The organism is Janthinobacterium sp. FW305-128, from assembly GCF_020858135.1.
Classification (GTDB): Bacteria; Pseudomonadota; Gammaproteobacteria; order Burkholderiales; family Burkholderiaceae_D; genus Janthinobacterium.
This window is the reverse complement of record NZ_JACYMK010000007.1, coordinates 111,991-227,333: the sequence shown is the minus strand read 5'-3', so window position 1 is coordinate 227,333 and position 115,343 is coordinate 111,991. Positions and strand designations below refer to the sequence as shown.

General features: G+C 64.3%; 98 protein-coding genes (1 of these 98 running past the window's edge). 33 read left to right on the top strand and 65 right to left on the bottom strand.

The genetic code is table 11. From position 1 onward, the window contains the following. Positions 1–1,070, top strand: partial view of a glycosyltransferase family 9 protein gene (locus tag IGS60_RS16475; RefSeq protein WP_230505565.1) — the 3' portion only. Its footprint begins 31 nt before the window's first position; only the last 1,070 of its 1,101 coding nucleotides appear in the window; the start codon falls outside the window, past its left edge; the stop codon is at positions 1,068–1,070. Here the strand turns inward: IGS60_RS16475 and IGS60_RS16470 are convergent. From IGS60_RS16470 to IGS60_RS16460, 3 genes are all read right to left on the bottom strand, one after another. After that, entirely contained in the window at positions 1,055–3,229 is a 2,175-nt protein-coding gene (locus IGS60_RS16470) for a bifunctional diguanylate cyclase/phosphodiesterase (RefSeq protein ID WP_306798496.1), read from the bottom strand. The two genes, IGS60_RS16475 and IGS60_RS16470, sit on opposite strands and share 16 nt — an antisense overlap. Before the next feature lie 120 nt (positions 3,230–3,349). Continuing rightward, positions 3,350–4,204 carry a DUF5672 family protein gene (locus IGS60_RS16465; RefSeq protein ID WP_230505621.1) on the bottom strand — a complete coding sequence of 285 codons (855 nt, stop codon included), beginning with the start codon at positions 4,202–4,204 and terminating at the stop codon, positions 3,350–3,352. 136 nt (positions 4,205–4,340) lie between these two features. Continuing rightward, a complete protein-coding gene (locus IGS60_RS16460) occupies positions 4,341–4,793 on the bottom strand; it encodes a hypothetical protein (RefSeq protein ID WP_070291266.1) in 453 nt (150 codons plus the stop codon). Positions 4,794–5,000: 207 nt separating this feature from the next. Between IGS60_RS16460 and IGS60_RS16455 the strand changes: the two genes are divergently transcribed. Next, the gene (locus tag IGS60_RS16455; RefSeq protein ID WP_070224839.1) at positions 5,001–5,468 is read left to right on the top strand and encodes a PACE efflux transporter; all 468 of its coding nucleotides are present in this window, start codon (positions 5,001–5,003) and stop codon (positions 5,466–5,468) included. Here the strand turns inward: IGS60_RS16455 and IGS60_RS16450 are convergent. After that, on the bottom strand, positions 5,444–6,325 hold the full coding sequence (locus IGS60_RS16450; protein ID WP_070310684.1) for a LysR family transcriptional regulator: 882 nt from the start codon (positions 6,323–6,325) through the stop codon (positions 5,444–5,446). The two genes, IGS60_RS16455 and IGS60_RS16450, sit on opposite strands and share 25 nt — an antisense overlap. 68 nt (positions 6,326–6,393) lie before the next feature. Here IGS60_RS16450 and IGS60_RS16445 point away from each other — a divergent pair, with 68 nt between their 5' ends. Beyond that, positions 6,394–6,597 carry a DUF3460 family protein gene (locus IGS60_RS16445; protein ID WP_230505564.1) on the top strand — a complete coding sequence of 68 codons (204 nt, stop codon included), beginning with the start codon at positions 6,394–6,396 and terminating at the stop codon, positions 6,595–6,597. 124 nt (positions 6,598–6,721) lie between these two features. Here the strand turns inward: IGS60_RS16445 and IGS60_RS16440 are convergent, their stop codons facing one another. Together IGS60_RS16440 and IGS60_RS16435 are read right to left on the bottom strand one after the other, a co-directional pair. Then, on the bottom strand, positions 6,722–7,438 hold the full coding sequence (locus IGS60_RS16440) for a DUF882 domain-containing protein (RefSeq protein ID WP_070224836.1): 717 nt from the start codon (positions 7,436–7,438) through the stop codon (positions 6,722–6,724). 132 nt (positions 7,439–7,570) lie between these two features. Next, positions 7,571–8,407 (bottom strand): EAL domain-containing protein, encoded by an 837-nt coding sequence (locus IGS60_RS16435; protein ID WP_230505562.1) that lies wholly within the window; start codon positions 8,405–8,407, stop codon positions 7,571–7,573. A gap of 234 nt (positions 8,408–8,641) precedes the next feature. Between IGS60_RS16435 and IGS60_RS16430 the strand changes: the two genes are divergently transcribed. Next, positions 8,642–9,454: a class II glutamine amidotransferase gene (locus IGS60_RS16430; RefSeq protein WP_268994110.1), complete on the top strand. Its 813-nt coding sequence runs from the start codon at positions 8,642–8,644 to the stop codon at positions 9,452–9,454. Between the two features lie 77 nt (positions 9,455–9,531). On the opposite strand, the gene IGS60_RS16425 is transcribed toward IGS60_RS16430, so the two are convergent. Further along, on the bottom strand, positions 9,532–10,062 hold the full coding sequence (locus tag IGS60_RS16425; RefSeq protein ID WP_070291260.1) for a GNAT family N-acetyltransferase: 531 nt from the start codon (positions 10,060–10,062) through the stop codon (positions 9,532–9,534). 301 nt (positions 10,063–10,363) lie between these two features. Between IGS60_RS16425 and IGS60_RS16420 the strand changes: the two genes are divergently transcribed. Further along, positions 10,364–11,419 carry a sulfate ABC transporter substrate-binding protein gene (locus IGS60_RS16420; protein WP_306798495.1) on the top strand — a complete coding sequence of 352 codons (1,056 nt, stop codon included), beginning with the start codon at positions 10,364–10,366 and terminating at the stop codon, positions 11,417–11,419. 163 nt (positions 11,420–11,582) lie between these two features. Further along, a complete protein-coding gene (locus IGS60_RS16415; RefSeq protein ID WP_034757699.1) occupies positions 11,583–11,801 on the top strand; it encodes a molybdopterin-binding protein in 219 nt (72 codons plus the stop codon). Between the two features lie 52 nt (positions 11,802–11,853). Here the strand turns inward: IGS60_RS16415 and IGS60_RS16410 are convergent, their stop codons facing one another. Next, positions 11,854–12,084 (bottom strand): DsrE family protein, encoded by a 231-nt coding sequence (locus tag IGS60_RS16410; protein WP_230505559.1) that lies wholly within the window; start codon positions 12,082–12,084, stop codon positions 11,854–11,856. 417 nt (positions 12,085–12,501) lie between these two features. Here IGS60_RS16410 and IGS60_RS16405 point away from each other — a divergent pair, with 417 nt between their 5' ends. Beyond that, entirely contained in the window at positions 12,502–13,380 is an 879-nt protein-coding gene (locus tag IGS60_RS16405) for a serine hydrolase (RefSeq protein WP_034778183.1), read from the top strand. Between the two features lie 46 nt (positions 13,381–13,426). Here the strand turns inward: IGS60_RS16405 and IGS60_RS16400 are convergent, their stop codons facing one another. After that, positions 13,427–14,359: a DMT family transporter gene (locus IGS60_RS16400; protein WP_230505557.1), complete on the bottom strand. Its 933-nt coding sequence runs from the start codon at positions 14,357–14,359 to the stop codon at positions 13,427–13,429. Between the two features lie 120 nt (positions 14,360–14,479). On the opposite strand from IGS60_RS16400, the gene IGS60_RS16395 reads away from it, so the two are divergent. Next, positions 14,480–15,379: a LysR family transcriptional regulator gene (locus IGS60_RS16395; RefSeq protein ID WP_230505555.1), complete on the top strand. Its 900-nt coding sequence runs from the start codon at positions 14,480–14,482 to the stop codon at positions 15,377–15,379. A 3-nt stretch (positions 15,380–15,382) separates the two neighbouring features. Here the strand turns inward: IGS60_RS16395 and IGS60_RS16390 are convergent, their stop codons facing one another. From IGS60_RS16390 to IGS60_RS16365, 6 genes are all read right to left on the bottom strand, one after another. Next, entirely contained in the window at positions 15,383–17,335 is a 1,953-nt protein-coding gene (locus IGS60_RS16390; protein WP_230505553.1) for a methyl-accepting chemotaxis protein, read from the bottom strand. 159 nt (positions 17,336–17,494) lie between these two features. Beyond that, positions 17,495–19,453, bottom strand: coding sequence for an exodeoxyribonuclease V subunit alpha (recD, locus tag IGS60_RS16385; RefSeq protein ID WP_230505551.1), 1,959 nt, complete (start codon positions 19,451–19,453; stop codon positions 17,495–17,497). Continuing rightward, complete coding sequence (recB, locus tag IGS60_RS16380; protein ID WP_230505549.1) at positions 19,443–23,114, bottom strand: exodeoxyribonuclease V subunit beta; 3,672 nt, start codon at positions 23,112–23,114, stop codon at positions 19,443–19,445. Before recB ends, recD begins: the two co-directional genes overlap by 11 nt. Beyond that, positions 23,111–26,545 carry an exodeoxyribonuclease V subunit gamma gene (gene recC, locus IGS60_RS16375; protein ID WP_230505547.1) on the bottom strand — a complete coding sequence of 1,145 codons (3,435 nt, stop codon included), beginning with the start codon at positions 26,543–26,545 and terminating at the stop codon, positions 23,111–23,113. Before recC ends, recB begins: the two co-directional genes overlap by 4 nt. 75 nt (positions 26,546–26,620) lie before the next feature. Beyond that, entirely contained in the window at positions 26,621–29,665 is a 3,045-nt protein-coding gene (locus IGS60_RS16370) for a CHASE domain-containing protein (RefSeq protein WP_230505545.1), read from the bottom strand. Positions 29,666–29,808: 143 nt separating this feature from the next. Then, complete coding sequence (locus IGS60_RS16365) at positions 29,809–30,699, bottom strand: LysR family transcriptional regulator (RefSeq protein ID WP_230505619.1); 891 nt, start codon at positions 30,697–30,699, stop codon at positions 29,809–29,811. 108 nt (positions 30,700–30,807) lie between these two features. Between IGS60_RS16365 and IGS60_RS16360 the strand changes: the two genes are divergently transcribed. Continuing rightward, on the top strand, positions 30,808–31,788 hold the full coding sequence (locus tag IGS60_RS16360; protein ID WP_141749893.1) for a cyclase family protein: 981 nt from the start codon (positions 30,808–30,810) through the stop codon (positions 31,786–31,788). Between the two features lie 12 nt (positions 31,789–31,800). On the opposite strand, the gene cobA is transcribed toward IGS60_RS16360, so the two are convergent. From cobA to IGS60_RS16305, 11 genes are all read right to left on the bottom strand, one after another. Next, positions 31,801–32,571: a uroporphyrinogen-III C-methyltransferase gene (gene cobA, locus IGS60_RS16355; protein ID WP_230505543.1), complete on the bottom strand. Its 771-nt coding sequence runs from the start codon at positions 32,569–32,571 to the stop codon at positions 31,801–31,803. A 14-nt stretch (positions 32,572–32,585) separates the two neighbouring features. Beyond that, complete coding sequence (locus IGS60_RS16350) at positions 32,586–33,764, bottom strand: CmpA/NrtA family ABC transporter substrate-binding protein (RefSeq protein ID WP_230505541.1); 1,179 nt, start codon at positions 33,762–33,764, stop codon at positions 32,586–32,588. 157 nt (positions 33,765–33,921) lie between these two features. Beyond that, positions 33,922–34,560, bottom strand: coding sequence for an ANTAR domain-containing response regulator (locus IGS60_RS16345; RefSeq protein WP_034757677.1), 639 nt, complete (start codon positions 34,558–34,560; stop codon positions 33,922–33,924). 73 nt (positions 34,561–34,633) lie between these two features. Continuing rightward, on the bottom strand, positions 34,634–36,133 hold the full coding sequence (locus tag IGS60_RS16340; RefSeq protein ID WP_306798494.1) for a CoA-acylating methylmalonate-semialdehyde dehydrogenase: 1,500 nt from the start codon (positions 36,131–36,133) through the stop codon (positions 34,634–34,636). A 14-nt stretch (positions 36,134–36,147) separates the two neighbouring features. Further along, on the bottom strand, positions 36,148–36,942 hold the full coding sequence (gene iolB / locus IGS60_RS16335) for a 5-deoxy-glucuronate isomerase (protein WP_230505539.1): 795 nt from the start codon (positions 36,940–36,942) through the stop codon (positions 36,148–36,150). After that, positions 36,939–37,853, bottom strand: a complete 915-nt coding sequence (iolE, locus tag IGS60_RS16330; RefSeq protein WP_230505537.1) for a myo-inosose-2 dehydratase — start codon at positions 37,851–37,853, stop codon at positions 36,939–36,941. Before iolE ends, iolB begins: the two co-directional genes overlap by 4 nt. A 1-nt stretch (position 37,854) precedes the next feature. Next, positions 37,855–39,684, bottom strand: coding sequence for a 3D-(3,5/4)-trihydroxycyclohexane-1,2-dione acylhydrolase (decyclizing) (gene iolD / locus IGS60_RS16325; RefSeq protein ID WP_230505535.1), 1,830 nt, complete (start codon positions 39,682–39,684; stop codon positions 37,855–37,857). Beyond that, positions 39,681–41,627 carry a 5-dehydro-2-deoxygluconokinase gene (gene iolC, locus IGS60_RS16320; protein WP_230505533.1) on the bottom strand — a complete coding sequence of 649 codons (1,947 nt, stop codon included), beginning with the start codon at positions 41,625–41,627 and terminating at the stop codon, positions 39,681–39,683. The genes iolD and iolC overlap by 4 nt, the downstream gene beginning before the upstream one ends. Positions 41,628–41,635: 8 nt before the next feature. Then, a complete protein-coding gene (locus IGS60_RS16315) occupies positions 41,636–42,421 on the bottom strand; it encodes an ATP-binding cassette domain-containing protein (RefSeq protein WP_121669170.1) in 786 nt (261 codons plus the stop codon). Between the two features lie 3 nt (positions 42,422–42,424). Next, entirely contained in the window at positions 42,425–43,558 is a 1,134-nt protein-coding gene (locus IGS60_RS16310; protein ID WP_070218115.1) for an ABC transporter permease, read from the bottom strand. Between the two features lie 174 nt (positions 43,559–43,732). Continuing rightward, positions 43,733–44,755: a sugar ABC transporter substrate-binding protein gene (locus IGS60_RS16305; protein WP_227742173.1), complete on the bottom strand. Its 1,023-nt coding sequence runs from the start codon at positions 44,753–44,755 to the stop codon at positions 43,733–43,735. Positions 44,756–45,041: 286 nt separating this feature from the next. On the opposite strand from IGS60_RS16305, the gene IGS60_RS16300 reads away from it, so the two are divergent. The 3 genes from IGS60_RS16300 to IGS60_RS16290 are packed head-to-tail and all read left to right on the top strand — an operon-like array spanning position 45,042 to position 47,938. Continuing rightward, positions 45,042–45,908 carry a MurR/RpiR family transcriptional regulator gene (locus tag IGS60_RS16300; protein ID WP_034757651.1) on the top strand — a complete coding sequence of 289 codons (867 nt, stop codon included), beginning with the start codon at positions 45,042–45,044 and terminating at the stop codon, positions 45,906–45,908. Beyond that, positions 45,901–46,887 (top strand): inositol 2-dehydrogenase, encoded by a 987-nt coding sequence (gene iolG / locus IGS60_RS16295; RefSeq protein WP_230505617.1) that lies wholly within the window; start codon positions 45,901–45,903, stop codon positions 46,885–46,887. Before IGS60_RS16300 ends, iolG begins: the two co-directional genes overlap by 8 nt. 28 nt (positions 46,888–46,915) lie before the next feature. Next, positions 46,916–47,938: a Gfo/Idh/MocA family oxidoreductase gene (locus IGS60_RS16290; protein ID WP_230505531.1), complete on the top strand. Its 1,023-nt coding sequence runs from the start codon at positions 46,916–46,918 to the stop codon at positions 47,936–47,938. Positions 47,939–47,951: 13 nt separating this feature from the next. Here the strand turns inward: IGS60_RS16290 and IGS60_RS16285 are convergent, their stop codons facing one another. Both IGS60_RS16285 and IGS60_RS16280 read right to left on the bottom strand, forming a co-directional pair. Then, positions 47,952–48,299 carry a DNA-binding protein gene (locus IGS60_RS16285; protein ID WP_230505528.1) on the bottom strand — a complete coding sequence of 116 codons (348 nt, stop codon included), beginning with the start codon at positions 48,297–48,299 and terminating at the stop codon, positions 47,952–47,954. Beyond that, on the bottom strand, positions 48,256–48,618 hold the full coding sequence (locus tag IGS60_RS16280) for a type II toxin-antitoxin system RelE/ParE family toxin (protein WP_230505616.1): 363 nt from the start codon (positions 48,616–48,618) through the stop codon (positions 48,256–48,258). Before IGS60_RS16280 ends, IGS60_RS16285 begins: the two co-directional genes overlap by 44 nt. Positions 48,619–48,858: 240 nt before the next feature. Here IGS60_RS16280 and IGS60_RS16275 point away from each other — a divergent pair, with 240 nt between their 5' ends. Beyond that, positions 48,859–50,076: a hypothetical protein gene (locus IGS60_RS16275; protein WP_230505526.1), complete on the top strand. Its 1,218-nt coding sequence runs from the start codon at positions 48,859–48,861 to the stop codon at positions 50,074–50,076. Positions 50,077–50,092: 16 nt separating this feature from the next. Here the strand turns inward: IGS60_RS16275 and IGS60_RS16270 are convergent, their stop codons facing one another. From IGS60_RS16270 to IGS60_RS16260, 3 genes are read right to left on the bottom strand one after another with little or no spacing between them, the layout of a single operon-like run. Continuing rightward, positions 50,093–51,556 (bottom strand): ATP-binding protein, encoded by a 1,464-nt coding sequence (locus IGS60_RS16270; protein WP_230505524.1) that lies wholly within the window; start codon positions 51,554–51,556, stop codon positions 50,093–50,095. After that, a complete protein-coding gene (locus tag IGS60_RS16265; RefSeq protein WP_230505522.1) occupies positions 51,549–52,262 on the bottom strand; it encodes a response regulator in 714 nt (237 codons plus the stop codon). Before IGS60_RS16265 ends, IGS60_RS16270 begins: the two co-directional genes overlap by 8 nt. After that, on the bottom strand, positions 52,237–53,565 hold the full coding sequence (locus tag IGS60_RS16260) for an ABC transporter substrate-binding protein (protein WP_230505520.1): 1,329 nt from the start codon (positions 53,563–53,565) through the stop codon (positions 52,237–52,239). The genes IGS60_RS16265 and IGS60_RS16260 overlap by 26 nt, the downstream gene beginning before the upstream one ends. Before the next feature lie 355 nt (positions 53,566–53,920). Here IGS60_RS16260 and IGS60_RS16255 point away from each other — a divergent pair, with 355 nt between their 5' ends. The 6 genes from IGS60_RS16255 (at position 53,921) to IGS60_RS16230 (ending at position 60,653) form a co-directional block, all read left to right on the top strand. Next, on the top strand, positions 53,921–55,183 hold the full coding sequence (locus tag IGS60_RS16255) for an ABC transporter substrate-binding protein (protein WP_230505518.1): 1,263 nt from the start codon (positions 53,921–53,923) through the stop codon (positions 55,181–55,183). A 111-nt stretch (positions 55,184–55,294) separates the two neighbouring features. Continuing rightward, positions 55,295–56,209: a carbohydrate ABC transporter permease gene (locus IGS60_RS16250; protein WP_230505516.1), complete on the top strand. Its 915-nt coding sequence runs from the start codon at positions 55,295–55,297 to the stop codon at positions 56,207–56,209. A gap of 8 nt (positions 56,210–56,217) precedes the next feature. Next, the gene (locus IGS60_RS16245; RefSeq protein ID WP_070218105.1) at positions 56,218–57,057 is read left to right on the top strand and encodes a carbohydrate ABC transporter permease; all 840 of its coding nucleotides are present in this window, start codon (positions 56,218–56,220) and stop codon (positions 57,055–57,057) included. A 10-nt stretch (positions 57,058–57,067) separates the two neighbouring features. Further along, the gene (locus IGS60_RS16240; RefSeq protein WP_121669165.1) at positions 57,068–58,201 is read left to right on the top strand and encodes an ABC transporter ATP-binding protein; all 1,134 of its coding nucleotides are present in this window, start codon (positions 57,068–57,070) and stop codon (positions 58,199–58,201) included. Between the two features lie 94 nt (positions 58,202–58,295). Then, positions 58,296–59,531 carry a carbohydrate porin gene (locus IGS60_RS16235; RefSeq protein WP_070218107.1) on the top strand — a complete coding sequence of 412 codons (1,236 nt, stop codon included), beginning with the start codon at positions 58,296–58,298 and terminating at the stop codon, positions 59,529–59,531. Positions 59,532–59,630: 99 nt separating this feature from the next. Further along, the gene (locus IGS60_RS16230) at positions 59,631–60,653 is read left to right on the top strand and encodes a ParB/Srx family N-terminal domain-containing protein (protein WP_230505513.1); all 1,023 of its coding nucleotides are present in this window, start codon (positions 59,631–59,633) and stop codon (positions 60,651–60,653) included. Between the two features lie 71 nt (positions 60,654–60,724). Here IGS60_RS16230 and IGS60_RS16225 read toward each other — a convergent pair whose 3' ends face one another. From IGS60_RS16225 to IGS60_RS16205, 5 genes are all read right to left on the bottom strand, one after another. After that, a complete protein-coding gene (locus tag IGS60_RS16225; protein WP_070218108.1) occupies positions 60,725–61,834 on the bottom strand; it encodes an ABC transporter ATP-binding protein in 1,110 nt (369 codons plus the stop codon). Between the two features lie 9 nt (positions 61,835–61,843). Beyond that, complete coding sequence (locus IGS60_RS16220; protein WP_070290751.1) at positions 61,844–62,713, bottom strand: carbohydrate ABC transporter permease; 870 nt, start codon at positions 62,711–62,713, stop codon at positions 61,844–61,846. Further along, entirely contained in the window at positions 62,710–63,594 is an 885-nt protein-coding gene (locus IGS60_RS16215; RefSeq protein WP_034777935.1) for a carbohydrate ABC transporter permease, read from the bottom strand. Before IGS60_RS16215 ends, IGS60_RS16220 begins: the two co-directional genes overlap by 4 nt. 114 nt (positions 63,595–63,708) lie before the next feature. Further along, positions 63,709–64,962, bottom strand: coding sequence for an ABC transporter substrate-binding protein (locus tag IGS60_RS16210; protein ID WP_035817882.1), 1,254 nt, complete (start codon positions 64,960–64,962; stop codon positions 63,709–63,711). A gap of 355 nt (positions 64,963–65,317) precedes the next feature. Further along, on the bottom strand, positions 65,318–66,604 hold the full coding sequence (locus IGS60_RS16205; protein WP_099408604.1) for a carbohydrate porin: 1,287 nt from the start codon (positions 66,602–66,604) through the stop codon (positions 65,318–65,320). A gap of 345 nt (positions 66,605–66,949) precedes the next feature. Here IGS60_RS16205 and IGS60_RS16200 point away from each other — a divergent pair, with 345 nt between their 5' ends. Then, entirely contained in the window at positions 66,950–68,863 is a 1,914-nt protein-coding gene (locus IGS60_RS16200; RefSeq protein WP_070222013.1) for a glucokinase, read from the top strand. Beyond that, the gene (locus tag IGS60_RS16195; protein WP_230505511.1) at positions 68,847–69,944 is read left to right on the top strand and encodes a LacI family DNA-binding transcriptional regulator; all 1,098 of its coding nucleotides are present in this window, start codon (positions 68,847–68,849) and stop codon (positions 69,942–69,944) included. Before IGS60_RS16200 ends, IGS60_RS16195 begins: the two co-directional genes overlap by 17 nt. 50 nt (positions 69,945–69,994) lie before the next feature. On the opposite strand, the gene IGS60_RS16190 is transcribed toward IGS60_RS16195, so the two are convergent. The 6 genes from IGS60_RS16190 to IGS60_RS16165 all read right to left on the bottom strand — a co-directional run bounded on the left by IGS60_RS16190 (position 69,995) and on the right by IGS60_RS16165 (position 76,779). After that, positions 69,995–71,635, bottom strand: a complete 1,641-nt coding sequence (locus IGS60_RS16190) for a diguanylate cyclase (protein WP_070291723.1) — start codon at positions 71,633–71,635, stop codon at positions 69,995–69,997. Positions 71,636–72,028: 393 nt separating this feature from the next. After that, positions 72,029–72,481, bottom strand: a complete 453-nt coding sequence (locus IGS60_RS16185; protein ID WP_070310706.1) for a hemerythrin domain-containing protein — start codon at positions 72,479–72,481, stop codon at positions 72,029–72,031. A 263-nt stretch (positions 72,482–72,744) separates the two neighbouring features. Continuing rightward, entirely contained in the window at positions 72,745–73,677 is a 933-nt protein-coding gene (locus IGS60_RS16180) for a carbohydrate kinase (RefSeq protein ID WP_230505508.1), read from the bottom strand. Next, complete coding sequence (locus tag IGS60_RS16175; RefSeq protein ID WP_230505506.1) at positions 73,674–74,888, bottom strand: AGE family epimerase/isomerase; 1,215 nt, start codon at positions 74,886–74,888, stop codon at positions 73,674–73,676. The genes IGS60_RS16180 and IGS60_RS16175 overlap by 4 nt, the downstream gene beginning before the upstream one ends. A gap of 68 nt (positions 74,889–74,956) precedes the next feature. Next, positions 74,957–75,958, bottom strand: coding sequence for an SEL1-like repeat protein (locus tag IGS60_RS16170; RefSeq protein ID WP_230505504.1), 1,002 nt, complete (start codon positions 75,956–75,958; stop codon positions 74,957–74,959). Continuing rightward, positions 75,955–76,779: a tetratricopeptide repeat protein gene (locus IGS60_RS16165; RefSeq protein WP_230505501.1), complete on the bottom strand. Its 825-nt coding sequence runs from the start codon at positions 76,777–76,779 to the stop codon at positions 75,955–75,957. Before IGS60_RS16165 ends, IGS60_RS16170 begins: the two co-directional genes overlap by 4 nt. Positions 76,780–76,931: 152 nt before the next feature. On the opposite strand from IGS60_RS16165, the gene IGS60_RS16160 reads away from it, so the two are divergent. After that, positions 76,932–77,321 carry a DUF1090 family protein gene (locus tag IGS60_RS16160; RefSeq protein ID WP_230505500.1) on the top strand — a complete coding sequence of 130 codons (390 nt, stop codon included), beginning with the start codon at positions 76,932–76,934 and terminating at the stop codon, positions 77,319–77,321. Here IGS60_RS16160 and mmsB read toward each other — a convergent pair. From mmsB to IGS60_RS16145, 3 genes are all read right to left on the bottom strand, one after another. Continuing rightward, positions 77,318–78,223 (bottom strand): 3-hydroxyisobutyrate dehydrogenase, encoded by a 906-nt coding sequence (mmsB, locus tag IGS60_RS16155; RefSeq protein WP_230505498.1) that lies wholly within the window; start codon positions 78,221–78,223, stop codon positions 77,318–77,320. The two genes, IGS60_RS16160 and mmsB, sit on opposite strands and share 4 nt — an antisense overlap. 10 nt (positions 78,224–78,233) lie before the next feature. Further along, positions 78,234–79,748 (bottom strand): CoA-acylating methylmalonate-semialdehyde dehydrogenase, encoded by a 1,515-nt coding sequence (locus IGS60_RS16150; protein ID WP_230505496.1) that lies wholly within the window; start codon positions 79,746–79,748, stop codon positions 78,234–78,236. A gap of 86 nt (positions 79,749–79,834) precedes the next feature. After that, positions 79,835–81,052 carry an ABC transporter substrate-binding protein gene (locus IGS60_RS16145; protein WP_230505494.1) on the bottom strand — a complete coding sequence of 406 codons (1,218 nt, stop codon included), beginning with the start codon at positions 81,050–81,052 and terminating at the stop codon, positions 79,835–79,837. Between the two features lie 120 nt (positions 81,053–81,172). On the opposite strand from IGS60_RS16145, the gene IGS60_RS16140 reads away from it, so the two are divergent. From IGS60_RS16140 to IGS60_RS16130, 3 genes are all read left to right on the top strand, one after another. After that, positions 81,173–82,090 carry a LysR family transcriptional regulator gene (locus IGS60_RS16140; protein ID WP_230505615.1) on the top strand — a complete coding sequence of 306 codons (918 nt, stop codon included), beginning with the start codon at positions 81,173–81,175 and terminating at the stop codon, positions 82,088–82,090. 178 nt (positions 82,091–82,268) lie between these two features. Next, entirely contained in the window at positions 82,269–82,799 is a 531-nt protein-coding gene (locus IGS60_RS16135; RefSeq protein WP_230505492.1) for an isochorismatase family protein, read from the top strand. 106 nt (positions 82,800–82,905) lie between these two features. Next, on the top strand, positions 82,906–84,777 hold the full coding sequence (locus IGS60_RS16130) for a carboxypeptidase-like regulatory domain-containing protein (protein ID WP_230505490.1): 1,872 nt from the start codon (positions 82,906–82,908) through the stop codon (positions 84,775–84,777). A 12-nt stretch (positions 84,778–84,789) separates the two neighbouring features. Here IGS60_RS16130 and IGS60_RS16125 read toward each other — a convergent pair whose 3' ends face one another. From IGS60_RS16125 to IGS60_RS16115, 3 genes are all read right to left on the bottom strand, one after another. After that, positions 84,790–85,953, bottom strand: coding sequence for a DUF1624 domain-containing protein (locus IGS60_RS16125; RefSeq protein WP_230505488.1), 1,164 nt, complete (start codon positions 85,951–85,953; stop codon positions 84,790–84,792). Positions 85,954–86,094: 141 nt separating this feature from the next. Beyond that, entirely contained in the window at positions 86,095–88,185 is a 2,091-nt protein-coding gene (locus IGS60_RS16120) for a TonB-dependent siderophore receptor (RefSeq protein ID WP_230505486.1), read from the bottom strand. Between the two features lie 55 nt (positions 88,186–88,240). Beyond that, positions 88,241–89,152 carry a LysR family transcriptional regulator gene (locus IGS60_RS16115; RefSeq protein ID WP_230505485.1) on the bottom strand — a complete coding sequence of 304 codons (912 nt, stop codon included), beginning with the start codon at positions 89,150–89,152 and terminating at the stop codon, positions 88,241–88,243. 119 nt (positions 89,153–89,271) lie between these two features. Here IGS60_RS16115 and IGS60_RS16110 point away from each other — a divergent pair, with 119 nt between their 5' ends. After that, the gene (locus IGS60_RS16110) at positions 89,272–90,258 is read left to right on the top strand and encodes a zinc-dependent alcohol dehydrogenase family protein (RefSeq protein ID WP_230505483.1); all 987 of its coding nucleotides are present in this window, start codon (positions 89,272–89,274) and stop codon (positions 90,256–90,258) included. A gap of 72 nt (positions 90,259–90,330) precedes the next feature. Then, positions 90,331–90,657 carry a tetratricopeptide repeat protein gene (locus IGS60_RS16105; RefSeq protein WP_306798493.1) on the top strand — a complete coding sequence of 109 codons (327 nt, stop codon included), beginning with the start codon at positions 90,331–90,333 and terminating at the stop codon, positions 90,655–90,657. A 5-nt stretch (positions 90,658–90,662) separates the two neighbouring features. Here the strand turns inward: IGS60_RS16105 and bla are convergent, their stop codons facing one another. The 12 genes from bla to IGS60_RS16045 form a co-directional block, all read right to left on the bottom strand. Continuing rightward, positions 90,663–91,625 carry a subclass B3 metallo-beta-lactamase gene (bla, locus tag IGS60_RS16100; protein ID WP_230505481.1) on the bottom strand — a complete coding sequence of 321 codons (963 nt, stop codon included), beginning with the start codon at positions 91,623–91,625 and terminating at the stop codon, positions 90,663–90,665. A gap of 58 nt (positions 91,626–91,683) precedes the next feature. Next, positions 91,684–93,447 carry a M56 family metallopeptidase gene (locus IGS60_RS16095; protein WP_230505479.1) on the bottom strand — a complete coding sequence of 588 codons (1,764 nt, stop codon included), beginning with the start codon at positions 93,445–93,447 and terminating at the stop codon, positions 91,684–91,686. Then, positions 93,444–93,836 carry a BlaI/MecI/CopY family transcriptional regulator gene (locus IGS60_RS16090; protein ID WP_230505477.1) on the bottom strand — a complete coding sequence of 131 codons (393 nt, stop codon included), beginning with the start codon at positions 93,834–93,836 and terminating at the stop codon, positions 93,444–93,446. Before IGS60_RS16090 ends, IGS60_RS16095 begins: the two co-directional genes overlap by 4 nt. Before the next feature lie 61 nt (positions 93,837–93,897). Continuing rightward, entirely contained in the window at positions 93,898–95,391 is a 1,494-nt protein-coding gene (locus IGS60_RS16085) for a hypothetical protein (protein WP_230505474.1), read from the bottom strand. Between the two features lie 89 nt (positions 95,392–95,480). Beyond that, complete coding sequence (locus tag IGS60_RS16080) at positions 95,481–96,821, bottom strand: DUF3422 family protein (RefSeq protein WP_230505472.1); 1,341 nt, start codon at positions 96,819–96,821, stop codon at positions 95,481–95,483. Positions 96,822–96,943: 122 nt separating this feature from the next. Then, positions 96,944–98,152, bottom strand: a complete 1,209-nt coding sequence (locus IGS60_RS16075) for a multidrug effflux MFS transporter (RefSeq protein WP_230505470.1) — start codon at positions 98,150–98,152, stop codon at positions 96,944–96,946. Next, positions 98,149–98,811 (bottom strand): CerR family C-terminal domain-containing protein, encoded by a 663-nt coding sequence (locus IGS60_RS16070; RefSeq protein WP_230505468.1) that lies wholly within the window; start codon positions 98,809–98,811, stop codon positions 98,149–98,151. Before IGS60_RS16070 ends, IGS60_RS16075 begins: the two co-directional genes overlap by 4 nt. 122 nt (positions 98,812–98,933) lie before the next feature. Continuing rightward, positions 98,934–99,410, bottom strand: coding sequence for a copper chaperone PCu(A)C (locus IGS60_RS16065; RefSeq protein ID WP_230505465.1), 477 nt, complete (start codon positions 99,408–99,410; stop codon positions 98,934–98,936). A gap of 20 nt (positions 99,411–99,430) precedes the next feature. Continuing rightward, positions 99,431–100,027 carry an SCO family protein gene (locus IGS60_RS16060; RefSeq protein WP_070291700.1) on the bottom strand — a complete coding sequence of 199 codons (597 nt, stop codon included), beginning with the start codon at positions 100,025–100,027 and terminating at the stop codon, positions 99,431–99,433. A gap of 62 nt (positions 100,028–100,089) precedes the next feature. Beyond that, positions 100,090–100,476 carry a DUF2946 domain-containing protein gene (locus tag IGS60_RS16055; protein WP_230505463.1) on the bottom strand — a complete coding sequence of 129 codons (387 nt, stop codon included), beginning with the start codon at positions 100,474–100,476 and terminating at the stop codon, positions 100,090–100,092. Between the two features lie 36 nt (positions 100,477–100,512). Beyond that, entirely contained in the window at positions 100,513–101,106 is a 594-nt protein-coding gene (locus tag IGS60_RS16050; protein WP_230505461.1) for an AraC family transcriptional regulator, read from the bottom strand. A 62-nt stretch (positions 101,107–101,168) separates the two neighbouring features. Then, a complete protein-coding gene (locus IGS60_RS16045; protein WP_230505613.1) occupies positions 101,169–101,840 on the bottom strand; it encodes a Crp/Fnr family transcriptional regulator in 672 nt (223 codons plus the stop codon). Between the two features lie 145 nt (positions 101,841–101,985). On the opposite strand from IGS60_RS16045, the gene IGS60_RS16040 reads away from it, so the two are divergent. Beyond that, entirely contained in the window at positions 101,986–103,620 is a 1,635-nt protein-coding gene (locus tag IGS60_RS16040; RefSeq protein ID WP_070310911.1) for an acyl-CoA synthetase, read from the top strand. A 4-nt stretch (positions 103,621–103,624) separates the two neighbouring features. Here IGS60_RS16040 and IGS60_RS16035 read toward each other — a convergent pair whose 3' ends face one another. The 3 genes from IGS60_RS16035 to IGS60_RS16025 form a co-directional block, all read right to left on the bottom strand. Next, complete coding sequence (locus IGS60_RS16035; protein WP_230505459.1) at positions 103,625–105,037, bottom strand: MFS transporter; 1,413 nt, start codon at positions 105,035–105,037, stop codon at positions 103,625–103,627. Positions 105,038–105,143: 106 nt separating this feature from the next. Then, a complete protein-coding gene (locus IGS60_RS16030; protein WP_230505456.1) occupies positions 105,144–105,860 on the bottom strand; it encodes a hypothetical protein in 717 nt (238 codons plus the stop codon). Positions 105,861–105,930: 70 nt separating this feature from the next. Next, positions 105,931–107,031: a branched-chain amino acid aminotransferase gene (locus IGS60_RS16025; RefSeq protein ID WP_121669144.1), complete on the bottom strand. Its 1,101-nt coding sequence runs from the start codon at positions 107,029–107,031 to the stop codon at positions 105,931–105,933. A gap of 198 nt (positions 107,032–107,229) precedes the next feature. Between IGS60_RS16025 and IGS60_RS16020 the strand changes: the two genes are divergently transcribed. The 4 genes from IGS60_RS16020 to IGS60_RS16005 all read left to right on the top strand — a co-directional run bounded on the left by IGS60_RS16020 (position 107,230) and on the right by IGS60_RS16005 (position 111,065). Further along, positions 107,230–109,755: a sulfite reductase flavoprotein subunit alpha gene (locus IGS60_RS16020; RefSeq protein ID WP_230505455.1), complete on the top strand. Its 2,526-nt coding sequence runs from the start codon at positions 107,230–107,232 to the stop codon at positions 109,753–109,755. Between the two features lie 130 nt (positions 109,756–109,885). Beyond that, entirely contained in the window at positions 109,886–110,071 is a 186-nt protein-coding gene (locus IGS60_RS16015; RefSeq protein ID WP_099408630.1) for a hypothetical protein, read from the top strand. A 140-nt stretch (positions 110,072–110,211) separates the two neighbouring features. Next, entirely contained in the window at positions 110,212–110,367 is a 156-nt protein-coding gene (locus tag IGS60_RS16010; RefSeq protein ID WP_162995620.1) for a hypothetical protein, read from the top strand. 299 nt (positions 110,368–110,666) lie between these two features. Then, a complete protein-coding gene (locus tag IGS60_RS16005; protein ID WP_070222077.1) occupies positions 110,667–111,065 on the top strand; it encodes a bacteriohemerythrin in 399 nt (132 codons plus the stop codon). 7 nt (positions 111,066–111,072) lie between these two features. On the opposite strand, the gene IGS60_RS16000 is transcribed toward IGS60_RS16005, so the two are convergent. Next, complete coding sequence (locus tag IGS60_RS16000; RefSeq protein WP_230505453.1) at positions 111,073–111,933, bottom strand: hypothetical protein; 861 nt, start codon at positions 111,931–111,933, stop codon at positions 111,073–111,075. Positions 111,934–112,268: 335 nt separating this feature from the next. Here IGS60_RS16000 and IGS60_RS15995 point away from each other — a divergent pair, with 335 nt between their 5' ends. After that, on the top strand, positions 112,269–114,506 hold the full coding sequence (locus tag IGS60_RS15995; protein ID WP_230505451.1) for a TonB-dependent siderophore receptor: 2,238 nt from the start codon (positions 112,269–112,271) through the stop codon (positions 114,504–114,506). Here IGS60_RS15995 and IGS60_RS15990 read toward each other — a convergent pair. Beyond that, on the bottom strand, positions 114,503–115,252 hold the full coding sequence (locus IGS60_RS15990; RefSeq protein ID WP_230505449.1) for a nucleotidyltransferase domain-containing protein: 750 nt from the start codon (positions 115,250–115,252) through the stop codon (positions 114,503–114,505). The genes IGS60_RS15995 and IGS60_RS15990 overlap by 4 nt on opposite strands. Positions 115,253–115,343: the final 91 nt, after the last annotated feature.

Below are 115,343 nucleotides of genomic sequence, written 5' to 3'. Positions count from 1 at the left end.
ATGCCCTGCTGGGCAAATCCGGCAAGCAGCCCCTCGATATCGCCAAGGTGCGCAAGGTACTGATTTTGCGCAACGACAAGATCGGCGACATGATCGTCACCTCGGCCCTGCTGCGCGAGCTGAAGAAAAACTATCCGCATTGGCAGATCGACGTGGCCGCCAGCAGCGCCAACCGCGATGTCATCGCCGACAACCCGCATGTGAACGAGATCCTGATCTGGGACAAGCAGCCGCTGCTGCGCGACTTGCGCAGCACCATCGCCGAGCTGCGCCGGCGCCGCTACGACGTCATCTTCAATCCCTACAACCGCTTTTCGATTCCCCTGCTGCTGCGTATCAAATGGCTGGGTGCGCGCTATCTGACGGGCTTTGCCATTCCCAAGTACGGCACCTCGACGGCGAAGCTGGGCATGTTCGACCATACCGTGTCCTGCGACCGCAGCCGCCACATCCTGCACAGCTTTTTCGCCACCTTCGAACAATTTGGCTTGCGCGACATCGATATGCGCTATGAACTGTTCGGCGTGGATGCGCACGCGGCCCGGGTCGACGCCGCCTGCGACACCTTGCTGCGTACACATGAAGGCTTGTTCTGCCTCAATTTCCAGGGCAGCAATGCGCAGCGCACGGTCAGCGTGACCGACGCCCAGCGCTGCTGCGCGGCCCTGGCGGCACGCTATCCGCGCCATGCGCTGCTGGTGATCGCCGCGCCGGGCACCGAGGCGCGCGCCGCCGAAATCGTGCACGGCGCCGGCCATGCCAACGTGATGAGCGCGCCACCCACCGGCCACATACTGGAGCTGGCGGCCCTGATCCGCCGCTGCGAACTGGTGCTGTCGCCCGACACGTCGGTGATCCACATCGCCTCGGCATACGACAAGAAAATCGTCGGCTACTACATCCGCACCGACAACTACCGCTGGTTCTATCCGGCCAGCCGCCATTACCGCGTCATCCTGGCACCGGGCCTGACGCTGGCCTCGGTCAGCGCCGCCGAGACGCTGGCCGCCGTGGAAGAGCTGATGGAAGGCGGCGGGCAGGCGCAGGAAACGCTTCAGGCCGCCGGCTGAGACGCCAGCAGGCGGTCCATCTGTCCCGCCGGCAACGCGCGCGAAAAAAAGTACCCTTGCGCATAGTCGCAGCCGGCGGCGCGCAGCAGGTCGCGCTGCGACGCCGTCTCCACGCCTTCGGCCACGACTTTCAGCCCCAGCCGCTGCGCCAGCGCGATGATCGCCTCGCACAGGCCCTGCCCGTCGCCATCGCGCCCCAGCTCGCCAACCAGGGAACGGCCGATCTTGAGAAAATCGATGTCGGCCTTCTTGATGCACGCGAGCGACACCTGGCCGCTGCCGAAATCATCGAGCGCCAGGGCCAGGCCCATGGCGCGGAACTGGCGCAGCCGGTCGACCACCTGGCGCCCCTCGTCGAGCAGCACCGCTTCCCTCGTCTCGATGACGATGGCACCCGGCGCCAGCCCCTGGCGCGCCAGATGCCCGCCCCAGTCCTGGTACAGCGCGGCGTCGCAGCGAAATTCCATGGCCGACTTGTTGATGCTGATCTGGAACGGAGCGCCATGCTCGTCCTGCCACTTGCGCGCCTGGCGCACGACCTGGCGAAACACCCACTCGCCGATATCGATGATCAGACCGTTCGCCTCGGCAAAGGCGATGAAATCGGCGGGCACCAGCAAGCCGCGCAGCGGATGTCGCCAGCGCAACAGCGCCTCGGCCCGCTCGATGGCGCCATCGCGCAGGCGGACGATGGGCTGGTAATGCACTTCGAACTGGTCCTGCGCCAGCGCCAGGCGCATCTCGCGCACCGTGCTGCGGCGTAATTCGGCCGCCTGCTGCAAGGCCGGCGTGAAATAGCTGTAGCCGTTGCGCCCCGCACTCTTGGCCGCGTACATGGCCTGGTCCGCATGCCGCAGCAAGGTGTCCGGCGCCTCGGCGTCGGCCGGATACAGGGCCACGCCCACACTGGCCGACACTTGCGCCGTGTCGCCGTCGAGCATGAACGGCAGGGCCAGCGCGGCCGTCAGCTCCTGCAGCACGCGCTCGATGCCGCCCAGCTGCCCCACGCCGGCCAGGATGACGGTGAATTCGTCGCCGCCCAGGCGTGCCACCGTATCGGTGGCGCGCACGCGCTCGCTGATGCGTTGCGCCGCCTGGCGCAGCAGCATGTCGCCCTTCTCGTGACCGAGGCGGTCATTCACCTGCTTGAAATGGTCGAGGTCGATGAACAGCAGGGCCAGGCAAGCGCCTTCGCGTTTGGCATGAGCCGCCTCGTGCTGCAAGCGGTCGAGAAACATGTGGCGGTTCGGCAAGCCTGTCAGCTGGTCGAAATTGGCTTGCCGCCAGATGCGCTCGGACGCCGCGCGCTGCGCCGTGATGTCGCTGACCAGCGCCAGCGCGCCCAGGTAGGTGCCGGCGGAGTCGAAGATGGGATTGGTGGCCAGGGTGGCCCACAAGGTGCTGCCGTCACGCCGCAGGAACTTGAATTCGTGGCGCTCGACGATGCCGTCCTGCCGCCGCGCAATGTTGCGCTCCAGGATGGCGCGCCCCTCCTCATCCATGAAGGCGGCCAGCGGCTGGCCCAGCATATCCTCGATCTGGCAATCGAGCATCTGCGCCATCTTCGGATTGACAAAGCTCGTCAGCGCCTGCGCATCGATTTCCCAGATGCCCTCCTCGGCGCTGTGCACGATGCGCCGGAAACGCTCTTCGCTGCGTTCGAGCGCGGCCCATTTGCCTTCGGCCTGCTCCAGCACCAGGCGCAGCGTCTGGCCGTTCGGATCGGCACTGCCCAGCAGGCTGACGGGCAAGCCGGCCTCGCGCGCGCCCGGACGCGGCGGCGGCAGCTGTACCTGCAGCTGGATGCGCTCGGGTTCACTGCTGTTGAGCACGCGCTGCACGAACTGGTCGTAATCGTGGCGGAACGCCTCGTGCACATAGGAGCGGAACAGCACGTGGCCGGGATGTCCGCGCGCCAGGCCGAACAGTTCCGCCGCCACCAGGTTGACCTGCAGGATCACGCCATCGAGACCGAGCACGAAATAGGCGACGGGCGCCAGCAGGTATAAATCGTTGAAATAAGCTTGTTCGCGTTCGGCCTTCATCCGTTCCGGACTGAAGACGCCATCGTCAAGCAGGGGCGCGACATGGCGCGGCACGCCGTCGCGGCCGAGCGGGAAGGAATCCAGAGCAGGTACCGCTTGCGGTGCTGTATCCATGGCTGTCCTTTGCACGGCCGCCTTGGCAAACAGGTGGGTGCAGTAGCGAGACTAGCACGCGTCACGCGCAGTGTCGAGCCATGCCTGCCCATATGCCACATTCACCACAGGCAGGGGCCGTCAGGACAGCTGCGCCGGCAGCGCTGCGGCGCGCGAGCGGCCACGCGTGAGCGCATGCCAGCCAGCGCGCAAGGCAAGCAGGCAGGCGTCGGCGAACATGGCTGCGCCACCGTTGAGACGCCGGCGCAATACGTGGGTCGCCATCCGATAGCGGCCGGAACCATACAACTGCTTGATCAACCTGCGCACGGCGGACGCATGCATGATGGCATCGTCGCACAGGAGCAGGTAATCGCGCAGCGCCACATCGTCCAGCACCCGGCCAAAGTTGAAAAAACCATGGAAACCGAACGTGGGGCCGGTGGGGTCCACACATTCAAACGCAAAGTTGGAGGCCAGACCGGCATCGGCAAAGCGCACGCCAAAATCGTCGCGCAACCGCTCACCATGCAACTCACAGATCGCATAGTCCTCGGGATGGACTTGCGTGATGGCCAGCTGAGGCAAGACCTCGTACAGACGCCGCGATCGCAAGGAAAAGCCGCCATTGCCGACGGCCACCGGGCGATGCGACCACGGTGCGCCTATGTAATCGCAGTCCAGGAAAGCGTTCTGCCATTGGCGCGCATCCACAATGAAACTGTCCCACTGCATGATGAGCACATGTGTGCCGCTGAAATGGGTGCCCAGCTCATGCACCATGAATGCCGAATACGCCTCCACGCTCTCGATGGGGGCGATCAGCACCTGGCGTATATGCGGGGGCAAATCATGCAGGCGGGACGTGAACAGCAAACACTCCTTGAAATCGGCGCCGGCCAGGCAACGCTCGATGGCAAAGCTGGCCAAGTCGGGATAACGCGTTTCCACGCACACCAGGCTGATGTTGCGGAGGTCCAGTTTGTCGTTATGCATCACAGGCTTTTCATCGGAATGTAGACGGAAGGCATACCTGGCGCGGCATGGCATATTTTGCAACGCCCGCATCATACAGCGCAAAGCGGAGCCGGACAAGGGGCATGGCCGCCCGCCTCACTGCAGTGGATACGATTCAGCGGCCCATGCGGTGCCGGCGCAAGCCGAAATCATGGCCCACCACCAGCAAGGTGCTGGCCACCAGGCTCGATAGCCCCACGATCAGCTGGATCAGCTTATCGTCAGGCAATATCCACAAGGACGAAGCGGGCGTCTCGCAGCCCGTGGCGGCGCTGATCAGGGGAGACACCCAGGCCGCGTCCGGCGTCACGTCGAGCACGACGGCGCCGTCGGCGCTCGTCTGCATATAGATGTCGCCCCCTTCGGCCAGGGTAAAGCAGATGCCCACGCCCGTTTCCGTGGCGCGGATATTGTCCTGCATGCTGCGGTTATGTTCCTCGATCCACACTTCCACGTCGTATGGCGTTTCCAGGTGCTCCCACGGACGGGGACGGAAACGGGGACGTTCGTCCGCGCTGGCGGGGGAATCCGGGATATCGGGAATGTTGCTGTCTGCTGCGCCTTGCATGCTCGTTGACCTTTTCTGCGGTGATGTTCTGCGGTGATGTGCTGCCGTGATGCAGGGGAGCGTTTGCCCGCCAGCCGCCATTATCCCTCGTTCGCGGCAAGCATGGTAATTCCACGCCACATCCATCAGAAAAACTGATAGCCATCAACTTTTAGCATCAGCATGACTGACTTAAAATACGCGCCATCTCTTCTTTACAGGTTTTACATGCAAGGCATCAAACGCAAAATCGTCTACGTCACCGCCTTTGAAATCATCGGCATGGCCATTTCCACGGCCTGGCTGACCCTGCTTTCAGGCGAGTCGCCCACCAGCACGGGTCCGCTGGCCATCATGATCACCACCATCGCCGTGATCTGGAACCTGCTCTACAACACGGCGTTCGAATACTGGGAAATCCGGCAAGTATCGCGCACGCGCACCGTCTGGCGCCGCATCCTGCATGCGATCGGCTTCCAGATCACGCTTGTCATCTATCTGATCCCGCTGATCGCCTGGTGGCTCGATATCAGCCTGTGGCAAGCGTTCGTGCTGGACTTCGCGCTGATGCTGATCATCCCGTGCTACAGCTTCATCTTCAATTACTTCTTCGACGGCCTGTTCGGCGTGCCCCTGTCGGCGCAGCAGCCGAAGGAGGAGCCCAATGATGCTCAGGCCGCTTCGCTGAGCAACTGAAGAAAGGACCGCGCCGCCATGCCCAGCGGCCGGTCCTTCATCCACACGAGGTGGATGGGCACGACCAGGCCATTTCCCGTATTCTTGAAGGCCACGCAGCGTACCCGCCCTGCCGCCAGCGAGTCCTTGATGGCCGAGGCGGCGAAGTTACCCCAGCCCAGTCCCGCCTCCACCATCGCCAGCGCCATCGGCAAACTGTCGGTGCGCCAGTAGGACAGCCCCACCACGGGGCGCGCATCGGCCAGGTCGAGTTCGCGGCTGGCCACGATAATCTGGCGCAAATTCACCAATTCCTCGATATACAGGGGCCGGCCCGCCACGTCGGGTGGATGCTGGGTAGAAATAATCGCCAGCAAGGCATCGCTGCCCACCAGCTGGAACTGTTCCTCGTGATTGATGCGCCCGCCGGCAAAGGCCATGCACGCGCTGATGCGGCCCCGGTGCAGCATGTCGAGCACATCGTCCTGCGGCGCCGTCAGCACCTCGATGTCGAGCAGCGGATGGCGCTGCGACAGCGCGCGCACGGCGGCGAGAAAAGGCGCATGGTCGAGTTCGGCCGCGATACCGAGCGAAATGCGGCTTTCCAGTCCCTGCGACAATTCCTGCACGTGCAGGTGCAACTGCTTCAGCTGCTCGGCGATCAGGCGCGCGTGGGGCAGCAGCGCCATCGCGGCCGGCGTGGGCACGGCTTCGCGCGCGCCCCGGTCGAACAGGGCGATGCCCAGTTCCGCCTCGATGTTGGCCATCGCCATGCTGACGGCCGACGGCGCCCGGCGCAAGGCGCGCGCGGCGGCCGAGAACGAGCCTCCGTCGACGACGGCCAGGAACAGTTCGATGTTATGGCTGGAGAGTTTCATGGAAGAGAGCGCGGCACTTTTGCGTGCGCCAGAGGTCAAAAGCCAGGCCAGGCAAGAAAGGAGCAGCCATGCCGCATCGACTTCCCTACCGCCGCAGCGGTTACGTATCGGACTTTACCCGTTTCATCGACGGCTATCTGCAGGCGCACCCGGAGGTGCGGGCCAGCCAGCGCCTGGGCTGGCACATTTTCTGGGAGCGCCCCGTGAATTTCGACGAATGGCGGCGCGCCGGCACCGATAGCGTGCCGGAGCCGCCGTATCACTATGACTGATCAAACAAACGCCTGACAAAACCGTAGCGAGCGACAGTGATTTGTGGTCGAGACGCGCAGCCGTACCAAGGTACGGCGAGCATCACAGGCCGCAAAGCGCGCCAAGCGAGGTTTGGTCAGGTGTTTAACCTTTCCAGACGCGCTGCAATCCCGTATCCGCATGGATCCAGCCGCCACGGGGGCCGGAGCGGTAATAGAAGCCCACGCCGCCCTGCTTGAAGCTGCGCACGAGCGAACCGAGCACTTCCGCGTTCAGATTCGCCACGCGGATATCGGCGGCGCGGCCCGAGATGTGCAGCGACTGGCGCGCGGCCGGCACGCCCGCTTCGCGCAGCTTGCCGTTCGATTCGGCCGTGCGGTAGCCCGACAGGATTTCCAGCGGCTGCTCGATGCCGTAGCGGGCCACGAACGCTTGCGTGCCCCACAGGGTTTCCAGCAGTTTCGGGTCGATGGGCGCCGTCTTCTTGCCGTTCACGTCGCGCAGCAAGTGGCACAGTTCCTGGTAGGCCGAATCGATGACTTCGCCATCTTTCCAGTACAGCAGTTTCGCCTTTTCATTGCTGGCCGGGCGCACCACTTCCAGGGTGCGGGGCTTGAGCCAGAATTCCAGGTCCAGTGCCTGCGCATCGAAGATGTCGGGTGGCGGCTCCATCTCCGTGATCGCCTGGCGCGACTGCGAGGTGATCGAGCGGTCGACGCTGGCCAGTTGCGTCGGCTGGGGCGGCACGCCCGTGCGCGGCGCACGCGGCTTGGCGCTGGCCGAAGCCGACGCGGGAGCGGCCGTGCGCGAAGCGCAGCCGATGAGTGGGGTGGCTACCAGGCCCAGCGCGGCCAGGCCCATACCGTGATGTAGAAAATTTCTGCGCGATGCCATAGTCAGTCCAATGTAACGATGGGAATACTATAGCGTATTGTGCTGCGAAGAAAAACCCTCAATGCCTATCGTGCCGCCCTCATTTCAGGATTCGGCATCTTACACGGCGGCCGCACTGGCCGCGACGTCGCGGTTTGCCAGCGCCAGCGCCGTCAACGGTTTATCCAATAAATAGCCCTGGGCCACGATGGGCAAGCCCGTGACGGCGGCGACGCGCTGCAGCGCGGCCAGCGCCGCAGGCGTGTCGAGGCGCTTGAAAATGACGCGGATCTTCGCCGCATGGCACACGGTGACGAAGCTGGCGACGGCTTGCTCGTCGCTGAGGTTGCCCGCGTCGAGCTTGAACGCATGCGGGTGCAAGCGCTCCAGCATGCCCGTTGCCTCGTGCACGCTGGCCACGTTGATGGCCAGGCGGAAACCGTTGCGCCGGTAATTGTCGGCCACGTAGTTGAGCAGCCAGCCCTGGTTCGGCGTCACCGCCGGCAATTGCAGCACGATGCGCTCGATGGGCAAGCCCAGCGCGTCGAGGATGCGCTGGAAGGCGTGGCCATGGTTGCTGCTGACGGCGCTCAGCAAGCGGTCATGCACGTTCAGGTACAGGTCCGACTGCTCCGCTTCGCTCTGGCGGAAAAAATTAATGGCGTGCAGCATGCGGCACAGCCGGTCCAGCTCCACGGATTCGTCGTCGCTGGCCGCGTGGTCGAGCAAACGCCACAGCGACAAGCCCTCGTCCGCCTTCGACACGCTGCGCGCCAGTCCCTCGAACGCCACCAGCTTGCCGCTGTCGAGTTCGCGCAGCGGCTGGAAGGCGCTGGTCATGGTGCAATTGAAGAAGCGCCCCAGCGCCCTGCCTTCGCCGTCGAGCCAGACGCTGGTGCCGGCCTGGGTTTGGTGCGACAGGCGGGCCAGGTAGTTCTTCAGGACGGGAAATGGCATACGTGCTCCTTCATCGGACTGCGCCGGCATCCCGCATGGGGACGACGGCGCCAAAGTGTGCAGAGTAAGGCCGCGCCAACCAAAGGAGAACGAATGGTTTCGCCATTTGATATGCGCGCAGCAAATATGGACGACACAACGGACGGCGCATATCGATAGTCGGAAACATTCGTTCCAGCGCCCTGCCCCGGCCTTTACTGTGGGCGTGTACCGATACCACCAGGAAGGGCCGCCATGTGCCAGTTACTCGCAATGAACAGCAGCAAGCCGGCCGCGCTGGGATTTTCCTTTGCCGGCTTTGCCGAGCGGGGCGGACGCACGGACGAGCACCGCGACGGCTGGGGCATTGCCTATCATTCCGGTAGCGGCTGCACTTTGCTGACCGATCACCTGGCCGCCATCGATTCGCCGCTGGCCGCCCAGGTGCAGCAACATCCCGTGAAGGCGAAAAACATCGTCGCGCACATCCGCAAGGCCACGCAGGGCCGCATCGCGCCGGAAAACACGCACCCGTTCGCCCGCGAACTGTGGGGCAAGACCTGGTCCTTCGCCCACAATGGCGACCTCAAAACGTGGCGCGCGCCCGCCAATGCGCATTACCAGGCCAGCGGCGACACGGACAGCGAACAGGCGTTCTGCCACCTGCTGGCCCGCTTGCGCGCGCAGTTTCCCGCCGGTGAGCCCACGCGCGCCGCCCTGCGCGCCGCCATCGCCGAGGTCGCCAAGGACATCGCTGCGCACGGCACCTTCAATTTCATCCTGTCGGACGGCGAACTGCTGTTTGCCCACTGTTCCACGCATCTGCACTATGTGATCCGCGAATACCCGTTTTCCGTGGCGCAACTGATCGACTGCGAGCGCAGCATCGATTTTCGCCAGCACAACCATCTGGATGACCGCATCGCCGTCATCGCCACGCATCCGCTGACGCAAAACGAGGACTGGCTGGCGTTCGCGCCCGGCGAACTGAAACTGTTTGCCGGCGGCACCTTGCTGCCGGCAAACGATGCCGCGCCGCACGGCGTGTATATCCAGATCAGTTACTGAAGGGAAACTAAAGGGAAAGATTCAAATGGAGGGAAAGGCCCGCCGCCGGATGGGCGGGCTGAAATGCTGGCGGGCCGTCAGGCCGAATTGCAGTTGCAGAAGCGCTTGCGCTTGGGGTCGCCGCTGGCGATGCCTGCGGGGTCAATCTGTTTCCAGCAAAAAATCGTTTCCACGCCATACGGCGAACGCACATTGCCCGCCTCGATGTAGCCCTGCTTGACGAAAAAGGCCTGGCTGCTGGCCGTGCTGTGCAGTTGCAGGGCCTTGATGCCCCACTCGCGCGCCTGCGCTTCCAGCTGCTCCACCAGCGCCTTGCCGGCGCCGCGGCCTTGCGCCTCGGGCAGCAGATAGCACAGGGCCAGCTTGCCGGCGCGCGTCAGCAAGCCGACGCCGACGACGGCGCCCTGCTCGACTGCGACCAGCGAAAAATTGGTGGGCGACGCAAACCAGCACGCCACCATCTGCGGTGTTTTATTGCCCAGCCAGGCTTCCAGGATGGCCGGATCGTCCCGATGATCGAGGCTGCAGCATTCGACGATGGAGCGTCGTAATACGTTGCACGCCTCGAAAGCGTCGGTCGATGTTGCAATACGAATTTCAAGACTCATGTACGCTCACAAAATATTCCAGTTGCCGATGCAGACGGTTTTACCCCTGTATCGTGCGATTCGACTATACACCAAGCGGCGCAATCGGGTTTTTTGCCGCACGCCACGCGCTGGTTTTGCCTATGGCGCCATGCCTGCAGACTAAGTGCTGATGCGCGCCTTGCCCACGAATGTTTCCAAAAATCGATATCTGTTTTTTAGCGCAAACGGGAATCGTATCTAAGCATATTACGAAAAATTCGTTTCTTTTCCGGCCGGAATTTTAGACTATGTCTGTCTATTCTCACAACAAGAGTTCAACATGCCCCATTCCAACGCCGTATCGACTGCCGCAGCGACACTCACCCAACGCTCGCGCCGCTGGTTCCTGGCCAGCGCCCTGGCCGCTTCCGCTGCCGCCATGAGCCTGCCCATGAGCGTGTCCGCCGCCGAACCCGTGGTCTTGCTGAACGCCTCGTACGACGTGATGCGCGAACTGTTCAAGGATGTGAATCCCGCGTTTATTGCTGATTGGAAAGCCAAAACGGGCGAAACCATTACCATCAAGCAGTCGCACGGCGGCTCGAGCAAGCAGGCGCGCTCCGTCGCCGACGGCCTGGAAGCGTCCGTCGTGACCATGAACCAGGCCAATGACATCGATATCCTCGTCGACCGCGGCCTCGTGGTGGCCGACTGGGCCAAGAAATTCCCGAACAATGCGGCGCCGTTCTATTCCACCATGGTATATCTGGTGCGCAAAGGCAACCCGAAACACATCAAGGATTGGGACGATCTGGCCAAGCCCGGCATCAAGGTTATCGTGCCGAACCCGAAAACCTCGGGCAACGGCCGCTACACCTACCTGGCAGCCTGGGGCTATGCCGTGAAAAAAGGCGGCAGCGAAGCACAGGCGCGCGACCTGGTGGCAAAGCTGTTCAAGAACGTGCCCGTGCTCGACGGCGGCGGCCGCGGCGCCACCACCACCTTCACGCAGCGCGAAATCGGCGACGTGCTAGTGACGTTTGAAAATGAAGTACAACTGGTGCGCGCCGAATTCGGCGACAACTTCGAAGTGGTGTATCCAAGCATCTCCATCCTGGCCGAGTCGCCGGTGGCCGTCGTCGACAAGGTCGTCGACCGCCGCGGCATCCGCAAGGAAGCCACTGCCTACCTGCAATACCTGTACTCGGAGCCGGGCCAGGAACTGGTCGCCAAGCACTACCTGCGCCCCCGTTCGCCAGCGGTGGCGAAGAAATACGCGGCCAGCTTCAAACCGATCACCCTGTTCACCATCGATGAAGTGTTTGGCGGCTGGAAACAGGCACAAAAGAAACACTTTGACGACGGCGGCGAGTTCGACAAGATCTATCAGAAGTAATCTGATCTGCATCAACGAGAAACCGGGACTTGTCCCGGTTTTTTCATGTCCGCAGCTGTTTGCGCATATCGATATGCGCATCGATTCGTGGTCAAAACCACGCGCGCGCCGTACTCTGGCCATGTCGCGCCGCACGGCGTATTACGGGCATAAAGGAAATATCATGGCTATCTCGGAAGTGAATGTACGCAACCAGTTTCGCGGCAAGATCAAGGAAATCATCTTTGGCCCCGTGGTATCCGAAGTGGATGTGGAAACACCGCACGGCATCGTCACCTCGGTGATCACCTCGCGCTCGATCAAGGACCTGGACCTGAAAGTGGGCAGCGAAGTCATTGCGCTGGTGAAATCGACGGAAGTGTCGATCGCCAAGATCCAGTAAGCGTTGCCCCCCTTTCACGCCGCGCCCTTGCCATCCGGCAGCGGCGCGTGCGTCAGGACTGGATATACGCATGGCCTTGCTGCCACTGCAAGCGGCTCAGCTCGGTCACGCCCGAGGGCACGATGACGGCTTCGGGCAGCACGCGCTGGCGGTCGATATTGCGTCCTTGCAAGGTGTTATTGCAGACGCGAAAGCTCACGCCGCGCTGGGCCAGTTCGCGTACCAGCACCTGCATGCGCCCCGAGGTCGATGCTGCGGCACCAGTCCATATATTTTTTAGCACGATGCGTTCTCCGCAGTCCGCGATGCGAGCATGAATGCATGCCTACGGCGCCCCGCTTGCGGGGCCTAGCGCGGGGCAACGAAGCGCGAAGGAACAGGCATCAACGGCGAAGCGTGCGGCGCCTTCCGGATCAAGACTACCAATATTGCTTAATACATACGAAGTTTCCAAGATGAAATCAATAAGTGCGGAACAATTTTCACTACGGCAAGAATAGTCCCATTTATTTGCCAAATTGCCCGCAAAGCCGCCTGTCGCGGGCTTGTACCGTAGACATCGCTTGATCTTTAATGGTATTGTTTAAGCTTGGCAAATATTGCCTCCGAGATACACGCCGCGTCCCCGCGCGGCCCTGTTCCGGATTTGCGCGCAGCGCCCACGATGGCGCCCCAAAACTGCTTTCCCACATACAATCCCATGCTCAAAAAAATGTTCGCCGCGGTGCTGATGACGCTTTCGACAGCGGCCATCGCCGTGCCCTTCGGTTCCCAGTCGATCCTGGTGGTCGAAGACGGCACAGGCAAAGTCTTGCTTGAAAAAAATTCCAACGTGGTGGTGCCGATCGCCTCGCTGACCAAACTCATGACAGCCATGGTCGTGCTCGACTCCAAGGCGAATATGCAGGAAGAGATCAGCATCGACCGCGAAGACGTCGACACCTTGAAACACAGCACTTCGCGCGTGCCCGTGGGCGCCACCCTGAGCCGCCACGACGTGCTGCAACTGGCGCTGATGTCGTCCGACAACCGCGCCGCCGCCTCGCTGGCGCGCACCTTCCCCGGCGGCCCGACGGCGTTTGCCGTCGCCGTCAACGCCAAGATCAAGGCCCTGGGCATGCGCCAGACCGTGATCGAGGAACCGACGGGCTTGTCGCCGAATAACCAGTCGACGGCCGCCGACCTCGTCAAGATGGCCGTGGCCGCCTCGCGCTACCCGGAAATCAGCCGCATCACCACCGATTCGAAGGACGTCATTCAGATCAAGGGCCGCGACGTGGAATACCACAACACGAACCGCCTGGTGGGCGCCAAGGGCTGGGATATCGGTCTGTCGAAGACGGGCTACACGAATGAAGCGGGCCGCTGCCTGATCATGCGCATCAAGTCGGCCGGCAAGTTCGCCACCATGATCCTGCTCAACGCGCGCGCCAATTCCGTGCGCGCCATGGACGCCGTTAACATCCGCCGCATGCTTGCGGCCGAGAACGGCATCGAAGAGCCGAAAGTGATGCGCGCTTCCGTCAGCCGGCACAAGAAGGCGCCGGCCAAGCCATCGAAGCGCCGCCGCGCCCGCTAAGCACGGCTGAATGCCGGGGTCAGACCCGACGGGTCTGACCCCATAACTATTTCCCCTGGCGGTTGGTCATCACCACGCCGGCAATCGTCACCGCACCGCCCAGCAGCATCGAGGCGAGCACCGGCTCGCCCAGCAGCGCCGCCGCCAGCACGATGCCGAACACGGGCACGAGGTTGTTGAACACGGCCGTGCGCGACGGACCCAGCGCCTTGACGCCCTCGTAATACCAGACAAAACCGATCACCGTGCCGAACACGCCCAGGTAGCCGATGGCGGCCCACACTTGCCAGCCGAAGCTGTGCCACGGCACGGTGGGGAATTCGACGGCCGCCCCCACCAGCAGGAAAGCCAGGCCCCACATCGCCGCATACGTGGTGGCGGCGATGGGCGACAAGCCCTTCAGCGCGACCCGGCCGATCAGCGTATAGGCGGCCCAGCTGGAAATGCCGCAGAACATGAAGATTTCGCCGGCGCCGATGCCGCCGCCCGTGCCGTGCAGCACGCCGGCCAGGTCGCCGCGCGTGATGACGATGGCCGTGCCGCAGAATGCCAGCAGGATGCCCAGCCATTTGAACGATCCGAGCCGCTCGCGGAACAGCATGGCCGAGGCCAGCGCCGTGACGATGGGATTCAAGGCCACGAACAGGGCCGTGCGCCCGGCCGGCATGCGCGACAGGGCCGCCAGGAAGCACAGATTGTATAAAAAGATGCCCGTCAGGCCCAGCGCCGCCGTCGTCATCAGCTGCTTGCGGTCCAGGCGCGGCAAGCCCCCTTCCAGTTTCCATGCCAGCACGACGAGCAGCAGCACGGCCACGCCGAAGCGCCCGCTGGCGGCCGTCATGGGCGGCATCTGCTGCGCCAGCACGCGGCCCGCGATGAAGGTGCCGCCCCAGAACAGGGCGACGCAGATCAGTTTCAGATAGACGAGCGGCGATTGCGCGGCAGGCAAGGCGGCTGAAGGTACGGCGGAAGAAGACATGGGAGTTCCTGTAAAGCCGCTTGCGCGGCGGGTGGCGTACATGCTGTACACTTATATATTAATACTAATATCAACTCATGAAATAATGAGCAAATACTCATACAACAGGAAAACCACAGCATGACCTTCACGCAACTGGAAATCTTTACCCTGGTGGCCGAACTGCACGGTTTTTCCGCCGCCGCCGCGCAACTGGGCATCAGCCAGTCGGCCGTCTCGCATGCGTTAAAAGCGCTGGAAAAGGAAATGGGCGTGGACCTCATCGTGCGCCACCAGGCATCGGCCGAGCTGACGGACGTGGGCCGCCAGCTGCTGGTGCGCGCGCGCGAAATCCTCGGTTTGTCGGAAGCCATGCGCCAGGAAGCGGCCGACGTGCTGGGCCAGCGCCAGGGCAGCCTGCGCATCGGCTCCTTCGGCCCTACTTCGTCCCTCAACCTGCTGCCGGCCATCACGGCGCAATTCCGCCTGCGCTATCCGGGCATCGCCCTGCGCATCGACGAAGGCGCCGACCATGAAGTGGTGCAGTGGATACGCGAACGCAGGGTCGACGTGGGTTTCGTCGTGCTGCCCGACGAGCGTTTCGACACGGCGCCGCTGGTGGAAGACCAGATGATGGCGCTGGTGCCGCGCAGCCACCCGCTGGCCAGCGAAACCACCATCACCTTGGCGCAGCTGTGCGAAGGGCCGTTCATCATGTCCGAGGCGGGCTGCGCCTGCCTGATCGAGCCCCTGTTCGCCAACGCGGGGCTGCAGCCACATGTCCCCTACCGCATCAGCCAGGTGATCACCATCCTCGACATGGTCAGCCGCGGCGACGGCGTCTCCATCGTCGCCGAACTGGCCCTGCCGCAGCGGCTGCGCGAACAGTATCCGGAGCTGGTCGCCCTGCCCTTGAATCCGCCCGTCAGCCGCAAGGTGGGCCTGGCCGTGCGCGACCGGCGCCAGAACACGCCGGCCACCAACGCTTTTTTTGAAGTCGCAAAGCAGATGGCGCCGACCCTGGCGCCCCGGCGTACTTAAAGTTTAAAACGTCTCCCACTCGTCGCTGCGCTCCTGCTTGGCGACGGGCGCTTTTGTGGCGGGGCGGCTGGCGATGCGCGGCGCGACGGCCGCGCGCGCCACGGGCCTGGCCTGCTGCTGGTGCTGGTGCTGGTGGTGCTGCTGCGACGGCGCCTGCCCGTCATCGAGCTTGAACACGCCCACCACCTGCGCCAGGGTGCTGGCCTGGTCCTGCAGGCTTTCTGCGGCGGCCGCCGCCTCTTCCACCAGCGCCGCATTCTGCTGCGTCACCTGGTCCATCTGCGCAATGGCCTGGTTCACCTGTTCGATGCCCGAGCTTTGCTCGACGCTGGCGGCCGTGATTTCGCCCATGATGTCGGTGACGCGGCGCACGCTGTCGACGATTTCCTGCATCGTCGCCCCCGCCTCGTCGACCAGGCGCGCGCCCGAATCGACCTTGCCCACCGAATCGTCGATCAGCAGCTTGATTTCCTTGGCCGCCCCCGCGGAGCGCTGCGCCAGGCTGCGCACCTCTGTTGCCACCACGGCAAAGCCGCGTCCCTGCTCGCCCGCGCGCGCCGCTTCGACTGCCGCATTCAAGGCCAGGATATTCGTCTGGAAGGCGATGCCGTCGATGACGCTGATGATGTCGACGATCTTCTTCGATGAATCGTTGATCGAGGCCATGGTGTCGACCACCTGCGCCACCACTTGCCCGCCCTTGCTGGCCACGCCGGACGCCGATTGCGCCATCTGGTTGGCCTGGCGCGCATTATCGGCATTTTGTTTGACGGTGGAAGTCAGCTCCTCCATCGAGGCGGCCGTTTCTTCCAGCGAGCTCGCCTGCTGTTCCGTGCGCGACGACAGGTCCTGGTTGCCGGCGGCGATTTCCGACGACGATACCTTGACCGATTCGCTGGCCGTGCGGATCTTCACCAGCACGGCGGCGATCTTGTCGATGAAGCGGTTGAAGGCGCCCGCGATCTGCGCCAGTTCATCCACGCCGGAAGCGTCGAGGCGGCGCGTCAAATCGCCCTCGCCCGAGGCGATGTCGTCGAGCGCGTCGCGCACCAGTTCCAGGCGCTTGAGCATTTTGAACACCAGCAGCGACAGCAGCAGCGCGGCCAGCCCGGTCAGCAGCGCGGCCGTGACAGTGGCCGTCGTCAGCATCGTCTGCAAGGCTTGCATGGCTTCCTGCTGGTCGAGCACCACGGCCAGCAGCCAGTCGGTGCCCGCCACGCGCGTCACGTACAGCTTGCCGTCGCGCTCATTGAGGCGCACGGCCTCGCTCGCGCGCGAGCTTTCCAGGCGGTTCACCTGCGCGGCCGACAGCGCCGCATCGAGTTTCGTCACCGGCTGCAGGCTCAGTTCCTTGTCCGCGTGGGCGATGATGGTGCCGCTCTGGTCGACGAGGAAGGCAAAGCTGTGCGGCGTCGGCTTGATCGCCACCACGTTGGCAATCACCGTATCGAGCAGCACGTCCGCGCCCGCCACGCCCAACAGCGCCTCTTTCGGGCCGACGGGCGCCGTGAACGACACCACCAGCTTGTGGCTGGCCGCGTCCACATACGGCGGCGTGAGCATCGGCACGCCCGCCTTGACGGTGTCCGTGTACCAGGCGCGCGCCGTCGGATCGAAATCGGCCGGGCGGCCCGGATGGGTAAACACGGAACGCTTGTCCGCGTAGCCGATGAACACTTCCGCAAAATCGCCGGCCTTTTCCGCGATCTGGAAGGCGCGCAGCGGATCGGGCGTCTCGGCCGACATGACGACCGAGGCCATGACTTTCTTCTTGCCATCGACCCATTGCGCCAGCACGGCGGACTGGCTTTGCAGCAGCTGCTGCATCTGCTGGTCCGACGACGCCAGCATGCTGCTGCGCGTGGTGACGTAATTGGCGACCGACAAGGCCAGCATGGACAGGACGACGATGGCCACGCAAATGAGCACCAGGCGCGTGCGAAGGGAAGACAACATGATGGACTCCTCGTTTCGATTTGATTGGCGTGAAACAGTGCTTTTGCACTACTTCACCTACGCAAGCATTCTCACACAAAAAACGGAACAATTATCGTCAATATTCGGAATACAACACATATATTTCCGTAAGGAAATGCACCCCCTCCCATCAAGCCCTCAGCCGATCAACCCTCTCAGCCCGCTGGCGCGCTGCGTGCGGCGCAAAATCGCGTCGAACAGTACGGCCTGCGTGGGCGAGACGAGGGTAAAGAAGTCGCGCGCGCGCGTGATGCCCGTGTAGACCAGCTCGCGCGCCAGCATGGCGCCGCCTTCCTGCGGCAGCACCAGCACCGTGTGGCGAAATTCCGAGCCCTGCGACTTATGTACCGTCATGGCAAACGCCGTCTCCACGTGGCGCAAACGCGTGGCCAGCACGCTGCGCACATTATCCCCTTCCAGGAAGTACACGCGCAGGGAGCCGGGCCGCGCAGGGTCGCGCAGGGTCAGGCCGATATCGCCATTGAACACGCCCGTACCGTAATCGTTGCGCGTGACCATCACGGGCCGGCCCACATACCATTCGCTGCGGCGTATCAGCCCGTCCTTTTCCAGCCGCAGCTCGATGGCCGTGTTCAGGCCCGCCACGCCCCACTCGCCTTCGCGCACGGCGCACAGGATGCGGAACGCTTCAAAAGCGTGCAGCACGGCGCGCACCCAGTCGTCATGCTGCGCGTACGCGGCCTCGCCCGCGTTCACCAGCGCCAGGTAAGGCTGATAGCCGCCCGGCGCGTCCACCCGCCCGCGCAAGGCCAGGCGCAGCACGTCTTCCTGCTGCGCCGGCACGCTCCACGCCAGCTGGCCGCCGCTGTCGGCGGCGAAGCACGCCCTGGCCAGGTCGGGCCTGCCGGCATTCACGGCCAGCGCCAGCTCGCCGATCGGGCCGCTGAAGCGGTGGCTGTGGCGCAGCATCACCGTCTGCTGGGCCAGCGCGCCGGCCGCTCCCGCGAAGGCGGCAGGTATGGCCACGCCGCTGGCCGCCTGCGCATAGGCGATGGTGGCGTCCGTGTAGCCGCCCGCCTGCGCATCGTGGCACAAGTCGCCCAGCACGGCGCCCGCTTCCACGGACGCCAATTGATCCTTGTCGCCGAGCAGGATCAATATCGCCGTGGGCGGCAAGGCGTCGAGCACGGACGCCATCATCTCCAGATGCACCATCGACGCTTCATCGACGATCAGCACGTCGACGTCGAGCGGATTGCCCGCGTGGTGGGCAAAGGCGCGCGTATCGGGCCGCGCGCCCAGCAAGCTATGCAGGGTGCGCGCCGCGCCCATGCGCCGCGCCAGTTCCAGCAGAGGCAGCGCGTCGCCGGCCTTCGCCGCCAGCCCTTCGAGCGCCTTGTCGATCGACTGTTTTAATCGCGCGGCCGCCTTGCCCGTCGGCGCGGCCAGCGCGATGCGCAACTGCTCCGGCTGCGGCGAGACGGCAAACAGCAAGGTCAGCAAACTGGCCACCGTGTACGTCTTGCCCGTGCCCGGGCCGCCCGTGATGATGGCCACCTTGCCGCGCAAGGCGACGGCGCACGCCACCTTTTGCCAGTCCGGGCCACCGTCCTGCGTGGGCTGGTCGAACAGGATGTCGAGCCATTGCCGCACCTGCGCCAGCGGCGGCTCGCTCAAGTCCTGCGCGCGCACGGCGATTTTCTCGCCCACCAGGGTCTCGTCACGCCAGTAGCGGCGCAGGTACAAACGGTCGCCGTCGAGCACCAGCGGCTGTTTCACATCGGGCGCACCCACCTGCCACACCTGCGGCGCGCCGGCCAGCAGCGCGCGCCAGCCGGCGGCGCTGTCCGGCAGCGGGCCGGCAACGGCCAGCACCCCATGCCACAGCTCCTCGCTCCAGCCCAGCAGCTGCGACGGTTCGCCCGCCAGGTCCGCCAGCATCAAACAGCTGTGGCCCCGCCCTTCCAGCTCGGACAGCACCACGCAGGCCACGGCCACGGCGGGCGCATGCGGCACCTGCGCGTCCAGACTGGCGATGAAGCGGGCAAAGGCGGCGCTCAGGCGGCGCAGATGGCCCGCCTCCGCGACGCCGTCGACATGGGTAAACAAAGCGTCCATCTGCGCGTCATGCTGCATGGTGTTCCGTTTCTTCTAACAGTTGATCGAGGCCGTCCAGCAATTCCAGCTGCGGCGCCAGCCAGTAGCAGCCATGCGTGTCCGCATTCGCTATGCCGCGCAGGAACAGGAAGATGGCGCCGCCCAGATGTTCGGCCGGGTCGTAGGCGTCGCCCAGCCGGCTTTTCAGCAGCCGGTGCAGGGCCAGCATGTAGATGGCGCCCTGGATGTCGTAGCGGTGCTGCGCCATGCCGGCCGCCAGCGCCTGCGTGTGGTAGGCGGCGTCGTTGGCGCCCAGCGCATTCGACTTGTAGTCGAGCACCCAGTAGCGCCCCTCCCGTTCGATGACCAGGTCGGCAAAGCCTTTCAGCATGCCGTGCAGCTGGCGCCGCGGCAGCGCGGGACGCGGCGCGCCGTCGAGCAGCAAGCGCGTGCACAGTTTATCCAGCGCTTCGGTGGACAAATGCTCGCTGGGGAACCAGAACTCCATCTCGGACAGGGTGCTGTCCAGCTGCGACAGCGATGCATCGAGCAGCGGCAGCGGCGTGACGGCGATTTCCCGGAGCCAGGCGATGGCGTCTTCCTGGCGGTGGCCCCAGCCCGCCCGTTCGCAGCGCGCGGCCAGGCGCGTGTTGAAATTGTCGTCGTGGACGCCGTCAAAGCCTTCGCCGCCCATCCACTCGAGCTGCTCATGCAGGAAATTACCGGGCACGGAACCGCGCGGGAAGCGGTGCCACGGCGCGTCGCCCATTTGCATCGGCGCGGCCACGGCCACGGCCGTGCCATCTTCCAGCAAGGTCTCTTCCAGCGCCCGCTGCGGCACGTGCGCGGCCGCCACGGCACCGATCTGGCGCGTCAGCGACGTAAAGCTGCCCACCGACCAGTCGCGCTCGAATTCGCCCACGAACACGGGTGCGGGCCGCAATTCGGGACGGCGTTCGATGCGGTCGAGCACCGTGCAGGCGTCGGGCTGCGCCAGAGAACTCACATAGATGGCGTCGCAGCTGCCCGCGACCTGCTGCCAGCGCAGCAGCAGCTGCTCCGCCGGCAGCTTGTCGCCGCCCGTCAGCAGGTAGCCGAGCGCCGACTCGTGCAGGGTGTTCTCGCCCGCCTTGCGCGCCGCCTGGGCGGCCACGCCCAGCCACAGGAAGTGGCGCGCGCGCGTCAGGGCCACGTACAGCAGGCGCAAGTCTTCCTCGATGCGCGCCTCTTCGACCGCCGCCATCGCTTCGTCGGACAAAGACAGGTCGAGGCGACGCTCGCCTTTGTCATCCGCATAGTCGAAGAAGCTGCGGTTGCGTTTATCCACCTTGCGCGCCGTGACGGCGAACGGCAGATACACGAGCGGATATTCGAGCCCCTTGGACTTGTGCACGGTGATGACCTTCACCAGCTCCGCATCGCTTTCCAGGCGCAGCACGCGCTCGTCGCCGTTGTCGCCCTCGCCGGCGATCTGCTCGGCCAGCCAGCGTATCAGCGCCTGCTCGCCATCGAGCTGGCGGCTGGCCGATTGCAGCAGTTCGGCCAGGTGCAGCAGATTCGTCAGGCGCCGCTCGCCGCCCGTCTGCTGCAGCAACATGGCGGGCAATTGCAGTTCGTGGATGAAGCGGCGCAGCATGGCCAGCACGCCCTGCCGCTGCCAGATCAGGTGCAGGGCCTTCAGCTGATCGACCCGGCGCTCCCACTCCAGTTCATCGCTCGACAGGCGCGCCAGCTCGCCCAGCGACAGGCCGATCGTGCGCGTGGCAAAGGCGGCGCGCGCCAGGCCCCCGTCGAGCGGGTTGGCCAGCGCCGCCAGCCAGCGCAGCACGTCTTGCGCCTCCTCGCTGTCGATGACGGAATCCTTGTCGGACAGGTAGACGCTGGCGACCCGGCGGCGCGCCAGCGCGCGGCGGATGGCCGCCGCTTCCTTGCGGTCGCGCACGAGCACGGCCACGTCGGCCGGCTGCAAACGCGTAAAACCGTCGGGACCAGCGAAACCGGCTTGCGCATCGCCCAGCATGGCGACGATATGTTCCGCGCAGTGCTGCGCGAAATACTCGCGGTAGCCGTCGCCGCGCAATCCTTCATCGCTGGCGCAGGCGGCCAGCAGGGCCGGCAGCGGGCCGCCCGCGTTCACCAGGTATTCATCGCGCCCCTTGGCGTCGACGGCCTCGAACGGCAGCGGATTCTCGCCTCCTTTACGGTAGCGGAAGGCACCGGCCGGCACCTCGTCGCGCTCGGCGTGCAGGAACAGCTGGTTGACGGCGGCCACCAGCGACGCCGTCGAGCGGTAGTTGGTGCCCAGCTGGTAGTGGCGCCCTGCCGTGGCGCGCCGCGCCGCCAGGTAGCTCTGGATGTCCGCGCCGCGAAAGCCGTAAATCGACTGTTTCGGGTCGCCGATCAGGAACAGGCCCAGCGCCGGATCGTTGTCGGCGATGCGGTACAGCAAATTGAAGATCTGGTACTGCGCGGGCGCCGTATCCTGGAATTCATCGACCATCGCCAGCGGGTACTGGTCGATGATGCGCTGGCGCAGGGCCGGACCGTTTTCGCCCGCCAGCGCGTCGTGCAGGCGCTGCAGCATGTCGGCAAAGCCGAACTGGCGCGACTGGCGTTTTAACTGATCCATGCGCCGCGCGATGGCCGCCGCCGCATGCAGGTGCAGCTTGTGCGCCAGCGGCGTCAATGCCGCCAGGGCCGTCCCCAGCGCCTCCGTATACTCGAAGCACTCGGGCACCTGGGCCGTGAAACTCTTGGCAAACGCATCCTCGATGCCGAACGGCGTCAATCGTTCCCACGCCTTGGCCGTGATGGCGGGCAGCAGCAGGAGCGGATCCTGCGCCCAGCGGCGCAAGCCGTCGAACCACTTCGCCAGGTTCTCCGGTTTCATCTTGACGCCGTTAAAACATTTGGGATTGATGGCGCGGTGGTCGTTGATCCAGGCGGCCATCTGGTCCACGCGCTCGACCCAGCCCGCCTTCAGGGTGGCCAGCTGCGCGGCCAGCGCCCGCTGTTCGCGCGCGATCAGGGTGGACAACGGTTCTTCGTCCGCCATGCCCATGATGTCCGCGCGGCGCGCCAGTTCGCGCGCTCCCTTCTTCAGCGCTGCCACGTCGGGCCAGCATGCCAGCAGCACGTCGAGCGCCTGCGGCGGCAAGGGATAGACTTGCTGGCGCCAGTAATCGTGGGCCGCATCCTCGAACAGCGCTTGCTCGTCGCTGACCAGTTCTTCGTCGAACAGGCTGCCGCTGTCGAACGCGTGCTCGCGCAGCATGCGCTGGCACCAGGCGTCGATGGTGAAGATGGCCGCTTCATCCATCGTCTCGGCGGCCAGCATCAGCCGGTGCGCGGCCTTTTGCCGTTCGCTCTCGTCCGGATAGGACTCGAGCAGGGCGTCGAGAAACGGGTCGCCGCCGCCGGATTCAATGCCAGATTCGTGCCGAAAATAAGCGGCCGCCTCGATCAGGCGCTCGCGCACGCGGTTCGACAATTCACGCGTGGCGGCGCGCGTAAACGTCATTACCAAAATATCGGCCGGCAGCAGCGGACGCGTGAAGCGGCTGTCATCGTCGCCGTGGCCCAGCACGAGGCGCACGTACAGCGCGGCGATGGTCCAGGTCTTGCCGGTGCCGGCGGACGCCTCGATCAGGCGCGAGCCGTGCAGCGGAAACGCCAGGGGGTTGAGCAGATGGCTCGTCATGGTTCTTCTCCCGCGCCATCGTCGGGCGCGCTGATCGGGTCGATCGTGATGTGTTGCTGCAGCCAGTCGGCCAGCGGGCCATACAGCTCGCGCGTGCAGTCCTGCCACGCTTCCTCGGCGGCCAGTGCGGAAAACTCGGGCCACAGGCGCGCCAGGCACAGTTCTTCGCGCTCGCCCGAGATGTCGAAGCCGCCGTCATACACGGCGCGCGGGTCGCCCTGCTGCACCAGCGCCAGGCCCGTCTTGCAGGCCGTGGGCAGCGGATGGTTCATGCCTTCGCGCCACAGCGCCAGCAGGGTGGCCAGCGCGTCGCGCGACGCGGCCGGATCGAGCGGCGCCATGCTGACGATGGCATCGCGCGCCACCAGGTAGCCGGTGACGGGAAAGCCGAGGGCGGCGGCGGCCAGCTGGCGCAGCCACATCAGCATCAGCTTGTCGCCGCGCGCCTGGCCGCCCTTGTCCGTCACCTTCGAGGAAATCTGCATCAGCCAGGCCGTCTCCTGCCCGTTGCTGCACAATCTGTCGAGCCAGTCGTCGATCTGCACCTCGCCGAAGGGCAAATTGATGGCGCGCTTGTCGGCCGCGAGCGGGAACGAGGCGCGCAAGGACAGCCACGCGCTGCGCACGGGCACGAGCGCCTCGACCAGCTGCGCCTGCACCTGCCGGCCGATCAGGCCGATGGGCAGCACGCCTTCGCGCGCCAGGCGTGCCGCGCGCGCCTCCAGGCTGGCGCGCACGTCGTCGATATCTTCCACGGCGCCGCCGTCATCGAGCATGGTGTCTTCCAGCAGATAGCGTTCGAGCGCATTCAGGCCGAACGGCTCCTCATCCTCGCCCAGCATGGCGGCGTCGGCGAAATACACGCTCAAGCGGCGGCGAAAGAAGTACTTGACGGGCTGGCGCAAAAAGCTGGCCAGCTCGCCCAGCTTCAGACGCGTGCCGGGATCGAGTTCGTAGGGGCCCAGCGGCAGCGCGGCGGCCTGCGCATCGGCGTCGGCCGCATCGGCATCGGTATGGACTACGCGCCATTCGCGCGCATAGGTCAGCAAGCCATCGGCCTCGAAATAGCGGCGGCTGAATGGCTGCAGCGCGTGCTCGGTGGTCAGCGACACAAGGTGGCGGTCCAGCGACCAGCCGGCGGCCAGGTAATCGCGCAGCTGCGACACCAGCACGGACGGCGGCTGCTCGGAATTGTCGCGCACATTGCGCCCCACCCAGCTCACGTACAGTTTGTCGCGCGCGGCCAGCAAGGCTTCGAGCATCAGGTAACGGTCATCGTCGCGGCGCGAGCGGTCGCCCGGGCGCGCCATGCCGGGCAGCGCCAGCAGGTCGAAATCGGCCTTCTGCGCGCGGCGCGGGAAATCGCCATCGTTCATGCCCAGCAGGCAGACGACGCGAAACGGCACGGCGCGCATCGGCATCAGGGTACAGAAGGTGACGCCGCCGGAGACGAACTGGTGGTTCAGGGTCGGCTCGTCCAGCGCGCCCAGCCACGCCACGCGCAGCACGGACAGCGGCACCGCCTCGACAAAGCCCGCATGCCCGCAGGTTTCCAGCCAGCCCTGCAAGGCGCCCTCGAGCTGCGCCAGGGTCAGGCGGTCGCCCTCGTCGTCCGCATCGAAAAAGGCGGCCAGCAGCGCGCGCGCCTGCGCGCCCCACTCGGCGGGCGTGCGCGCGCCGGCCAGCACGGTGCGCCAGTACAGCAGCGCCTCGACCAGCTGCGCCAGCGAACCCGCCAGCGCCGCATCGAGGCCGCCCACTTCCGCATACGGCTCGATGCCGCCGAAGCTGGCGCCACTGCCGCTGGCGTAACCGAGCAGCATGCGCCGCACGCCGAAGATCCACGCATTCTGTTCCCCGGCCGCGCCCAGCCCCAGGCCGGCGCGGTGTTCCTGGTCCAGGCCCCAGCGTACGCCCGCCCCTTCGATCCAGGCGCCCAGGGTGGCCAGGTCGTCCGGCTGCAGGCCAAAACGTGCCGCCAGCGCCGGCACGTCGAGCAGGTCGCGCACTTCGCTCTGGCGGCAGCGCTGCTGCGGCAGCTGCAGCAGCCACTCGAGCGCGACGAGCAGCGGATTGACGCTGCGGTCCTTCACGTCGCCGATCTCGAACGGAATGAAACGCTCGTCGTTGCGCCGGTACTGGCCGAAAACGGCGTGGATGGCGGCCGTAAACGTGTCGATGTCGGGCACCATCACGACCACGTCGCGCGGACGCAAGAGCGTCTCGGCGCTGTGCGCGAACATGGCCAGCAGCTGGTCGTGCAGCACTTCCACTTCGCGCTGCACGCTGTGCGCCACGTGAAATTCGATCGAGCGGTCGCCGGCGTCGGGCGGCACCTGCTCATGCTCGGCCAGCGGGCGCAGTTCGCGGATGGCCACCTGCACCTGCTGCAGCAGGGTTTCGCCCGTCTCCTCGCCGAACAGGTCGATGCGCAGGCTGTCGTCACGCCCTTCGGCTTGCGCGTGTTCGTCGAATTCGTCAAGCATGCGGATGAAATCGCGCCCTTGCCTGCCCCAGCTGGCCAGCAGCGGATGACTGTGCGCATGCAGTTCTTCCAGCGGAATGTGCGCCAGGTCGGTGCCGTTGCGCTGCCGCTGGCGCTTGTTTTCCGCGCGCAGCAAGTCGCGCCCGTCGATGATGTCGCCCCAGTAGAACTGGCATGGATTGGGCACGGCCAGCACCACCTGCGTGTGGCGCGCCAGCGCAGCGAGCGCCTGCAAGGTCTGGTAGGGCAAGGCCGACACGCCGAACAGCACCACCCTGCGCGGCAGCTTGCCAAGCGGCGCATCGCCGGCGGCGATCGCCGCCAGGAAGGCCTCATGGATGTCGGCGCGGCCCGTATCGCGCTCCAAGGCCTCGACGTCCTGGCCCACGGCGCGCCACAACTGCGCCTGCCAGCGCTGGTCTTCCTTCAAGACGATGGCTTCTCCGCGCGCCGTGCGCAACTGGTCGCGCCCGGCCGCCCAGTCGGCCAGCCAGTCGGCGCGGTAGACCTGGTACTGGTCGAACAAGTCGGCCAGGCGCTCGGCCAGCTGCAGCCGGCGTTCGCAATCGCCATCGGCCAGGAAGTAGCGCAGCGGCGCAAACACCGGATCGGCCAGCAGCGACGGCAACAGGCGCATCAAACGCCAGGTCAGCGGGGATTTATCGAAAGGCGACACGCGCGGGACGCGCTCGCGGCCCAGCATGCCCCGGTAGCTTTCCCACAGCAGGCGCGCCGGCAGCGCGATGCGCGTGGCCGCGCACACTTTCATCTCCTCGGCCAGGGCGATCTTCAGCCATTCGGCCACGCCGTTCGACTGCACCAGGAAGATATCCGTTTCCAGCGGCGCCAGCGGATGCTGGCGCAGCCACTGGAAGACGGCGGCGCGCAGCTGTTCCAGCTGGTTGCCATGCAGGATGAGGAGGCCGGGCGTGACGGGTGTATGCATGCTGATCCGATGGGTTGCCGCGTCTCCGGCCGGGTGACCGGAGACGTCAAACGCCTATTATCGCCGCTGCCTGCCTCAAGGGGCGTCGCTGGCGGCAAATTCCACGGAAATTTGTTCCGCCACCTGCGCCAGCGCCGGCCCGAGCGCCGCCAGCAAGGCACGCGCCTGCTGCATGTCGCCGCCCAGGCGCAAGCCTTCGATCGACAGGCACAGGGCGGCGAAAGCGTGCGCGCCCACGGCCAGCGCCGACGATTTGCTGCGGTGGCCCAGGTCGGCCAGGCGCCCCAGGTCTTCCAGCGCCAAGGCTTGCTCCATTTCGGCGATGCCGTCGCGCGCCGTGTCGAGAAACAGCTGGGTGTACTTGCGCATCTTCACGGCGTCATTGCTGAACGTGAGCGCCAGGGTGGCCAGATCGAGGATGGCCGTGTCGCGCGATTCCGGCGCGGCGTCCGATGGCGGCGCTGTCGGCGCTGTCGGCGCTGTCGGTGCCGCCGCCAGCCTGTCGCGGCCGATGCCGCCAATGCCGCCACGCAGGCGAAACCATTTCGCCAGCAGGTGAAACAGCAGATTCGGGGCGATCGGCTTGGTCACGAATTCATCCATGCCCGCCTCCAGGCAGCGGGCGCGGTCTTCGCTGCCCGCGTTGGCCGTCATGGCGATCACCAGCAGGCCGGCAAGTTTCGGATCGGCGCGGATGCGGCGCGTCGCCTCGAAGCCGTCCATCTCAGGCATCTGTACGTCCATCAGCACGCAGTCGTAGCGCTGGCGGGCCAGCAATTCCAGCGCCTCGCGGCCATTGCAGGCGACGCAAACGGTGGCGCCCGCGTCTTCCAGCAGCTCGCAGCCCACCTGCTGGCTGAAGATGTTGTCTTCCACCAGCAGGATGGAGGCGCCGCGGATCACCCCCAGCACTTCCGGCTCCACTTCGGCGATGCGCTCGTCGGCCCCCTGCGCGCTCTTCTCCAGGCGCGCCGTGAACCAGAAGGTGCTGCCCAGGCCCGGCTGGCTGTACACGCCCACCTTGCCGCCCATGAGCTCCACCAGCTGCTTGCTGATCACCAGCCCCAGGCCGCTGCCGCCATACTTGCGCGTGGTCGACGGGTCGGCCTGGTGGAAGGAGCGGAACAGCTGCGCCACCTCTTCCTGGTTCATGCCGATGCCCCGGTCCTGCACCTCGAAGCGCAGCATGGCATGGCTGGCGCGCTCCTCGGACTGGCGCACGCGCACGAAGATGCTGCCATTGTCGGAAAACTTGATGGCGTTGCTGGTCAGGTTCAGCAAGACCTGCTCCAGGCGCAGCGGGTCGCCGCACCAGCGCTGCGGCAGCTCGGACGCGATATCGAACTGCAGCGCCAGGCCCTTGACGGCGGCCGCGTCGCCCAGCTGGCTGGCGATGTTCGCCAGCAGGGTGTCGAGACGGAAGTCCAGCACCTCCAGCTCCAGCTTGCCCGCCTCGATCTTGGAAAAATCGAGGATGTCGTTGATCAGGCCCAGCAAATGCTGGCCCGAATGGAAGATTTTCTGCAGATAGTCGCGCTGGCGCGCATCGGCCACCGATTTCAGCGCCAGGTGCGCCATGCCGATAATGCTGTTCATCGGCGTGCGGATTTCATGGCTCATGTTCGACAGGAAGTCGCTCTTGGCCTGGCTGGCCGCGTCGGCCTGCTCTTTCAGGCGGTGCAGTTCCGTCACGTCGGTGGACAGGCCGATCAGGCCCGTGACGGGACCGGGCAAGCCCAGCGGCACCTTCACGCTCCACAGGTGATGCACCTGGCCCTGCGCATCGACGAAGCGCTCCTCGCCGACGAACTTGGCGCCGCTGTCGAAGACCTGGCGCTCCGTCAGCTGCGCGGCGGCCGCCGCATCGCCGAGCATCAACTCGCCATCCTGGCGACCGATCAGCTGCTCCACGGGACGGCCGAGGATGGTTGCCGTGCGCGCATTGACGTAGCGGTAGCGCAGGTCGGCATCCTTCATGTAGACGTAGGCGTCGACGCTGTCGAGCACCGTATCGAGCAGGGTGCGCTGCGCCACCGCGCTGCGGCGCGACCGATACAAGGTAAAGATATAGCCGTAAATGAGCAGGGTACCGGCCACGCCGACGCCCAGCGCCAGCCATGGAAAATAGCGGTCGAAGGGGCTGTACAGCTCCGCCTTGCGCACGCGGAAATGGGCTTTCCACAGGCCGCCCTGGTAAGCGACGGGCAGCACCTGGTCGAAATAGTCGGCATCGCTGCCCGGTTGCGGCGGCGCCGCCGCCAGGTCGCCGTCATCGTTGAACAGCAGGCGGTCCTGCGGCGTGATGGACAGGGACCCGCTGGCCGTCAAAGGGTCGGCCGCGCTGTACAGGGTCAGGTGCAGCGGTTCCAGGGCGCTGCGTTCGAGCGCGCTGTGCACCAGCTGCGCCACGCCAAAGCCGATGCCGACGGAGCCCTGGTAGGCGGCGCGGCGCTCGGCCACGCTGCCCTGCGGCATGCCATTGCGGTACACGGGCAGACGCATGCCCAGGCCGATATGCGCGGGCGGCCCCTTGATCATGATCACCTGCCCCGATGCGCTGACCTGGCCGCTGTCGCGGGCCTGCGCCAGCGACTGCGCCACCAGCGGGTTGGCGCCGATATCGATGCCCATGCGTTCGGCCAGCAGGGAATCGGGCTCCAGGTAGGTGAGCACCGTGTATTCAGGCCGCTCGCCCGCAGGCCGGATGGTGAAAGCGGGATAGCCGCGCGGCGCCAGGCTGGTGTCACGGCGCACGGCCTCGATGAAGGCGGGGCGCTGCGCCGACGGGACGGCCGCCGCGTAGTTGACCGATTCGATGGCCGGGAACTGGCGCACGATATCGAGGCCGGCCACGTAATCGTGGAACTGGCGGCGCGTCAGGTGCTCGCTGGTGCGGAACAGGGCCTCGAGGCCGCGCAACAGGTCGGAATAGCTTTTTACGCGCGTGATCAGGCTATGCTGGGCGCCATGCGTGAGATTGTCGAAACGCTGTTCGGCGTCGTCATTGACCGTGCGCGCCGCGCCCGCATACAGGGCACCGCCCACCGCCAGGGCCAGCAGCACGCCGCCCGCCCATATCCTGAAGCCCGATACCGCCCCGCCCTTGCTCAAAGTGTGCATTGTCGATCGCTTATTCCGGTTTCCTCGAATGTGCGGCGCTCCGGCCGCCCAGCAAGTACGAGGATACTATCAAAGCTCATGCCCGACGCGCTTGTGCAAGAAAAAAAGCGCGCAGGATGGTTGCACTGGAAAACACCGGGTGCCTAGCCCCCCTGCAGCGCCCCGGCCAGGAAGTCGCAAAAGGCGCGCACCTTTTCCTGCACGTGGCGTCCATCGGGCGTCAAGGCATACACGCCGCGCCTGGCCATGCCGTGCGACGGCAGTACGCGTACCAGGGCGCCGCTGGCCAGCAGCGGCGCGGCGACGAACGACGGCAGCGCCCCCACGCCGATGCCCGCCACCAGCATATCGGCCAGCAGCAGGCTGCTGTCGGCGGAAAAGCGCACGGGCAGCACGATGCTGCTCGGCCCCTCCGGGCCGGCCAGCTGCCAGACGCCGGGACTGTCGGCCAGGCGGTAAGCGAGGCAATCGTGGCCGCGCAAATCCTGCGCCTGGCGCGGCGTGCCGCGCCGCGCCAGATAGGCCGGCGCTGCGCAAATCATCTGCTCGACGTCGCCCAGGCGGCGTGCCACCAGGGACGAATCGGCCAGCGAGACGCGGATGCGCAGCGACACGTCATAGCCCTCGCCCACCACGTCGCGCAGGCGGTCATCCAGGGTCATCTCGATCTTGACGTCCGGATAGCGGGCCATGAAGTCCGGCAGCAAGGGCGACAGCACCTTCAGGCCAAACGACAGCGGCGCATTCACGCGCAGCCGCCCCGCCACCTTGCCGGTACAGCCGCGCGTGGCCAGTTCCAGCGCATCGACCTCGTCGAGCAGGCGGCAGCATTCGAGATAGTAGGCACGCCCGCCGTCCGACAAGCTCATGCGCCGCGTCGTGCGCACCAGCAGCAGTGTGCCCAGGCGCGCTTCGAGCTGGCGCACCTGCTTGCTGATGGCCGCCGCCGACTGATTCAAATCCAGCGCCGCCTTGCTGAAGCTGTCGCGCTCGACCACCTTGCGAAACACGCGCATGTGCGCCAGGACATCCATCATTATTTCTCTACAGTTGAATATCTTATTATTTTATCGCTGATTATCATTGAAATGGAAAACAATATGATGGCGGCTTCTTTATTCATGTCACGCAAGGAGTACCCCATGTTCAAACCATCCGCCACCCTGACTGCCCTGCTGCTGGCCCTGCTCGGAGGGACAGTGCAGGCCGCCCTGCCCGAAGTGGGCATCAGCCCCTGGGGCCCGAAAGACGAGATCGGCCGCCTGAACCTGATGACGCCGGCCTCGCGTGCCGCTATCCTGGCGCGCATCGACGGCGGCAAGAGCTATGATCTGGCCGTCGATTTCTATATCGGCATGCCCAGCTGGCAGGCGGCCGGCGACCCGCCCTACCAGATGTGGATGACGCACACACCGAAAGGCAACGTGGTGGCCGATTCCATGCAGGTGGGCGAACAGATGAACCGCCACGTCAGCTACACGGGCTCGGCCGTGTCCATGTATGCGCACATGGGCACGCATATCGACGCCCTGAACCACTTCGGCCTGAACGGCAAGATCTGGAATGGCTTTACGGAGGAACACTACCTGGGAGACCGGGGCTGGACCGTGACGGGCGCGGAGAAATTGCCGCCGATCGTGGCGCGCGGCGTGCTGATCGACGTGGCCGTGGCCAAGGGTCTCAAACAACTGCCCGATAATTACCGGGTGACGCGGCAAGACTTGCGCGCGGCGCTGGCGCAACAGAAGGTCACGCTGGAAAAGGGCGACGTGGTGCTGATACGCACGGGCCGCATGCAGCATTATGAGCAGGCGCACACCTACATGGCCAATCCGCCCGGCCTGTCGCTCGATGCGGCGAAATTCCTCGTGGAAGATGGCGGCGCCATGGTGGTGGGCGCGGACAACCTCAGTTTCGAGGCGTTTCCATCCGAAGTGGCGAACAATTACCTGCCCGTGCACACCTATCTGCTGGCGCAGCAGGGCACGCCCATCCTGGAACTGGTCGACCTGGAAGCGCTGTCGCGCGACAAGGTGTACCAGTTCGCCTTCATCGGCGCCTCGTTGAAATTCCGTGGCGGCGACGCGGCGCCCATCCGTCCCGTAGCCCTGCCAATCCGCTAGGCGCGGACAGGCTCAGACGCAGGCGGCGTGCAAGCCCTGTGCGCCATGCTCATCCCACGCATCGGCGCAGCGCACCACATCGCCCACGACGATGATGCTGGGGCTGCCCAGGCCGCTGGCCTGCAGGTCGTCGGGCAGCTCCTGCAAAGTGCTCAGCAACTGGCGCTGGGCCGGCAGGCTGGCCGATTGCACCACGGCCACGGGCGTGCCGGGCGCCATGCCGCCGGCCAGCAAGCCGGCCTGGATGGCCGTCACCCTGGCCACGCCCATGTAGATGACGAGGGTGAGCTTGCTCTGCGCCAGGGCCGCCCAGTTCGGCTCCGAGGCGCTATCCTTGCCGTGGCCCGTGACGAAGATGGCGCCCTGGCTCCAGGCGCGGTGCGTGAGCGGCACACCGATGCCGGACGGCGCGGCCAGGCCGCTGCTGATGCCGGGGATCACCTCGACGGCCACGCCATGACTGCGCAAATAAGCGCGCTCTTCGCCGCCGCGCCCGAACAGATAGGGGTCGCCCCCTTTCAGCCGCACCACATGCAGGCCGGCGCGCGCTTCGGCCAGCATCAGCCGTTCGATGAACGCTTGCGGCGTCGAGGCGCAGCCGCCCCGCTTGCCCACCTCGACCACGCGCACGCCTTGTGCCGCATGGGCAAGGACGGCCGGATTGACGAGGTCATCGATCAGCACCACGTCGGCCCGCGCGATGGCCTTTACTGCCTTGATGGTCAACAGCTCCGGGTCGCCGGGACCGGCGCCGACCAGGGTTACGCTTCCACATTGCGCCATGATGCACTCTCCAGTCAGAAAAAATGGCCGATGGCAAACGATGCCGCGTACGCTTCCGGCGCGCTGCCGTCCCACACGACGCCGTCGCACAGGGTCGAGCTGCGCATGGGGGCTTTTGGTACGGGCGTTGCCGTCATCTCCGCCGCCTGGCGGTACAGGTCGATGCGGTTGACTTGCCTTGCCACCGCCAGATAATCGGGTTCATCGCGCAGCAAGCCCCAGCGCCGGTGCTGGGTCATGAACCACATGCCGTCGGACAGATACGGGAAATTGACGGCGCCATCGCCGTAGAACTTCAAACCGTGCGCCTCGTCCCAGGTCTTGCCCAGGCCATCCTGGTAATGGCCGAGAATGCGCGGCGCCAGCGTTTCCTGAGGCGTGTTCAGGTAAGCGGGCTCGGCCAGAGTGGCCGCCATGGCCAGCCGGTTGGTATCGCTGGCATCGATCCAGCGTCCCGCCTCGAGCACGGCGGCGATGAGGGCGCGGCAGCTGTTCGGATGCTGCTGCGCAAACGCGGCGCTGGTGCCCAGCACCTTGCCCGGATGGTCGGGCCAGATGGCGCCGCTGGCGGCTGCCGTCACGCCCACGCCATCGACGATGGCCTTGTAGCCCCACGGTTCGCCCGCGCAAAAGCCGTCCATCTGGCCGGCGCGCAAGGCGGCCACCATCTGCGACGGCGGCACCGTCATCACGCGCGCGTCGCGCAGCGGATCAATGCCATGCGCGGCCAGCCAGTATTGCAGCAGCATCGCGTGGTTGCCGGTCGGAAAAGTATGCGCGAACGCAAACGGCCGCGCCGTGGCGCGCATGTGCCGCGCCAGGGTGGGACCATCGTGGGCGCCCTCGCGCGCCAGCGCCGCCGACACGGTGACAGCCTGGCCGCTGTGGTTGAGATTCATCAATACAGCCATGTCGCGCTGCTGCCCGCCGATGCCCATCTGCACGCCATACACAAGGCCGTACAACACGTGGGCCGCGTCGAGTTCTCCACTGTTCAGTTTATCGCGCACGCCGGCCCACGACATCTCGCGGCTCAGTTCGATCTTGATGCCGTATTTTTCATCGAGACCCAGCTTCGACGCCATCACCAGCGAGGCGCAATCGGTCAGCGGCAGGTAGCCGATGCGTATCGTCTGTCTTTCCGGCTGCAGGGTCCGCATCACCTGGGCGCTGTCTGCCATTTTCTCTGTCATACCATTCCTTGCCGATAAATACTGTTTTGCCGTGCCGCTGTGGGCAAGGCTCTCACCTTCCAGCAGCAAGGAGCGTGCCCGTACCTGCCCGCTTCATGGCGGCTGGAAACGCACCGCGATGGTGCGCTGCACCAGCATGTGTCAGGAAATGGACGATTCATCCCAACAAGTCCTCCACGTCGAGGATGCGCTGGGCAATCTCTGCCAGCTTGAGTTTCTTGTTCATGGCCATGCTGCGCAGGCGCTGGTAAGCCTGGTCTTCCGTCAAGCCGTGATGCGTCATCAGCAGGCCCTTGGCCCGTTCGATCACCTTGCGCTCAAGCAGCTTGTGCCGCGTGTCGAGCAATTCGGCGCGCAATTTTTCTTCCTGGCGAAAGCGTGCGAGCGCCACGTTCAGCACGGGCAAGATGCGCTCGGCATGCAAGCCGGCCACGATGTAGGCGGAGACGCCGGCCGCCATGGCCGCGTCGATGCTGGCCGTGGCGCCGTCTTCGGTAAATAATACGATGGGGCGGCGCTCGTCGCGCGTGGCGATGACGATGTGCTCGAGCACGTCGCGCGCATCCGATTCCGCGTCGATGATGATGAGATCAGGCTGCAGTTGGGCGATGCGTTCAGGAAGGTAGAGGTCGGCTGGCAGGGAGGCGACGATGTCGAAACCCGATTCCAGCAAGCCGATGCGCAAGGCATTGCCGCGCTGCACTTGGGCAGCCAAGGCCGCATTCTCGTGCACGCCGTGCTCGACAATAGTGTTGACGACGACGATGCGCAAAGGCTGGGTACGGCTGGACGTCATGGGAGCGATCTGCAATGGCTAAACACAACCATTGCAGTAAGCAAGAAGCGAACCAGCCGGTTTTACAGCGGATTTACTTCAGGGTCGGCATGGCAAACTCCGCACCCGCCGCCGTCGAAGCCGGCCAGCGCTGCGTCACCGCCTTCTGCTTGGTATAGAAACGCACGGATTCCGGGCCGTGCGCATGGTGGTCGCCGAACAGGCTGCGCTTCCAGCCGCCGAAGCTGTGGAAGGCCATCGGCACGGGAATCGGCACGTTCACCCCGACCATGCCGACTTGCACGCGGTGCGTGTATTCGCGCGCCGTGTTGCCGTCGCGCGTGTAGATGGCCGTGCCGTTGCCGTATTCATGCGCATTGACCAGGTCCAGCGCCGCCGTGAAATCGGGTACGCGCACGATGCAGAGGACGGGCCCGAAGATTTCCTCCTTGTAAATCGTCATCTCGGGCGTGACGTGGTCGAACAGGCTGCCGCCGAGGAAAAAGCCTTTCTCGTGGCCTGGCAGGACGAAGCCGCGCCCGTCGCAGATAAGCTTGGCGCCTTCCTTGACCCCCGTGGCGATATAGCCGGCGATCTTCTCCTTGTGCACCTGCGTGACGACCGGCCCCATTTCGGCCGACAGATCCATGCCCTGCGTGATCTTTAACGCCGCAATGCGCGGCACCAGGGCTTCCACCAATTGATCCGCCACATTGCCAACCGCCACGACGACGGAAATGGCCATGCAGCGCTCGCCCGCCGAGCCAAAGGCGGCGCCCATCAGGGCATCGACCGTCTGCGGAATATCCGCGTCGGGCATGACGACCATGTGGTTTTTCGCGCCACCGAGCGCCTGCACGCGCTTGCCCTGCGCGCAGCCCGTCGCATAGATATACTCGGCGATCGGCGTGGAACCGACGAAGCTGACGGCGCGCACGTCCGGGTGGTGCAGCAAGCCATCGACGGCTTCCTTATCGCCCTGCACGACGTTGAAGACGCCGTCGGGCAAGCCGGCGTCCGTCAGCAGCTGCGCCAGGAGCAGGCTGGCCGACGGGTCGCGCTCGGACGGTTTTAATACAAACGTATTGCCGCAGGCAATGGCCATCGGGAACATCCACATCGGCACCATCACGGGAAAGTTGAACGGCGTGATGCCGACACAGACACCGAGCGCCTGGCGGATCGACCAGGCGTCGATGCCGCCGGCCACCTGTTCCGAATACTCGCCCTTCATCATCTGCGGGATGCCGCAGGCAAATTCCACCACTTCGATGCCGCGCGTCACTTCCCCTTTCGCATCCGTGAAGACTTTACCGTGTTCGGCCGTAATCAGGGCGGCCAGCTTGTCGGCGTTTTGCTCCAGCAATTCCTTGAATTTGAACATGACGCGGGCGCGGCGCAGCGGCGAGGTTTGCGACCAGGCGGGAAAGGCCGCATGGGCGGCAGCCACGGCCGCGTTCAGTTCGGCAGGCGTGGCCAGCGCCACCTTGGCCGTCACGGCGCCCGTGGCAGGATTAAACACGTCGCTCGTGCGCTCGGTGCGCGAAGCCATGGGGTTGCCACCAATAAAGTGGCCGATCATCGGGGTCGTCATTGTCTTGTCCTTGGTTATTTCGTCATCAGCCAGTCATGGGCCGGGTCGTTTTTAAAATGCCACACGCGTTTCGGGCCGGCCATCACGTTCAAGTAATAGCCATCGTAGCCATACGGCACGGTGACGGGGTGGTAGCCGCGCGGCACCATCACCACGTCGTGGTTTTCCACGGCCATGGCCTCGTCAATGGAACGGTCATCCGTATAGACGCGCTGGTAGGCAAAGCCCTGTTCCGGATGGAGGCGGTGGTAATAGGTTTCTTCCAGCGAGCTTTCGGTTGGAATATTGTCGCTGTCGTGTTTATGCGGCGGATAGCTGGACGAATGGCCGGACGGCGTGACGACTTCCACCACCAGCAAGCCGTCCGCTGCCTCCGTCTGCGGCAGGATGTCGCACACGTAGCGGGTATTCGCACCCTTGCCGCGCACGGAGCGCGTCATGCTGGAAGGTTCGATCAGGCGCGCCGGACGGTGGGTCGTGGCCGGGGCGCTGCACAAGGCCACCTCGGCGGCGCTCACGGCCGTGATACGCACCGTGGTTTCCAGCGGCACATACACGGCGTAGGGCGAGACGTCCTCGAAGACGCTGGCGCGCTTGCCGATGGCTTCCCAGACGTGATCGCCCGCCCGCACCGTGACCGTGCCCGTCAGCACGACGAGGCACAGTTCGCGGCGGCCCGTCTCCAGGCTCAGCGATTCGCCCGCCGCCAGGCGGTGCGCGGCAAAGCCCACGTGCGTCCAGCCGGCCGATGCGGGCGTGACTTCGACGATGGTCTGTCCCTGCCCCGCTTTCACCAGCAGCGGGCTCATGCCGCCTCCCGGCCCAGGCGCGGAATCGCATCGACCAGGCGTGCCAGGTAATCGTGGCCCATCTTCGCGTATTGATAGCTGGGAGCGACGGCCGGGTCCTGCTCCGCTTCCACCACCAGCCAGCCCGCGTAGCCGTGCAGATACAGCCGCGTCAAAATGGCCGGAAAGTCGATGCAGCCGTCGCCCGGCACGCTGAAAGCGCCATTGATGACGGCCTGCAAAAAACTCCAGTGGCCATTGCGGGCCAGTTTCACCACGTTCGGGCGCACGTCCTTGCAATGCACGTGGCAGATGCGATCGATATGTTTATTGAGTACCGCCAGCGCGTCGCCGCCGGCAAACGTGATGTGACCCGTGTCGAACAGCAAGCCAACCTCGGGACCCGTCAGGGCCATCAATTGGTCCACGTCGGCCGGGGTTTCCACGTAGGCGCCCATGTGGTGGTGGTAGGCCAGGCGCACGCCGTGCGCCAGCAGGTGGGCGGCAAACGCCGTGAGTTTATCGGCGTAGTCCTGCCATTGCTGGGCGGACTGGAAACGCGGGCGTTTATACAAGGGACGCGCTTCGCCCTGGATGGCGTCGGCCACTTCGCCATACACCATGACGGTGGCGCCGCTGTCGGCAAGTAAACGTAAATGCGGGCCAACAGAAGCGATCTCTTCTTCCACCGAGCGGTGCGCCAGGCGGCCCGAATACCAGCCGGAGACGCACGCCAGGCCATATTTGCCCAGCACGGCGTTCAGGGCCGGGGCATCTTTCGGAAACTTGTTGCCCAGTTCAAAACCCACATAGCCGATCTCGGCGCCTTCCTTCAAGGCCGTTTCCAGCGGCGTTTCGCCGCCCAGGCTCGGTAAATCGTCGTTCATCCACGAGATCGGGTTGATGCCGATACGTACATTCCAGGTAGTCATTTCAATTCCTTTGTTTCAGGCGATCGTTTTCATAACGGGCACGCGCAGCTTGCACGCCGGACTGGGTGGACACTTCCGGTACGGCCACTTCCCACCAGCAGCCGCCCTCCTGCGTCGTGCGCGTGGCGTCCGTGTCGATGCAGATCAGATACGTGCGGGAAGCTGCCCGGGCGCGCAGCATGGCCTGTTCGAGTTCGCCAATGTCGGCAACGTGTTCGGACAGCGCGCCCAGCGATTGCGCATGCAGGGCGAAGTCGATAGGCGGGGCGCTGTCGGGCAGCATATTGTTGAACGAGGCATTGCCGCAGGCCTGCTGCAGGCGGTTGATGCAGCCGTAGCCCCGGTTGTCGAGCACGACGATGATGAGTTTTTTGTCCAGCATGACGGAAGTGGCGATTTCCGAATTCATCATCAGATAGCTGCCGTCGCCCACCATGACGATGACTTCGGCTTCCGGCTTGGCCATCTTGACGCCGAGGCCGCCGGCAATTTCATAGCCCATGCACGAGTAGCCGTATTCCATGTGGTAGCCGCCCGGCGTGCTTGTCCGCCACAGCTTGTGCAGTTCTGCCGGCAAGGTACCGGCCGCGCAGACGACGATGTCGCGCACAGTAGAATCCGGTGCGGAACGCTGCACGGCGCCGATGACTTCGCCGTCATACGGCAAGCCGGCCACTTCCCGCTTGCCCGTGATCGCCAGCACGGTGGCGCGCCAGGCATGCGCCGCCTGCTGCGCGCGGTCCAGCCACTGGCCCGCGCTATTCCAGCTGCCCAGCAGCCGCGACAGGCCTTGCAAGCCCAGGGTCGCGTCCGCCTGCAGGCCCAGGCCGCGGCGTTTCAGCGCATCAAAACTGTTGACGTTCAGGCTGACCAGTTGCGCCTGCGCAAACAGGGAGTTGGAACCGGTCGTGAAATCCTGCAGGCGCGTGCCGACGGCCAGCACCACGTCGGCCTGCGCCGCCAAGCTGTTGGCGGCGGGCGAACCGGTGACGCCGATGGCGCCCAGCTGCAAGGGGTGGTCCCACGTTAAAGAACTCTTGCCCGCCTGGGTTTCCGCCACGGGAATGCCGTGCCGTTCGGCAAACGCCTGCAAGGCGGCGCCGGCCTGGCCGTACAGCACGCCGCCGCCGGCGACGATCAGCGGCTGCTTCGCATTTTTCAACAGCAACGCGGCCTCTTCCAGTTCCTGCTCGACGGGCGGCACGGCGCGGAAACGCACGACTCTCGGTTCGAAAAAGTCGGCCGGATAGTCATACGCCATCGTCTGCACGTCTTGCGGCAGGGACAAGGTGACGGGGCCGCAGGCGGCCGGGTCCGTCAAGGCGGCGATCGCGCGCGGCAAGGCCGTGATCAATTGCTCCGGATAGACGATGCGGTCGAAATAGCGCGACAGCGGTTTGAAGGCATCGTTGACCGAGACGCTGCCGTCCGTGCCATCTTCCAGCTGCTGCAAGACGGGATCCGGCGCACGCGAGACGAAGACGTCGCCGGGCAACAGCAACACAGGCAAACGGTTGACGTGGGCCAGGGCGGCGGCGGTGAGCAGATTCGTCGCACCCGGACCGATGGAGCTGGTGACGGCCAGCATGCGCCGGCGCATGTGGGCTTTCGCATAGGCGATGGCCGAGTGCGCCATCGCCTGTTCATTGTGCGCGCGGTAGGTGGGAAATTGTTCGCGGTACTGGTACAGCGCTTCGCCCATGCCGGCCACGTTGCCGTGGCCAAAGATGGCGAAGGCGCCGCCGAACAAAGGCTGACCGTCCTCGGTGCGCAAGGCAGCCAGGTAGCGCACCAGCGCCTGCGCCATGGTCAATCTGATCGTGGCGCTCATGCCGCACGCTCCAGGCGGTTGCGCGTGCGTTGCCACAAGCTGATCAGCTGCTCGAAATTGGCGCGCACGGCGGCGATCAGGCCAGCATCATCGAGTTCGCCGGCCAGCCAGCGGCGGCTCGGTTCCTGGAAGATGGTGCGGCCCACCATGAAACCCTTGCAGGTGGTGCTGGCACTGGCCTGCTCGAAACTGGCGGCCAGGGCGGCAATCGGTGCGTTCAAGCCCAGTAATACCACGCCACGGCAATACGGATCGCGCTCGTGCACGAGGGCATCGATGGCTTGCCATTGCTGGGCCGACATGCTTTCCAGCTTCCACCATTCCGGGTAGATGCCGAGGTTGTACAGGCGCTTGACGGCGCGCAAGACGGTGTCGTCACTGTGCGGCAAGGATTCCGACGGTATGACCTCGAGCAACAGTTCGTGACCGCTCACTTGCGCCGCGTCATACAGGGCCTTGATCTGCGCTTCCTGTTCCAGCCGGTTTTCCACGGCGTCGTCCGGATGCAGCTGCACCAGGCATTTGATCACGTGTTCCTTCGGCCAGCTGAGCAGATGCGAGCCGATGGAGCGGCCCCAGTCAAATTGCAGCGGATTCGATCCCGGCAATTCCACGGGACGGCCTATCCACCAGCCGCGTCCCGTCGCATCGTTGAGCGCGTCGACGCCATAGCGGCCATCGATCAGCACGCCTGTCTTGCCGGCCAGTTGCAAGGTCGTTTCCGTTTGCGCCACGGCTTGCACCATCAATTGCTTCAAGGCCGCAATGGCTGCTTCGGGCGCGCCGGTTTGTTGCGCCAGCTCAAAAAATTGCGTGCGGTGGTCAAAGGCAAACACGCAGAGTTCATTCCACTGTTTGCGCGCCACCGTCGTGCGGTGCAGGCGCGACAAGGTCGCGTCCTGGTCCGGCTGCGTCAGCTTGGCCGCATTGGCCAGGAAATAGTCGAGCTCGACAGGCGACGGCATGGCCGGCGCGCAGCCGTGGCGCGACACGACGAGGGCGCCGCAGCCGTTCGCGTAGCGGCAGCACGCCTCGTAATCCTCGCCGCGCAGCCAGCCTTTCAGGAAACCGGAAAGAAAAGCGTCGCCCGCGCCGAGCACGTTCAAGACTTCGACGCGCACGCCGCGGTAGTTATACGCGTCATCGAGGCTGGCCGGCACCACATTGTCGATGACGGCGCTGCCCAGCGGCCCGCGCTTGACGACGAGGGTGGCCAGGGTGGCGGCCCGCACGGCGCGCAGGGACGCCATGATGTCGGCACCGCCGCCGGCGATCATGAATTCCTCTTCCGTGCCGACGATCAGGTCGAACTGCGGCAGGATGGCCTGCAGATGTTTGGTCACGCCTTCGTTCGAGACGAAACGCGTTTCGCCGTCCGCCTTGCCGGACAAGCCCCACAGCACGGGCCGGTAATCGATGTCGAGCACGGTGCGCACATTATTGGCGCGCGCCAGCTGCAATGCCTGCGTGCTGACGGCGTGCATGGCGCTAGTCGAGAAATGCGTGCCGGTGATTAATAACGCTTTGCTCGACGCAATGAAAGCCGCATCCACCGACGATGCGTCGATGGCCATGTCGGCGCAATTTTCACGGTAAAAAATCAGCGGGAAGGTGTTCTTGTCCTTGATGCCCAGCATCACCAGCGCCGTGAGCCGCTCGCGGTCGATACCGACGTGGCTGACGTCGCAGCCCTCCCGCGCCAAGGTATCGGTAAGGAAACGCCCCATGTGATCGTCGCCCACCTTCGACAGCATGGCCGACTTCAAGCCCAGCCGGGCCGTGCCGAAGGCGATGTTCGCCGACGAGCCGCCCAGGTATTTGGCAAAGCTCGTCGCGTCTTCCAGGGTACTGCCGATCTGCTGCGCGTACAGGTCCACCGCCAGGCGGCCCAGGCAGATCACGTCCAGCGCGCGGCCCTGGGCAAATTGTGTGGAATTATTCATGGCTATCCTTAAATCGTGACACCGTCGAGTTCACTCATCAGCGTTTGCATTTCCGCACCACCCGCCATCATGTCCAGCAAGGCATCCTTGCTCACCGTATCCTTGGTAAAGGTGCCCAGCGACTTGCCCCGGTTCAACAACGTGAACGAGTCGCCGACCGGATACGCATGGTGCACATTATGCGTAATAAAGATCACGGAAATACCCCGCTCACGCGCCTTGTAAATCAGTTTCAGCACATTGAACGATTGCTTGACGCCCAGGGCGGCCGTCGGTTCGTCGAGGATCAGCACGCGGGCGCCGAAGTGGATGGCGCGGGCGATGGCCAGGCACTGCTTTTCGCCGCCCGACATGGTGCCGATGGCCTGGTGCGGGTCGCGCACCATGATGCCCATCTCGGCCAGCTTGTCGCGCGCCGTCTCGGCCGCATAGTCGATATCCATCACGGGCACCAGGCCCAGCAGCTTTTTCATCGGCTCGCGGCCCATGAAGAAATTGCGCGCCACGGACAAGAGCGGCACCAGCGCCAGATCCTGGTAGACGGTGGCCACGCCCATGTCCAGCGCTTCGCTGGGCGAATTGAAGACGACGGGCTTGCCATCGACCAGGTATTGGCCATCGGTGGGCTTGTGCACGCCGGCCAGGGTCTTGATCAGGGTGGACTTGCCGGCGCCGTTATCGCCCAGCAAACAATGAACCTCCCCCTCGCGCAACCGCATGGTGATGTTTTGCAAGGCCAGCACGGAGCCGAAGCGCTTGCTGACATTTTCCAGGGCAAGAATATATTCGCTCATGATTTATCTCGCTTCCGTGACGCGTGAGCGTACAAAGTTATTGAACAGCACCGCGATCAGCAGCATCACGCCGAGGAATACGCGGAACCAGTCCGAATTGATGTTGGTATAAGTGATGCCGATCTGCACGACGCCGAAGATCAGCGCGCCAAAGCAGGCGCCGACGACGGAACCGTAGCCGCCCGTCAGCAAGGCACCGCCGATGACGGCCGCGATGATGGCTTCGAATTCCTTTTGCATGCCGCGGTCGGCGGCGGCCGAACCCACGTCGCAGACTTGCAAGGTGGCAAACAAGCAGGCGCAGAAGGCCGTGAAGACGAACAGGGAAATCTTGACCTTGCGCACCGGCACGCCCACATTCTTGGCCGCATTGGCGTCGCCGCCCACGGCAAACATCCAGTTGCCGAAACGGGTACGCGACAAGACGAATGCGGCGCCGGCGGCCAGCACCAGCCACCAGGCGATGACTTTCGGCACGCCTTTCACCAGCGGCGAGCCGTCGTCGAGCACGGCGATCCAGCCATGCGCGCCCATCCACTGGAACAGGCCGGTGGCGACGTTGCCGTGAAACAGCAGGCTGGCCAGCCAGTCCTGCGCCGCCAGGTCGCCCACGCCGCTGACGATGGTGCGGTTGGCGAACATGATCGACAGGGCCAGGGTCAGGCCGCGCAGGATGAACAGGAATGCCAGGGTCACGATGAACGATGGCAAGCGCGTCTTGATGACGATGTAGCCGTTGAGCCAGCCCAGCGCCATGGAACCGGCGAAGGCGAACAGGATCGCGGCCCACAATGGCCAGTGGAAATAAATCGTCGGGATGGCGATCATCATGCCGGCAAAGCCGATCATGGAGCCGATCGACAGGTCGAATTCACCGGCGATCATCAACAGGCAGGCGCCGATGGCGATGATGCCCAGGTAGGACGCAACTTGCATCCAGTTGACGACGCCATCGAGGTTGAACATGCCGGAATCGCCGGCCGTGATGACGAAGAAGGCAAACACGAGCACCGCGCCGGAAATCGAGGCGAACTCGGGGCGGCCGAAAAACCGTTTGACCCAGCTGGTCGTGCCCACGCGCTCGTCGGCGGCGGCAACTGGCTTGCTGGAGGCGCCGGGAGGCGGAGGAGGATTCATGCCGGGGCTAGCCAGGCTGGATTTGAGCGCAGTCATACGAAGTCCTTTCAGTGATACTTGTTACCAATTCCGATTACTTTCCTGCCAGCATCGCTGGCGCCAGGCGTGTTCCTCCCATGCGCCGCCCGCGGAGGCGGTGCGGCGCTGGGCAACTCCTGGTGGCGACTGTGTGGATTAGCGGTATTGACCTGCGTATTTTTCGACCTTGGCGATGTTTTCCTTGGTCACGAAACCGGGGCCGGAGCTGATGTGGCGCGGGCCGTAGATGGGCGTCAGGCCGTATTCGGCCAGGCGCGCCTGGTATTTCGGATTGGCGATCAGGATTTCCTTGACCTTGGCCAGGTCAGTGATTTTTTGCTGTTTCATGATGGCCATCACGGCAACGGGAATGTAGCCTTGCAGGTAGGGCTGCTGGTCGATGGCGAACTGGATGCTGCCATCCTTGATGCCCTTGGCGATTTCTTCCGACAAATCGAAGCTGGCGAAGTACATCTTGCCTTTCAGGCCCAGCTTTTCGACGGCGCGCATGGCGGCCGGCGCCGAATCCGGTCCCAGCGCCAGCACGGCCTGGGTCTTCGGATTGCTGCGCAGATAGGCGCTGACCTTGCTTTCGATCACGCCAGGGTCGACGCCATTGGTGTCGAGCGTGGACGCTTTGAAATCGACGCCGAGCGCATCGGCAAAACCGCGGCAGCGTTCGAACGACGATGCATTCATCGCATAGTGATTCACGCACACGAACGATTTGATGCCCGCTTCCTTGGCGCGCTTGCCGGCGCCCAGGCCCGCGTCATACTCGGGCTGGCCCACGTGCATGATGGCTTTCAACTGTTCGCTTTGCGCCAGGGTGCCCGAATTGATGGTCACGAGCATGATTTTCTTGGCCACGACGGTGCCCAGCGGCTTTTGCAGCACGCTGAAGTCGGCGATGTCGGCGATCAAGCCATCATAGTTGCGCGCGGCCGATTGCTCGATCAGGCGCGCCATGTCGGCCAGGTCGCCATTCGGCGGATTGCGGTAGTCGACGGACACGTTGAAATCTTCACCGGCTTGCTTGATGGCGTTCTTGATGGTATTCCACCAGGAATCGGAGTCCGGCGCATGGCTGACCATGACGAATTTCTCGCCGGCAGCATGGCTGGCGCCCGTGCTCAAACCCAGGCTCAGGCCCAGGCTGGCGATGGCCAGGCACTTCATCAAACCCTTGCTTTTATTGCTATGCATGAATGTCTCCTAGACGGATTAATTTTTATAGTTGCGAGCTTTTATTAAGGGTGTCACCGGCCTGGCCTTGCGGCACGCGAACCGATGCACTGCGCACAGCTTAGGCCACAAAAAAGACAAATGCAATAAAATTTTCAAAATAAACTTAAATAGAAATTCGTTTCTATTTTCAGGATTCCCTCCTATAATTCTCGCCAGAACCAGCCGCACGGAATTGATACGTCATCGCGGCCCAGCAAGCACACCGAGGAAAAAAATCATGGCAGCCACCGCCCCCATCGAACAGCTGATGCAGCACATTGCCGCCGAGTACGACAACCTGTCGCGCCAGTTGAAAGTCATCGCGCAATACATCGAAAAGCACCGCGCCAGCCTGATGCTCGAGCGCATCAGCGACATCGCCGCTGCCTGCGACGTGCAGCCGTCGGCCATCGTGCGTTTCGCGCAGCGCTTCGGCTATACGGGATTTTCCGAAATGCAGGATGTGTTTCGCCAGGCTTATACGGACCAGGCCGGCGCCACGCCCGACTACCAGCAGCGCATCCGCAAGCTCATTTCCACGCGCGACGCCGCCCTCAGCGCGGGCGACTTGACGCGCGAGTTCGTCGGCGCCAGCCGCGCCGGCCTCGACGACCTGGCAGCCGGACTCGACGACGCGCAACTGGAAGCGGCCGTCAACCTGCTGCTCAAGGCGGAAAACATCTATGTGATCGGCGTGCGCCGGTCCTTCCCGATCGCCTCCTACATCGCCTACGCGCTGGAACACACGGACAAGCGCGTGCACCTGATTAGCGGACTGGGCGGCATGCACCGCGAACAGATGCGCAGCGTGCGCGAACGCGATGTGGCGATCGCCATCAGTTTCTCGCCTTACGGCAAGGAAACCCAGCAGTGCATCAAGGCGGCGCAGGACAAGGGCGCCAAGGTTCTCGTGATTACCGACAGCAAACTGGCGCCGCTCGCGCGGGCCGCCGACGCGCTGCTCACCGTCACCGAGGGCAGCGCCTTCGCCTTCCGCTCGCTGACCAGCACCATCTGCCTGTGCCAGGCGCTGTTCATCGCGCTGGCATACAAATTAGAGCTCGACATCGAAGAAATCCACACCCCAGGAGAACATGATGATTGAAGTAGCGTTGTTCGGCGCCGGACGCATCGGCAAAATCCACGCGGCCAACCTGGCTGCCCAGCCCGGCGTACAGTTCAAGTACGTGGTCGACGTCAACCAGGAAGCGGCGGCCGCGCTGGCCGGCTTGCATGGCGGCAGCAGCGCCACGGTGGAAGCGGCATTGGCCGACCCTGCCGTCAAGGCCGTCGTCATCGCCTCGAGCACGGACACGCACGCGGACCTGATCCTGCGCTCGGCCGCTGCCGGCAAGGCCATCTTTTGCGAAAAGCCCGTCGATCTGACGCTGGACCGGGCACGCGCCTGCGCCGCCGCCGTCAAGGAAGCCAAGGTGCTGTGCATGCTGGGCTTCCAGCGCCGTTACGACCCCACCTTCCATGCCGTCAAGACACGGATTGAAGCGGGAGAAATCGGCACGCCGGAATTGCTGGTCGTCACCAGCCGCGATCCCGGTCCGCCGCCCGTGAGCTACATCAAGGTGTCGGGCGGCATCTTCAAGGATATGCTGATCCACGATTTCGACATCTTCCGCTGGATACTCGACGATGAAGCCGTCAGCGTGCACGCCACGGGCAGCTGCCTCGTCGATCCTGCCATCGGCGAGGCGGGCGACCTCGATACGGCCGTCGTCACCATCCGCACGGCGAAAGGACGTTTGTGCCAGATCAATGCCTCGCGCCGCGCCGCCTACGGCTACGACCAGCGCTTCGAAGTGCTGGGCAGCGCCGGCATGCTGCAGGCGGGCAACCACAAGCCGACGGAAGTGACGGCCTATGGCTCGTTGAACGTCAGCGTGGACAAGCCGGAAGATTTCTTCCTGGAACGCTACCGCGTGGCTTACGCGCAGGAAATGGCGCACTTCTTTGACGCCCTCACCCACGGCACGCCGCTGCGCACCACCGTGCACGATGGCTTGAAGGCACTGGAACTGGCCGAGGCGGCAACGCTGTCGTGGCGCGAACAGCGCGTCGTCACTGTATAAACCAATAATAAAGCTATCTGGAGACCACATGTCATCCCCAACATTAAAAGTCGGCATCGTCGGCCTGGGAAGGCTGGGCCAGCGCCACGCCATCAACCTGGCGCAGCGCGTGCCCAACGCCGAAGTCGTCGCTGCCTGCAGCCCCGTGCCGGCTGAACTGGACTGGGCCGCCAGCCAGCTCGGTATCACCACCGGCTATGCCGACTACGATGCGCTGCTGGCCCATCCCGGCCTGGACGCCGTCTTCCTCGTCACGCCCACCTCGCTGCATGCGGACCAGATCATCGCCGCCTTGCGCGCTGGCAAGCACGTGTTTTGCGAAAAACCGCTATCGCTGGACCTGGCCGACTGCCTGAAGGTGGAAACGGAAGCGGCGCGCCACCCGCAACTGACCATCATGATCGGCTTCGTGCGGCGTTTCGACACCAGCTATCATGACGCACAGCAAAAGATCGCACTAGGGCTCATCGGCAAGCCGTATCTCGTGCGTTCGCAAACCTGCGACCAGAACGACCCCAGCGGCGCCTTCATGCGCTTCGCCCCCACCAGCGGCGGCATCTTCCTCGATTGCAGCGTGCACGATATCGACCTGGCGCGCTGGCTGCTGGGCAATCCCGTGCCCAAACGCGTGTATGCGAGCGGCACCAACGCCATCCACACGGGCTTGCAGACGTTCGGCGACGTCGACAACGGCCTGGCGACGGTCGAGTTTAGCGACGGCAGCATGGCCAGCTTCATGGCTTCGCGCACCATGGCGCACGGCCATGAAACCCTGACGGAAGTGTTCGGCACGAGCGGCCGCCTGGCCGTGGGCAGCAATCCGCGCCTGAACAGGGTGGAAATTTCCGATGCGCACGGCGTGCGCAACGAATGCACGCCGGACTTCTATGCCCGCTTCGCCGACGCCTTTTTGATCGAAGCGCAGGAGTTCACGGATGCGGCGCTGGGCCGGCGCACCTTGTCATTGACTTTGCACGACGCAACGGAAGCGACGCGCATCGGCCTGGCCATGACGCAAGCGATGCGCGAAGCGCGGCCCGTGGAGTTCTAAGCGCCCCGTGGACTCAGGCGGCCGGCGCGGGAAATGGACGTTCGGGCTGCCTGGGCTCCACGGCCAGCCGCAAGCCCATGGCATCGAGGATGGCCGTCAAGGTGCTCAGCGATGGATTGCCCTCGGGCGACAAGGTACGGTACAGCTGGGTAGGATTGAGCTTGGCCGCCTGCGCCACGGCGGGCACGCCGCCAAAGGCGCGCGTCAGCTGGCGCAGCACGGCCAGCAGTTCGCCATGGTCGCCATCGACGAGGATATGGTTGATCAGTTCAAGGGCGAGAGCGGGATCGTCGCGGTACAGTTCGGCCATCGCTTCGTCATGCGAGCGGTCTCTCGGTGGTTTGCTTGGTTCCTCTTTCATGTCCTCTCTCCTTCCAGTCGTGCCAGCAGGCACAGGCGTACTCGATATCTTTCGGCTGCGTGCGCTTGTCGCCGCCGCACAGCAATAAAATGATCTGTTCGCCGGCGATGGCGTAATACACGCGGTAACCGGCCCCCACGTCGATGCGCAATTCCCACACGCCATCGTGGCAGAACTTGTGGTCGCCAAAATTGCCGGGAATCATACGCAACACGCGCCGGGCTATGGCCACCCTGGCCGTAGTATCGCGCTGGCGTTTCAGCCATTCCGTATATAAATCCCTGCCCGATGATGTCAGATAGTGCCGGATCTCGTACATCATATTCGTCCATAAACGAAGAAATATCAAGGAAAAAATCACGTGGTTGCATAAAAAAGAAGTCCACGCCATCTTGCGGCGAAACCGCATGACGCAGGTGCCGAATGCCGGGATTACTGATGTATATCAAGATGCGTTTCCCCAGTTACTGTAGAGAAATGATGTGGCGCGTACACGCCTCACGCGCATGCCATTGCGCTATACAATAAGCGCTACCCAACCGCGAAAAACCCTGCCGCCATGACGAATAACGATAGCAACTCCCCTCCCCTTGCCGACGTGGCCGAATGCTACGTCAAGCTGGTCCTGGCCATGGGCCAGCACGATGCCTCGTATGTAGACGCCTATTACGGCCCGCCCGCATGGCAACAGGAAGCGGTAGAACAGCAATTGAGTTTGAGCGACATCAAAGCCGCGACTGACAAGGCGCTGGCCCTGCTGGCCGACGAACCTTGCCTGCGCGCCCTTAACCTGCGCAAGCAGTTGCACGCCGTGCTGGCGCGCGCGGACATGCTGCAAGGCGCACGCCTCGATTTCGATACGGAAAGTGCTCGCCTGTACGACGCCGTCTCGCCCCATCACAGCCGTGCGTACTACGAAGACCTGGTGGCGCAGATTGACGCCCTGCTGCCCGGTCCCGGCACGGTCAGCGCGCGTGTCAACGCCTTGCGCGCGCAACTCGTCATTCCCGCCGACAAGCTGCGTGCCGTCATGGACGCGGCCATCCGCATGGGCCGCGAGCGCACCCTGCAGTACATCGCCCTGCCCGACGGCGAAGATTTTGTATTGGAATTCGTCACCGACAAGCCCTGGAGCGGCTACAACTGGTACAAGGGTAGCTACCAGAGTGTGATCCAGATCAATACGGACTTGCCCGTGTACATTGATCGCGCCGTCGACCTCGGTTGCCACGAAGCGTATCCGGGCCACCACGTCTACAACGTGCTGCTGGAACGCGACCTGGTGCGCGGCAAGGGCTGGATGGAATACTGCATCTACCCGCTGTATTCGCCGCAATCCTTGATCGCCGAAGGTACGGCCAATTACGGCATCGAACTGAGTTTCACGGATGCGGAAAGGCTGGACTTCGAACAGCAGGTGCTGTACCCGCTGGCCGGCCTGGACCCGGCGCTGGCGCCCCGCTATGCGCAACTCAATGCCTTGCTGGCCAAACTCGGCTACGCCGACAACGACATCGCGCGCCAGTACCTCGAAGGCAGCATCACGCGCGAAGAAGCGCTGGAATGGCTGGTCAACGTGCGCCTGTATCCGGCCGAGAAATCCGCGCAGCGCCTGCAGTTCTACGATGCCATGGGTGCGTACGTCATCAATTACAACCTGGGCCAGGACATGGCGAAAGCCTATGTCGAGCGCCAGGGCGCGACGCGTGCCGCGCATTGGGCCGCGTTCCGCGAGCTGATGTCGTCGCCGCGCGTGCCCAGCGCGCTGCTGGCCTGACGCTGCCGCCGGCGCCTTACTGCGCCGGCAGGCGGATGGTCGCTTCCAGACCGCCCTCGCGGTGGTTGGCCAGGCTCAGCTCGCCGCCGTGGGCCTGCACGATGCTGCGCGCAATACCGAGCCCCAGCCCCATGCCGTGCACATTCTGCTCGCGGCCATGTTCCAGGCGCACATAGGGCTGGAACAGGCTGGCGAACGCCTCTTCGGCCACGCCGGGGCCGTCGTCGCGGATGCGGATGACGATGTGCTCGCCTTCGCGGCGCGCGGACAGGTGCGCCGTCTTGCCGTAAAACAAGGCATTGTCGAGCAAGTTGCCGATGGCGCGCTTGAGCGCCAGGGGCTTGGCCGTCACGCTCAGGCCCGTCTCCACGTAATGCACTTCGTGGCCGGCCAGTTGGGCGCCGCGCACCATGCGCTGCAGCAAGGCGTCGAGCCGCACCTCGGTGGCGTTTTCATGGATGTCGCTATCCTTCACGCATTGCAGCGCCCCCTTGACCATCATGTCCAGCTCGTCGAGGTCGTCGTGGAATTCATTGCGCTGCACATCGTCGTCGAGCAGTTCCGTACGCAGTTTCAAACGCGTGATGGGCGTGCGCAAGTCGTGCGAAATCGACACGAACAGGCGTTCGCGGTCTTCCAGATAACGCTGGATGCGCTCGCGCATGGCGCCAAAGGCGCGCGCCGTCTGCACGAACTCGCGGCTGCCCGTCTGCGGCAGGGGCGGCGGCGTCTCGCCGCGGCCAAAGGCCTCGGCCGCATCCGACAGGGCCGCCAGCGGCCGCGTGGTCCAGCGCACGACTAGGATGGACAGCAACAGCACAGCCGCCAACGACAACGCCTGTAGCAGTACCCGGTCCAGGGTCCAAGGGTTGCTGCTTTGTAAGAAATATGGATTCGGCATCAGCGCCGCCAGGTACAGCCAGTTGCCCGGTTCCAGCTCGGCCTGGATCACCAGCACGGGGGCCGGATTCGGTTTCAGCAGCAAGATATGCTGGACCCAGTTTTCCGGCAAGTCGCCGATGCGCGCGCCGCTGTCGGCCACCACCAGGTCAGCCGGCCAGGCGAAGCCCACGCGGTAACCGGCCAGCTGCGGCAAGTCGCTCTTCAGCGCCGTGCCCACGGTCGCCACCACCGTGTCGGCCAGCGCGTTGGGCGCGATTTCGCGGATGGCCAGCGGGCCCTGGTTGACGTTGACAAAGAAGCGCGTGCCGCCCATCTCGCGGAATTGCTGGATCAGGATGGGCCGGTAATTGGCCGGCAGGCTGAGAAAGAAGCGGATGGTGCTGCTGGCGCTGCGGGCCAGGTGCTGCGAAGCCATGCGCGCTTCCACGGCCGAGTCGCGGCGCAGCTGCGCGGCCCAGATCAGGTTACCCACCAGTTGCGTGGCCAGCACGCCGGCCACCATCACGACGGACAGGCGGCCCAGCAGCGATGGCGGCAGCAGGCGCTCGAGCAGGCGGCGCGCGCCCCGCTCAGGCATGCGCACTGCTCACGTCGGCCGAAAACACATAGCCGGCGCCGCGCACCGTCTTGATCAGCACGGGTTGCTTGCCATCATCCTTCAGGCGCAGCCGTAGCCGGCTCACCTGCACGTCGAGCGAGCGGTCGAGCGGCCCCGCATCGCGCCCCCGCGTCTGTTCGCACAGCACGCTGCGGTCGAGGATATCGCCCGGATGCTCGACAAAATAGCGCAGCAGCTGGAAATCGAGGCCCGTCAGTTGCAGCGGCTCGCCATCGGCATCCGTCACCGTGCGTTCCAGCGTGTCGAGCGTAAAGCCCACGAAACGGTAGTAGCGGGGCGGCGCCGCCGCGTCGATGCCCGTGCGGCGGTGGATGGCCTTGATGCGCGCCAGCAATTCACGCGGACTGTAGGGCTTGGCGATGTAGTCGTCGGCGCCCAGCTCCAGGCCCACCACCCGGTCCGTCTCGTCGGAGCTGGCCGTCAGCATGATGATGGGCACGTTCGAGCGGGCGCGCACCACCTTGCACAGGGCAAAGCCGTCCGTGTCGGGCAGCATCACGTCGAGGATCACCAGCAACAGGCTGTCGACATGGCGGTGGAATTCGGCCAGGAAAGTGGCGCCATCGTGCGCCAGGCTGACCTCATATTGATTCTTTTCCAAATATGCCTTCAACAGCATGCGGGTCTTTTGATCGTCGTCAACGACCAGGATTTTGCGTGACATGGTCTCGTCCTTTTTTATTCAGCGCCTGCAACATGCTGGCGATGCGGCGCTGGGCGTCGGCCGCGCTGATCGTCTCGTCCAGGAAATAGCGGTGCACCTCGGCGATGATGGCGTCCTTGCTGGTTTCATCGGTGGCCATGCGGTGCACGAGGCTGGGCGCCTGGAAGGCGGCGCCGCGCGCGAACGCCTGCGCCGAAGCGCGCCCACAGCTGTCCAGGCGCGACAGGTCGGCCTGGCGCAAGGCGGGAATCGAACCCTTTACCTGGCTGTACTCGAGCTGCACGGACGGCGAAGCGACCACCTGCGCCAGCTTTTCCTGCGCGCCCTGGTGCGTGTAATCCGAAGCGAACATGGCCAGGGTATCGATGCTGTACAGGTGATAATCGCCCGTGTCGGGCGCGGCGGCGCAGCCGAAGACCTCGTCCGTGGCGCGGCCCCAGGCGTTCAGCTCGCCCTTTGCCCAGTCGCCCATGATGTACATGGCCGCCTCGCCATCACCGACCTGGCGCGCCATCTCGGGCCAGCTCTGTTCGCGCAGCGGCGCCGCCATCCATTGCTTGAGCGACCTCAAGCGCTGCAAGGCGTGCCGCAGGCGGGGGTCCGCATACGCCTCGGCTTTCTTGTCGACAAACAGGGCGCGGTAATAGGCAGGTCCCGATTCGGCCAGCACCAGCGTCTCGAACAGGGTGGCCACTTGCCACGCCTCGCTGCTTTGCGCCAGCGGCGTGATGCCGGCCTGGCGCAGCGTGGCGGCCACGCGCTCGAAGTCGCTCCAGCTGCGCGGCACGGCCAGGCCCAGGCGCTGGAAAATCTTGCGGTTGTAAAACAGCGTATTGATGCGGTGGATGCCGGCCGGCACGCCCATCGTATGGCTGCGGTTCTGCAGCAGGCCCCACACGGTCGGATACATGGTCGCGCGCCAGTTGTTGCTGGCGGCAACGCTGTCGAGCTGCAGCAGCAGGCCCAGGTCGCTCCACTCGCCCAGCGTGTAGCCGATCAGCTGCATGACTTCCGGCGAATTGCCGGCCAGCACGCGGCTCTTCAGCACCTTGCCCGCGCCGACGCCGGCGCCGCCCGCGATACCCGCGTCGCGCCACTCGACGCCTTCCTGCGCCAGGCGCGCCACCAGCACGTCTGCCGCGCGGCGCTCGCCGGTCGAGGTCCACCAGTGCAGCACTTGCAGCGTCTCGGCCCGCACGGGCACGCCGGTCCACATCAGTGAGAGCAGTGCCAGTGCCGCCACGCCGCGACGGCGGGCGGCCCCGGCATGGCGGTCGGCGGTGCTGCGCGGTGGCGTCTTCAATGCTGTCCCCTTGTTCTTGTCGCGACAAACTATAGCCCAACTACAAAACAGCAGGTTGGTAATTTAGTCACCTGATTTGTAAAGAAACGTGAGCTTTTGTTGCGCCATCTTGCACGGCGTCCAGGCGGCCCCGCCCGCCCGACGCCCCGCGCGGCGCGCCACGGCAGCGGCCGACGGTAAGGAAAGGTAAGCAAGCGCACCTGCAAATTTCAATATTATCCTTTGAAATCAACAAGATAAGAAACGATCGCCAGCGCAAAGCCGGGAGCTGGCGTCACATTTCCCCCGATGCTACTGTCCGCCAACTGCAGCGTATCAGGCAGCCAAACAAGACCAACACCAACAAGGAGACATCATGCGATTGCATGCACAAGGCGGCGTGGCCGCGCGCAACACATTGCTGGCCCTGCTGCTGGCCAGCGGCACGGCGCAAGCGGGCACGCTCACCATCGAAAGCTGGCGCGTGGACGACAAGACCCTGTGGGAAACGGTGCTCATCCCCGCCTTCCAGAAAAAGCATCCGGGCATCGAGATCAAGTTTTCGCCCACCGCCCCCACCGAATACGATTCCACGCTGAACGCGCGCCTGAGCGGCGGCACGGCAGGCGACTTGCTCGCTTGCCGCCCGTTCGACGTCTCGCTGGCCCTGTACAAACGGGGCCAGCTGGAAAAGCTCGACGGCAAGGCCGGCTTGGAGAATTTTCCCGCCTCGGCCAAGGTGGCGTGGCAGATGGACGATGGCAAGGACACCTTCTGCATGCCGATCGCCTCCGTCATGCATGGTTTCCTGTACAACAAGAAAATCTTCCGCGAACTGAAACTGCAGCCGCCCGCCACGGAAGAGGAATTCTTCAAGGTGCTCGAAACAGTCAAGAAGAGCGGCAAGTATGCGCCGCTGGCGCTGGGCACGGCCGACCAGTGGGAAGCGAACCAGGTGGTGTTTACCAGCATCGGCGCCAATTACTGGAAGGGCGAGGATGGCCGCAAGGCGCTGATCGCGGGCAAGGCCAAGTTTACCGATCCGCAATTCGTCGGCGCCTGGGAATATGAAGCCCGGCTGGGCAGCTATCTGTCCAAGGGCGCCAGCGCGCAAACCTATGGCGACAGCCAGAACCAGTTCGCGCTGGGCAAGGCCGCCATCTACCCGTCCGGCTCCTGGGACATCGCCTACTTCAAGCAGGACCCGGAGCTGGAACTGGGCGCCTTCAACCCGCCCGTGCGCAAGGCCGGCGACAAGTGCTATATCTCGGACCACACGGACATCGGCATGAGCGTCAACAAGAAGTCGAAGAACAAGGAAGACGCCTACAAATTCCTCGCCTGGCTCGGTTCGCAGGAATTCGCCGACATCTACACCAACAAGGTGACGGGCTTCTTCTCGCTGTCGAACCATTTGATTTCCATCAAGGATCCGCTGGCCAAGCAGATGAACGGCTGGCGCGCCAGTTGCGCCTCGACTATCCGCCTGAACGCGCAAATCCTCAACCGGGGCGAACCGAGCATGGAAAACGAGCTGTGGAACGTCAACGCCCAGGTCCTGAACGGCAAGCTGGCGCCGAAAGACGCGGCGCGTCAGATCCAGGCCGGCTTTGCCAAGTGGTACAAGCCGCAGCAGTAACCCCCCCATCCTCCCCCCGCAACCGGCCTGAGCAATGCGATGCAGCGGCCCGGTGGCGCGGTTTTGCCGGCGGCCCCGCCGCCGGTGTTTTTATTCGTCTGGAGTTTCGCCGTGAAGAAAGCTTTCCCGTGGCACGTGGCCGTGTTCCTGGCGCCGGCGCTGATCATCTACTCGCTGTTCAGCGCCCTGCCCCTGGCCGATACCCTGCGCCTGGGCCTGTACACGACCGATGAGGGCGGCCGCCATCATTTTGCCGGTCTGGCCAATTACGCCACCATCCTGTTCGACCCGCAATGGTCGCAAAGTTTCTGGAATGCAATGTGGAACAACTGCAAGTTTTTCCTCATCCACATGCTGCTGCAAAATCCCATCGGCCTGCTGCTGGCCACCCTCTTCAGCCTCAAGGGATTGAAGGGCGAGCGCAGCTACCGCACCCTGATCTTCCTGCCCACCTTATTGTCCGTGGTGATCATCGGCTTCATCTGGCAGCTGATCCTGTCGCCGCTGTGGGGCGTGGGCCAGTCGCTGATGGACGGCGTGGGCATCGGCAGCTATTTCGCGCCATGGCTGGGCCAGGAATCGACGGCCCTGCTGACCATCGCGCTCATTTCTGTTTGGCAATACATCGGCATTCCCATGATGCTGATCTATGCGGCCCTGCTGGCCGTGCCCGAGGAAATCATCGAGGCGGCCCACGCGGAAGGCGCCAGCGCCATGCGCATCTTCTGGCAAATCAAGCTGCCGCTGATCTGGCCCACCCTGGGACTGGTGACCATCCTGACGTTTGTCGCCAACTTCAATGCCTTCGACCTCGTGTACTCCGTGAAAGGCGCGCTGGCGGGGCCGAACTACGCCACCGACATCCTCGGCACCTTCTTCTACCGCACCTTCTTCGGTTACCAGGCCCAGCTGGGCAGTCCCACCATGGGCGCTGCCGTGGCCACCATGATGTTCCTCGTCATCCTCGCGGGCGTGGGCGTGTATTTCTTTTTCGTGCAGCGCAAGCTGACACGCTACGAACTGTAAGGGCCGCCATGCGCAACGTTTCCACCCGCCCCCTGGGCCGTGCCGCCGTGCACGTGATCCTGGCCGGCTACACCCTGATCGCGCTGTTCCCCATCGTCTTGATCCTGATCAACTCAGTCAAGACGCGGGCCGCCATCTTCGACAATCCGCTGGCCCTGCCCACGCCCGCCACCTTTTCCCTCGTGGGCTTTCACAAGGTGCTGGCCAATTCGGACTTCCTGCTGTATTTCGGCAACAGCCTGTTCGTCACCCTGCTGTCGCTGCTGCTGATCGTGCTGTTCGGCGCCATGGCGGCCTGGGCACTGTCCGAATACACGTTCACGGGCAACCGCCTGCTGACCCTGTACCTGGCGCTGGGCATCATGATCCCCATCCGCCTGGGCACGGTGTCCATCCTGGAACTGGTGGTGCGGCTCGACCTGATCAACACCCTGACGGCGCTGGTGCTCGTGTACACGGCGCAGGGCTTGCCGCTGGCCGTGATGATCCTGTCCGAATTCGTGCGCCAGGTGCCGCGCGAACTGAAGGATGCGGCGCGCTGCGACGGCGTGGGCGAATTCGCCATCTTCTTCCAGGTGATCCTGCCCCTGATCCGCCCCGCCATCGCCACGGTGGCCGTGTTCACCATGATTCCCGCCTGGAACGACCTGTGGTTCCCGCTGATCCTGGCGCCGTCGGACCGCACCAAGACCGTCACCCTGGGCGTACAGCAATTCATCGGGCAATACGTGACGGACTGGAACTCCGTGCTGGCGGCGCTGTCGCTGGCCGTCATTCCCGTGCTCGTCATGTACGTCATTTTCTCTCGTCAACTGATCCGCGGCCTGACATCCGGCGCGGTCAAATAATAGGTGCACCATGGCCCATGTAAGCCTGCAACAACTGAGCAAATCCTACGACGGCCGCACGAACGTGCTGGCCGGCATCGACCTCGACATCCGCGACGGTGAATTCGTCGTGCTGGTGGGCCCTTCCGGCTGCGGCAAATCGACCTTGCTGCGCATGCTGTGCGGTCTGGAAAGCATTTCGCACGGCACCCTCTCCATCGGCGGCAAGGTCGTCAACGACTTGCCGCCCGCCGAGCGGGGCATCGCCATGGTCTTCCAGAGCTATGCGCTGTATCCGCACATGAGCGTGTTCCGCAACATGGCGTTCGGCCTGAAGATCGCCGGTGCCGGCAAGGATGACATCGCCCGGCGCGTGCGCCACGCGGCCGCCATCCTGAAGATCGACCATCTGCTCGAGCGCCTGCCGCGCGAACTGTCGGGCGGCCAGCGCCAGAGGGTGGCCATCGGCCGCGCCATCGTGCGCGAGCCGCAGCTGTTCCTGTTCGACGAGCCGCTGTCGAACCTCGACGCGGCCCTGCGCGTGCAGACGCGGCTGGAAATCGCCAAGCTGCACCGCCAGCTGAACGCCACCATCGTGTATGTGACGCACGACCAGGTCGAGGCGATGACCCTGGGCGACAAGATCGTCGTCATGCATGGCGGCCATATCCAGCAGGCGGGCACACCGCTGGAGCTATACCAGCAGCCGGCGAACCGCTTCGTGGCCGGCTTCATCGGCGCGCCCATGATGAATTTCTTCGAGGGCACAGTCATTGCGGCCGAGGAAGATGGCGTGCGCGTGGCCCTGGCCAGCGGCCAGGAAATCACGGCCCTCGTCGATCCGGCCGGCCTGCGGGCGGGCGACGCCGTCACGGCGGGCCTGCGGGCCGAACATATCCTGGAAAACGGCGGCGGCAGCGCCCGCTTCCAGGGCGTCGTCAGCCTGGTGGAACACCTGGGCGAGGCCAATTTCATCTACCTGAGCCTGGACAACGGCCAGGAACTGGTGATACGCGGCGACGGCAACAACCGCGTGCCGCTGGGCCAGCCATTCACGGTCTCGGCCGCCAGCAGCGCCTTCCATCTGTTCGACGCGCAGGGCGTGGCGCGCACGCGGCGCCAGCCCGGCAACCTGATTTCCTCGAAACAGAATCTGGCCGCCTGAGCCTTCCCGCCCAGGCGGCCGCCCCGACTGGATCGGCAGCGATCCGGTAGACGACGTGCCCAAGCACGCATTTTAATAACGACAAGGAGATTGTATGCAACACCCGATCAAGACCTCGCTGGCCCTCGCCTGCACCATGCTGCTGGCCTGCGGCGCCGCCCACGCCAGCGATGCCGAAGGCGAATACCACGGCTACTTCCGCGCCGGCCTCGGCTCGAGCACGGACAGCCGCGGCCCGCAAAGCTGCTACGGCCTGGGCGGCAACACCATGCGCTACCGGCTCGGCAACGAATGCGACACCTATGGCGAATTCGAATACCAGAAGGAAATGGCCAAGTCGCCCAACGGCGTCAGCTTCGTCGGCCATATCATGGTGGCAGCCTACACGCCCAGCTCCGCCGTCAGCGATTCGGACCTGAGCATGTCGAAGATGTACGTGGAAGCGAAAAACATACCCACGCTCAACGGCGGCACGGCCTGGATCGGCAAGCGCTACTACATGCGTCCCGACATCCACATGCTGGACTTGCAATACATCAATATGAACGGCACGGGCGGCGGCATCGACCAGTACAAGCTGGGACCGGGCCGCATCAGCTATGGCTTCTTCAAGGATAACGACAAGCCCGGCAACTCGGCCATCCGGCAAAACCTCGTCTACCAGGGCATCCCCGTCAACCAGGATGGCACGCTGGAAGTACTGACCACCCTCATCACGCCCGACAAGAAGGACAGCACCTCGCACAGCGGCTGGCAGGCCACTGTGCTGCACAAGCAGGATAAAGTGTGGGGCGGCGCCAACACCTTCGGCATCCAGTACGGCGTCGGGCCGGGCACGGGCGCCGGCGGCCAGTGCTGCGACCGCATGGGCACCACGGGCTCGATCCGCAACGGCAGCGACGTCACGCGCCTGCGCATCTTCAATTCGCTTTGGATACAGCCGACGCCCGAGTGGAGCGCGGAAATGGTGGCCATCGTCCAGCGCGACAAGTCCAACGTCTCGGGCGGCAGCTCGACCTGGACCACCGTGGGCGTGCGCCCCGTGTATGCCGTCAACGACAACTTCAAGCTGCAGTTCGAGCTGGGCACGGACCGCGTGACCTCGCCCACGGGCGGCGCCGCCCAGCGCCTGACCAAGCTGACCTTCGCGCCCACCCTGACGGCGGGCAAGGGTTACTGGTCGCGTCCCGAGTTGCGCGCCTTCGTCACCTACGGCAAATGGAACGACGCCGCCACGGCCGCCGTCAACAAGGCCAACGAGTCCGGTCCCGTATACGGCAACGCCACCAGCGGCACCTCGTTCGGCCTGCAAGTGGAGACGTGGTTTTAAGAAACTGGCTTGATCTGGCGCAGTGCATGCGCCTGTCGGACTGTGCGAAATCGCGTGCCGCGCTATGCTGCACGCCATACCGCTCACTTTGGAGGTCGCATGCACGCCGCATTCCCCCGGGCCGCCGCCGCGCTGGCCCTGTCTTTCGCCAGCATGGCCTGGTCCCGCGATGCCGCCGTCGCGCCCGCCCTCAGCGCGCGCCAGCAGGCGCTGATGTCCACCGTGGCGGGCAGCGCCGCCCATCCGCGCATCCTGCAGGTGCGCCTCGATGAATTGCATCCGACCCAGCCGGCCATCGGCTACGACCAGGTGTACTACAAGCTGGGGCGCTATGCGGCCGAAGAAAAGCACATCGCGGACATCGCCAAGCCCAGGAAATTCGCCGACCTGTGCGAAGCCAATGGCCAGGGCGACGTCTTGCCCAACACGGCCAACGTGGCCGGCGCCACCCTGGCCGCGCCGCCGGCTGGCTACCGCTGCAAGGCGGCCGTGGGCAGCCGCCCGGACGACATGAAGACCGTCGTCATCGGCCCGCGCGGCCTCGTGTACCTGACCGATGGCCACCACACGTTTTCCGCCTTCCGGGAAGCCGATGGCGGACGCAATCAGCAATTGCAGGTCTGGGTCAAGGTCAGCGACAATTTCAGCGCGCTGGACGACGCGGCCTTCTGGACCCGCATGCGCGCGGAAAACAAGGTCTGGCTGAAGAACGGCCGCAACCAGGCCATCACGCCGCAGCAGCTGCCGCCCGCCATCGGTCTCGCATCGCTGGGCGATGACCCGTACCGCTCGCTCGTCTATTTTACGCGCGGGATCGGCTACGAGCCGCCGGAGCACGCCACGGAATTTCTCGAGTTTTACTGGGCCGACTGGCTGCGCCGCATGCCGGCGCTGGACCTGGCGCGTGTCGACCTGCGCGATCCGGTCGCGTATGCCAATGCGATCCTGCTGGCCGCGCAGGCAATGGCGGCGCTGCGGCCCGGCGACAGCGTCAGCGGCGGCAAGAGCGCGCGCGAACTGGGCGCCCTGCGGGAAGTCAACCGGGAAGCGTTCGATGAGCTGATCGGCGACAAGGGCAAGCTGCGCCACGCCATCGCCTATAAAAAATCGCTGGCGCAATAAGCGCGGCGGCGTAAACGACAACGGCCCGCCTGTCATGCGACAAGCGGGCCGTTTTCTGTTGCGGATGCCGGTTACGCGATACGCTCGCCGTTGGCCGGATCGAACAGGGCCGCTTTCGACAGGTTGAACGACAGCTGCATGGTCTGCCCCGGCAGCACCGCTTCGCGCGGATGCGTGCGGCAAGTCACGGCGGCGCCGTTCAGGCGCGTCGTCAGCAAGGTATCGGGGCCGGTCGGCTCGACGAGGTCGATCAGGCAACCGAGTTCCTGGCCCACGTCGCCGTGCGCGCTGCTCATGTCCGTGATCTGCTCCGGACGCACGCCCAGGATCACGTCGCGGCCCGCATAGCTGCGCAGCTTGTCGGCGGCGAACGGCAAGGCCAGGCGCATGCTCTTGCCCGCATTCTCGATGGCGACAAACACGTCGTTGCCCTCGATGACAGGCTTGACGGTGATGAAGTTCATCGACGGCGAGCCGATGAAGCCGGCCACGAACAGATTCGCCGGGTTGTCGTAGATTTCCTGCGGCGTGCCCAGTTGCTGCACCACCCCATCCTTCATGACGGCGATCAGATCGCCCATCGTCATCGCCTCGATCTGGTCATGCGTGACGTAGACGATGGTAGCCTTCAGGCGCTGGTGCAGCAGCTTGATCTCGGCGCGCATTTCCACGCGCAGCTTGGCGTCCAGGTTCGACAGCGGTTCGTCGAACAGGAACAGCGAGGGCTTGCGCGAGATGGCGCGGCCCATGGCCACGCGTTGGCGCTGGCCGCCCGACAGCTGTGCCGGGCGGCGGTCCAGCAAGTGCGTGATCTGCAGCGTTTCGGCCACGCGCGAGACGATTTCTTCCTGCTCCGCCTTCGGCACCTTTTTCACGTTCAAGCCGAACGCGATGTTTTCGCGCACCGTCATCGACGGGTACAGCGCGTAGGACTGGAACACCATGGCGATGTCGCGGTCCTTCGGCGGCAAGTCGTTGACCACTTTGCCGTCGATAAGGATTTCGCCCGAGGTGACGCTTTCCAGGCCGGCCACCATGTTGAGCAAGGTCGATTTGCCGGAGCCGGAGCCGCCGACGAGGATCAGGAACTGGCCATCCTTGATCTCGATGTCGATGCCCTTGAGGACTTCGACGCCATTCGTGTACACCTTGCGGATGCTGCGTATCGATAAACTGGACATATTCTTTCCTTAACCTTTGACTGCGCCTGCGGTCAGACCGCGCACAAAATAACGGCCTGCGACCAGATAGACCAGCAGGGTCGGCAGCGCGGCAATCACCGCGGCGGCCATGTTGACGTTGTATTCCTTCACGCCCGTGGACGTGTTGACCAGGTTGTTCAAGCCCACCGTGATCGGCTGCGAATCGCCGCTGGCGAAGACGATGCCGAACAGGAAGTCGTTCCAGATCTGCGTGAATTGCCAGATGATGCAGACGACGAAAATCGGACCCGAAATCGGCAGCACGATCTTGCGGAAGATCAGGAAGAAGCCGGCGCCGTCGATGCGCGCCGCCTTGATCAGTTCTTCCGGCACGCCGATGTAATAGTTGCGGAAGAACAGGGTCGTGAAGGCCGTGCCGTACACCACGTGCACGAAAACCAGGCCGGTAGTCGTATTGGCCAGGCCGAATTCACCGAGCAAACGCGCCATCGGCAAGATCACCACCTGGAATGGAATGAAGCAGCCCACCAGCAAGGCGGCAAACAGGATTTCCGAACCGCGGAAGCGCCAGTGCGCGAACACATAGCCGTTGAAGGCGCCCAGGAAGGTCGAGATCAGCACGGCGGGAATCACCATCTTGATCGAGTTCCAGAAGAACGGCTGCATGCCGTCGCAGGTGACGCCCGTGCAGGCCGACGACCAGGCCTTGGCCCAGGAATCGAACTGCCACACGTGCGGCAAGGCCAGCAGGTTGCCGCTGCGGATCTCGTCGAGCGACTTGAACGACGTCGACAGGGTCACGTACAGGGGCACGATGTAGTACACCGCGAACAAAATCAGCAGCAGGTATACCACCACCCGTCCGAGGGTGAGGCGATTATTGCGGGTAGGTGTCATCTCATCGCCTTTGCGCTGCGCGTTTCCAGGTACATCAGCGGCACGAGCACGGCCACGATGGTGGCCAGCATCATCATTGCCGATGCCGAGCCCAGGCCCAGCTGGCCGCGGGTGAAGGAAAACTGGTACATGAAGATGGCCGGCACGGACGACGAATTGCCAGGTCCGCCAGCCGTCAATGCGATGACCAGGTCGAAGCTCTTGATGGCGATATGCGCGAGGATCAGCAGCACGCTGAAGAACACGGGACGCATGGCGGGAATCACGATGCGCCAGTAGATCGTCGGCAGCGATGCGCCATCGACTTGCGCCGCCTTGATGATTTCGTCATCGATGCCGCGCAGGCCGGCCAGGAACAGGGCCATGACAAAGCCCGACGACTGCCATACGCCGGCGATCACCACCGTGTAGATGGCCATGTCGGAGTTCACCAGCCAGTCGAAGGTAAACGAGGTCCAGCCCCAGTCGTGCATGACCTTTTCCAGGCCCAGGCTGGGATTGAGCATCCATTTCCAGGCCGTGCCGGTGACGATGAAGGACAGCGCCATCGGATACAGATAGATGGCGCGCAGCGCGCCTTCGGCGCGGATTTTCTGGTCCAGCAGGATGGCCAGGAACAGGCCGATGGCGATGCTGCAACCGATGAACAGGACACCGAAGATGCCGAGGTTCTTGAGCGAGGTCCACCAGCGCTCGTTGTCGAACAGCTCGTAATATTGCACCAGGCCGGCGAACTCGTAGTTCGGCATCAGCCGCGATTCGGTCAGCGACAGCCAACCGGTCAAAAAGATAAAACCATAGACGAATACCAAGCTGGCGATGAGCGTGGGGCCCAGCACCATCTGCGGTATCCATCGGTCGAATTGCTTGCGTATGGACATAGGACAGCCGTAGAAGTAGAACTGCGTGTGGCGCCGGCCTGGCCGAAGCCAGGGCGGACGCCTGCGATGCATGCGATGCAGCGGGCGCCGGCGAGAGTGCCGGCGCCGTCGTGATTACTTCACTTTTGCCGCTTTGGCCAGCGCTGCGACCGCGTCTTTCGAGCTCATGTTGGTGTTCATGAACTTGGCGATGACGTCGGTCACGGCGCCTTGCGTGGCCGATGGCAGCGCCATGCCGTGGGCGAACGATGGCACCAGGCCGCCGGTCTTGTTGGTGGCGTCCATGTCTTCCATCGATTTCAGGGCGCAAGCGTCAAACTTGTCCTTCGATACGCCGGAACGCACGGGGATGGAACCCTTGTTCAGGTTGAAAATCGACTGGAACTTCGGATTCATGATGGCATTGGCCAGGGCGATCTGCCCTTTCTTCGCATTCGCATCTTTTTGCGTGAACATGGCAAACGAATCGATGTTGAAGGTGTAGGCCTTGTCCGTGCCAGGCGCTGCCACGCACAGGTAGTCCTTGCCCGGCACCTTGCCGGCGGCCGTGAACTCGCCCTTGGCCCAGTCGCCCATGAACTGGAAGCCGGCCTTGTTGTTGATGACCATGGCGGTCGCCAGGTTCCAGTCGCGGCCTGCCGCATCCTTGTCGATGTAGGTCTTCACCTTGCCCAGGGTGTCGAACACCTTGAGCATGGTCGGACCGGTCAATTCCTTCTGGTCCAGCTTGAGGATGGCTTTCTTGTAGAACTCCGTGCCGCCCACGCCCAGCGCGACCGATTCAAACACGGTGGCGTCCTGCCAAGGCTGGCCGCCGTGGGCGATCGCGATGCCGCCCGATTTCTTGATCTTCTCGGCCGCGTCGAAGAACGCATCCCAGGTGGTCGGGGTGGTGGCCACGCCGGCTTTTTTCAGCACTTCCGGATTGACCCACATCCAGTTGACGCGGTGGACGTTGACGGGAGCGGCAACATAGTGGCCCTTGTATTTCATGATATCGGCGACGACTTTCGGCAGCACGGCATCCCATTTGCCTGGAATGGCGGCATCATCGATATTGGCCAGCACGCCTTCGGCGCCCCACTCCTGGATCGATGGGCCCTTGATCTGCGCAGCCGTCGGCGGGTTGCCGGAAATGACGCGGGTTTTCAGCGCGGTCGCGGCGTTTTCGCCAGCGCCGCCAGCCACGGCGAAATCTTTCCAGCCGAAGCCGCTTTCCTTCACGATTTGCTGCAACTGGCCCACGGACTTCGCTTCGCCGCCGGAGGTCCAGTAGTGCAACACTTCCACGTCGGTTGCAAAGGCGCTGCCGGCAAATGCCAGGGTGGTCAATGCGGCCAGTTGGGTAATCTTGAATTTCAGTTTCATCTCCACATTCCTTTTTTGATCAAGCTTTTAGGGGGCTTCGGCATACGGGGCCGAAAAAGGTGAAATCTGCGCCTGTACCGGCGCTCTTGTGCTCAGACCCGCTTGCAAACGGGCATCATCTTGGTGTAAAGACGGCGCCGTGATCCATGACATGACTACATTGCATTTATATCACGGGACGGCGCCAAAAACGCATCCGCGAAGGATGCGCCAGGTTGATCTGCATTACAAACGTCAACACTGAACAAAACCGTCGCGAGCGGCAGTGATTTGTGGCTAAGAAGCGCAGCCGGGCTAAAGCCCGGTGAGCATCGCAGGCCGCAAAGCGCGCCGCGCAGCAGGTTTGGTTCGGTGTTTAGAACCAGGTTTCCACCTGGAAACCGTAGGAAGTACCGCTGGTATTGTTGTTGTAGATCGGGCCGCCGTTGTTCGACGCATTGACCGAGGCGGTGGCCGCATCGTTCCATTTGCCGTAGGTCACGAAAGCGCGCAGCTCGGGACGCGACCACAGGCCAGGGCCGGCCGAGATCGTCGGGGCGATGGTCAGCTTGGTCAGGCGCTTGGCCGGCAGGCCGCCCGCTTGCGTCACGCGGTCCGTGCCCAGTTCGCCCACCAGCTTGAAGTTGTTGGTGAACGCGTACACGGGACGCACGCCGACCGAGGTCCAGGTCGAGGAACCGTTGGCGTTCGATTCGTCTTTTTGCCACAGGGCGACGAATTCCATGCCGAAGTTGGCCATCGGCTGGATCGCCATGTCATTGAAGATGCGCGTGCGTTTCACGTCCGAACCGAAATTGGTGTCACCCGACGCGCCGAACTGCGCGCCCTTGCCGGTGCCAGGACCGACGCCGTACTGCACGCCGAAGGTATTGCCGCCGCCGAAGACTTTCGCTTGACGGTGGAAGGCCGACAGCTGCCAGCCGTTATGCTTCTGGCCAAACGCGTCGTTGTCCTTGCCTTCGCCGATGATGTAGGTCGCGGCCAGGTCCAGGGTGCCGTTTTCATTGACGGGAATCTCGCCGTAGATGAAGTTCTGGCGCACGGCCGATTTGGTGCTGACGACGCCGGTCTTCGACACGGTGTTGATGTCGTTGTCCTTGAAGAAAGCGTACGAGAATTTACCGGGGCCCGCAGGAATGCGGTCCAGGCCGGCGCCCGTGCCGTTCATGTTGATGTACTGCAAGTCCAGCATGTGGATGTCAGGACGGTAGTAGAAGCGCTTGCCGATCCAGGCCGTGCCGCCGTTCAGGAAATCGAGTCCCTGTGCTTCGACATAGGCCTTGACGATGCCCAGTTTGTTGTCGCCGAAATCGGAATTTGGCGCGTAGGCGTTGACCCAGATGGTGGCCAGGTAGTTCACGCCGCCGGACTGGGCGACGGACTTGGTGTAGCCGAATTCCGTGTAGGCGTCGCACTCATTGCCCAGACGATATTTCATGGTATTGCCGCCCAGGCCGAAGCAGCCTTGCGAGCCGCCGCCGCCCGAGGTATTGCTGCCGGCGCCGGCGCGCAGGTAGCCATGGAAGCCTTCGGAATCGGATGGGTACATGGGGTCGGCGGCAGCGGAACCGCTGGCGATGGCCAAAACGATGGCAGCTGGCAGTGTCTTCAACACGGCCTTCAACATGTTGCGATGCAGCATGGTAAGTCTCCTCAGTAGTTATTTTTTATCTAGTCATTCGTGGCCGAATGTACTGGCCAGAATTCTTTCCAGCAGGGACATAGTAACTATACTACGAACAAATATCAACATATTATGTTGTAATCCTACGACTACTCTGCGACACTTTATTTGCGTACCGACAAGCGAGTTGACTGCCCTGTTTTTTTCGCTGGCGCCACCGCATCTGGCACGGTGGACAGGCATTTGCGCAGGCATCCCGCATTTTTCGGCACGCGGCACGTATACGAATTAAAATCCTTGGTTTTTGCCCATAACGACAGTGCGCGGCCACGACCACGCACGCAGACGAGACAAAGCACCGCCATGAAAATTGATGAAAAAATGGAAGTAGCAGGCAGCGATCCAGCGGAGCGTTTCAGTGAAGGCCCGCGCCTGCTGGCAGACATCGGCGGCACCAATGCCCGCTTCGTGCTGGAAACGCGCCAGGGCCACCTGGAAGCGGTCGCCGTGCTGCCCTGCGACGACTACGCGTCGCTGCTCGACGCCATCACCGCATATATGGATAGCAGCGAGGCGCGCGCCGCCGGTTCGGCGCGCGTGCGCCATGCGGCCATCGCCATCGCCAATCCCATCGACGACGACAATATCCGCATGATGAACCATCACTGGTTCTTCTCGATCGAGGCCATGCGCGCCGCGCTGGGCCTCGACACTTTGCTGGTGGTGAACGACTTCACGGCGCTGGCCATGGCCCTGCCCTATCTGCGGCCCGACCAGCGCCAGCAGATCGGCGGCGGCATGGCGCGCGCCGACAGCGTCATCGGTTTGCTTGGTTCGGGCACGGGCCTGGGCGTGTCGGGCATGATCCCCGCGGAAGACCGCTGGATAGCGCTGGGCAGCGAAGGCGGCCACGTCAGCTTCGCCCCCTGCGACCAGCGCGAGATGGACGTGCTGTCCTTCGCCTGGCGCGAACTGTCGCACGTCTCGGCCGAGCGCCTCGCCTCCGGGCGCGGGCTGGAACTGATCTACCGCGCCCTGTCCGACCGGGCTGGCCGGCATGACGTCCCGCCGCTGCTGGCGGCCGACATCACCAGCCGCGCCCTGAACAATGAATGCGACGTGTGCCTAGAAGCGGTCGACTGCTTCTGCGCCATCCTCGGCTCCATCGCCGGCAACGTGGCCATGACCCTGGGCGCCCTGGGCGGCATCTATATAGGCGGGGGCATCGTGCCGCGCCTGGGGCCTTTGTTCGAACGGTCGCAGTTCCGCGCCCGCTTCGAGCAAAAGGGCCGCCTGAACGAATACCTGGCGCAGATCCCCACGTTTCTGATCACGGCCGAACTGCCTACTTTTCTGGGCATCGCCGCCATCCTCGCGCAAAAGCTCAAGCGCGCCCATACCGGCGCGCCCGTGCTCGAATCCGTGCGCCAGGCGCGCGGGCGCATGAGCCCATCGGAATGCAAGGTGGCCGACTGGGTATTGAAAGAGCCGAACGCCATGCTGACCCTGCCGATCGCCGAAATCGCCCAGCGGGTCGGCGTGAGCCAGCCGACCGTGATGCGCTTTTGCCGCTCGATCGGCGTGCAGGGCCTGGCCGATTTCAAATTAAAACTCGCTTCCGGCCTGACGGGCGGCGCCATCACGGTGGCGCACTGCCACGTGGAGATTTCGGACTCCGACGCGGAACTGGCGCGCAAGGTGCTGGGCAATAACGCTTCAGCCGCGCTGGCCATGCGCGACATGCTCGACGTGAAGGCGCTGACGGCGGCCATCGAACTGCTGCGCGGCGCGCAGCGCGTGGAATTGCTGGCCGTGGGCAGCGCCCGCGTGGTGGCCGACGACATGCAGCACAAGCTGCTCAACCTGGGCATCGTCAGCAGCTTCTTTGCCGACCCGCAGGCGCAGGAAATGAGCGCCGCCATGCTCAAGCCGGGCGACGTGGCGCTGGTCATTTCCCGTTCGGGCGCCCTGCCCGACCTGCTGCGCACCGTCAAGGTGGCGCAGGGCTGCGGCGCCCGCGTGCTGGCGATCACGGCCAGCGGTTCGCCATTGGCCAAGCTGGCCGACGTGCTGCTGACCCTGAACCACCCGGAAGGCAACCTCAATTTCGTGCCCATGATCGTGCGCCTGCTGCAGCTGATGATGCTCGATATCCTGTCGGTGGGACTGGCGCGGCGCGACACGGCGCAGCGCACCAGCGCCGCCCAGCTGGAAGAGGGTCAATTGCACGGCATGCGCATCAGCGGCAAGCTGAAATTCGGTGGCCACCTCGAATAAGGCGGCGCATGCCGCCCACGCCGCCGCCGACACGGCCAGCGGCGCCACCGTGCACGACGTGGCGCGCCTGGCCGGCGTCTCTGCCATGACGGTATCGCGCGTCATCAACGGGCGCGCCAGCGTCAGCGCGGCCACGCGCGACAAGGTCGAGGCGGCCATCGCCAGCCTGCGTTACCAGCCCAACCTGGCGGCCCGTGCCGCCCGCACGGGCACCCTGCGCATCGGCTTGTTATACAGCAACCCCAGCGCGGCCTTCCTCAGTGAATTTCTCGTCGGCGCCATGGACCAGTGCCGCCAGGGCGGCGGCCAGCTGCTGCTCGAACGCTGCGAAGACCTCGATAGCCAGCGCGCCGGCATCGATTGCCTGGTGGCGGCCGGCGTGGACGGCATCCTCGTGCCGCCGCCCCTGTGCGATTCACCGGAAGTGCTGGCGCAGCTCAATACCATGGGTATCCCCGCCATCGCCGTGGCCACGGCGCGCCCCTCGCCCGGCGTCTCGGCCGTGCGCATCGACGACTACGAGGGCGCGCTGGCCATGACGCGCCATCTGCTCGCGCTGGGCCACCGCGACATCGGCTTCATCGAAGGCGACCCGGCGCACACGCCCGCCCTGCTGCGCCGCCAGGCCTTCGAGGACGCCATGCGGGAAGCGGGCTTGCCAGTGCCGCCGCACAGGGTGGCGCAAGGCTATTTTACCTACCGTTCGGGGCTCGACGCGGCGCGCCGGCTGCTGGCGCACGAACCGCACCCCAGCGCCATCTTCGCCAGCAATGACGACATGGCCGCCGCCACCCTGGCCGTGGCGCACGGCATGGGCTTGCAGGTGCCGGCGCAATTGAGCGTGTGCGGCTTCGACGACACGCCCGTCGCCAGCACCGTCTGGCCCGAGCTGACCACCATCCACCAGCCCATCGCCGACATGGCGCGCGCCGCCGTCAAGCTCGTCATCGACGAGATACGCCAGCGCCGCGCCGGGGAGACGGCGCCCGCCACGCATCACTTGATGGAATTTACCCTGGTAGAGCGCGCATCGTCGGGCAGCTATGCGCCGCCGACGGCACAGGGCCAGCGCAGGCCTTGACGCTGCCGGAACAGGCGATGCCACCACCCGCCATTCCGGCGCACCCGGCCCTACAACGCCTCGGTCAAGGCGGGGCTGTCGATGGAAGTGACGGCATAACCGTTGCGGCCAGCGCTTTTTGCCTTGTAGAGCGCCGTATCGGCCGCCGTCAAGAATGCCCCCGCCGTCGTATCGCCCCGGGTGCAGAACGCCAAGCCGACACTGGTGGTGACATGCAGACCGATACCGCCGCAATCAAAGTGCACGGCCATCCCTTGCACGATTTTCTTGCCCAGTACCGCGAGCTCGGACTGCTCCGTCAGTTGTTCAAAAATAATGACAAACTCGTCGCCGGCAAGGCGGGCCACCGTGTCGGAGGCCCGGACGCAAGCTTTGAGCCGTTTGGCAAATTCAATCAATACCAGATCGCCGATACCATGCCCATACGTGTCATTTATTTTTTTGAAATAGTCGATATCCAGATACGCCAGCGCCAGGCCCGTGCCAGCGCGCCGGGCACGCGTCAATGCCGCGGCCAGCGCCTCGTCAAACATGCGCCTGTTGTGCAGGCCCGTCAGCATGTCAGTACGCGCCAGAGCGGCGAGGTTGTTTTCCGCCGCTTCCCTCTGCAGCGACAGCGCATAGAATGCACGGCTCAGCTTTCCAAACTCGTCTTTACGGGCGATATCAAACACCGCAATATCGGCATTGCCTGAGCGTATGCTCGCCACATGCCGGCCCAGATCGCCCAAAGGACGCAAGAGCAGCATCACCGCGATCCAGCCGGCACAACTGGCCAGGAAGGCCACGCCTGACGAAGCAATGATGACTTTGGCATACATATCGGTGACCGGCGTGAATGCCTCGCTTTCAGGATAGACGGCGCCGATGATCCAATCTGCCGCGCGCAAATGCTTGTACGTCATAATTGCCTGCACGCCCAGCTTGGTTTTACCTTGCGTCCAACCGTCGAATCCCCGCAATGCGGCCAAGGTGGAAGGGGTTGCGCCGCCCGTTTCATCATGCACCCGCTTCAGGACGCGCGCCGGGTCCGGATGGTGGAGTATCGTGCCGTCGTCGGTCAACATAAACAGATAACCGCTCTTGCCCGGCTTGAGCTGCTCCCACTGGCCAAAAAATGTCGGGCTTTGCAAATTGAGACCGCCAGCGATTACATACAGCAATTTGCCGGCTTTGTCATAGATCGGTTCGGTTACCAGCACAACGGGCTTGCCCGACAGCTGGCTCTTGAATGGACGCGATATCACGCCTTCCCTGAGCTTCACGGTATCGATAAAATATTCGCGCGCAGCGAAATTGAGCTTGCCGGCCACGCGCCGGTCATTCATGCTGGCAATCAGTTTCCCGGTAGCATCAAAGGCGACGAGATTGAAAAATTCCTCGCGCAGAGTTGGATGATTTTCTATAAATGCCTGCATCCGCTGCGGATGTTCATACACATCCGCAGGCAGCCCTTCCGCCAGCACCTTGAGCAGCGCTTTCTTGGCATTCAAGTCTTCGTCGATATATGCCGCGGCACTGGTCAGCAAGGCATATTGCTGATTGCCGATGACGGAGACCATCTGCCCTTGCGCGACAGACAGCGATGTGAGCGCAACAGAACCCGTTGCGCACAGCACCAGTACGCCCACGAGCACAGTCATCTTGAATTTGAAGCTCCGGGGATTGAAAAACTTCCAGATCTTATGCATGCGGACTTCCTTCTCAGCGCCCGTGCTCTGTAAAGCGCACGGACCCGGCCAAGTGGCGCCATGCATGGCAACGGGAAGCACGGCATATTGGTCAGCGCATGACTTCGAACCTATCCCCGGATGAATACACTCCCAGAACAGGCTCTTGACATGGCAAGAGAGCAAATCTTACGCCTATTCTCGCAAAAAGGGCGCCCTGGCGCCGCTGAATAGACACGCCATCCCCACATCATCGCCATATCGTACGCTCCAGCAACGATTCCACCACTTGCACCGCTGGCGGCGAACCGCCTGCCGCCAGCAGGCGCCCGCCACGCATCCTCTGATGGCGCTTACCTTGATGTAACGGGCGTCGACAGGGCCAGCGCGCTAGTCACACGCGGCCAGGCAGGCTCAGGGCTGCATCCCGGGCACTTGCATTTCCGCCTTGCGCGCCGCGATCTGGCCGCCCATGGCCAGCAGATCGAGCTGCGCCTCGCGCGCGCGCGGAAAAATCTCGCCCTCCTCTTCCTGTACGTGCTGCTCGATCTGCCTGGACAAGACCTTGACCTTGGCGTCGTACAAGTCTTCGCCGGGCGCCATGGCGACGATTTGCGCGATCAATTCCTTGGCCGAGGCATGTTCGACGATGGCTTCATCGATCAGGTCTTCATTCAGGCGGCTGGCCTCGCGCACGGCCGGATAAAAGATTTCCTCTTCCGCCATCGCATGCTTGCTCAATTCCTCGCAGATTTTCAGCGCCAGCTTGCGTTTGCTGGCGAGCGACCTGTCGCTGAGCCCCTCGTACTGTTCGAACAAGTCCTTCACCGTCTGATGATCTTGCGTCAGCAATTCGATCGCATCCATGTCTTGCATACCGGCATTTTGCTGGGAAACGGACGCTGCCTGATGGGATTGGGTGGCCATGATGTGTTCTCCAGGTGTGCAATGAAGTCCCCATTCTAGACAGGGCCATGCGGCGTGCATGTAGGAGGATTGCCAACGTCAAGGTAGGCCTGGCGGGAAGGTCAACGCGTTTCGATGCAGATCAAGCTGACCATGATAAATTTTTGCATTGCGTAAAAAATATGCGTGGTGCGCCTGCCTGCCGGCGCACCGCGCCATGCGACTTAACGCAGCTGCGTGCGCTGCGCCAGCGATTCCACCAGGTCCACCGAAGGCGGCGAGCCGCCGGCCGCCAGGCAGGCGCCTGCTCCGGCCGCGACGGCAAAGCGCAAGTGCTGGCCGCCGTCCGCATCGGGCCGGTACATCAGGCTGTACAGCAAGCCGCCGATGCTGGCGTCGCCCGCGCCCACGGAGTCGACCACCTCGATGGCGGGCGGGGCCGCCTGCCATGTCTGCTCGCCCCGGTACAGCGCCGCACCTTGCGACCCGCGCGTATACAAATACGTGGCCTGCGGATTCCAGCCGCGCAGCACGGCAAACGCGCCATCGATGTCGTCGTGGCGGAACAGGCCCGCCAGATCTTCATCGGACACCTTGATCACGTCAGCCAGCTCCGTCATGCGGCGCAGGGTGGCGTCGTAGCGCGCATCCATCATGATGCGGAAATTCGGGTCATAGCTGATCTTGACGCCAGCCGCCTTGAGCTCCTGCGCCAGCGCCACCAGCTTGCCCGCCAGCGGTTCGCGCGCCAGGCTGATGCCGCCGAAATGCACCCATTGCGCGCCCTGCATCCAGCCGGCCGGCAGCTGCGCCGCGTCGAAATGCAGGTCGGCGCTGTCGTCGCCGATGAAGTAATACGTGGGAGGATGCAGTTCATGCACGATGGCCAGCAGCGGCGATTTCGCGCGGCGCTGCAAGAAGCGCATGTCCAGGCCTGCCGCGTCGGTCGCTTGCGCCAGCGCGTCGCCGAAGACGTCGAGGCTGACGGCGCCCGCAAAGGCGCTGGGCACGCCCAGGCGCGCCATCACGCGCGCCACGTTCCAGGTCGAGCCGCCCACCTGGCTGCTCCAGGCGTCCGGCCCCGTGCGCAGCATGTCCGTCAGCGCTTCGCCGGCCGAAACGAATTGTGGAAATTCACGCGGGAAGGCGGCGCTCATGCGGCACCTTTGAGCACGTTCAGCACTTCATAGCAGGCGCCCATGGTGTGGTAATCGACCTTGCCGGCCGGGCTTTTCTCCTTGCTGATTTTCTGGTTCTCGGGCGTCAGGATGCGGTACCAGGCGCCGTGTTCGTGGTCGACGAAATGCTTCCAGCTGTAGTCCCATATCTTGTCGTAGCTTTGCCAGTAGGCGTCGTCGCCCGTGCGCGCGGCCAGCACGGCGGCGGCGGCGAAGCTTTCCGCCTGCACCCAGAAATATTTGTCGCCGTCGCAGATTTCATCGTGCGGGCCAAAACCGTAGTGGATGCCGCCATGCGCGCCATCCCAGGCCTTGGCCAGCGCCGTGTCGTACAGTTCGCGCGCGCGCGGCAGCAGCCACTCCGATGGTCCGGCCATGAACCTGGCGTGGCGCTCCATGATCAACAGCAGCTTGGCCCATTCCGTGAAGTGGCCGGGCTGGTAGCCCCAGGGACGGAAGATATTGCTCTTGTCGTGCAGGTTGTAATCCCAGTCGATAGCCCAGTCGCTCTTGTAGTGTTCCCAGATCATGCCGTTGGCCAGGCCCGCCTGGCGCACCGTGATGTTGTGCGCCAGGGTTTCGGCGCGGTGCAGGTAGCGCGCCTCGCCCGTCGCCTCGAATGCGGCCAGCATGGCTTCGCACGCGTGCATGTTCGCGTTCTGGCCGCGGTAGCCGTCCAGGGTGGACCAGTCGGCGCTGGCCACGTCCGCATACAGGCCGTGTTCGGGCAGCCAGAAGCGCTGTTCCATCAATTCGAAGGTTTCGTCCAGGTAGGCGCGCGCTTCCGCCACGCCCGCTTGCAAAGCGTGGGCATAGGCGAGCAGCACGAAGGCCAGGCCGTAGCAGTGGTTGGCGCCGTCTTCCACCGTCTTGACGCCATCTTTCCACGACAGTTGCCAGGCATAGCCGCCCGTGGCCGGGTCGCGGTGCACGTCGCGCAGGAAGGCCACGCCGTGGCGCAGCGCCGCCTGGTAATCGTCGCCGCCGAAGCGGCGGTGCGCCATGGCGTAATTGAAGATGAAGCGCGTGCTGCTGACCAGGTGACGCGTGGCAGCGTCGTAGACGGTGCCGTCGTCGAGGAAGAAGTGATAAAAGCCGCCGCTCGGGTCAAACGCGCGCGGGTGGTAGAAATGCATCGTGTGCTGGATGTGCTTTTCAAGCATGGCCCTGGAGCGGAAATCGGGATTCATGGGTCTCTCATGATATTGTTATCGATAACAATGATGATAGCATGCCGTTTCCGCCCCGTCTCGTCCACTTAGGGAGTCCTGGCCAGCCTGAGCTTTTCGCGCCACAGTGCCGCTTGCGCCGGGTCGGCCGCCTGTCCCAGCTCGCCCTTATCGTACACCTTGACCAGCCGTTCGATGGCTTCCGCGTCGCCCTGCTTCGCCGCCAGCAGGTACAACTCGAAGGGCTGGGGCGCCGGCCCTTGCCGGGTAGGGCCGCCGCGGCCCTGCTCCAGCAGCCGCGCGAAGCCCGTCTGGCCCGGGGGACTCTTGGCGATGGCCGCCATTTCATACCAGCCCAGCGCCGCCTCGTCACTCTGCGGCACGCCCTGCCCCACTTCATACGAGTAGGCCACATTGTTCAAGCCCGGCGGATCGAGCGCCTTGGCCGCCTGCATGTACCAGCCGAACGCTTCCCTGCGCTGCGCGTCATCGTGCGCCGTCATCATCAGCCGGTAGCCGATTTCATTGTAGGCGGGAATGAAACCGTTTTCGGCATAGAACTTCAGCCAGTGCAGCGCGTGCGCCTGTTCTGCCGCGCTGCTGTGGATGTTTTCAAAGTGCTGGGCCACCATGAAGTTGGCCAGTTCCACGCCTTGCGCAGCGCCCTTGCGCGACCAGTATTCGCCCAGCTTGCGGTCCGCCGCCATGCCCTGCCCCAGCGTATAGGCGACGCCCAGGAATGCCTGCGCCGGGCCATAGCCGCCTTCGGCCGATTTCCGCATCCACGCCAGGCCGGCGTCAACGTCACGCGGCGTGCCCTCGCCCTCGTGCAGCATCTGCGCCAGCTCCAGCTGGGCGGCCGCATCGCCCCCTTCGGCGGCGCGGCGCGTCTTTTCGTAGGCGGCGATTTTTTCCGGCGACAGGTCGGCCGGGCGGTTGACCACGGCCTGCACCTTCGCGCGCATGTCGTCGAGGCCGGACATATCGAATTCGGCCAGAGCCGGATGCTGGCGCGGTTCTTTGGAGGGCGCAGGCTGCGCCAGCACGGGCTGCGCCAGCGCCAGGGTCAATAACAATACGATGGTCTTCATTTCTTCTCGCTTTCCGCCAGCCTGGCGCGCCATTCGGCGGCGTCTTCGGCATTCGCCTGTTGTCCCAGTTCACCCTTCACGTACACGTCGAGCATGCGCCGCATGGCGGGCAAGTCGCCGCTCCATGCCGCCCGCTCGTACCAGACCAGGGCCAGCTTGTCCGACTGCGCCACGCCCAGACCCAGCTCGTGCGCGCGGGCCAGGTTGCGCATGCCGGCCGGTTCCTTTTCACGCGCCGATCTGTCATACCAGCGGAAGGCCTCGCCGCGCTCCTGCTCATCGGCGGCTGCGCGCATCAGGTGCTCGCCCAGCGCATTATAGGCAGGAATAAAGTGTTCTTCGAGCGCGGCCTTCTTCAGCCAGATGATGGCCAGCGCCTGTTCTTCGGCAGGGCTGCTGCCATCGATGAATTCCAGCGCCAGCATGGTTTGCGCCAGCGCGTCGCCCTGCGCCACGCCCTTGCGCAGCCAGTACTCTCCCTGCACGCGGTCGATGGGCACCTTGCCGCCCACCGTGTAGGCCAGCCCCAAAGCTGCCTGCGCCGGCGCATAGCCGCCTTCGGCCGACTTGCGTATCCAGGCCATCGAGTGCGCCGTGTCTTGCGGCGCGCCGATGCCCAGCTGCAGCATGCGCGCCAGTTCCAGCTGCGCCTCCACGTCGCCCGTTTCAGCCATACGCCGGGTCTCGGCAAACTCGGCGATGCTTTCCGGGCTATGGCTGGCCGCATCGGCCCGTGCCTTGATGGCGATCAGCTGCAGATCGAGCAAGGTAGGCGAGGTTTGCGCCAGTACAGGCAGCGGCAATAGCAAAGGGAGCAGCAATAGTAATTTCCTGGTCATGCGGCGGTGTCGACAAGAAGAAAACACGCATGGTAGCCGATGCCATGCGGGACAGGTGCGCACGGTAGGCGAAGTTTGACAGGGGGCGTTGGCAGGCTTACATTGCACGGGCTCACCACTGACACAGGAATGCCATGAACCTTCTATCGAAAACCGCCCTGACCCTTCTGCTCGCCGCAGCCTGCGTGGGTGCCAGCGCCGCAGACACCCAGCTGGCCGGCTGCGCCGCCAAGCGCGAAAGCATCCGCAGCGAATTGCAGCAGGCGCAGGAACAGGGCCTGTCCGACAAGGTCGCGGGCCTGACGCGCGCGCTCGACGAAGTCAACGCCCACTGCCGCGACAGTACCCTGATCGAACGCCACAACAAGAAAATCGTCAAGGCGCAGGCCAAGGTGAACCAGACTGAGCGTTCGCTGCGCCTGGCCCAGGAAGCGAATAAACAGCCGAAGAAAATCGCCAAGCTGGAAGGCAAGCTGGAAAAAGCCAGGGCCGAATTGGCGGCCCTGCAGGCGCAGCAGCCTTAAGCTTTCTCGCCCAGCAGCTGATAAATGCTGGAGAAATCCAGCGCGCCCGCCCCCGCCTTGCTGTGCAAGCTATATAGATTGCGCGACAGGGCGCCCAGCGGCACGCTCGCCCCACTGGCCAAGGCGCTTTCCACGGCCAGGCCCAGGTCTTTCAGCATCAGGTCGACGCCGAAGCCGCCCGTGTAGCCGCGCGACGCGGGCACGTTCTCGGCCACGCCGGGACACGGGTTGTACACCTCCAGGGTCCAGTTGCGGCCCGAGCTTTTCGCCATCACGTCCGACACCACTTTCGGATCGAGGCCATTGGCCACGCCCAGGCGTATCGCCTCGCTGGTGCCGATCATCAAAATCCCCAGCAGCATGTTGTTGCAGATCTTGACCGTCTGCCCGCAGCCGGAGCCGCCCGCATGGAAGATCGCCTTGCCCATCACGTCCAGGTAGGGGCGCGCCGCCGCCAGCGCGGATTCTTCACCGCCCACCATGAACGTCAAGGTGCCGTTGGTGGCGCCCGCCGTACCGCCCGACACGGGCGCGTCCAGCATGGGCATACCCTTTTCCTCGGCCGCGCGGCCCACCTGGCGCGCCGCCTCGGTGGAAATCGTCGAACAGTCGATCAGCAAGGTGCCGGGCCGCGCCTGCGCCAGGATGCCTGCGTCGCCCAAAGGGTTACCCAAATAAGCGCCCAGCACGTGGCGGCTGGCCGGCAGCATGGTGATGACGATGTCGGCCTGGCCTATCGCCGCGCCCTGGTCGTCCGAGACGAGGCCGCCGCCGGCGGCGAACTGCCGCACGCTGGCCGGCAGCAAGTCGAAACCCGTCACCGCATGGCCGGCCCGCACGAGGTTTTGCGCCATGGGTAAGCCCATGTTGCCCAGGCCGATGAAAACGATATTGGTGCTCATCGCCGCCTCCTTATTTCATCGCAATGGTGGTATTGACGCCGCTGCCGCCATCGTCCGGGGCGAACCAGCGCGCCGTGACGGTCTTGGTCTGCGTCCAGAAATACAGCGCTTGCTTGCCGTTCGGGCCCAGGTCGCCCAGTTTCGACGCGCGCGAGCCCGTGAAGCTGAAATAGGCGACGGGCACGGGGATGGCCACGTTGATGCCCACCTGCCCCACGTCGATCTCGTTCTGGAACTTGCGCCCCGCCCAGCCGGACGAGGTGAAGATCGAGGTGCCGTTGCCGTTCGGGTTGGCGTTGATGAAGGCGATCGCTTCGTCGAGCGTCTCCGTCTCGACCACGCACATGGCGGGGCCGAAGATTTCCTGCGTGTAGACGGCGTTCGACGCAGCCACCTTCGAGAAAATCGTCGGGCCCATGAAGTTGCCGCCCTCGTAGCCGGCCACCTTGTGGCCGCGGCCGTCGAGCAGCAGCTGCGCGCCCTCATCCACACCCGCCTGGATCAGCTTTTCCGCCCGCTGCATGGCCGCCTTGGACACCATCGGGCCCAGGTCGGCCGTGCGGTCGCTGCCCGGCCCCACTTTCAGCGCCTTGGAGCGGGCAACGATTTCCGGCAGCCAGGAGCGGGCCTCGCCCACCAGCACGACGACGGAATTGGCCATGCAGCGCTGGCCGGCCGCACCGAATGCGGCGCCGATCAGGTTATTGATCGCCTGCTCCTTGTTGGCGTCGGCCAGCACCACGCAATGGTTTTTCGCGCCCATCATCGATTGTGCGCGCTTGCCCGATTCGCTGGCGCGGCGGTAGACATGCGTGCCCACGTGGGTGGAGCCGATGAAGGACACGGCCTTGATGTCGGGATGGTCGCACAGCATGTTGACGACGTCGGCGCCGCCATGCACGACGTTCAGCACGCCGGCCGGCAAGCCCGCCTGGTACATCAGCTCGACCAGGTACATGGTCGATGAGGGGTCCTGTTCCGACGGTTTCAGCACAAAGGTATTGCCGCAGGCGATGGCAATCGGGAACATGAAACACGGCAGCATGACGGGGAAATTGAAGGCCGTGATGCCGGCGCCTACGCCCAGCGGCTGGTAGATATTGTAGACATCGACGCCGGTGGCCGCGTTTTCCGCGATCTCGCCCAGCTGCAGGGTGGCGATCGAGCACGAATGCTCCACCACTTCCAGGCCCCGCATCACTTCCCCTTCCGCATCGGGCAGGGTCTTGCCATGTTCGCGCGTGATCAGTTCGGCCAGCGCGCCGATATTGTCGCGGATCAGCTGCTGGTACTTGAGCATGATGCGCATGCGCGCCGCCAGCGGGGTATTCCTCCAGGTTTTAAAGGCTTCCTTGGCCGTGGCGACGGCCAGGTTGACTTCGTCGGGCGTGGAAAACGGCACCCTGGCGACGATTTCCTGCGTGGCCGGGTTGACGACGTCGCGCCATTCCGTACTGGTCGAGGCGTGATGCTTGCCGGCGATGTGCAGGGGGATGGAGGGGACTGAGGTGAGGGCTTGGTTCATGATTGAGGCTCCGGGTGTGCGATGTTTGTTCAGCTAAACCCAACGGCGTAAAGCTGGGGTCAGACCCGACGGGTCTGACCCCGGAATTATTTTTTAACGAGATTGCACGCCGCCCCATCCATCGGCTTGAACGCCTGGTCGGCGGGAATGGTGGACAGCACTTTCAGGTAATCCCACGCGCCTTTCGATTCGGCCGGGGTCTTCACCTGCACCAGGTACATGTCGTGGATGACGCGGCCGTCGGAGCGGATCGAGGCGTTGTTCATGACAGCGTCCTTGATCGGCAGCTCGCGCATTTTCTGGGCGACGACCTTCGAGTCGTCGCTTTTCGCGGCCGCCACCGATTTCAGGTAGTGGTAGACGCTCGAATACACGCCCGCCTGCACCATGGTCGGCTTGGCGCCCTTGTTGAGCGCCTCGAAGCGCTTGGCGAAGGCGCGGCTGCGGTCATCGAAATCCCAGTAAAAGCCGTCCGCGTAGACGAGGCCCTGGGCCGTTTCCAGCCCCAGCGCGTGCACGTCGGAGAGGAACACGAGCAAGGCGGCCAGGCGCTGGTCCTTGCCGCTGCCGATGCGGAATTCGCGCGCCTGCTTGATGGCGGAGACGGTGTCCGCGCCGCCGTTGGCCAGGCCGATCACCTGCGCTTTCGAGCCTTGCGCCTGCACCAGGAAGGACGAGAAATCGGACGCGTTCAGCGGATGGCGCACGGCGCCCAGCACCGTGCCGCCATTGCGCTTGACGACTTCGCTGGCGTCCTTTTCCAGCGAGTGGCCGAAGGCGTAATCAACGGTGACGAAATACCACGACTTCTGTCCCAGCTTGGTCAGCGCCGCCGCCGTGCCGGCCGCCTGCGAATACGTGTCGAACATCCAGTGGAAGCCGTTCGGCGAGCAATCCTCGTTCGTCAGGCGCCCCGTGGCCGGGCCGCTGAACATGGCGATGCCGCCCTTCTCTTTCATCAGTTTTTGCACGGACAGGGCCACCGAGGAATTGGTCAGATCGGCGATGGCGTCGACCTTGTCGCGGTCGATCCATTCGCGCGCCTTGGAGGCGGCGATGTCGGCCTTGTTCAGGTGGTCGGCCGAGAGGATCTCGATCTTCATGCCCTTGCATTCGGCCTTCAGACAATCCTCGACGGCCATCTGGCTGGCGACGACGGAGCCGCGCCCACCCATGGCCGAATACGGGCCGGACATGTCGGTCAGGATGCCGACCTTGACGACGCCATCGGAAATCTGCGCGTGCGCGCCGGTGAAAGACAGGGAAAGCGCCAGCGCGCCCATGGCCAGAACGGTTTTTTTCATGCGTGTCTCCAGGTGAACGGGTTTTTCTTATATGTATAGATGCATTCTGCATGTGTAAAAATATGCACTCAAGTGAAATTAATGCATAATTCCTTTGCAAAAATGCACAAGGAGAACAAAGTGCTCGATTGGGACAATGTACGGGTCTTCCTGGAACTGACGCGCAGCGCAGGCCTCGTCGACGCGGCGAAAAAGCTGGGCATCGACCATTCCACCGTGTCGCGGCGCATGCGCAAGTTCGAGGAGCAGGTGGGCACGCAATTGTTCGACCGCAACTACGTGGGCTACCAGCTGACGCCCGAAGGCCACCGCCTGATGGAATACGCGGAAACCATGGAAAGCACGGTGTTTGCCGCCACCGAGGAATTGGGCGAACACAACCGATTGCTGTCGGGCCAGGTGCGCCTGGGCGCTACCGAGGGCTTCGGCGCCATCGTGCTCGCGCCCCACCTGGCGCAGTTTTGCGGCAGATACCCGCACATCAGCGTGGACCTGATCGCCGTGCCCCGCTTCGTCAGCCTGTCCAAGCGCGAGGCGGACGTGGCTATTTCCATCGAGCGCCCGCTGTCCGGCCCGTATGTCGTGACGAAATTGTCCGATTACCGGCTGAAGCTGTACGCCACGCCGGCCTACCTGGCGCGCCACGCGCCGATCACCAGCGTGGCGCAGCTGGCGCAGCACCCGATCATCGGCTACGTGGACGACCTGGTCTTCAGTTCGGAGCTGCGCTACATGGACAACGTGGCGCCCGATTCCCTGCGCGCGTTTCGCAGCACCAGCGTGATCGCCCAGTACCACGCGGCGCGCGCGGGCCAGGCGCTGGCGATCCTGCCCTGCTTCGTGGCCCAGCAGTCGAACGAACTGGTGCCCGTGCTCGACGGCGAGATCGACCTGCTGCGCGCCTTCTGGATGATTTCGCCCAGCGAACGGCGCAACATCGCCCGGGTCAGCGCCCTGTGGAACTACCTGCGCGGCGCCATCGACCTCAATCACGCCTATCTGATGGGCGAGACGGCCGTGCCCAGCTGGCCAACTTGAGCACACTGCGGCGCGCTACACTGTCGCCACATATTAATTACTAACAACGCCTGATAAAACCGTAGCGAGCGGAAGGGAGTTGTGGTCGAGACGCGCAACTGTACGAAGGTACAGTGAGCATCGCAGGCCGCGACTACCGACGCGCAGTAGGTTTTGGCAGGTGTTTCAGGAGATCGCCATGCTGATAGATGCAAACCAGGCCGTACTGGTCATTGTCGACCTGCAAGGCCGCTTGATGCCGGCCATCCACGACGCCGGCCTGGTGCTGGCGCAAAACCTGCGCCTGGCAAAGATCGCCCGCCTGCTCGACGTGCCCGTGCTGGGCACGGAACAGAACCGCCAGGGACTGGGGCCGAACGTGGAAGAGATCGCCGCCCTGTGCGAACGGACCTTGCACAAGACGCATTTCGGCGCCTGTGCCGACGGCTTGCAGGCGATCTTGCCGCCCGGACGCAAACAGATCGTCGTCACCGGTTGCGAAGCCCATGTGTGCATGCTGCAGACGGCCATCGGCCTGCTCGAGCTCGGGTATGACGTCATCATCGCCATCGACGCCATCGGTTCGCGCCAGGCCGCCAGCCGCGACGCGGCGCTGGCCCGCCTGGGCAAGCTGGGCGCGCAGCTGGTGACGGTGGAAATGCTGGCCTTTGAATGGCTGCGCGACTGCAAGCACCCGCGTTTCCGCGAGGTATTGGCGCTGATCAAATAGGCACTCCTTTACGCAGGATCAAACCCATCGGCTGCCCGTTTGCTAGCTTGGTAACAGCGTCGCCATCTTGAACGGCGCAACTGTCCAACCGAGCTGGAGAACCATCATGGCCTATATCCTGCGGGGCAAGCTGTGCGGCTTGATCTGTGCCGAATGTCCGGAACCGTTGTCGCACGTCATCGTGCGCCTGTACCGGCCGCGCGACACGCAAAACGTCACGGCCCTGGCCGTGGCCAGCGCCAAGGAAACCTTCGCCATCCTCACCGACGAGGAAGTGCAGGCGAAAGCCCCCTTCCTGCTGGCCGAAGCGCGCACCGATGACGACGGCAACTACAGTTTCACCCTGGAAGGCGATTACCAGGGCGAGGCTGTGGAGGTCGATATCCTGTGCCCCACCGTGCCCCATTTGAAGCCGGGACCGAAAGACCCCGTGCCGCTGCAATTTTCCATCACCACCATCCAGCCCCGCTGGCGCCAGGTCGACAACGATTTCGTCGCCATCTGGGACTATTGCCTGCCGCAACGCTTCTGGTGCCTGGTGCGCGCCCGCTTCGGCGCCTGGACCATCTGCGGCCGGCTGCGCACCTGCGACGCGCCGCACACGCCGATCGCGGGCGCCACCGTGCGCGCGTTCGACGCGGACTGGCTGCAGGACGATGCGCTGGGCGTTGCGGTGACGGACACCAGCGGGCGCTTCCGCATCGATTACCTGACGTCGGACTTCACGCTCACGCCATTCTCGCCGTTCATCAACGTGGAATTTGCCAGCGGGCCCGACGTGTATTTCACGGCGCAGCTGGGCAGCGTCACCATCCTGTCGGAAACGCAAGCGAACGGCCGCCAGCCGGGGCGCGAAAACGTGGGCCACTGTTTCTGCGTGGAATTGTGCTCGAAAGAAGTGCTACCGCCCGATGTGGAAGGCGTGCCCCACTGGCAGCAGGTGGAAGTGTTCGACATCCACCCCTTCCCTTCGCTGGCGGGCTTTTCCGCGCAAGGCTATGCGGGCGGCCCCGGCGCCTCGTACGTGTTCGCCGGCGGCGTCACATTGAAAGGCAATTGCCCGCTGCGCAACAGCGCCATTCCCGCCAATCCGCTCGAATACCGCTTCCTCATCGGCGAATGGACGTGGCCGGGCGGCAGCGACGACCCGACAGCCTTGCCGACGGTGGCGCCGGCCAGCCTGGCGCCGTTGACGCAAGTGCTCGGCACGCTCGTCGGCTATGTGTTCTATACAAATGGACTGGGCCTGGCCGACTCGGCGCAGGTGATCGTCGATGCGGGCGACTTGAAACCGGGCGGCTGGATACGCGTGGACGGCAAGCCCGTCACCGTGGACATGCGCGACGGCACGACGGCCGTCGTCAACGTGGCGCCCAACATCTTCCTGCGCACCTTCGATTTGCTTACCGTGAATACGCCCGCCATCACCAGCCTGCATCCGGCCAAGCTGCCGGGCGGCTTGCCCATCCTCGATGCGGGCCGCAGCCTGACGGCGGCCGAAAGCGAACCTATACGCCGCTATCGCCTGGGCTTCGAGGTGCGCGATGGAAATACCCTGGCGCTCGTGGCCACGGACGGACTCGACTCTATCGTCTTCGACAACTCGCCCGTCATCGTGGCGCTGGACCTGGAAGAGTTGCGCAGCAATGCCTGCAACCCCATCGCGGGCGGGCTCGTGCATATCCTGTACACGATCGACCACCCGCATTTGCGCTTTTTCAATATCACGATTTCCAACAACAACGGCATCCAGCACCCGCCGCCACCGCTGCCGGCCGCCAGTTTCACGCCGCCCCCGCCACCGAGCAATTATCTGTTCCGCGGCGGCGCAGGCGGGCCTCACCTGTCGAGCAACAATGGCGGTTTTCCCGTCAACGTGGCGCTGGATCCGCCGTGCGCCTACAGGGTGGCCATCGGTTGGCAGACGCGGCATTACCTGGCGTCCAGCCACAGCATCGACAGGCTGTACTGCAAATAGAATAGGATTGACTCAGAAGTAACGCACCCACGCCTGCTGCGACGTACGCTTGTAATTGGCAAACGCGCGGCAGGGAAAGTACAGCACGGGCATCAGCAGCAAGGCCAGCAGCCAGACTTGCCAGATATGTTCGACGCCGTAGCGGGTGCCGTGATTGGCGCCCAGCACGGCCGTCAAGGTCAGGCCGATGGCCAGCAGCAGATACAGGTGCAGCAAGTAATAGAACATGGGCGCGCCGCCAAAGGTGGCGCAAGCCCGCGTGAACCCGTTATCGACGCTTTCCAGCCAGGCCAGGCCCAGCAAGCCAAGGCCCAGGGTGAACAGCAAAAAGTCCAGCGATGGCGGATACTTGGTGAAGTTCAGCACGCTCATGGCCGTGCGCAAGGCCGTGTCGCCCGCCACCCACGGCAGGGTTTCGCCATACAGATTGAAGCCGCGCAGCAGGCCCAGCAGCAGCAAGCTGCCCGCGCCCAGCGCCAGCAGCCAGCGCCGCCGTGCCGTGGCAGAAAATGCGCGCGCATACAGGGGCCCGGCCGCATAACCGAGCACGATCACGCCTATCCATGGCAGCAACGGATAGCTGACCTTGATTTTCATCGCGCCGTCCGCCACCAGGTAACCGCGTTGCAGCAGCACCGTCAGCGCGTAATAGCCAAGGCTGCCCTGTTCGGCGCGCAAGCCGGTCATCAAATGCTGGCCCGCGATCATCGCCACACCGAGCACGAGCAGCACTTTCAAGGGCAACTTGTGCAGCACGGCCAGCGCCATCATGGCCAGGCCGATGACCCAGATCACCTGCAGGTACAGCACGGCGGGCGGAAACGCGCCGCTCCACGCGAAATTGACGAACACCAGTTCCAGCACCACCAGCAGCAAGCCCCGCTTGAACAAAAATCCCGTGGCGCTACGGGGACCGGCCGCCGGATGCGCGTACAGCCAGGCGGACAGTCCCGTCAGGAAAACGAACATGGGCGCGCAGACGTGGGCGGCCAGGCGCGTGAAGAACAGGGCCGGATCGACGTGGGTCGCATCCATGGGGTCGCTGACCTGGTGATGTAAAAAGACGGTCTCGCGCACATGGTCGAACAGCATGATCAGCATGACGAGGCCGCGCATGACGTCGATGACGGCGATGCGGGTGCGCAGGGTGGCGGGGGAAGTCAGGGGAGCAGTCATTGGTTGATGTATAAAAACTTTAGTGAGTCGGCAGTGTTATTTCACCCCACCAGCAAAATCTGGGGTCAGACCCGCCGGGTCTGACCCCGGCTCTATGCTGCTGGGTTCGAACAATGATGTGGCATGTACAGAGCCCCACAGTTAAAACCGGTAATGCGCATTCAGGGTCACCGTGCGCTCCGCCCCCGGCGCCACCCACAGTTGGCTGTAGGAACTCGCATAGTAGCTGCGGTTGAACAGGTTTTCCACGCTCAAAGCCAATCGCAGTCTGGCGTTGGGCGCATATGACGCCAACAACCTGGCCGTCGTATAGGCCGGCAGGGTAAATTGGCTGCTGACGGCCACGTCGCCCAGGCGCTCGCCCACATACTGAAAACCGCCGCCCACGCTGGCCGTGCCCGTGCCCAGCGCGAACTGCTGCGTGGCCAGCAGGTTGGCGCTGTGGCGCGGCACGTTGGCGAAGCGGCTGCCCGTCACGATCGTATTGTCGCCGCGCGTGACGGTGGCGTTGGTGTAGGCATAGGCGCCCGAGACGCGCAAGCCGCGCGCCAGTTCGCCCGACACATCGAGCTCCAGGCCCCGGCTGCCCACCTCGCCCGCCGCGATGGCGAAGTCCGTGTTGGCGGGATTGGTCGTCAGCACATTGCTCTTGCGGATGTCATACACGGCCACCGTCCCCGTCAGCTTGCCCGTTTCCAGCTTCGCGCCCAGTTCATACGAACGGCTGCGCTCGGCCGGGAAAGCCTGGTTATCGAGGCTGATGCCGCTGTTGGGCCGGAAGCCCTTGGCCGCGCTCGCATACAGCGACCACGCCTTCGATGGCTGGTAGACGAGGCCCGCGCGGGGGCTGGTGGCCGACAGCGACTGGCGGTTGCTCACGTTCAGGCGATGGTTCGCCACATCCTGCGTGTAGCTGTCGCGGCGCACGCCAACGAGCGCCTTCCATTGGGCGCCCAGGTCGATCTGGTCCTGCGCGTACAGGCCGCGCGCCCGTTGCCCTTCCTGCGTGTCGATGGACAGGGCCAGCGGCGCGGCCTTGCCGCCATACACGGGATTGAAAATGTCGATGGCATAGGCATTCGCGGCGCTGGGGTTGCGCCGCAGCTGCACCCGGTGGTCGTCGAAATGGTAGGCGTCCACGCCGGCCAGCACCTCGTGCGCCAGCGCGCCCGTTTTGAACTTGCCCAGCACTTCAAGGCGGGCGGAGACGTCGGTGGCCGAGAAATCGCGGTGGCGGCGCTGCCGGTTCAGGGTGCGGCCATCGGCCAGCAGCTTGTTCGCCTCGGTCGAATAACCGCGCAATTCGCTGTCGCGGTAGGAAGCGCCCGCCTGCAGCGTCCAGTCGTCGGACAGCGCATGGTGGATAAACAGCTGCTGGCCCAGCGACTTGACCGTCATGGGGCCGTCGCCCGGTTCGCCGAGGAAACGCGACACGGGCACGGCCCCCAGCTTGCCGTTCACGGCCACCACGCCCCGGTCGAACGGCGCGCGCTGGCGCACCGCTTCGATTTCATACGCCACGGTCGTGTGCTCGCCCGCCAGCCAGATAAACGAGGGAGACAACAGGCTGCGCTCGACTTTCACCGTATCGCGGAAGCTGTGCGCCTCCTCATGCGCGGCGTTCAAGCGGTAGGCGACGGTGTCGCTCAACGGTCCCGTCAAGTCGACGGCGGCGCGGCGCGTGCGGAAGCTGCCCAGCGCAACATCGGCGCTGTATTCCGGCGCGAACTTCGGCTTTTTCGTCGTGATGTTCACCGTGCCGCCCGGCTCGCCCCGGCCGTACAGGGCCGACGCGGGGCCTTTGAGCACTTCCACATTCTGCGTATTGCCGCCGTCGCGCATGCCGTTGTAGCCGCGGCTGGAACTGAAGCCGTTGACCATGTAGTCGGAACCAAAATTCGGGTCACCCGTGAAGCCGCGCATGGCATAGCTGTCCCACAGGCCACCCAGCGGACTTTGTTTTGAAATACCGCTGGCCAGGTCCAGCGCGCCGGCCAAAGTCGTCACGCCCGCGTCGCGCAGCAGGTCGCCGGTCAGCACGCGCACGCTTTGCGGCAAGTCCATCAATAAAGCGTCCGTCTTGGTGGCGCCCGTGGCCGACAGGCTGCGGTAATGCTGGCGCTCGGCCTTGACGGTAACGACATCGCCGGCCTGCACATCATCGATTGCCAGTGACCAGGGGCTGGCGGCGGCAAGTAACAGCGCCACGGGGCGGCGTAAAAACACGGGCATGGACTTCCTGACGAAGGCGCAAATCAATGCAATAGGCTTGCATTATAATTGATAATCAATTCTCATTAAAGCCTTCATGAACAATCTGCGCCAAAAACTCCACGAACACCTGCACCTTGGCGGCGCGCAGCTGACGCGGGTGGAACAGCGCCCACAAATCCGGTCCCCGCGTGCGGAACGGCTGCAGCACGGGCACCAGGGTCCCCTCGCGCAAAGGCTGCAAGACGGAAACGGATAGCGCCTGCACGATGCCGCAACCGGCCTGGGCAGCGGCGATCATCGATTCGATATGGTCGAAAGACAAGGCGGCAGCGGGCGTGTGGGCGTACGGCTCGCCTGCTTCCCCATCCTGGAACAGCCAGGGCCGCACCTGGCGCGCTTTCGGATACAGGAAATGCAGGCAGGCAAACTGGTCCAGTTCCTGCGGCTTGCGCGGCATGCCATGCCGGGCGATGAAGGCGGGCGAGGCGCAGCACAGGTAATCCATGGTCAGCAGGCTGCGCGCCACCAGCGACGAATCCTGCGGTTCGCCGATGCGCAGCATCACGTCGATGCCCTCTTCCACCATGTCGACCAGGCGGTCGCTGACCGTCAGGCGCAGGGAAATGTCGGGATAGGCGGCGGTAAAGCGGGGCAAGGCGGGCGCCACCAGATTGCGGCTGATGCTGCTGGGCATATCCACGCGCAGGCTGCCCGAGGGTTTCCCGGCCGCCTGTTCCAGGCTGGATTCCAGCGCCGCCATGCCGGCCAGCATCTGGCGCGCCTGCGCATGGCACTGCTGGCCTTCGGCCGTGAGCGACATGCTGCGCGTGGTGCGCTGCAAAAGGCGCACGCCGAAATGCTTTTCCAGCGCCGCCACCTGGTTCGTCACGGACGAGGTGGAAATGCCCAGGCGCTGCGCCGCCTTGCTGAAGCCGCCCGCCTCGACCACGGCGCAAAACACGCGCATCGCTTCCAGCCTGTCCATGTATTTCTCTCCTGTTTGCCTATGATTATCCACGATACTGAAATAGTGCATCGGGCCGCGCCCGGTTTTTCTTTATTCCCTTCCCGCCTAGACTGGGGCATCAACCACAGGAGAATCCCATGCAAGCCCTCGTCCTCAACACCTTTTCCACACCCATGAGCATCGAACACCTGCCCGTGCCGCAGCCCGGCCCCGGGCAAGTCCTCGTGCGCATCGCCGCCAGCGGCGTCAATCCGCTGGACACGAAGATCGCCGCCGGCGCCGCGCCGCACGCCCGGCCCAGCCTGTCCGCCATCCTTGGCATCGACGTGGCCGGCACGGTGGCGGCCGTGGGCGAAGGCGTGACGACTTTTCACGTTGGCGCAACAGTGTATGGCATGGCGGGCGGCATCGCCGGCATCCAGGGTTCGCTGGCCGAGTACGGCGTCTTCGACGCCGCCCTGCTGGCGCCTATGCCGCAAGGATTGAGCATGCGCGAGGCGGCCGCCTTGCCCCTCGTCTTCATCACGGCCTGGGAAGGGCTGGTCGACCGCGCCCACGTGAAGGCGGGCGACAGCGTGCTCGTGCATGGAGGCGCGGGCGGCGTGGGCCACATGGCCGTGCAGCTCGCCGTCGCCCTGGGCGCCAAGGTGTCTGCCACGGGCAGCGCCGCCAGCCGCGCGGCCATCGAAGCGCTGGGCGCGCGCTTCATCGATTTCCGGACCAGCACGGTCGATGACTACGTGGCCGAGCATACGGGCGGCGCCGGCTTCGACATCGTCTACGACACGGTGGGCGGCGCCACCCTGGACGCCAGTTTCAAGGCGGCACGCATGTATGGCGGCCACGTCGTCAGCTGCCTCGGCTGGGGCACGTTCGCACTGAGCCCGCTGACGGCGCGCGCGGCGACTTACTCGGGCGTATTCACCCTGCTGCCGCTGTTGAGCGGCGAGCATCACGCGCGCCATGGCGCGATTCTGCGCGAAGCCAACAAATTAATAGAGGCGGGCAAGCTGCGGGTGCGGCTCGATCCACGCCGCTTCACCTTGCGCACGGCACAAGAGGCGCATGTGGCACAAATCGATGGCAGCGCGCGCGGCAAGCTGGTGGTGGATGTGGCGGATTGAAGGCAGGCTTGTTTCTCAAGCGCGCAAGCGTTAATATGCAAGCATTAACTTGCATATTAATCTGAGGCGAAAATGCTGCGTGAACAACTGGAAAAACTGCTGGCGCAGGGCCGCGACAGCGCCCTGCTGCGCTTTGGCCTGGGCGACGCCTGCCTGAAAGACAATGACGCCGAGCAAGCCGTCATCCACCTGGCGCAGGCGACGCAACAGCAAACAAGCTATTCCGCCGCCTGGAAACTGCTGGGCAAGGCCCTGCTCCAGCTGGGCAGGCTGGATGAAGCGCAGGCCGCCTGGACCACGGGCGTCACAGTCGCCCAGCAGCAAGGCGACCTGCAAGCCGTCAAGGAAATGACGGTGTTTGTCAAACGCCTGCAAAAACAGCGGCAGGCGGCAGAATAGAACGGTTAATGCACGTGCGCGGCGGCCTTGGCATCAAGAGGCACCGCCTCGCCCCGTTCCTTCGCCAGGCGCTTGGCCAGCAAGCCGCCCGCTTCGGCCGCATAGGCGCGGCAGGCGTTGGCGTCGATCAGGGGATTGTCCGTGCCGCTGCGCTTGGTCGCCTTGCCCAGCACGTCCGTCGTGCCCGGATGCACGGGGATGATGATGTCGCATGGCAAGGCAGCCACCTTGGCGATGCTCGCTTCGAACGAGGCCGAAATGTCGGGCGTGCCGCCCTTGCCCGCGCCTTTGCCCGTATAGCGGAAATCGCCGCTGGCATACGGGTTCAGGCTGTCCGCGTACACCACGTTCAGGCAGCGCTGGCCTTCGCATGAGGTCCAGGTCCACGTCGTGCCGCCGGGCGTGTGGCCCGGCGTCATGTGGGCCGTCAAGCTCAACGGTCCAACCTTGACGGTATCGCCCTCGCCCACGAGGCTAACCTTGCTTACCTTGGCCACATGCACGACGGGATTGGCCTGGTATTGCGGATCATCCTTGCCATTGGTGCCGCTTTGCAGCACCGGGGCGCCCGAGGCGCTGGCCATCACGGTGGCGCCGCTGGCCCGCTGCAGCGCGGCAATGCCGCCCGCATGGTCCCAATGGGCGTGCGAATTGAGGATATATTTCACATCCTCGATGCGAAAGCCCAGCGCCTTGATGTTCGCGATGATCAGGGGCGCCGATTGCGGCAGCGCGCCGTCGAGCAGGATGTGGCCTTGCGGGCTCGTCACCAGCACGGCGGACAGGCCCGCCGTGCCCACATACCAGCTATTGCCATAGATATTGAACGGCTTGACGGGCGCATTCCATTCCTTGCAATTGTCGCAATTAACAGGTTTATCCTGCACCGGGGCCGGCGTCTTTGCCTGCACCGTGCCCGCCGCCATGGTCGCAACCGTAGCCAGCATCAACTTCGCCAATAGTGTCATTGTCATCTCCAGAGTGTAAAAAAGATGGGCGCCCGCACTGGCGCGCCCGGGGGGGGTATCAATGCATGGGGCCTGGGCTCCCGGCCAGGGTGTCGCGGATGTGGCCCGCGTCGAGCGAGCGCCGCTGCGCGCCGTCGGCATCAAGCAGCACCACGGTGACGTGCTTGCCGCCGCTGCGCATGCGCATGGTCAGGCAGCTGCCCGCCTCGTGGCTGCTGCCCGTCTTGGACAATAAAATATCCCAGCCCTTGCCGCCTACCAGCGGATTCGTGTTGCGCAGGGTGCGGACCTTGCCATTGACGGCCACGCTGGCTTGCGGATGGCTGGTGATGCGCGCGATGTCCGGATAGCGCGCGGCCGCCGCCACGATCTTCGCTACCTCGCTGGCCGTCGAGGTATTCGCGGGCGAGCTGCCGACGGGGTCCGTCAGGGTGGTGCGGCGCAAGCCCAGGTGGCGTATCTTCGCCTGCAAGGCTTGCTGAAACGCCGCGTTGCCGCCGGGATAAGTGCGCGCCAGCGCAGCGGCGGCGCGGTTTTCGGACGGCAGCAGCGCCAGTTGCAACAGCGCGCCGCGCGACACGGCCACGCCATCGGCCAGCAGGCTGTGGCGCTGCAAGGACGCATCGCCATCGGCGCGCACGATGCGCAACTGTTCGTCGGGGGCCAGGCCCGCATCGAGCACCACCATGGCCGTCATCAGCTTGGTGATCGAGGCGATGGGCACGACGGCGTCCGCATCTTTCGCCATCAGCACCTTGCCCGTGCTGTCGTCAAATACCAGCATGTGTTTCGCGCTGACGGGCAAGTCCAGCATCGCGACGGCGGCATCGGCCAGGATCGTCCCGTTGACGGCAGGCTTGCCCTGCACCTGCAGCAGCAGGGTGGCGCAGGCCAGCAGCAAGGCGGGCACGGCCAGTTTCCAGCCGGCCGTGTCAAGCCCGGGCGTCATCAGCCGTTCGATGCGCGTCAGCAGCGCCCCGCCCCGGGCCGACATCAGCAAGCCGGCATGTTGCGGCGCGGCAGCGTGCAGGGACAAGGCATGCAGCGCCGTGGCCAGCTGCTGCGGATCTTGCAGCGCTTGCGCAGCCAGCGCATCGGCCACCTGTTCCCGCTCGGCCCGCATGCGCGCCGACAGCCACCAGACGACGGGGTGAAAAAACAGCAGCGCCTCGGCCACGCTTTGCAACAGGTTGACCAGGTAATCCCAGCGCCGCACGTGCGCCAGTTCATGCGCCAGCAAGGCTTCGAGCAAGGCGACGGGCATGCCGCTCAGCAAGGCGGCCGGCAGCAGGATGACGGGGCGCCAGAATCCCACCGTGACGGGGCTAGCCAGTCCTCCATGCAGCTTCAGCGGCACTTTCCGACTGCCGTGCAAGCCCATGCGCAAGGCCAGCGCATCGAGGCGCGCCTGCCAGATGGCCGGGGCAGCGACGGCCTGGCGGCGCAGCTTTCCGACCCAGGCCAGGCCCAGGCACAGGCGCAAGCTCATCAGGGCGACACCGGCGCTCCAGGCCAGCACCAGGGCCGGCATCCACGCTTGCAGCGCGGCGCGCCAGGCGGGCGGAGCGTCCACCGTCAGCCGGGCCGGCGATGCGCCCGACAGCAGGGACAGCAGGTGCACAAAAGGAATACACACGCACAGCAGCAGCGCCAGCGCGCAGACGGCATAGCGCCAGCGCGCGCTGGCCTGGCGCAGCAAGCAGAGCAGGACGGCGGACACGGCGCCCACGATCAAGCCCTGCCAGACGAAATACAGCAAGACCCAGCCCAGCCCAGGGACCAGCTTGCCCAACTCGATGCCCAAGCGCATGTCCACATTCATGGCTGTTTGCCATCCTTGCTGCGCAGAATTTTTTCAATTTCCAGGCGTTCCGCGTCGCTCACGTGCTCGCGCAGCGCCGTCAGCACCAGCGCCTTGCCGGAGCCGGAAAACACCTTGCCGATCAAGTCCTTGAGCAGACTCGTTTGCAGCTTTTCCTGCGCATCGACGGCCGCATACAGCTGCGGTCGCTGGCTTTCGTCGCGGCTCAGCAAGCCCTTGCCATGCATCAGCTGCAACTGGCGCAGCACGGTGGCGTAACTGGCGTCGGCACGCTCTTCGGCCAGGGCGCCGTACACGGCGCGCGCGTCGGACGGACCGCGCCGCCACAGGATGCGCAGCAGATCCAGTTCGGCGGCCGTGGGATGGGGAGTGGAGGTATTTTTTAACATGACGCTAGAATACCTATTCTAGAACTCGATGTCTAGAACTTTTTTTCTAGCGCATGTCTGACTAAAAATCGCGCAAGCGGTCAAACAAGGCATACAGCGCCGCCACATCCGGCAGCGGCACTTGCGCCAGCACCTGCTCCAGCGCCACATAGATTTCATCGCGCTCCACCGTTTCGATTACGCTGGAACGCCGCTCGATCTGGTTGAACACGCCGACATAGGCGGTGACCATCTCCTGCGCCACGGCTTGCGCCGTCCCGGCATCGTTCGCGCCGTCGAGCGTGCGCGCCGTGGCCAGCAGCTTTTTATACGCCTGCGCGGCTTTTTTGGCATACGCCGCCGCAATGTGCGCGCGGCCATCCCAGTCGCGGAACGGATTGTCCAGGTTTTCCGCCAGCCATTCCGGCTTGCGCGGCCGCGTCACCGACAGGTCCAGACCCAGCACCGCCGCCTTTTTATAACTGGCCTTGATGGCCTTGGCGGCGTCGGCCGGCAGGCTGGTCAGGCACAGGCTGGACAAGGCCGGCAACTGCGCCGGCACGGGGAAGTCGTCGGCACCGTAGCCGAACAGTTCATACGCGGTGAAGGAGCGCAAACGGTCCAGTCTGGCGATGCTGGCCACGTTTGACGCCAGCCCCGGCTTGCCCCACACGGTCAGGTCCGTCAGCAAGGGGAAACGCTGCGCCACCATGTCGAAATCCACGGCCGGCATGGCGCTCAGCGACAGGCGCGCCAGCTGGTCGAGGCCGTGGAATGGCGTCAGGGCGCCGGAACACTGCAGGCGCAGGAAGCGCCCTGCATGCGGGTCGTCGATGCGCAGCGCGGACGACGGCGCGCCATTCAGTATCAGGGTGCTCAAACCCTCGTTCAGGCGCAGCGAGCGCAAGCCTGCGCCATGCACGACGAGACGGCTGACATTGCTGTTGCGCAAGTCGAGTTCGCTCTCCGTCGAGGATTGCCAGTGCACTTCGTTGATGATGGGGTTGCCGTTGATGTAGGCGGCCAGCGCCGCGCTGCCGTGGCGCGTCTCGATGGTCGTCAGGCAAGGCAGCTGGTCCAGTTCGGACAGGTCGCTGATCGCCTGCAGAATGTCGTCGCCGATGCGGCTCGTCTTCTGGCGCACGGCCTGGCCGCCGACCATCACTTCCTCGCTCGATGCCGCCTTGAAGCGCTGGCGCCGGGCAGGGTCGACCTGCTCCCAGCGGCGCTGGCGGTACACGCTGTCGCCCATGTGCCAGCCGCCGCTGTAGCTTTTCACTGCCGTCTCGACCAGCGGCGCGACATTGGCCACCAGGCTGTAGTGGCGCGGCACCGTCGCGCTGGCAAAGCTGTGGTCGTGGCGCTTGTTCCAGAAATAGTAATCGCACACCAGGGGGCGCATCGCCTGCACGGCGTGCGCATCGGGCAAGGTGTCGCCCGTCCAGTCCAGCTGCAAAATGGCGGCCAGCGGGGCGCTGCCGGACGCGGCATCGTCGATGGCCGTGACCTGGCAAGCCACATACTGCTGCAGCCTGTGCGAAAACACACTGTAGATATCTCCAACCTTGGCAAGCACGCTGATTTCCTTGTAGCAAACAATGAGGCCAGCACGATAGCAAAGATTGGCGGCGCGCGGCGTACGCACCGCCTGAGTGCCTGCCCTGGTCAATCCGCGTGCAGCTTGTGGTGCATGCGCCGCAAGCCCAGCCAGACGGCCGCCGCCACGAACGGCACCAGGGCGCCGACGAGGATTTCCGGATTCACGGGCAGCCCCATCACCTTGGCCGCCTTGCCCGTATAGCTGAACAGGCCGATCACGTAATACGAGATGGCGGCCACGGACAAGCCCTCCACCGCTTGCTGCAAGCGCAGTTGCTGGGCCGCGCGGGCGTTCATCGATTGCAGGATTTGCCGGTTTTGCAATTCCTGCACGATGCCCACGCGCGTGCGCAGCAAGTCGTTGGTGTTGGCAATGCGCTGCGCCATCGCTTCCTGGCGGCTGGACATCGCTTCGCACGTATTCATGGCGGGCGTCAAACGGCGGTCCATGAATTCCTCGACAGTGGGGATGCCCTCGATGCGCACTTCGCGCAACTCGTCGATGCGCGCCTTGACGAGGCCCATGTAGGCTTTCGAGGCGGAAAAACGGTAGCTATTGTCGAGCGACAGCTTTTCAATGCGGGCCGCCAGGCGCGTGATGCGGTCGAGCAATCCTTGCTCGGAGACGCCCTCGTCGCCGGCTCCCGGGGCATCGTCCGTATCGACCATGGCGGCGGCCAGGGTGGCCAGTTCGTTCTCGATGGCATTGAGCGATGGCGCCGCCTGCATGGCGTAGGGCAAGCCCAGTAAAGCCATCATGCGGTAGGTTTCGATTTCCAGCACGCGCTGCACCAATCGGCCCGACTGCTGCGAGCGCATGCCCGCGTCGCGGATGACGAAACGGCTGAAGCCGTCGGACTGGATGGTGAAATCCGTCCACAATTCGCCGCCCTGCAGCACCTTGCTGCCGGCCAGGGTATTGCCCTCGAACACGCGCGACAAGCCTTGCATGAAGATCTCGGCCGGCTCTGTTGCCTGCTCGAGCACCACGTGGGCGGCCACCATCAGCTTGCCCTTCAAGCCCACCAGCCATTGTTGCGGCAACTGTTCCAGGGGCATGCGCTCGAACGCCTGCTCCAGGGGCAAGGCGGTACCAAGATGTTCGGCGAAGGTAAACGTGGCAAATTCCGTGTGGCATTCCCATTTCAGGCGGAAGCGGCCAAAGTCGTAATAAAAATACTTGGCTTCGGCAGCGGGCGGCGTGACGCCGAAATGCGTACACAGGGCCGCCAGGGTAGCGTGCTGGGCCGCCATATTCGACGCACCGGGCGCCGCGCTGTCATCCTTGTAGACGGCCAGATGGGTGATCAGCTCGGGGGCGTCGAGCTGCAAGAACGGCCGCGAGTGGATTTCCGCAGCCAGCGGCACGCGCAAGGCGTGGTTCAAACTGGAGTTAATCAAGTGCATGATAGCCAAAGGTAAAGTTGCAAAACTGCTTAGACCCGCGCGCGTGCTGTGCTGTCCGCAGCGGGGGTCTGATTGTCACAGTGTAACAAAGCAGAATGCATGCCATCCTTTTCCTGGGCCCGTCATATTGTTTTAACAACCCCTGCCACGCCCTGCCCCGCCCCTTGCCGGCTGCCCAGCCACCAGAATGCGGCGGCCAGCACGACGGCCGAAGCCTGTCCCAGCGCCAGTTTGAATGCGCTGTCGAACAGCAACGGTGCGACAAAACCGGACACCAGCGCAAACACCAGCATTTGCACGAAGTTTTGCAGGGAGGCGGCCAGGCCCCGCATCTGCGGGAAGATATCGAGCGTCGACATGGTCATGCCCGGCAAGGCCAGCGACATGCCGAACGCGTACAGCATCACGGGCACGACGGCGAACGGGGTGCTGGCCGCAAACCAATGGTTGTAAGCAATATTGATCGCCCCCGTGACCGCCATGGCCAGCAAGCCCCAGCGCACCAGCACGGTGCTTTTCACCACGTGGGCCAGCTTGCCCGACAGCGCCGAGCCCAGCACCAGTCCCGCCACCATGGGGATGAACATCCAGCCAAACGCCGTTTCCGGCAGATGTAGCAACTCCAAAATAAAATGCGGGGCCGAGGCGATGTACAGGGCAAAGCCGCCAAAGGCGAAGGCCACGGCCAGCGAACGCAAGAGGAATGCCCGGTGGCGCAAGGCCAGCCAGTAATTGCGCGCGATGTTGCCTGGATGGAAAGGCTGACGTTGCTCGACAGCTAAACTTTCCGGCAAGCCTTTCAGGCAGGCGAGCGCCAGCAGCACGGTGACGGAAAAGGTGAACACGAACGTCGATTGCCAGCCGTAGGCCACGTGCAGCCAGCCGCCGATGATGGGGGCGATGGCGGGCGCGATGCCGAACACCATCATGATATTGGCCAGCATCTTTTGCGCGGCCGCGCCAGCTAGACTGTCGCGCACGATGGCTTGGCCGATCACCCTGCCCGCGCCGGCCGAGGCGCCCTGCATGCCGCGGAAGAACAGCAGCCAGCCAAAGCTGGGGGCGAAGGCGGCGCCGATGGAACCCACGGCAAAGATCAGCAAGGATGCCAGGATCACGGGACGGCGGCCGAACGAGTCGGACAAGGTGCCGTAGAACAAGGTCATGAAGGCATACGCGGCCAGGTAGACGCTCAGGGTCTGCTGCACCAGCACGCTGCTGACGTCGAAATGCGTGCCGATCGCGGGAAACGACGGCAGGAAGGTATCGGTGGCGAACGGGCCCAGCATGGCCAGCCCGGCCAGCACCAGGGTCAGGTTGCGCGCCTTCATGCGCCCGCCTGCACAGCATATTGACGGCGCAAGCCGTCGAGGGCCGCCAGCGAGAAGGCGGCAATATGACGGGCGATATCGGCAATACCCGCCTCGTCATAGGTGATCTCCGGCACCACCAGTTCATGCACGATGCGCGAACGGGCATAGAACACCACCTGGCCAATCACGCTGAACACGCATTTCTGCACCACGTCGTCCGGCATGGCCGGTCCCACCACGCCACGGATCAAGCCCGTAAACAGGGCGTGCTGCGGGCGCACATTGCGCTCGGCCAGCTTGTGGATGGCCGCCGTCGGCTCGATCAGCTCGCGCGCCACCAGCCGGCTGAACAAGGACGCCGGCCCCGGGCGCAGCATGTCGGACACGAGCGCTTCGATTGCCAGGCGCAACTGTTCCACGGGCGGCAACTGCGCCTGCGCGCTGGCGGCGGCCACGTCAGCAGCCGAGGCGCGCGCCAGTTCGCGTGCATGGTCGAAGGCGGCCAGATACAGCTCTTCCTTGCCATGAAAATAATAATTGACCATCGCCACGTTGACGTGGGCCGCCTCGCATATCCTGCGCACGGACGCGAGCTTGTAACCGTCGTCGGCAAACAGCTCCACCGCCGCCTGCAGGATGCGCGCGCGCGCCGGTTCGTTTTCTTTCTCTTCCGCCATGCCATTCCCATCATTTAAACAGCTGTTTAATATTGTGCGGAATTATATCAAACAACCGTTTAACTTTCAGATGGACGCAAAAAAGCCCGGCGTACCGGGCTTTTCAAGGGACAGCGGCAGGCTTAGTGTTTCATCGCCGGCATCGCAGCTGACGTCGAGGTGGCGCCCAGCGGACGGGCCACGGCATTGACTTCGATCGTTTGGCGGCGCTTGTCCTCGCCTTCGACGACCAGGGTCAGCGGGATCTTGTCGCCCGCCTTCACCTGCCCTTTCAGGTCCAGCAGCATCACGTGGTAGCCGCCCGGCTTCAGTTCGACGGCTTTACCGGCTGGCAAGGCGATTTCCTTGACCTGGCGCATGCGCATCATATTGTCCGCCATGCTCATTTCATGGATTTCCGCCACGCCCGCCACGGGCGAGCGCACTTCCAGCAGCCGCATGGCTTTTGGCGCCGTGATCTGCATGAAGGCGCCCGTGGCTTTTTGCTGCGGCACGGTGGCGCGCACCCACGGGTCGCTAATCTGCACGGACGTCTGTGCAGCGGCGGAGAAGGACAGCACGGTCAGGGCCGTGGCCAGCAGGGTTTTCAGATGGGTCATGATTATTCCTTTCGTGATAGTTACAAGGTGTATTTCGATTTCATCAGGGTCTTGATGTCCTGCACGCACTCATCGCCCGTCAACTGGTGCTTCAGGCCCAGGCGCATGCGCCCCTCGGTGTCGAGCACGTAGCTGATGGCCGTGTGGTCCATCGTGTACGAACTGCCGCTCGGCACGCGGCGGTAGAAGACCTTGTAGTTGAAGGCCGTCTGCGCCGTGTCCTTCGGGTCCGTGCGCAAGCCCAGGAAACTGGGGTCGAAGGCGCGCATGTACTCGCCCAGCAACTCGGGCGTGTCACGCTCGGGATCGATGCTGATGAAGATCACTTGCAGTTTATCGCCATCGGCGCCCAGTTTCTGGCGGATTTCCAGCGCGCGCGACAGGGCTGTCGGGCACACGTCCGGGCATTGCGTGAAGCCAAAGAAGACCATCACATACTTGCCCTTGAAATCGGCCAGGGTGTAGACCTTGCCGTCGGGGCCGCTCAACTTGAAGTCGGGTTTGTAATCGCCTCCCGTCAGGTCGAGGCCGTTGTAATGGGGTTTCGGCGCTTGTTCGCAAGCGGCAAGCGTGAGCAATCCCGCCGTGCCGGCGAGAAGGAAAAGACGACGTTTCATGGCATTCTGGCCCGATGGGCGTAGTGGAGACGGTTAAGACGTGGAAGGTATGACTGCTGCGTTCAGGCAGCCGAAGGCGGACCGCGCGGACTGGCGGCCAGCCACGCGAACGGCGCTTTGGGCGCCTGGTAAAACAATGGCGGATAGTGATCGTGGCCCGTGATGACGGCCAGCGGCGAGGATGAGGACGGCGGCAAACCCACGCTGCCCGCGTGGCTCATGCAGAACGGGCAATGCTCGATGTGGTGCAGCACGGAATCGGTGGTGGATCTGGCGGCTGGCGCCAGGTCCGCCTGCGTATAGACGGCGCCGCTGGCCGAACAGATTTCGACGGCGGCATTGTTCGCGTTCGCGTGCAACGAGGCAAACGCATACGACAGGGACGGCGACAGCGCATTGAGCAGTATCGCCAGGCAGGCGAACCACATATGCCACTGTTTGCGTTTCAATAAAGATCCCATGGCCCCGATTATAACGGAGTCTGGCTATCCGGGCGCCTGTCCCCGCAGGAACAGGCTGGGACGCACGCCCGCCACGTCCACGCAGGCATCGCAAAATGCGGGGATCGAGGCAAAGCCAGAGCCGGCCGCCACTTGCGCCAGGTCGCGCTCGCCGTCTTCCCCATCGGCGCCCGCTTGCGCCGCCGTGTGCAGCGCGTGCGCCAGACGCTGTTCGCGTACCAGGCTGAGCAATGCCTCGCCCTCGGCAAACAGGCGGGCACGCGCCTTGTGCGGCGTCACTTGCCACAGGGCCGCCAGGCGCGCCGCCGTCCATTTGCCTTGCGGCGTATCAAAGATATGCTGCGCCAGCGCCTGGCTCCAGCGCTTGCCGCCGCCGTGGCCGCCATCGGCTTCATCGCCTTCCAGCGCCAAGGTGAACACGGCAGGCTTGCCCCGCCCCGGCATCACGTCGCAGGCGAAGCGCAAGAACGCGGGCACGACGAAGCTGTCGCCGCTGGCCAGTTTCTTGGTGGCGATTTCATTATGCAAGGTGACAAAACCCTGGCGCACGGTGACGCGCAGCCGGAGCGGAAAGCGCAAGCCCAGCAAGTGCAGAGGATGATCGGAAACGAGTGCCATGCGTCAATTCAATCTCATAAGCCAGCCGCCAGCATGCCATACATCGCGCAAGCAGTCTGTCATCACAGCGACGCTACGCCATAACGGCGCAAGCCATCGAGGTCCACGACGCGGATCGACTGGTAGGCGATGCTGATCAGCTTGAGTTCGGCCAGATGGCCCAGCGCCTGGTTCACGCGCTGGCGCGAAATGCCGGTCAGCAAGCCGATTTCTTCCTGCGACAGCTCAAGCACGCTGGAGGTGCGCGGGTATAACATGGGGTGGAACAGTTGCGCGATCGCTTGCGCCACCTGCGCGTCGACGGCCAGCAGGCGCTGGTTCTGGATGGTGGCGATGAATTGCCCCATGCGCTCGTTCAGCTGGCGGATGACGAAGGCATTGAAGGAGAGGCTCTCGGCCAGCAGCAGATGAAACAGATCCACGGGCACGAGGATGATGCTCGATGCGCGCACGGCCACCACGTCGTAGCGGCGCAGTTCGCGCTTGAGCACGCTGCCCTCGCCGCTCCAGCCGCCGGCCGGCACGCCGGAAAACGTGGCGCCGCGCCCATCGGCATTGTAGACGGCCAGCTTGATCAAGCCCGTGTGTACGCCGATCCAGTGCGCCGACGGTTCGCCGCGCCGCGTGATGAAGGCGCCCGCCTCGAAATGCCGGAGCACGCTGCCGGCGCGCAACAGGGTCTGATGCCGCGCATCGAGGGCCGCGAACCAGTCGTGGCTGTCGAGTTCCGGCATTGCAAGTTCTACACTATCGTTGCTATCCATTCCATCCTTCAGACCTGTCACTAAGATGACAGTGATTTTCCAGCGCCGGTGCTATGCTAACCGGTATCAATCCCGAAACAGGGAGCTACAGAATTTTATTTAACAGGAGACAAGCATGACTGCTGATTTCAACACCGGCCTCGGCAAAAACAGCGCCAACTACGCGGCCCTCACCCCGCTCGACTATATCGCCAGGGCAGCCGCAGTATATGGCAATCGCCTGGCAATTGCACATGGCAGCCTGCGCCAGACATGGCGCGAAACGTATGCGCGCACGCGCCGCCTCGCCTCCGGCCTGATCAAGCTGGGCGTGGGCACGGGCGATACGGTCGCCGTGATGCTGCCGAACACGCCCGCCATGGTGGAAGCGAGCTTTGGCGTTCCCATGGCCGGCGCCGTCCTCAATGCGCTCAATATCCGCCTCGACCTGGCCTCCTTGACCTTCATGCTGCGCCACGGCCAGGCGAAAGTCTTGCTGGCCGACACGGAATTTGCCGAGCTGGCGCGCCAGATGGCAGCGCAGATTCCCGGCTTGCGCGTGATCCAGGTCAACGACGTGCTGGGACCGGAAGTGGATGCGTTTTCCGACCTCGACTATGAAGCCTTGCTGGCCAGCGGCGACCCCGATTACGACTGGCAGCCGCCGGCCGATGAATGGGACGCCATCGCATTGAACTACACGTCCGGCACCACGGGCGACCCGAAAGGCGTCGTCTACCATCACCGTGGCGCGGCCTTGAATGCCCTGTCGAACATCCTGGAATGGGACATGCCCAAGCATGCCGTCTACCTGTGGACCTTGCCGATGTTCCACTGCAATGGCTGGTGCTTTCCGTGGACCGTGGCCGCGCGCGCGGGCGTGAACGTGTGCCTGCGCAAGTTCGAACCGAAGCTCGTGTTCGACCTGATGCGCGAATTGCGCATCACCCACTATTGCGCGGCGCCCATCGTGCATGCGGCGCTGGCCAACGCGCCCGCCAACTGGCGCGAAGGAATCGACTGGACCGTGCGCGGCATGGTGGCCGGCGCGCCGCCGCCGGCGGCCATGGTGGCGAAGATCGAAGCCATGGGCTTTGACTTGATCCATTCGTATGGCTTGACGGAAGTGTACGGCCCCGCCGCCATCTGCGCCGAGCAGGACGAGTGGGCGGCCTTGAGCCAGGAAGAGCGGGCCGTATTGAAATCGCGCCAGGGAGTGCGCTACCACTTGCAAAGCGCCGTGGCCGTGCTGGACCCGGAAACCATGGAACCGGTGGCGGCCGATGGCGAACAGATTGGCGAGATCATGTTCCGTGGCAACATCTGCATGAAGGGTTATTTAAAGAATGAAAAGGCGACGCAGGAAGCGTTCGCGGGCGGCTGGTTCCACACGGGCGACCTCGGCGTGATGTATCCGGACGGCTACATCAAGCTGAAGGACCGCAGCAAGGACATCATCATCTCGGGCGGAGAGAACATTTCCAGCGTGGAAGTGGAAGATGCGCTGTACCACCACCCGCAAGTGCTGGCCGCCGCCGTCATCGCCCAGCCCGACGAGAAATGGGGCGAAACGCCGTGCGCCTTCGTCGAACTGCGCGAAGGGGCGACGGTGACGGAAGCGGAATTGATCGCCTTCTGCAAGAACAACCTGGCGGGCTTCAAGGTGCCGAAAGCCATTTATTTCGGCCCCCTGCCCCGCACATCGACGGGCAAGATCCAGAAGTTCGAATTGCGCAAGCGCATGCATTCGGACAAGGCCATCGACGTCTAGACGCTTAATTGTCCTTGCCAGCCAGCCACGCCGGCTGCGCCACCGCCAGGCGCGCAAAGCTGGCGATGCTGGCCACGGCGGCAAATCCTGCCGCCAGGCACAGCGCATACGTCGTGCCCCGGCTGGCGGAAACGGTAAAACAATACGCGACCAGCGCCGCGCCCGTGGCCTGGCCGATCAGGCGCGACGTGGCCACCACGCCGCTGGCGCCGCCGGCCCGCTCGGGCGGCGCGCTGCCCATGATGGCTTTCAGATTGGGCGCCTGGAAAAAGCCGAAACCGATGCCGCACAAGGCCATGCGCCAGCCGATGTCGAACGCACTCGGATGCGCCGGTATCCACACCAGTGTCAGCAAGCCGCCCGCCAGCGCCGCCAGGCCGATGCCGCCCAGCACCCCCGGCGAATAGCGGTCGCTCAGGCGCCCGGCCAAAGGCGCCATCACGGCCACCAGCACGGCCCACGGCGTCATCAAAAATCCCGTCTCGACGGGAGAGCGGCCCAGGGTCACTTCAAAATAGAATGGCAGCGAGACGAACGCCAGCCCCTGCGCGGCAAACGTGCAGATGGCCGTCAGCGACGACAGCAAGAACAGGGGGCGGCGGAACAGGTCGATCGGCAGCATGGGCGCCGCATGCCCGGCCTGGCGGCGCAGCAGCAACATAAAAAAGACCACCACGGCCACCAGTTCCGCCAGCAGGACGGCGCTGGACGCGTGATGGGCCGCATCGCCGAACAGCAAGATGAGCAAGCCGAAGGCGCCCACGTTGTACAGCGCCGTGCGCGCATCGAGCGTGTGGCCAGACAGTTTTGTCGCCGGCAGCATGCGGCTGGCCAGGAAAAAGCCGGCCACGCCCAGCGGCACGTTGATGGCGAACAGCCATGGCCACGACGCCGTCGCCAGGATCAGCGAGGCGGCCGTGGGCCCGATGGCGAACGCGACGGCCACCACCAGCGCATTGTTGCCGAACGCGCGGCCCAGCAAATGCTTGGGGTACAGGGCGCGCAGCAGCGCCGTGTTGACGCTCATCATGGCACTGGCGCCGACGCCCTGGAACAGGCGCGCCACCACCAGCGAGGGCAAGGACCAGGCCAGCGCGCAGGCGAGCGACGCCAAAGTAAACAGGAACATGCCGGAGATAAACACCCGCCGGTAGCCGGCGATTTCGCCAAGGGCGGAAAACGGCAGCAAGGTCGCCACCATGGCCAGCTGGTACACATTCACGATCCAGACGGAGGCGGCCGGTGTCGTGTGCAGCTCGCTGGCGATGGCCGGCAAGGCCGTGTTGGCGATCGCCGTGTCGAGCGAGGCCATGCCCACGCCGATGGCCAGCGCCAGCATGGCCCATAAACGGGCGCCGGGCGGCAAGCCGTCCTCGCCCACGAGGAAAGGCTGCGCCTTGTTTTTCTGCTTCATCATGTTGCCTGTTCGTCTAGCCCGTCCGGGGCGGCATACGGTGCCGCAGGCAAGACACTAGCATGGATGGATGGACTCTGCCGGGCAGGCCCGCCGATTTCACCCTACATCACTTCTGGCAGTCGATCACTTTAAAATCTTTCGAATAACAGATGCGCAACTCGCCCGAGTGCTTTTCATAGCCGAGCCAGCGGCCTTTCAGCTGCGGGTTGTGCTGCTTCATCCACTGGAACAGCGCGTTTTTCGGCATGGTGGAATCCGGCAACTTCAAGGCCTGGAACAGTTCGCGTTCCTTCTCGAAATACTGCTTGGCCGTATCGAAATCGCAGGCGCCATGCTTTTCCCATTCACCCTGCAGCAAGGCTTCGCCGGGCTGCATGCACATGTACGGCAGGATGTCCGACGGCGCCAGCTTCGGCAAATTGCCCTTGCAATAACGCGGATGCATCTCCGTCTTGCGCGGCGGCGTCACGGAAATGTCTTCGCACGTGCCCGGGTTATTCGACTGTGCCCACAAGCCATGCAGGATCCAGCCGAAGTGGTTGCTCTCGGCGCACTGGAAGGCGGCCTTCTTCGACACTGCGCCGCGGCGGCGCTGGCTGTCGCAAAAGCCTGGCGACCACGACAGCGCCAGCATGAAGTAATCGGTGGGCACGTTCGTGCTTTGCTTGTAGCAGGTGTTTTTCTCGTCCGACGGCTTGACGTCGTAGTCGTAATAACTGACGTTGCGCGGAATGGCGCACGTGGCGTCGGCTGAGTACGCGGCACCGGCGGACAGGCTGAGGAAAACGGCGGCCAAGGCAGGCAGGATAGAGCGAATTTTCATCGTATTTCCTTCAAGATATAAAAACGCCGGCAACTGGGTGCCGGCGCGGTAGTGAAATTACACCATCAACTTAGCAGACGGTATGCATCCAGCCGTGCGTATCCGGTGCCGTGCCATGCTGCAAGCCCAGCAGCGCTTCGCGCAGGGCCAGGGTGACGGCGCCGTTTTCATTGTTGTTGATGGTCATTTCAAAGCCATTGGCCTTGGCCACGCCCACGGGCGTGATGACGGCTGCCGTGCCGCAGGCGAACACTTCGGTCATGCGGCCCGAGGCGATGTCGTCGCGCCATTGCTGGACGGACAATTTACGCTCTTCCGTCGCATAGCCGAGGTCTTTCGCCATTTCCAGCAGGCTGCGGCGGGTGATGCCTGGCAACAAGGTGCCCGTCAATTCCGGCGTCACGACGGTGACTTTCTCTCCATCCTTGTAGACGAAGAACAGATTCATGCCGCCCATTTCCTCGATGAACTCGCGGTGCACGGCGTCGAGCCACACGACCTGGTCGCAGCCCTTTTCTTGCGCTTGCGACTGGGCCATCAGGCTGGCCGCGTAATTGCCCGCGCACTTGGCTTCGCCCGTGCCGCCCGGCGCGGCGCGCACGAAGTCTTCGCTGATCCACACGGTGACGGGTTTCACGCCTTTCGGGAAGTAGGCGCCGGCCGGCGAGGCGAACAGCACGAACAGGTATTCTTCCGATGGACGCACGCCCAGGTAGGGGTCGGTGGCGATCATCAGCGGACGCATGTACAGGCTCTCGCCCGTGTTCTTCGGCACCCAGTTACGGTCTTGCGCGATCAGCGCATCGCCCGCTTCCAGGAACAGCTCGACGGGAATGGCCGGCATGGCCAGGCGCGCGGCGCTGCGGTTGAAGCGCTCGGCATTTTGTTCCGGGCGGAAAGTCTTGATGCTGCCATCGGGCTGGGCAAACGCCTTATAACCTTCAAAGATGGCCTGGCCGTAGTGCAGCGACGAGGCGGACGGGTCCAGCGTCAAAGGGCCGTAGGCCTTCAGTTCGCCCTGCTGCCACTTGCCGTCGCGGTAAGGAATCACCACCATGTGATCCGTGAAGATGCGGCCGAAAGCGGGATTGACCATGCGCGCGGCGCGCTCGGCATCGGACAGGGGGTGGGCGGATGGGGTGACGACGAGATTCGGTGTGGAAGTGGTCATGGCAGCAATGGGAACTAGTGAACAGTATCCCTATTGTAGCGCCTCCAGCGCCCGATCAGGCAAACGAGAATGGCCACCGCCCCGCGACAACAGGGAGCCATCATTTGCGAATGATTCTCGTTTGCGTTACTATGTCAATCCTCCTTCTTCCCCGCCATGCCTGACGCCCCGCATGGCGGCGCTATCGAAAGCCGCTTCATGACGACCTCCTCCCTTCCACACCCCCTGCCGCGCGCCGGCGCCGACGATGCGACGCAGACTCGTCAGCTTGCCGTCCCACAACAACGGCGCTGGCACTGGAATTGGAAGCAGGTATGGTTTCAATTGCACTGGTTTATCGGCATCACGGCCGGCACGGTGCTGGTGATCATCGGCCTGAGCGGCGCCACCCTGGCCTTCAAGGATGAATTGCTCGACGTTATGAACCCCGGCGTGCGCCATGTCCCCGTGGAAACGCGCGCACCGCTGACGCCGGCCCAACTGAGCAGCATTGCCGCAGCCGAACACGGCCAGCGCGTGGCATCGGTCACCATGTATGCGCAGGCGGGCGCGGCGCCACGCCTGTTTTTCGCGCCAAAGAACGGCCAGCGGCGCGGCGAGTCCGTTTATCTGCACCCGTACACGGGCGCGACCCAGCCCGCGCTGGCGGGCGCGGCATTTTTCGAATGGACGGAATCCTTGCACCGCTGGCTGCTGCTGCCGCGCGATCCGGGCCGGCAAGTGGCGGGCGCGCTGGCCCTGTGCCTGCTGGGCCTGGCACTGTCCGGCCTGTACCTGCGCTGGCCCCGCCGTCCGCTGGACTGGCGCACCTGGCTGACCTTCGACCCTGCATTAAAAGGCCGCTCCTTTTTGTGGAATCTGCACGCCGTGGCCGGCACCTGGTGCCTGGTCGTCTATGTGGCGCTGACCCTGACGGGCATCTACTGGAGCTATGATGTGGTGCGCGACAATATCGACGCCTGGGCCGGCAAGCCCCCGCGCACGGCGCAGGCGCCCGGCAAGAAAGGGGTGCCGCAGGAGCCATCGCCTGTCGCCGACATCGGCCTGGCCTGGAGCGTTTTCCAGCAGCATGCCCCCGGCTGGACCCTGGCCACGGTGCGTCTGCCCGTGCGCCCCGGCGAAGCCGTGCAATTCACGTGGCTGGCCGGCGATGCGCCGCACGAACGGGCGCGCAGCCGCATGAGTATTGCGCCGGCCGACGGCACGGTCACGGAAAACGAACCGTACAGCCAGCAGGCGCTGGGGCAGCGCCTCGTCAACATCATTTATCCGCTGCACATGGGCACGTATTTCGGCTTGCCCGGCCGCATCATCGTCACCCTGGCCAGCCTGGGCCTGCCCCTGTTCGCCATCACGGGCTGGATGCTGTACCTGGGCCGCCGCAAGGCCAAGCGGGCTGTGCAAGCGCAGCGCGCGCTGCTGGGCGCCGGCGCGCCGGGCAAGACGGACACAGGTTTACCGACCCTGGTGGCCTACGCCAGCCAGTCGGGACAGGCCGAGCGCCTGGCCCTGGAAAGCGCGCGCGCCTTGCAGCAGGCCGGCGTGGCCGTCGACGTGCAGTCGCTGGACCGTTTCGATCCCGCGCAATTGCGCCAGTACGAACGGGCCCTGATCGTCGCCAGCACCTTTGGCGAAGGCGAGGCGCCGGACCGCACGCGCCGCTTCGCGCGCCTGCTGCAACAAACGGCGGGCACGCCGCTGGCGGGCCTGGAATTCGGCATGCTGGCCCTGGGCGACCGCCATTACGGCGCCTTCTGCGGCTTTGGCCATGCGCTGGCGCAACAATTGCAAGCACTGGGCGCCACGCCCATGTTCCCGCTGATCGAAGTGGACAAGCATGACCCCGCCGCCCTGGCCGCCTGGTCGCAAGCGCTGGCCAGCTGTAGCGGCAGCGCCATCGACGCCATCGGCGTACAGGAAGAAGCGTCGTACGCCGAATGGCGCCTGACGCGCCGCGTGCTGCTGAACCCGGGCAGCCTGGGCGGCGAACTGCATGAAATCACCTTGACGGGCCCCGCCGATGCTGACTGGGAAGCGGGCGCGCTGGCGGAAATCATCGCCTGCAACGCGGATGGCAGCGAGGGCGACGCGCAAAGTGCCCAGCATGCGCCGCGCAGCTATTCGCTCGCTTCGCTGCCATCCGATGGCGAACTGCAATTGCTGGTGCGCCAGGAGCGCCACGCGGGCGGCACAAACGACGGGTACGGTCTCTGTTCCGGCTGGCTCACGCGCTTCGCCCCGACAGGCAGCCCCATCCGCCTGCGCCTGCAAGCCAATCCCGCCTTCGCGCCCGCCCTGGTCGACGTGCCCTGCATTTATATCGGCAATGGTTCCGGCCTGGCAGGCCTGCGGTCGCACCTGCGCGCGCGCCAGCGGGCGGGGCTGGCCCGTAACTGGCTACTGTTCGGCGAGCGCCAGCAAGCTGTTGACAGCGTCTGCGGCGCAGAGTTGCAAGGCTGGCTGGACGCTGGCCACCTGGCGCGCCTGGACCGTGTCTTTTCGCGCGACGGCAACGAGGGCGGCAAACGCGAATACGTGCAGGACCGCCTGCGCGCCAACGTCGGCGAGCTGCGCGATTGGCTGGCGCAAGGCGCCATCGTCTACGTGTGCGGCAGCCTGCAAGGCATGGCGGCGGGAATCGATGCTGTACTGCAAGAAGTGCTGGGACAGGACGGTCTCGACGCCCTGCTGGCGGCCGGGCGCTACCGCCGCGACGTGTATTGATCTGCCTCAGCACATTGCCAGCGCCGCCCGGCTATGTGGGCCGCCGCACGGTCAGCGCCGGCCATCGGACTACAGTAGCGGCATGGCGGCATATCCGCGCCGCCCCCACCCACTGTTTGCGAGGCTAGCCATGAAAAACCCCTGGATGAGCATGTACCTGAGCGCCGCCAACCGCGTCGCCAACACGGCGCGCGGCCACGCCACGGCCGCCGTCAAGCGCGAAGCGGCGAAAAATACGCGGCAATTGACGCAAGTGTGGTTCGACTCTTTCCTGCCCGCCGCAGGCAAGCCGCGGCGCAGCCGCAAGGCCAAATAAGAGGCGTCACTGGTGCAGTGCATCACAGCAACTAGTTGAAGTTTCAATCAGATGAACTAAACTGCAAGCATGGTAGTACATAGGACGTGACCGGCAGGCGCCGCATCCCCGCGCCGCCGCCGGGACACCGGGAGACGACCATGTTGACGCTCAAAGTGCTGCTCTGCCTTGCCTTGTCGGCCCTGATGCTCGTGCCCCTCGTGCTGAGGGATGCGATGCAGACGTCGGCCGGACAGCAGTTGCAGGTGCCGAATGTCGATGCGCAAGCTCTGTGGGCCCGCTGGCCTCGGCAATAAGACGCGCGGCTGAGAAAACGTCGCTGGCTGCGTTGCTTTGACTTGCCGTACTAGCGTACTGTCTGCGTCAAAGACGCCTTGCCAGCGGCGTTTTTCAGCGGCGCTCGGTAACACGGCGCATCGTTAAGACCGCTTTATTGCGAGTGGGGAATTGTTCCCTTCGTCCATTTGTCTTTGTCTTGCTTTCCTCTTCCCCTCTTCACCATACTTTTGATCCAGATCATGGATTTCGCCCTTCGCTGCGTCCACACTGGAACAGTCCGCTTCGCGCCGCGACGGACTTAACCGGGGGCATCGGCATGGGTAAATCGCATTGGAAGGATGAGATGGCGCTGGGCGTTCCCGCCATCGACGAGGCGCACGAGGCGCTGTTTCAGGAGCTGGCGCGGCTGGGGCAGTTGAGCGACCAGCATTTCAGCGTGGCGTTCCGCGAGCTGATCGCGGCCGTCGAACGCGATTTCCGAGAGGAAGAGGATTTGATGGAACAAATCGGCTTTCCCTCGCTGGCCAACCACCGCGAACAGCATGCGCGCGTGCTCAGCGGCTTGCACCATGCCTGGGCCGCCGTCGATGAAGGCGACCTGGAACAGGGCCGCCATGCGCTGTCGCTGTTGCCGCAGTGGCTGATCTTCCACCAGGCCACCATGGACCTGGCCCTGGCGGCGGCGCTGGAACTAGTGCAGCGCCAGCCTAACTAGCAGTTAATTACAGCAACAGCACCGTCGCCTGCTCGGGCATGACCACGCGGTAGTGTCCCGGGTATTTGTCTTCGCCGTCGAAAATCTTGCAAAACACGGGCTGGTTGATGTCGTTGACGGCTGGCTCGTTCATGGGCAGCGTCGCGATCAGCTGTTCTCCATCCATCAATTGCAAGGCGCTGCCCCGCTCGGCCGCGCAAAAGGCCAGCGATTGCACGTCGCTGGCGAACGGCCGCTTGTACCACGGCGTGATGGCCCGCACGGCGCGCCGGGCGTCGCGCAAGACCTGCCCCACGCGCGTGACGTTCCACGCATCGCGCGCCACGGACGGCTGCAGCACGATATTGGCCGTCAGCTCGCCCCTGCCCTTGTTCACCAAAAACGTGCCGTCCTGCGCGGCGATATCATCGTTGAGCGGCACGACAAACACGCCGCCGGCCGACACCTTGATCGGCATGGGGGCGCCATTGCCTTGCAAGGCCACGCGCACATCGTCGATGGTGGCGCTCAGCTTGGCGGGAATCAGGCGCAGGGCCATGACCACGCTGCCGCTCGACACTTGCCACACTTTCCTGGCCGTCAGATAACTTTCACGGTATGCCGTGAATCGCACGTGCGGCGCCTTGGCATCGCTGGTGGCCGTGATCGTCACCGTTTGCGGTGGCAAGGCTTCCTCTGCTGGCGCCGTTGCCTTGGGTGCTGATGCCGCGGATGTGGCCGGCGCAAGCGGTGGCGCAACGGCATCGGCGGCGGGCGGCACGCTGGCGCTCTGCAGCGGCGCGGGAGCAGCCGGCGGCGGCGCGTGTTCCTGGGCCTGACCCAGCGAAACGACACACAACCATCCGGCACAAGCGATCCATGTACGCATGCATTTCTTTCATTAAGGAAAATATTTGTCAGCGCCTGCATTATCGCAGAAGGCAAGCCGATGCGCCGCCCCGGGTCTGCCTGCACTCCCGCCTGCACTCCTTTGGTGCACACGCTTGATTATTTGGCAAATATCACCTATATTGATAATGATTCCTATTTACAAAAGTGACAGGAATCGCGCGCCTTTCTTTTCCACTGCCCGTCCGCGCCGGGCCTTGCGGTGGAACTGCTATCCAAGCCAGACCACGGGCCAGCGTTACGCCATCCCCCAGCTACTGCGCAGCTCGCCAGACGAGATAGGAACACTCACGACTAAAAATATCCAGGAAAATAATGCAATCAACGACAGCCTTCTCATCTTCGCGCCAGCCCGCCTTGCGCGCCCTCCCCCGTGTATTACACATCAGCCTGCTCAGTCTTGCCGCCGGCGTGGCCCTGCCGGCACAGGCCGCCGACGCCGCCGCCGCGGCCGACGTGACCATGCCCGCCGTCACCGTGCTGGGCCAGTCGACCGCGACGACGGAAGGCACGCAGTCGTACACGGCCGGCGAAGCGCGCAGCGCCACGCGCATGGACCTGTCGCTGCGCGAGACGCCGCAATCGGTCAGCGTCATCACGCGCCAGCTGCTCGACGACCTGGGCGCCGTGCGGCTGGACCAGGCGCTGGCGCAGACGACGGGCATCCAGGTGGGCCAGAACGACACGGAGCGCACGACATTTTATGCGCGCGGCTTCGGCATCAACAATCTCCAGATCGACGGCATGGCGCGCGGCGGCAATGCGCCGCTGCAAGACACGATCCTGTATGACCGCATCGAGGTCGTGCGCGGCGCCACGGGCCTGATGGGCGGCAAGGGCGACCCGTCCGCCACCATCAACATGATACGCAAGCGGCCGGCGAAGGACTTCCAGGCCAGCGCCGGTCTCATCATGAGCCGCTGGGATGACCAGAGGATCGAGGCCGACCTGTCCACGCCCCTGAACGCGGAGGGCAGCGTGCGCGCACGTGCGGCCCTGGCCTGGCAAAAACGCGATTCCTACCTGGACATGTACCACGAGCGCAAGACGGTGGGCATGGCCATCCTTGAGGCGGACGTGCGTCCCGGCACCCTGCTGACGGCGGGCGTCGACTTCCAGGACAACAAGCCGACAGGCGCCACCTGGGGCGCCGTGCCGTACTGGAATGCGGATGGCAGCCTGGCCAGGTTGCCGCGCAACACCAGCCTCACGACGCCCTGGAGCACCTGGGCCAACAAGCAGCACACCATCTTCACGTCGCTGGACCAGCGCCTGCCCGGCAACTGGAACATGCACCTTGGCTATGCGCGCACGGAAAGCACGAACCGCACCACCGTCGCCTATGCGGGCGGCGGCAAGCCCGATCCGGCCACGGGCGAAGGCATGCTGCTGTGGACGGGCGCCTATGGCCCGGGCAAGACCACGGGCGACAATTTCGACGTCTACGCCAGCGGCCCGTTTACCTTGCTGGGGCGCAAGCACACGGCCATCGTCGGCTGGAACGGCGGCAACCAGCGCGCCCGCTCGCTGGGCGGCGAGGCGGAAATCAACTACCCGAACGTCGTCCCCGATTACCGCAGCTGGACGGGCAACATCCCCCGCCCCGTGTTCCACCCGGACGGCTCGCACACGGAAACCGTCACGCGCCTGGCGGGCGGCTATGTGGCCACACGTTTGAGCCTGGCCGACCCGCTGCATGTGATCATCGGCGCGCGCAGCAGTACTTACCGCACGGATACGCGCAACTACGATACACGAGGCGTGCACACGGACAACAGCGACTTCGTGGAAACGCGCAATGAAGTCACGCCGTATGTGGGCGCCGTGTTCGATATCAACAAGCAGTATTCGGCCTACGCCAGCTTCACGCAGCTGTTCAACCCGCAATCGAGCAAGGACCGCAACAACAAGTTCCTGGCGCCGGAAACGGGAGACAATGCGGAACTGGGTATCAAGGGCGAATTTTATGAAGGCAAACTGAACGCGTCGGCCGCCCTGTTCCATACGAAGAAAAAGAACATGGCGGAACTCGACCGCACGGTACCGCCCGGTTTCTTGCTGCCCGACGGCGGCCAGGCCATGGTGGCCAATGGCGCCGGCGTGACGGCCAAGGGCGTCGAGTTCGACGTCTCCGGCCAGTTATCGCCCGCCTGGGAAGCGAGCGGCGGCTATACCTATCTGCACGCGGCCGAGGCCGATGGCCGCCGCGCCGCCACCACGCAGCCGCGCCACCTGCTGCGCCTGGCCACCAGCTACCGCTTCGACGGCCGCCTGGCCGGTTTGAGGGCGGGCGCCAGCATGACGGCGCAAAGCGCCACCTACAGCGAATCATGGTACGGCCGCCCGCCATCGGGAACCATCACCAACATTCCGCAAGCGGGCTATGCGCTGCTCAACGCCATGGCCAGCTATGCGCTCAACCGCCACGCCAGCGTGCAGCTGAACGTGAATAACTTGCTCGATAAAAAGTACTACCGCAACGTGGGCTTCTTCGACGGCGTCTTCTGGGGTGAACCGCGCAACATCAGCCTGGCCGTGCGCACGACGTTTTAAGCGCGCCAGTGCGCGGGCGCCGGCAGGGTAAAGCCGTCGAGCAAGGGACCGCCCACGGGCGCCAGCACGGCGGCGGCGACTTGCCCGAACGCGCGCTGGCCGGCCGGCAAGTCGCCGGCGGCCAGGCGCAGCGCGCCATCGAGCTGCCCGGCGATGACGGCGTCGAAGGCCTGCAGGCGGCGGAACAGATGCTTGCCGCCGCCGCTCCACTGCCCCGCCGCGCGCAAGTGCAGGTCGGCCAGCGCTTCGTACAGCTGGCAAGCGACGGCCAGCGCCTCGCCCGGGTGCGTGCTGTCGACCAGATCTTCCAGCGCGGTGGTGATGGCGTAGCGGCGGCGCCGCAGGTTTTCCGCGTCGAGCGCGGGCGGCCCGGCCGTGTCGAAAGCGTGCGCCAGCGCGTGCAGCTGCGCGTAGGCGTCGCCGGCGGCGACGATGTTTTCCCCTTCGACGACCATCATCGCCAGCGGCACCGTGCCGCCCGGCGCATCCATTTCCTTGCAAAAATACGTGAACGTGGCCACGTCGTGCGCAAACAGTTCCACCGTGCGCCCCTCGGCCACGAGGGTGTCGCGCCAGGCGCAATCGACGTGGTCGAACAGCAGCAGCAAGTCGATATCGGAAGTAGGCGTTTGCCGGCCTGTGGCGAAGGAGCCGCCGATGATGGCCGCCACGGCCGTGGGATAGCGCTCGTGCACCAGCCGCTGGGCAATCGCGCGAATGGTCTCATAGGTGGGGATCGTCGTCAAAGCCGGTGCTCCATGTCGATAAAACACTATCCTACACGCAATACGCAGGCTGCCGCCAGCCTGCTACACTGGCGCCATCTGATCAAGGAAC

Excerpts from the sequence above, each read along its gene's own strand:
- IGS60_RS16470 (WP_306798496.1), bottom strand. The coding sequence starts at position 3,229 with ATGGATACAGCACCGCAAGCGGTACCTGCTCTGGATTCCTTCCCGCTC.
- IGS60_RS16465 (WP_230505621.1), bottom strand. The coding sequence starts at position 4,204 with ATGCATAACGACAAACTGGACCTCCGCAACATCAGCCTGGTGTGCGTG.
- IGS60_RS16460 (WP_070291266.1), bottom strand. The coding sequence starts at position 4,793 with ATGCAAGGCGCAGCAGACAGCAACATTCCCGATATCCCGGATTCCCCC.
- IGS60_RS16455 (WP_070224839.1), top strand. The coding sequence starts at position 5,001 with ATGCAAGGCATCAAACGCAAAATCGTCTACGTCACCGCCTTTGAAATC.
- IGS60_RS16450 (WP_070310684.1), bottom strand. The coding sequence starts at position 6,325 with ATGAAACTCTCCAGCCATAACATCGAACTGTTCCTGGCCGTCGTCGAC.
- IGS60_RS16445 (WP_230505564.1), top strand. The coding sequence starts at position 6,394 with ATGCCGCATCGACTTCCCTACCGCCGCAGCGGTTACGTATCGGACTTT.
- IGS60_RS16440 (WP_070224836.1), bottom strand. The coding sequence starts at position 7,438 with ATGGGCCTGGCCGCGCTGGGCCTGGTAGCCACCCCACTCATCGGCTGC.
- IGS60_RS16435 (WP_230505562.1), bottom strand. The coding sequence starts at position 8,407 with ATGCCATTTCCCGTCCTGAAGAACTACCTGGCCCGCCTGTCGCACCAA.
- IGS60_RS16430 (WP_268994110.1), top strand. The coding sequence starts at position 8,642 with ATGTGCCAGTTACTCGCAATGAACAGCAGCAAGCCGGCCGCGCTGGGA.
- IGS60_RS16425 (WP_070291260.1), bottom strand. The coding sequence starts at position 10,062 with ATGAGTCTTGAAATTCGTATTGCAACATCGACCGACGCTTTCGAGGCG.
- IGS60_RS16420 (WP_306798495.1), top strand. The coding sequence starts at position 10,364 with ATGCCCCATTCCAACGCCGTATCGACTGCCGCAGCGACACTCACCCAA.
- IGS60_RS16415 (WP_034757699.1), top strand. The coding sequence starts at position 11,583 with ATGGCTATCTCGGAAGTGAATGTACGCAACCAGTTTCGCGGCAAGATC.
- IGS60_RS16405 (WP_034778183.1), top strand. The coding sequence starts at position 12,502 with ATGCTCAAAAAAATGTTCGCCGCGGTGCTGATGACGCTTTCGACAGCG.
- IGS60_RS16400 (WP_230505557.1), bottom strand. The coding sequence starts at position 14,359 with ATGTCTTCTTCCGCCGTACCTTCAGCCGCCTTGCCTGCCGCGCAATCG.
- IGS60_RS16395 (WP_230505555.1), top strand. The coding sequence starts at position 14,480 with ATGACCTTCACGCAACTGGAAATCTTTACCCTGGTGGCCGAACTGCAC.
- IGS60_RS16390 (WP_230505553.1), bottom strand. The coding sequence starts at position 17,335 with ATGTTGTCTTCCCTTCGCACGCGCCTGGTGCTCATTTGCGTGGCCATC.
- recD (WP_230505551.1), bottom strand. The coding sequence starts at position 19,453 with ATGCAGCATGACGCGCAGATGGACGCTTTGTTTACCCATGTCGACGGC.
- recB (WP_230505549.1), bottom strand. The coding sequence starts at position 23,114 with ATGACGAGCCATCTGCTCAACCCCCTGGCGTTTCCGCTGCACGGCTCG.
- recC (WP_230505547.1), bottom strand. The coding sequence starts at position 26,545 with ATGCATACACCCGTCACGCCCGGCCTCCTCATCCTGCATGGCAACCAG.
- IGS60_RS16370 (WP_230505545.1), bottom strand. The coding sequence starts at position 29,665 with ATGCACACTTTGAGCAAGGGCGGGGCGGTATCGGGCTTCAGGATATGG.
- IGS60_RS16365 (WP_230505619.1), bottom strand. The coding sequence starts at position 30,699 with ATGGATGTCCTGGCGCACATGCGCGTGTTTCGCAAGGTGGTCGAGCGC.
- IGS60_RS16360 (WP_141749893.1), top strand. The coding sequence starts at position 30,808 with ATGTTCAAACCATCCGCCACCCTGACTGCCCTGCTGCTGGCCCTGCTC.
- cobA (WP_230505543.1), bottom strand. The coding sequence starts at position 32,571 with ATGGCGCAATGTGGAAGCGTAACCCTGGTCGGCGCCGGTCCCGGCGAC.
- IGS60_RS16350 (WP_230505541.1), bottom strand. The coding sequence starts at position 33,764 with ATGACAGAGAAAATGGCAGACAGCGCCCAGGTGATGCGGACCCTGCAG.
- IGS60_RS16345 (WP_034757677.1), bottom strand. The coding sequence starts at position 34,560 with ATGACGTCCAGCCGTACCCAGCCTTTGCGCATCGTCGTCGTCAACACT.
- IGS60_RS16340 (WP_306798494.1), bottom strand. The coding sequence starts at position 36,133 with ATGACGACCCCGATGATCGGCCACTTTATTGGTGGCAACCCCATGGCT.
- iolB (WP_230505539.1), bottom strand. The coding sequence starts at position 36,942 with ATGAGCCCGCTGCTGGTGAAAGCGGGGCAGGGACAGACCATCGTCGAA.
- iolE (WP_230505537.1), bottom strand. The coding sequence starts at position 37,853 with ATGACTACCTGGAATGTACGTATCGGCATCAACCCGATCTCGTGGATG.
- iolD (WP_230505535.1), bottom strand. The coding sequence starts at position 39,684 with ATGAGCGCCACGATCAGATTGACCATGGCGCAGGCGCTGGTGCGCTAC.
- iolC (WP_230505533.1), bottom strand. The coding sequence starts at position 41,627 with ATGAATAATTCCACACAATTTGCCCAGGGCCGCGCGCTGGACGTGATC.
- IGS60_RS16315 (WP_121669170.1), bottom strand. The coding sequence starts at position 42,421 with ATGAGCGAATATATTCTTGCCCTGGAAAATGTCAGCAAGCGCTTCGGC.
- IGS60_RS16310 (WP_070218115.1), bottom strand. The coding sequence starts at position 43,558 with ATGAATCCTCCTCCGCCTCCCGGCGCCTCCAGCAAGCCAGTTGCCGCC.
- IGS60_RS16305 (WP_227742173.1), bottom strand. The coding sequence starts at position 44,755 with ATGAAGTGCCTGGCCATCGCCAGCCTGGGCCTGAGCCTGGGTTTGAGC.
- IGS60_RS16300 (WP_034757651.1), top strand. The coding sequence starts at position 45,042 with ATGGCAGCCACCGCCCCCATCGAACAGCTGATGCAGCACATTGCCGCC.
- iolG (WP_230505617.1), top strand. The coding sequence starts at position 45,901 with ATGATTGAAGTAGCGTTGTTCGGCGCCGGACGCATCGGCAAAATCCAC.
- IGS60_RS16290 (WP_230505531.1), top strand. The coding sequence starts at position 46,916 with ATGTCATCCCCAACATTAAAAGTCGGCATCGTCGGCCTGGGAAGGCTG.
- IGS60_RS16285 (WP_230505528.1), bottom strand. The coding sequence starts at position 48,299 with ATGAAAGAGGAACCAAGCAAACCACCGAGAGACCGCTCGCATGACGAA.
- IGS60_RS16280 (WP_230505616.1), bottom strand. The coding sequence starts at position 48,618 with ATGTACGAGATCCGGCACTATCTGACATCATCGGGCAGGGATTTATAT.
- IGS60_RS16275 (WP_230505526.1), top strand. The coding sequence starts at position 48,859 with ATGACGAATAACGATAGCAACTCCCCTCCCCTTGCCGACGTGGCCGAA.
- IGS60_RS16270 (WP_230505524.1), bottom strand. The coding sequence starts at position 51,556 with ATGCCTGAGCGGGGCGCGCGCCGCCTGCTCGAGCGCCTGCTGCCGCCA.
- IGS60_RS16265 (WP_230505522.1), bottom strand. The coding sequence starts at position 52,262 with ATGTCACGCAAAATCCTGGTCGTTGACGACGATCAAAAGACCCGCATG.
- IGS60_RS16255 (WP_230505518.1), top strand. The coding sequence starts at position 53,921 with ATGCGATTGCATGCACAAGGCGGCGTGGCCGCGCGCAACACATTGCTG.
- IGS60_RS16245 (WP_070218105.1), top strand. The coding sequence starts at position 56,218 with ATGCGCAACGTTTCCACCCGCCCCCTGGGCCGTGCCGCCGTGCACGTG.
- IGS60_RS16240 (WP_121669165.1), top strand. The coding sequence starts at position 57,068 with ATGGCCCATGTAAGCCTGCAACAACTGAGCAAATCCTACGACGGCCGC.
- IGS60_RS16235 (WP_070218107.1), top strand. The coding sequence starts at position 58,296 with ATGCAACACCCGATCAAGACCTCGCTGGCCCTCGCCTGCACCATGCTG.
- IGS60_RS16230 (WP_230505513.1), top strand. The coding sequence starts at position 59,631 with ATGCACGCCGCATTCCCCCGGGCCGCCGCCGCGCTGGCCCTGTCTTTC.
- IGS60_RS16225 (WP_070218108.1), bottom strand. The coding sequence starts at position 61,834 with ATGTCCAGTTTATCGATACGCAGCATCCGCAAGGTGTACACGAATGGC.
- IGS60_RS16220 (WP_070290751.1), bottom strand. The coding sequence starts at position 62,713 with ATGACACCTACCCGCAATAATCGCCTCACCCTCGGACGGGTGGTGGTA.
- IGS60_RS16215 (WP_034777935.1), bottom strand. The coding sequence starts at position 63,594 with ATGTCCATACGCAAGCAATTCGACCGATGGATACCGCAGATGGTGCTG.
- IGS60_RS16210 (WP_035817882.1), bottom strand. The coding sequence starts at position 64,962 with ATGAAACTGAAATTCAAGATTACCCAACTGGCCGCATTGACCACCCTG.
- IGS60_RS16205 (WP_099408604.1), bottom strand. The coding sequence starts at position 66,604 with ATGCTGCATCGCAACATGTTGAAGGCCGTGTTGAAGACACTGCCAGCT.
- IGS60_RS16200 (WP_070222013.1), top strand. The coding sequence starts at position 66,950 with ATGAAAATTGATGAAAAAATGGAAGTAGCAGGCAGCGATCCAGCGGAG.
- IGS60_RS16190 (WP_070291723.1), bottom strand. The coding sequence starts at position 71,635 with ATGCATAAGATCTGGAAGTTTTTCAATCCCCGGAGCTTCAAATTCAAG.
- IGS60_RS16185 (WP_070310706.1), bottom strand. The coding sequence starts at position 72,481 with ATGGATGCGATCGAATTGCTGACGCAAGATCATCAGACGGTGAAGGAC.
- IGS60_RS16180 (WP_230505508.1), bottom strand. The coding sequence starts at position 73,677 with ATGAGCGCCGCCTTCCCGCGTGAATTTCCACAATTCGTTTCGGCCGGC.
- IGS60_RS16175 (WP_230505506.1), bottom strand. The coding sequence starts at position 74,888 with ATGAATCCCGATTTCCGCTCCAGGGCCATGCTTGAAAAGCACATCCAG.
- IGS60_RS16170 (WP_230505504.1), bottom strand. The coding sequence starts at position 75,958 with ATGAAGACCATCGTATTGTTATTGACCCTGGCGCTGGCGCAGCCCGTG.
- IGS60_RS16160 (WP_230505500.1), top strand. The coding sequence starts at position 76,932 with ATGAACCTTCTATCGAAAACCGCCCTGACCCTTCTGCTCGCCGCAGCC.
- mmsB (WP_230505498.1), bottom strand. The coding sequence starts at position 78,223 with ATGAGCACCAATATCGTTTTCATCGGCCTGGGCAACATGGGCTTACCC.
- IGS60_RS16150 (WP_230505496.1), bottom strand. The coding sequence starts at position 79,748 with ATGAACCAAGCCCTCACCTCAGTCCCCTCCATCCCCCTGCACATCGCC.
- IGS60_RS16145 (WP_230505494.1), bottom strand. The coding sequence starts at position 81,052 with ATGAAAAAAACCGTTCTGGCCATGGGCGCGCTGGCGCTTTCCCTGTCT.
- IGS60_RS16135 (WP_230505492.1), top strand. The coding sequence starts at position 82,269 with ATGCTGATAGATGCAAACCAGGCCGTACTGGTCATTGTCGACCTGCAA.
- IGS60_RS16130 (WP_230505490.1), top strand. The coding sequence starts at position 82,906 with ATGGCCTATATCCTGCGGGGCAAGCTGTGCGGCTTGATCTGTGCCGAA.
- IGS60_RS16125 (WP_230505488.1), bottom strand. The coding sequence starts at position 85,953 with ATGACTGCTCCCCTGACTTCCCCCGCCACCCTGCGCACCCGCATCGCC.
- IGS60_RS16120 (WP_230505486.1), bottom strand. The coding sequence starts at position 88,185 with ATGCCCGTGTTTTTACGCCGCCCCGTGGCGCTGTTACTTGCCGCCGCC.
- IGS60_RS16115 (WP_230505485.1), bottom strand. The coding sequence starts at position 89,152 with ATGGACAGGCTGGAAGCGATGCGCGTGTTTTGCGCCGTGGTCGAGGCG.
- IGS60_RS16110 (WP_230505483.1), top strand. The coding sequence starts at position 89,272 with ATGCAAGCCCTCGTCCTCAACACCTTTTCCACACCCATGAGCATCGAA.
- IGS60_RS16105 (WP_306798493.1), top strand. The coding sequence starts at position 90,331 with ATGCTGCGTGAACAACTGGAAAAACTGCTGGCGCAGGGCCGCGACAGC.
- bla (WP_230505481.1), bottom strand. The coding sequence starts at position 91,625 with ATGACACTATTGGCGAAGTTGATGCTGGCTACGGTTGCGACCATGGCG.
- IGS60_RS16095 (WP_230505479.1), bottom strand. The coding sequence starts at position 93,447 with ATGAATGTGGACATGCGCTTGGGCATCGAGTTGGGCAAGCTGGTCCCT.
- IGS60_RS16090 (WP_230505477.1), bottom strand. The coding sequence starts at position 93,836 with ATGTTAAAAAATACCTCCACTCCCCATCCCACGGCCGCCGAACTGGAT.
- IGS60_RS16080 (WP_230505472.1), bottom strand. The coding sequence starts at position 96,821 with ATGCACTTGATTAACTCCAGTTTGAACCACGCCTTGCGCGTGCCGCTG.
- IGS60_RS16075 (WP_230505470.1), bottom strand. The coding sequence starts at position 98,152 with ATGAAGGCGCGCAACCTGACCCTGGTGCTGGCCGGGCTGGCCATGCTG.
- IGS60_RS16070 (WP_230505468.1), bottom strand. The coding sequence starts at position 98,811 with ATGGCGGAAGAGAAAGAAAACGAACCGGCGCGCGCGCGCATCCTGCAG.
- IGS60_RS16065 (WP_230505465.1), bottom strand. The coding sequence starts at position 99,410 with ATGACCCATCTGAAAACCCTGCTGGCCACGGCCCTGACCGTGCTGTCC.
- IGS60_RS16060 (WP_070291700.1), bottom strand. The coding sequence starts at position 100,027 with ATGAAACGTCGTCTTTTCCTTCTCGCCGGCACGGCGGGATTGCTCACG.
- IGS60_RS16050 (WP_230505461.1), bottom strand. The coding sequence starts at position 101,106 with ATGGCACTCGTTTCCGATCATCCTCTGCACTTGCTGGGCTTGCGCTTT.
- IGS60_RS16045 (WP_230505613.1), bottom strand. The coding sequence starts at position 101,840 with ATGCCGGAACTCGACAGCCACGACTGGTTCGCGGCCCTCGATGCGCGG.
- IGS60_RS16040 (WP_070310911.1), top strand. The coding sequence starts at position 101,986 with ATGACTGCTGATTTCAACACCGGCCTCGGCAAAAACAGCGCCAACTAC.
- IGS60_RS16035 (WP_230505459.1), bottom strand. The coding sequence starts at position 105,037 with ATGATGAAGCAGAAAAACAAGGCGCAGCCTTTCCTCGTGGGCGAGGAC.
- IGS60_RS16030 (WP_230505456.1), bottom strand. The coding sequence starts at position 105,860 with ATGAAAATTCGCTCTATCCTGCCTGCCTTGGCCGCCGTTTTCCTCAGC.
- IGS60_RS16025 (WP_121669144.1), bottom strand. The coding sequence starts at position 107,031 with ATGACCACTTCCACACCGAATCTCGTCGTCACCCCATCCGCCCACCCC.
- IGS60_RS16020 (WP_230505455.1), top strand. The coding sequence starts at position 107,230 with ATGACGACCTCCTCCCTTCCACACCCCCTGCCGCGCGCCGGCGCCGAC.
- IGS60_RS16015 (WP_099408630.1), top strand. The coding sequence starts at position 109,886 with ATGAAAAACCCCTGGATGAGCATGTACCTGAGCGCCGCCAACCGCGTC.
- IGS60_RS16010 (WP_162995620.1), top strand. The coding sequence starts at position 110,212 with ATGTTGACGCTCAAAGTGCTGCTCTGCCTTGCCTTGTCGGCCCTGATG.
- IGS60_RS16005 (WP_070222077.1), top strand. The coding sequence starts at position 110,667 with ATGGGTAAATCGCATTGGAAGGATGAGATGGCGCTGGGCGTTCCCGCC.
- IGS60_RS16000 (WP_230505453.1), bottom strand. The coding sequence starts at position 111,933 with ATGCGTACATGGATCGCTTGTGCCGGATGGTTGTGTGTCGTTTCGCTG.
- IGS60_RS15995 (WP_230505451.1), top strand. The coding sequence starts at position 112,269 with ATGCAATCAACGACAGCCTTCTCATCTTCGCGCCAGCCCGCCTTGCGC.